Source organism: Neorhizobium sp. SOG26, from assembly GCF_003491345.1.
Classification (GTDB): domain Bacteria; phylum Pseudomonadota; class Alphaproteobacteria; order Rhizobiales; family Rhizobiaceae; genus Neorhizobium; species Neorhizobium turbinariae.
On sequence record NZ_CP025512.1, the window covers coordinates 2,183,759 to 2,299,101 of the forward strand.

Annotated in this window: 100 protein-coding genes, 1 tRNA gene and 1 pseudogene (2 of these 102 running past the window's edge); 55 read left to right on the top strand and 47 right to left on the bottom strand. The window is 62.6% G+C overall.

Annotated features, from left to right (window positions below; all coding sequences use genetic code 11):
* The 7 genes from CYG48_RS10940 to hemH all read left to right on the top strand — a co-directional run.
* Positions 1-1,634: the 3' portion of a M3 family oligoendopeptidase gene (locus CYG48_RS10940; protein ID WP_118850409.1), read on the top strand. Its footprint begins 220 nt before the window's first position; the window shows 1,634 of its 1,854 coding nt (coding positions 221-1,854); the start codon falls outside the window, past its left edge; the stop codon is at positions 1,632-1,634.
* 132 nt (positions 1,635-1,766) lie between these two features.
* The gene (locus tag CYG48_RS10945; RefSeq protein ID WP_118850410.1) at positions 1,767-2,924 is read left to right on the top strand and encodes an aminodeoxychorismate synthase component I; all 1,158 of its coding nucleotides are present in this window, start codon (positions 1,767-1,769) and stop codon (positions 2,922-2,924) included.
* Positions 2,873-3,538: an aminotransferase class IV family protein gene (locus CYG48_RS10950; protein ID WP_118850411.1), complete on the top strand. Its 666-nt coding sequence runs from the start codon at positions 2,873-2,875 to the stop codon at positions 3,536-3,538. Before CYG48_RS10945 ends, CYG48_RS10950 begins: the two co-directional genes overlap by 52 nt.
* A gap of 191 nt (positions 3,539-3,729) precedes the next feature.
* Positions 3,730-5,184: a homospermidine synthase gene (locus CYG48_RS10955; protein ID WP_118850412.1), complete on the top strand. Its 1,455-nt coding sequence runs from the start codon at positions 3,730-3,732 to the stop codon at positions 5,182-5,184.
* 145 nt (positions 5,185-5,329) lie between these two features.
* Positions 5,330-5,692 (top strand): outer membrane lipoprotein Omp10, encoded by a 363-nt coding sequence (gene omp10 / locus CYG48_RS10960; RefSeq protein ID WP_118851611.1) that lies wholly within the window; start codon positions 5,330-5,332, stop codon positions 5,690-5,692.
* A 217-nt stretch (positions 5,693-5,909) separates the two neighbouring features.
* Positions 5,910-7,910 (top strand): 5'-nucleotidase C-terminal domain-containing protein, encoded by a 2,001-nt coding sequence (locus CYG48_RS10965; protein WP_118850413.1) that lies wholly within the window; start codon positions 5,910-5,912, stop codon positions 7,908-7,910.
* Positions 7,911-8,042: 132 nt separating this feature from the next.
* The gene (hemH, locus tag CYG48_RS10970) at positions 8,043-9,077 is read left to right on the top strand and encodes a ferrochelatase (protein ID WP_118850414.1); all 1,035 of its coding nucleotides are present in this window, start codon (positions 8,043-8,045) and stop codon (positions 9,075-9,077) included.
* Here the strand turns inward: hemH and CYG48_RS10975 are convergent, their stop codons facing one another.
* Entirely contained in the window at positions 9,078-10,616 is a 1,539-nt protein-coding gene (locus CYG48_RS10975; RefSeq protein WP_118850415.1) for an FAD-dependent monooxygenase, read from the bottom strand.
* A gap of 164 nt (positions 10,617-10,780) precedes the next feature.
* Here CYG48_RS10975 and CYG48_RS10980 point away from each other — a divergent pair, with 164 nt between their 5' ends.
* Together CYG48_RS10980 and CYG48_RS10985 are read left to right on the top strand one after the other, a co-directional pair.
* Positions 10,781-11,818, top strand: a complete 1,038-nt coding sequence (locus CYG48_RS10980; protein WP_118850416.1) for an SPFH domain-containing protein — start codon at positions 10,781-10,783, stop codon at positions 11,816-11,818.
* 5 nt (positions 11,819-11,823) lie between these two features.
* Positions 11,824-12,282 carry an NfeD family protein gene (locus tag CYG48_RS10985; protein WP_118850417.1) on the top strand — a complete coding sequence of 153 codons (459 nt, stop codon included), beginning with the start codon at positions 11,824-11,826 and terminating at the stop codon, positions 12,280-12,282.
* A gap of 3 nt (positions 12,283-12,285) precedes the next feature.
* On the opposite strand, the gene CYG48_RS10990 is transcribed toward CYG48_RS10985, so the two are convergent.
* Positions 12,286-13,281 (bottom strand): KpsF/GutQ family sugar-phosphate isomerase, encoded by a 996-nt coding sequence (locus CYG48_RS10990; RefSeq protein WP_118850418.1) that lies wholly within the window; start codon positions 13,279-13,281, stop codon positions 12,286-12,288.
* 130 nt (positions 13,282-13,411) lie between these two features.
* Here CYG48_RS10990 and CYG48_RS10995 point away from each other — a divergent pair, with 130 nt between their 5' ends.
* Positions 13,412-14,896, top strand: coding sequence for an outer membrane beta-barrel protein (locus CYG48_RS10995; RefSeq protein WP_199925124.1), 1,485 nt, complete (start codon positions 13,412-13,414; stop codon positions 14,894-14,896).
* A gap of 55 nt (positions 14,897-14,951) precedes the next feature.
* Here CYG48_RS10995 and galU read toward each other — a convergent pair whose 3' ends face one another.
* Positions 14,952-15,839: a UTP--glucose-1-phosphate uridylyltransferase GalU gene (gene galU / locus CYG48_RS11000; RefSeq protein WP_118850420.1), complete on the bottom strand. Its 888-nt coding sequence runs from the start codon at positions 15,837-15,839 to the stop codon at positions 14,952-14,954.
* Positions 15,840-16,111: 272 nt separating this feature from the next.
* Between galU and CYG48_RS11005 the strand changes: the two genes are divergently transcribed.
* Positions 16,112-17,260, top strand: coding sequence for a lytic murein transglycosylase (locus CYG48_RS11005; RefSeq protein ID WP_245450475.1), 1,149 nt, complete (start codon positions 16,112-16,114; stop codon positions 17,258-17,260).
* 60 nt (positions 17,261-17,320) lie between these two features.
* Positions 17,321-18,550, top strand: coding sequence for an SGNH/GDSL hydrolase family protein (locus CYG48_RS11010; RefSeq protein ID WP_445304302.1), 1,230 nt, complete (start codon positions 17,321-17,323; stop codon positions 18,548-18,550).
* Positions 18,551-18,653: 103 nt separating this feature from the next.
* On the opposite strand, the gene CYG48_RS11015 is transcribed toward CYG48_RS11010, so the two are convergent.
* Together CYG48_RS11015 and gltB are read right to left on the bottom strand one after the other, a co-directional pair.
* The gene (locus tag CYG48_RS11015; RefSeq protein WP_118850422.1) at positions 18,654-20,108 is read right to left on the bottom strand and encodes a glutamate synthase subunit beta; all 1,455 of its coding nucleotides are present in this window, start codon (positions 20,106-20,108) and stop codon (positions 18,654-18,656) included.
* 176 nt (positions 20,109-20,284) lie between these two features.
* Positions 20,285-24,928, bottom strand: a pseudogene (gene gltB / locus CYG48_RS11020) (glutamate synthase large subunit); the annotation flags it as partial.
* 543 nt (positions 24,929-25,471) lie between these two features.
* Here gltB and CYG48_RS11025 point away from each other — a divergent pair.
* Positions 25,472-26,524, top strand: coding sequence for a threonine aldolase family protein (locus CYG48_RS11025; RefSeq protein WP_118850424.1), 1,053 nt, complete (start codon positions 25,472-25,474; stop codon positions 26,522-26,524).
* 43 nt (positions 26,525-26,567) lie between these two features.
* On the opposite strand, the gene CYG48_RS11030 is transcribed toward CYG48_RS11025, so the two are convergent.
* Positions 26,568-27,362: an SDR family NAD(P)-dependent oxidoreductase gene (locus CYG48_RS11030; protein ID WP_118850425.1), complete on the bottom strand. Its 795-nt coding sequence runs from the start codon at positions 27,360-27,362 to the stop codon at positions 26,568-26,570.
* 53 nt (positions 27,363-27,415) lie between these two features.
* Positions 27,416-27,841 carry a hypothetical protein gene (locus CYG48_RS11035; RefSeq protein ID WP_150132715.1) on the bottom strand — a complete coding sequence of 142 codons (426 nt, stop codon included), beginning with the start codon at positions 27,839-27,841 and terminating at the stop codon, positions 27,416-27,418.
* A gap of 48 nt (positions 27,842-27,889) precedes the next feature.
* Between CYG48_RS11035 and CYG48_RS11040 the strand changes: the two genes are divergently transcribed.
* Entirely contained in the window at positions 27,890-28,888 is a 999-nt protein-coding gene (locus tag CYG48_RS11040) for a bile acid:sodium symporter family protein (RefSeq protein ID WP_118850427.1), read from the top strand.
* A 76-nt stretch (positions 28,889-28,964) separates the two neighbouring features.
* On the opposite strand, the gene CYG48_RS11045 is transcribed toward CYG48_RS11040, so the two are convergent.
* Positions 28,965-29,444, bottom strand: a complete 480-nt coding sequence (locus CYG48_RS11045) for an Hsp20 family protein (protein ID WP_118850428.1) — start codon at positions 29,442-29,444, stop codon at positions 28,965-28,967.
* Between the two features lie 437 nt (positions 29,445-29,881).
* Here CYG48_RS11045 and CYG48_RS11050 point away from each other — a divergent pair, with 437 nt between their 5' ends.
* A complete protein-coding gene (locus CYG48_RS11050) occupies positions 29,882-30,871 on the top strand; it encodes an alpha/beta fold hydrolase (protein WP_118851613.1) in 990 nt (329 codons plus the stop codon).
* A 3-nt stretch (positions 30,872-30,874) separates the two neighbouring features.
* Here CYG48_RS11050 and hisN read toward each other — a convergent pair whose 3' ends face one another.
* Both hisN and CYG48_RS11060 read right to left on the bottom strand, forming a co-directional pair.
* Positions 30,875-31,651, bottom strand: coding sequence for a histidinol-phosphatase (hisN, locus tag CYG48_RS11055; protein ID WP_118850429.1), 777 nt, complete (start codon positions 31,649-31,651; stop codon positions 30,875-30,877).
* 288 nt (positions 31,652-31,939) lie between these two features.
* A complete protein-coding gene (locus CYG48_RS11060) occupies positions 31,940-32,827 on the bottom strand; it encodes an N-formylglutamate amidohydrolase (protein ID WP_118850430.1) in 888 nt (295 codons plus the stop codon).
* Positions 32,828-33,012: 185 nt separating this feature from the next.
* On the opposite strand from CYG48_RS11060, the gene cpdR1 reads away from it, so the two are divergent.
* The 5 genes from cpdR1 (at position 33,013) to CYG48_RS11085 (ending at position 35,050) form a co-directional block, all read left to right on the top strand.
* On the top strand, positions 33,013-33,375 hold the full coding sequence (gene cpdR1 / locus CYG48_RS11065; RefSeq protein WP_037077221.1) for a response regulator CpdR1: 363 nt from the start codon (positions 33,013-33,015) through the stop codon (positions 33,373-33,375).
* Positions 33,376-33,482: 107 nt separating this feature from the next.
* Positions 33,483-33,557, top strand: a tRNA-Val gene (locus CYG48_RS11070).
* A 176-nt stretch (positions 33,558-33,733) separates the two neighbouring features.
* Entirely contained in the window at positions 33,734-34,441 is a 708-nt protein-coding gene (locus CYG48_RS11075; protein WP_118850431.1) for a class I SAM-dependent methyltransferase, read from the top strand.
* A 28-nt stretch (positions 34,442-34,469) separates the two neighbouring features.
* Positions 34,470-34,751, top strand: a complete 282-nt coding sequence (locus CYG48_RS11080; protein ID WP_118850432.1) for a hypothetical protein — start codon at positions 34,470-34,472, stop codon at positions 34,749-34,751.
* An 89-nt stretch (positions 34,752-34,840) separates the two neighbouring features.
* On the top strand, positions 34,841-35,050 hold the full coding sequence (locus CYG48_RS11085) for a KTSC domain-containing protein (protein WP_118850433.1): 210 nt from the start codon (positions 34,841-34,843) through the stop codon (positions 35,048-35,050).
* Between the two features lie 74 nt (positions 35,051-35,124).
* On the opposite strand, the gene CYG48_RS11090 is transcribed toward CYG48_RS11085, so the two are convergent.
* Complete coding sequence (locus CYG48_RS11090) at positions 35,125-35,298, bottom strand: DUF1328 domain-containing protein (protein ID WP_118850434.1); 174 nt, start codon at positions 35,296-35,298, stop codon at positions 35,125-35,127.
* A 236-nt stretch (positions 35,299-35,534) separates the two neighbouring features.
* Between CYG48_RS11090 and CYG48_RS11095 the strand changes: the two genes are divergently transcribed.
* Both CYG48_RS11095 and CYG48_RS11100 read left to right on the top strand, forming a co-directional pair.
* The gene (locus CYG48_RS11095; RefSeq protein WP_118850435.1) at positions 35,535-37,604 is read left to right on the top strand and encodes an ATP-dependent helicase; all 2,070 of its coding nucleotides are present in this window, start codon (positions 35,535-35,537) and stop codon (positions 37,602-37,604) included.
* Between the two features lie 81 nt (positions 37,605-37,685).
* The gene (locus CYG48_RS11100) at positions 37,686-38,093 is read left to right on the top strand and encodes a DUF1801 domain-containing protein (RefSeq protein ID WP_118850436.1); all 408 of its coding nucleotides are present in this window, start codon (positions 37,686-37,688) and stop codon (positions 38,091-38,093) included.
* A gap of 23 nt (positions 38,094-38,116) precedes the next feature.
* On the opposite strand, the gene CYG48_RS11105 is transcribed toward CYG48_RS11100, so the two are convergent.
* Positions 38,117-39,910 (bottom strand): ABC transporter ATP-binding protein/permease, encoded by a 1,794-nt coding sequence (locus CYG48_RS11105; protein ID WP_118850437.1) that lies wholly within the window; start codon positions 39,908-39,910, stop codon positions 38,117-38,119.
* A gap of 180 nt (positions 39,911-40,090) precedes the next feature.
* Between CYG48_RS11105 and CYG48_RS11110 the strand changes: the two genes are divergently transcribed.
* The 11 genes from CYG48_RS11110 (at position 40,091) to CYG48_RS11160 (ending at position 59,923) form a co-directional block, all read left to right on the top strand.
* On the top strand, positions 40,091-43,429 hold the full coding sequence (locus CYG48_RS11110) for a transglutaminase family protein (protein WP_118850438.1): 3,339 nt from the start codon (positions 40,091-40,093) through the stop codon (positions 43,427-43,429).
* A 9-nt stretch (positions 43,430-43,438) separates the two neighbouring features.
* Positions 43,439-45,856, top strand: coding sequence for a circularly permuted type 2 ATP-grasp protein (locus CYG48_RS11115; protein ID WP_118850439.1), 2,418 nt, complete (start codon positions 43,439-43,441; stop codon positions 45,854-45,856).
* Positions 45,857-45,873: 17 nt separating this feature from the next.
* Entirely contained in the window at positions 45,874-46,752 is an 879-nt protein-coding gene (locus CYG48_RS11120) for a transglutaminase family protein (RefSeq protein WP_118850440.1), read from the top strand.
* Between the two features lie 144 nt (positions 46,753-46,896).
* Entirely contained in the window at positions 46,897-48,171 is a 1,275-nt protein-coding gene (locus tag CYG48_RS11125) for a TadE/TadG family type IV pilus assembly protein (protein ID WP_118850441.1), read from the top strand.
* A gap of 185 nt (positions 48,172-48,356) precedes the next feature.
* Positions 48,357-50,816 carry a glycogen/starch/alpha-glucan phosphorylase gene (locus CYG48_RS11130; RefSeq protein ID WP_118850442.1) on the top strand — a complete coding sequence of 820 codons (2,460 nt, stop codon included), beginning with the start codon at positions 48,357-48,359 and terminating at the stop codon, positions 50,814-50,816.
* Positions 50,816-53,026 (top strand): 1,4-alpha-glucan branching protein GlgB, encoded by a 2,211-nt coding sequence (gene glgB / locus CYG48_RS11135; protein WP_118850443.1) that lies wholly within the window; start codon positions 50,816-50,818, stop codon positions 53,024-53,026. Before CYG48_RS11130 ends, glgB begins: the two co-directional genes overlap by 1 nt.
* A gap of 19 nt (positions 53,027-53,045) precedes the next feature.
* A complete protein-coding gene (gene glgC, locus CYG48_RS11140; RefSeq protein WP_118850444.1) occupies positions 53,046-54,308 on the top strand; it encodes a glucose-1-phosphate adenylyltransferase in 1,263 nt (420 codons plus the stop codon).
* Between the two features lie 6 nt (positions 54,309-54,314).
* Positions 54,315-55,760 carry a glycogen synthase GlgA gene (gene glgA, locus CYG48_RS11145; protein WP_118850445.1) on the top strand — a complete coding sequence of 482 codons (1,446 nt, stop codon included), beginning with the start codon at positions 54,315-54,317 and terminating at the stop codon, positions 55,758-55,760.
* A gap of 3 nt (positions 55,761-55,763) precedes the next feature.
* Complete coding sequence (locus CYG48_RS11150; RefSeq protein ID WP_118850446.1) at positions 55,764-57,392, top strand: alpha-D-glucose phosphate-specific phosphoglucomutase; 1,629 nt, start codon at positions 55,764-55,766, stop codon at positions 57,390-57,392.
* Between the two features lie 33 nt (positions 57,393-57,425).
* The gene (gene glgX, locus CYG48_RS11155; RefSeq protein ID WP_118850447.1) at positions 57,426-59,360 is read left to right on the top strand and encodes a glycogen debranching protein GlgX; all 1,935 of its coding nucleotides are present in this window, start codon (positions 57,426-57,428) and stop codon (positions 59,358-59,360) included.
* Between the two features lie 77 nt (positions 59,361-59,437).
* Positions 59,438-59,923 (top strand): MaoC family dehydratase, encoded by a 486-nt coding sequence (locus CYG48_RS11160; RefSeq protein WP_118850448.1) that lies wholly within the window; start codon positions 59,438-59,440, stop codon positions 59,921-59,923.
* Between the two features lie 63 nt (positions 59,924-59,986).
* On the opposite strand, the gene CYG48_RS11165 is transcribed toward CYG48_RS11160, so the two are convergent.
* From CYG48_RS11165 to CYG48_RS11190, 6 genes are all read right to left on the bottom strand, one after another.
* Entirely contained in the window at positions 59,987-60,535 is a 549-nt protein-coding gene (locus CYG48_RS11165; protein WP_118850449.1) for a sarcosine oxidase subunit gamma, read from the bottom strand.
* Positions 60,528-63,506 (bottom strand): sarcosine oxidase subunit alpha, encoded by a 2,979-nt coding sequence (locus CYG48_RS11170; RefSeq protein WP_118850450.1) that lies wholly within the window; start codon positions 63,504-63,506, stop codon positions 60,528-60,530. The genes CYG48_RS11165 and CYG48_RS11170 overlap by 8 nt, the downstream gene beginning before the upstream one ends.
* Entirely contained in the window at positions 63,503-63,844 is a 342-nt protein-coding gene (locus CYG48_RS11175; protein WP_118850451.1) for a sarcosine oxidase subunit delta, read from the bottom strand. The genes CYG48_RS11170 and CYG48_RS11175 overlap by 4 nt, the downstream gene beginning before the upstream one ends.
* Before the next feature lie 15 nt (positions 63,845-63,859).
* Entirely contained in the window at positions 63,860-65,113 is a 1,254-nt protein-coding gene (locus tag CYG48_RS11180) for a sarcosine oxidase subunit beta family protein (RefSeq protein ID WP_118850452.1), read from the bottom strand.
* Positions 65,114-65,341: 228 nt separating this feature from the next.
* A complete protein-coding gene (locus CYG48_RS11185; RefSeq protein WP_118850453.1) occupies positions 65,342-65,986 on the bottom strand; it encodes a hypothetical protein in 645 nt (214 codons plus the stop codon).
* Positions 65,987-66,160: 174 nt separating this feature from the next.
* The gene (locus CYG48_RS11190; protein ID WP_118850454.1) at positions 66,161-67,135 is read right to left on the bottom strand and encodes a zinc-binding dehydrogenase; all 975 of its coding nucleotides are present in this window, start codon (positions 67,133-67,135) and stop codon (positions 66,161-66,163) included.
* A gap of 244 nt (positions 67,136-67,379) precedes the next feature.
* On the opposite strand from CYG48_RS11190, the gene rpsU reads away from it, so the two are divergent.
* On the top strand, positions 67,380-67,628 hold the full coding sequence (gene rpsU / locus CYG48_RS11195) for a 30S ribosomal protein S21 (RefSeq protein ID WP_118850455.1): 249 nt from the start codon (positions 67,380-67,382) through the stop codon (positions 67,626-67,628).
* A gap of 126 nt (positions 67,629-67,754) precedes the next feature.
* Positions 67,755-68,645: a tetratricopeptide repeat protein gene (locus tag CYG48_RS11200; RefSeq protein ID WP_118850456.1), complete on the top strand. Its 891-nt coding sequence runs from the start codon at positions 67,755-67,757 to the stop codon at positions 68,643-68,645.
* Positions 68,646-68,660: 15 nt separating this feature from the next.
* Here CYG48_RS11200 and CYG48_RS11205 read toward each other — a convergent pair whose 3' ends face one another.
* The 8 genes from CYG48_RS11205 to CYG48_RS11240 all read right to left on the bottom strand — a co-directional run bounded on the left by CYG48_RS11205 (position 68,661) and on the right by CYG48_RS11240 (position 76,097).
* Positions 68,661-68,951, bottom strand: a complete 291-nt coding sequence (locus CYG48_RS11205) for a type II toxin-antitoxin system RelE/ParE family toxin (protein ID WP_199925125.1) — start codon at positions 68,949-68,951, stop codon at positions 68,661-68,663.
* Complete coding sequence (locus CYG48_RS11210; RefSeq protein WP_118850458.1) at positions 68,944-69,204, bottom strand: ribbon-helix-helix domain-containing protein; 261 nt, start codon at positions 69,202-69,204, stop codon at positions 68,944-68,946. Before CYG48_RS11210 ends, CYG48_RS11205 begins: the two co-directional genes overlap by 8 nt.
* 86 nt (positions 69,205-69,290) lie before the next feature.
* The gene (locus tag CYG48_RS11215; RefSeq protein WP_118850459.1) at positions 69,291-70,691 is read right to left on the bottom strand and encodes an NAD(P)(+) transhydrogenase (Re/Si-specific) subunit beta; all 1,401 of its coding nucleotides are present in this window, start codon (positions 70,689-70,691) and stop codon (positions 69,291-69,293) included.
* Positions 70,692-70,709: 18 nt separating this feature from the next.
* The gene (locus CYG48_RS11220; protein ID WP_118850460.1) at positions 70,710-71,108 is read right to left on the bottom strand and encodes a proton-translocating transhydrogenase family protein; all 399 of its coding nucleotides are present in this window, start codon (positions 71,106-71,108) and stop codon (positions 70,710-70,712) included.
* A complete protein-coding gene (locus CYG48_RS11225) occupies positions 71,108-72,334 on the bottom strand; it encodes a Re/Si-specific NAD(P)(+) transhydrogenase subunit alpha (RefSeq protein ID WP_118850461.1) in 1,227 nt (408 codons plus the stop codon). The genes CYG48_RS11220 and CYG48_RS11225 overlap by 1 nt, the downstream gene beginning before the upstream one ends.
* 85 nt (positions 72,335-72,419) lie before the next feature.
* Entirely contained in the window at positions 72,420-72,644 is a 225-nt protein-coding gene (locus CYG48_RS11230; protein ID WP_118850462.1) for an aa3-type cytochrome c oxidase subunit IV, read from the bottom strand.
* A 176-nt stretch (positions 72,645-72,820) separates the two neighbouring features.
* Positions 72,821-73,576: an N-acyl amino acid synthase FeeM domain-containing protein gene (locus CYG48_RS11235; RefSeq protein ID WP_118850463.1), complete on the bottom strand. Its 756-nt coding sequence runs from the start codon at positions 73,574-73,576 to the stop codon at positions 72,821-72,823.
* Between the two features lie 199 nt (positions 73,577-73,775).
* On the bottom strand, positions 73,776-76,097 hold the full coding sequence (locus CYG48_RS11240) for a putative bifunctional diguanylate cyclase/phosphodiesterase (RefSeq protein WP_118850464.1): 2,322 nt from the start codon (positions 76,095-76,097) through the stop codon (positions 73,776-73,778).
* A gap of 400 nt (positions 76,098-76,497) precedes the next feature.
* On the opposite strand from CYG48_RS11240, the gene CYG48_RS11245 reads away from it, so the two are divergent.
* Together CYG48_RS11245 and CYG48_RS11250 are read left to right on the top strand one after the other, a co-directional pair.
* Positions 76,498-77,058 (top strand): TRAP transporter small permease subunit, encoded by a 561-nt coding sequence (locus CYG48_RS11245; protein ID WP_118850465.1) that lies wholly within the window; start codon positions 76,498-76,500, stop codon positions 77,056-77,058.
* A 1-nt stretch (position 77,059) separates the two neighbouring features.
* Positions 77,060-78,847, top strand: coding sequence for a TRAP transporter large permease (locus tag CYG48_RS11250; RefSeq protein ID WP_118850466.1), 1,788 nt, complete (start codon positions 77,060-77,062; stop codon positions 78,845-78,847).
* 152 nt (positions 78,848-78,999) lie between these two features.
* Here the strand turns inward: CYG48_RS11250 and CYG48_RS11255 are convergent, their stop codons facing one another.
* Positions 79,000-80,106 carry a TRAP transporter substrate-binding protein gene (locus CYG48_RS11255; RefSeq protein WP_118850467.1) on the bottom strand — a complete coding sequence of 369 codons (1,107 nt, stop codon included), beginning with the start codon at positions 80,104-80,106 and terminating at the stop codon, positions 79,000-79,002.
* Positions 80,107-80,411: 305 nt separating this feature from the next.
* On the opposite strand from CYG48_RS11255, the gene CYG48_RS11260 reads away from it, so the two are divergent.
* Positions 80,412-81,185 (top strand): gamma-glutamyl-gamma-aminobutyrate hydrolase family protein, encoded by a 774-nt coding sequence (locus CYG48_RS11260; RefSeq protein WP_118850468.1) that lies wholly within the window; start codon positions 80,412-80,414, stop codon positions 81,183-81,185.
* Positions 81,186-81,195: 10 nt separating this feature from the next.
* On the opposite strand, the gene CYG48_RS11265 is transcribed toward CYG48_RS11260, so the two are convergent.
* Both CYG48_RS11265 and CYG48_RS11270 read right to left on the bottom strand, forming a co-directional pair.
* A complete protein-coding gene (locus tag CYG48_RS11265) occupies positions 81,196-82,218 on the bottom strand; it encodes a LacI family DNA-binding transcriptional regulator (protein WP_118850469.1) in 1,023 nt (340 codons plus the stop codon).
* A 95-nt stretch (positions 82,219-82,313) separates the two neighbouring features.
* Positions 82,314-82,814, bottom strand: a complete 501-nt coding sequence (locus CYG48_RS11270; RefSeq protein ID WP_118850470.1) for a MarR family winged helix-turn-helix transcriptional regulator — start codon at positions 82,812-82,814, stop codon at positions 82,314-82,316.
* Positions 82,815-82,898: 84 nt separating this feature from the next.
* Here CYG48_RS11270 and CYG48_RS11275 point away from each other — a divergent pair, with 84 nt between their 5' ends.
* The 5 genes from CYG48_RS11275 to CYG48_RS11295 all read left to right on the top strand — a co-directional run bounded on the left by CYG48_RS11275 (position 82,899) and on the right by CYG48_RS11295 (position 86,634).
* Positions 82,899-83,690, top strand: coding sequence for a creatininase family protein (locus tag CYG48_RS11275; RefSeq protein WP_118850471.1), 792 nt, complete (start codon positions 82,899-82,901; stop codon positions 83,688-83,690).
* A 67-nt stretch (positions 83,691-83,757) separates the two neighbouring features.
* Entirely contained in the window at positions 83,758-84,021 is a 264-nt protein-coding gene (locus CYG48_RS11280; RefSeq protein WP_118850472.1) for a type II toxin-antitoxin system Phd/YefM family antitoxin, read from the top strand.
* A complete protein-coding gene (locus tag CYG48_RS11285; protein ID WP_118850473.1) occupies positions 84,018-84,416 on the top strand; it encodes a type II toxin-antitoxin system VapC family toxin in 399 nt (132 codons plus the stop codon). The genes CYG48_RS11280 and CYG48_RS11285 overlap by 4 nt, the downstream gene beginning before the upstream one ends.
* Before the next feature lie 107 nt (positions 84,417-84,523).
* Positions 84,524-85,648 carry a CobW family GTP-binding protein gene (locus CYG48_RS11290; RefSeq protein WP_118850474.1) on the top strand — a complete coding sequence of 375 codons (1,125 nt, stop codon included), beginning with the start codon at positions 84,524-84,526 and terminating at the stop codon, positions 85,646-85,648.
* Positions 85,648-86,634, top strand: coding sequence for a WD40 repeat domain-containing protein (locus CYG48_RS11295; protein WP_118850475.1), 987 nt, complete (start codon positions 85,648-85,650; stop codon positions 86,632-86,634). The genes CYG48_RS11290 and CYG48_RS11295 overlap by 1 nt, the downstream gene beginning before the upstream one ends.
* Before the next feature lie 396 nt (positions 86,635-87,030).
* On the opposite strand, the gene CYG48_RS11300 is transcribed toward CYG48_RS11295, so the two are convergent.
* Positions 87,031-88,101 carry a serine hydrolase domain-containing protein gene (locus CYG48_RS11300; protein ID WP_445304336.1) on the bottom strand — a complete coding sequence of 357 codons (1,071 nt, stop codon included), beginning with the start codon at positions 88,099-88,101 and terminating at the stop codon, positions 87,031-87,033.
* A gap of 162 nt (positions 88,102-88,263) precedes the next feature.
* Here CYG48_RS11300 and CYG48_RS11305 point away from each other — a divergent pair, with 162 nt between their 5' ends.
* The gene (locus CYG48_RS11305; RefSeq protein ID WP_118851614.1) at positions 88,264-88,530 is read left to right on the top strand and encodes a hypothetical protein; all 267 of its coding nucleotides are present in this window, start codon (positions 88,264-88,266) and stop codon (positions 88,528-88,530) included.
* Positions 88,530-88,769, top strand: a complete 240-nt coding sequence (locus CYG48_RS11310) for a hypothetical protein (protein WP_118850477.1) — start codon at positions 88,530-88,532, stop codon at positions 88,767-88,769. The genes CYG48_RS11305 and CYG48_RS11310 overlap by 1 nt, the downstream gene beginning before the upstream one ends.
* A 15-nt stretch (positions 88,770-88,784) precedes the next feature.
* On the opposite strand, the gene CYG48_RS11315 is transcribed toward CYG48_RS11310, so the two are convergent.
* Positions 88,785-89,678 carry a LysR family transcriptional regulator gene (locus tag CYG48_RS11315; RefSeq protein WP_118850478.1) on the bottom strand — a complete coding sequence of 298 codons (894 nt, stop codon included), beginning with the start codon at positions 89,676-89,678 and terminating at the stop codon, positions 88,785-88,787.
* A 104-nt stretch (positions 89,679-89,782) separates the two neighbouring features.
* Between CYG48_RS11315 and CYG48_RS11320 the strand changes: the two genes are divergently transcribed.
* Positions 89,783-90,523, top strand: coding sequence for an SDR family oxidoreductase (locus tag CYG48_RS11320; RefSeq protein WP_118850479.1), 741 nt, complete (start codon positions 89,783-89,785; stop codon positions 90,521-90,523).
* Positions 90,524-90,636: 113 nt separating this feature from the next.
* Positions 90,637-91,296: a glutathione S-transferase family protein gene (locus CYG48_RS11325; RefSeq protein WP_118850480.1), complete on the top strand. Its 660-nt coding sequence runs from the start codon at positions 90,637-90,639 to the stop codon at positions 91,294-91,296.
* Between the two features lie 10 nt (positions 91,297-91,306).
* Here CYG48_RS11325 and CYG48_RS11330 read toward each other — a convergent pair whose 3' ends face one another.
* Together CYG48_RS11330 and odc2 are read right to left on the bottom strand one after the other, a co-directional pair.
* Positions 91,307-91,876: a GNAT family N-acetyltransferase gene (locus tag CYG48_RS11330; protein WP_118850481.1), complete on the bottom strand. Its 570-nt coding sequence runs from the start codon at positions 91,874-91,876 to the stop codon at positions 91,307-91,309.
* A 96-nt stretch (positions 91,877-91,972) separates the two neighbouring features.
* Positions 91,973-93,106, bottom strand: a complete 1,134-nt coding sequence (gene odc2, locus CYG48_RS11335) for an ornithine/lysine decarboxylase (RefSeq protein ID WP_118850482.1) — start codon at positions 93,104-93,106, stop codon at positions 91,973-91,975.
* Positions 93,107-93,652: 546 nt separating this feature from the next.
* Here odc2 and CYG48_RS11340 point away from each other — a divergent pair.
* The 3 genes from CYG48_RS11340 (at position 93,653) to CYG48_RS11350 (ending at position 96,326) form a co-directional block, all read left to right on the top strand.
* Positions 93,653-94,549, top strand: a complete 897-nt coding sequence (locus tag CYG48_RS11340) for a LysR family transcriptional regulator (protein ID WP_118850483.1) — start codon at positions 93,653-93,655, stop codon at positions 94,547-94,549.
* An 86-nt stretch (positions 94,550-94,635) separates the two neighbouring features.
* Entirely contained in the window at positions 94,636-95,277 is a 642-nt protein-coding gene (locus tag CYG48_RS11345; RefSeq protein WP_118850484.1) for a DUF1007 family protein, read from the top strand.
* Positions 95,271-96,326: a nickel/cobalt transporter gene (locus CYG48_RS11350; protein ID WP_118850485.1), complete on the top strand. Its 1,056-nt coding sequence runs from the start codon at positions 95,271-95,273 to the stop codon at positions 96,324-96,326. Before CYG48_RS11345 ends, CYG48_RS11350 begins: the two co-directional genes overlap by 7 nt.
* A gap of 4 nt (positions 96,327-96,330) precedes the next feature.
* Here CYG48_RS11350 and CYG48_RS11355 read toward each other — a convergent pair whose 3' ends face one another.
* Positions 96,331-97,239 carry a LysR family transcriptional regulator gene (locus tag CYG48_RS11355; RefSeq protein WP_118850486.1) on the bottom strand — a complete coding sequence of 303 codons (909 nt, stop codon included), beginning with the start codon at positions 97,237-97,239 and terminating at the stop codon, positions 96,331-96,333.
* Between the two features lie 99 nt (positions 97,240-97,338).
* Between CYG48_RS11355 and CYG48_RS11360 the strand changes: the two genes are divergently transcribed.
* Complete coding sequence (locus CYG48_RS11360; protein ID WP_118850487.1) at positions 97,339-98,220, top strand: aldo/keto reductase family oxidoreductase; 882 nt, start codon at positions 97,339-97,341, stop codon at positions 98,218-98,220.
* 22 nt (positions 98,221-98,242) lie between these two features.
* On the opposite strand, the gene CYG48_RS11365 is transcribed toward CYG48_RS11360, so the two are convergent.
* The 4 genes from CYG48_RS11365 to CYG48_RS11380 form a co-directional block, all read right to left on the bottom strand.
* The gene (locus tag CYG48_RS11365) at positions 98,243-98,452 is read right to left on the bottom strand and encodes a hypothetical protein (RefSeq protein WP_118850488.1); all 210 of its coding nucleotides are present in this window, start codon (positions 98,450-98,452) and stop codon (positions 98,243-98,245) included.
* Positions 98,449-99,138 (bottom strand): GNAT family N-acetyltransferase, encoded by a 690-nt coding sequence (locus tag CYG48_RS11370; protein ID WP_118850489.1) that lies wholly within the window; start codon positions 99,136-99,138, stop codon positions 98,449-98,451. Before CYG48_RS11370 ends, CYG48_RS11365 begins: the two co-directional genes overlap by 4 nt.
* 75 nt (positions 99,139-99,213) lie before the next feature.
* A complete protein-coding gene (locus CYG48_RS11375) occupies positions 99,214-99,930 on the bottom strand; it encodes a tellurite resistance TerB family protein (RefSeq protein WP_118850490.1) in 717 nt (238 codons plus the stop codon).
* A gap of 110 nt (positions 99,931-100,040) precedes the next feature.
* The gene (locus tag CYG48_RS11380; protein ID WP_118850491.1) at positions 100,041-100,691 is read right to left on the bottom strand and encodes a 2-dehydro-3-deoxy-phosphogluconate aldolase; all 651 of its coding nucleotides are present in this window, start codon (positions 100,689-100,691) and stop codon (positions 100,041-100,043) included.
* Between the two features lie 162 nt (positions 100,692-100,853).
* Here CYG48_RS11380 and CYG48_RS11385 point away from each other — a divergent pair, with 162 nt between their 5' ends.
* The 3 genes from CYG48_RS11385 to trhO are packed head-to-tail and all read left to right on the top strand — an operon-like array spanning position 100,854 to position 103,301.
* Positions 100,854-101,351, top strand: a complete 498-nt coding sequence (locus CYG48_RS11385; protein ID WP_118850492.1) for a CYTH domain-containing protein — start codon at positions 100,854-100,856, stop codon at positions 101,349-101,351.
* Positions 101,326-102,312 carry a CHAD domain-containing protein gene (locus tag CYG48_RS11390; protein WP_118850493.1) on the top strand — a complete coding sequence of 329 codons (987 nt, stop codon included), beginning with the start codon at positions 101,326-101,328 and terminating at the stop codon, positions 102,310-102,312. The genes CYG48_RS11385 and CYG48_RS11390 overlap by 26 nt, the downstream gene beginning before the upstream one ends.
* A 44-nt stretch (positions 102,313-102,356) precedes the next feature.
* A complete protein-coding gene (trhO, locus tag CYG48_RS11395) occupies positions 102,357-103,301 on the top strand; it encodes an oxygen-dependent tRNA uridine(34) hydroxylase TrhO (RefSeq protein WP_118850494.1) in 945 nt (314 codons plus the stop codon).
* Between the two features lie 29 nt (positions 103,302-103,330).
* On the opposite strand, the gene CYG48_RS11400 is transcribed toward trhO, so the two are convergent.
* From CYG48_RS11400 to CYG48_RS11425, 6 genes are all read right to left on the bottom strand, one after another.
* Positions 103,331-105,523: a bifunctional diguanylate cyclase/phosphodiesterase gene (locus CYG48_RS11400; protein WP_118850495.1), complete on the bottom strand. Its 2,193-nt coding sequence runs from the start codon at positions 105,521-105,523 to the stop codon at positions 103,331-103,333.
* 120 nt (positions 105,524-105,643) lie between these two features.
* Complete coding sequence (locus tag CYG48_RS11405) at positions 105,644-106,420, bottom strand: MetQ/NlpA family ABC transporter substrate-binding protein (RefSeq protein ID WP_118850496.1); 777 nt, start codon at positions 106,418-106,420, stop codon at positions 105,644-105,646.
* Between the two features lie 68 nt (positions 106,421-106,488).
* Entirely contained in the window at positions 106,489-107,157 is a 669-nt protein-coding gene (locus tag CYG48_RS11410) for a methionine ABC transporter permease (protein ID WP_118850497.1), read from the bottom strand.
* The gene (locus tag CYG48_RS11415; RefSeq protein WP_118850498.1) at positions 107,147-108,187 is read right to left on the bottom strand and encodes a methionine ABC transporter ATP-binding protein; all 1,041 of its coding nucleotides are present in this window, start codon (positions 108,185-108,187) and stop codon (positions 107,147-107,149) included. Before CYG48_RS11415 ends, CYG48_RS11410 begins: the two co-directional genes overlap by 11 nt.
* Before the next feature lie 310 nt (positions 108,188-108,497).
* Complete coding sequence (locus CYG48_RS11420) at positions 108,498-109,880, bottom strand: GH1 family beta-glucosidase (RefSeq protein WP_118850499.1); 1,383 nt, start codon at positions 109,878-109,880, stop codon at positions 108,498-108,500.
* A gap of 177 nt (positions 109,881-110,057) precedes the next feature.
* Positions 110,058-111,230, bottom strand: coding sequence for a Gfo/Idh/MocA family protein (locus CYG48_RS11425; protein ID WP_118850500.1), 1,173 nt, complete (start codon positions 111,228-111,230; stop codon positions 110,058-110,060).
* Between the two features lie 197 nt (positions 111,231-111,427).
* On the opposite strand from CYG48_RS11425, the gene CYG48_RS11430 reads away from it, so the two are divergent.
* Positions 111,428-112,063 carry a CatB-related O-acetyltransferase gene (locus CYG48_RS11430; protein ID WP_118850501.1) on the top strand — a complete coding sequence of 212 codons (636 nt, stop codon included), beginning with the start codon at positions 111,428-111,430 and terminating at the stop codon, positions 112,061-112,063.
* Positions 112,064-112,068: 5 nt separating this feature from the next.
* Here the strand turns inward: CYG48_RS11430 and CYG48_RS11435 are convergent, their stop codons facing one another.
* The 3 genes from CYG48_RS11435 to CYG48_RS11445 form a co-directional block, all read right to left on the bottom strand.
* A complete protein-coding gene (locus CYG48_RS11435) occupies positions 112,069-113,121 on the bottom strand; it encodes a sugar phosphate isomerase/epimerase family protein (protein ID WP_118850502.1) in 1,053 nt (350 codons plus the stop codon).
* Positions 113,122-113,312: 191 nt separating this feature from the next.
* The gene (locus tag CYG48_RS11440) at positions 113,313-114,275 is read right to left on the bottom strand and encodes a substrate-binding domain-containing protein (protein ID WP_118850503.1); all 963 of its coding nucleotides are present in this window, start codon (positions 114,273-114,275) and stop codon (positions 113,313-113,315) included.
* Between the two features lie 75 nt (positions 114,276-114,350).
* A protein-coding gene (locus CYG48_RS11445) for an ABC transporter permease (RefSeq protein WP_118850504.1) crosses the window boundary here: on the bottom strand, positions 114,351-115,343 show its 3' portion. Its footprint extends 21 nt past the window's final position; the window shows 993 of its 1,014 coding nt (coding positions 22-1,014); the start codon falls outside the window, past its right edge; the stop codon is at positions 114,351-114,353.

A 115,343-nucleotide genomic window follows, 5' to 3' on the forward strand; every position in this document is an offset into this window, starting at 1 on the left:
CGGGCGCCGGCGGCATCGGCGAGGCGCTGAAGGAATACGAGGCACTGGACGATCTTCTGGGCAAGCTCGGCTCCTTTGCCGGCCTCACCTATTTCTCCGATACGTCCAACCCGGCAAACGGCAAGTTCTATGGCGACGTGCAGGCGAGGCTCACCGACATGTCGTCCCACCTGCTGTTCTTCGCGCTGGAGCTCAACCGCGTCGATGATGCCGTCATGGATGCCTGCATGGATCGGGACCCGGCTGCCGGCCATTACCGCCCGTGGATCATTGATCTTCGCAAGGACAAGCCCTTCCAGCTGGACGACAAGCTCGAGCAACTCTTCCTCGACAAGTCGATGACCTCGGCTGCCGCCTTCAACCGTCTGTTCGACGAGACGATGGCGGAACTGCGCTTTGAGGTGGATGGCGAAAAGCTGCCGCTCGAGGTGACGCTCAACATGCTGCAGGAACGTGATCCGGAGGTGCGCGCCAAGGCGGCCGCAGCGCTTTCCAAGACCTTCGGCGAGAACCTGCGCGTCTTCACGCTGATCACCAACACGCTCGCCAAGGACAAGGAAATCTCCGACCGCTGGCGTGGTTTTGAAGACATCGCCGACTCCCGCCACCTTGCAAACCGCGTTGAACGCGAAGTCGTGGACGCGCTGGCGGAAGCCGTGCAGCAGGCCTATCCGCGTCTGTCCCATCGCTATTACGCGATGAAGGCGAAGTGGCTCGGAATGGAGCAGTTGAACTACTGGGACCGCAACGCGCCGCTGCCCGAAACGCCGAACGCGCTGATCCCCTGGCCGGAAGCAAAGAGCATGGTGCTGGATGCCTATCGCGGCTTTGCGCCGGAAATGGCCGATATCGCCGGACGCTTCTTCGACGAAGAATGGATCGACGCGCCGGCGCGCCCGGGCAAGGCGCCGGGCGCCTTTGCGCATCCGACCGTGCCGTCCGCGCACCCTTACGTGCTCGTCAACTACATGGGCAAGCCGCGCGACGTGATGACGCTCGCGCACGAACTCGGTCATGGCGTGCACCAGGTGCTGGCGGGCGAACAGGGCGCACTGATGTGCCAGACGCCGCTGACGCTCGCTGAAACCGCCTCGGTGTTCGGCGAAATGCTGACCTTCCGCGCGCTGCTGGACAAGACCAAGGACAAGCGTGAGCGAAAGGCCATGCTCGCCCAGAAGGTCGAGGACATGATCAACACGGTCGTGCGCCAGATCGCCTTCTACCAGTTCGAGCGCAAGCTCCACACGGCCCGAAAGGATGGCGAACTAACCTCCGAACAGATCGGCGAACTGTGGCTCTCGGTACAGGGCGAAAGCCTTGGCCCGGCGATCAAGATCTCCGAAGGCTACGAAACGTGGTGGACCTATATCCCCCACTTCATCCACTCGCCCTTCTATGTCTATGCCTATGCCTTCGGCGACTGCCTGGTGAACTCGCTTTACGCGGTCTACGAGAACGCCGCTCCCGGCTTCCAGCAGAAATATTTCGAGCTCCTGCGGGCGGGCGGCACAAAGCATCACTCGGAACTCCTCAAGCCGTTCGGCCTCGACGCCACCGACCCGTCCTTCTGGTCGAAGGGCCTGTCGATGATCGAGGGACTGATCGACGAACTGGAAGCGCTCGACCGCAGCTGACAAGGAGAGACACGTTCTCCCCTGAATTTGCTCGGCATACTGCTTCCTAAAGCGATACAGTTGGTCTAGGCACCTTGGCCCTCTCTCATGATGACGGGAGGGCCACGGTGACGGCAGCTGGAAGCGCATCGCATGACAGATCATCTTCCCTTCGCGCTCTTCCGCAACGACCGCAGCGCCACGAGCCTGGTCTTTGACCGGCCGCGCGAAATCGTGCTGGCGCGCACCGCAAGCGAGATTCTCCCGGCGCTTGGAAAACTTGAAGCCGCCCGTCGCGCCGGCTTCTGGCTTGCTGGTTACTTCTCCTATGAAGCCGGGCACATCTTCGAGGAAAAGCTGGCGCCGCTGATCGAAGATGACCGCCCGACCCCGCTGCTGGCCATGGGCATATTCGACAAGCCGGCGGGCAACGAACATCCGCTCGCCACACCGGGACCGGATCGAGGCGATGCAGCGCTGTCGGATTTTCGTGCGACTTGGAGCCTGGAGACCTACCGCGAACGCTTCGAGCGCCTGCACACGCACATCCGCCGAGGCGACTGCTACCAGGCAAACCTCACCATGCCTGTCACGGCGAAGTGGACGGGGGACCCGAAGGACCTGTTTTGGTCGCTCATCGAGCGCCAGCCGGTGAGCTACGGCGCCCTCATCGACCTTGGCGGACCTGTCATTCTGTCGCGCTCCCCGGAGCTCTTCTTCTCCGTCGATGCCGACCGGATGATCGAGACGCATCCGATGAAGGGCACGGCGCCACGCGGCGCAAGCGAGGAAGAAGACCGGGTGATCGTCGCAGCGATGCTGGCGGACAAGAAAACCCTTGCCGAGAACCGGATGATCGTCGACCTTCTGCGCAACGACATTTCGGTCATTGCCGAGGTGGGGTCATTGTCGGTGCCGAAGCTGTTCGAGATCGAGACCTACCCGACGCTGCACCAGATGGTGAGCCACGTGCGTGCGAGGCTCCTGCCCCAAGTTGGCCTGCCTGAGATCCTTGCCGCACTTTTTCCATGTGGCTCCATTACCGGGGCACCGAAGATGTGGGCCATGCGCATCCTGGCCGAGCTCGAACAGACGCCGCGTGACGCCTATTGCGGCGCGATCGGCTGGTGTGATCCGGCAGGACCGATGAAGTTTTCAGTGGCCATTCGCACGCTCAGCCTTTTCAGCGGCGGCACGGCGGTTTTCAATGTCGGTGGCGGTATCGTGTTCGATTCCACCGCCGAGGCGGAGTATGAAGAATGTCTTCTAAAGGCAAGGTTCGCGGCGGGCAGCAGTCCCATCTGTCGCTGATCGAGACCATGCGCTGGGAGCCGGAAACCGGCTTTGCGCGTCTCGACCAACATCTGCGTCGCCTGAAACGGTCGGCGGATGCACTGGGCTTCCTGGCGGCGCCGGCCGATCTGGTGAAGCAACTCGAGGAGGCGACCACCGGCGCCGAGGCTGCGTTGCGCGTGCGCCTGGAAATGAGCTTTCGCGGCAAGCTGACGATCACCACGACGCCCTTCGTGCCGCTTGCCGAAGACACCGTCTGGCGGATCGCGGTCGCCAGGGCGCGCATGGATTCCTCCGATCCAATGTACCGGCACAAGACGACCCGGCGCGACCTCTACGAGACGGCACGTGCCGAGTTTGCGGCCGACGAGGCTGACGAGGTGCTGCTGCTCAACGAGCGCGACGAACTCTGCGAAGGCACGATCACCAACATCTTCGTCGAGGACATGGATGGCAGACTTGCGACGCCCGCCATTTCCTCCGGCCTTCTTGCCGGGATCCTGCGCGGCGACATGATCCGCAACGGGCGCGCGAAATCGGCGCTCCTGAAGCCGGCCGACCTTGCCGGCCGCACGATCTATGTCGGCAATTCGCTGCGTGGCCTGATCCGAGCCGAACTGCTGCCGGCTTGAACGAGCGCGACAATATAGCCCGGAAATCAAGGCTGATAACGGCGCGGCTATATCGCCAGGCTCTTTATTATGTCGAGGTTTTGTGATCTAGAGCCTCGCGAATTGCTTGGTTTTAAGCACCCTCATTCGTTTTTACTGCCTAACAAACGGGGCAGCGGACCGGCAGGGCCGCCGATCCAAAGGAGAAAGATATGTCAGACGCGAACTATCCGGTTTATGGCGAGATAACCGGACCGGTTGTGATGATCGGTTTCGGTTCGATTGGACGCGGCACGCTGCCGTTGATCGAACGCCATTTCAAGTTCGACAAGAGCCGGATGGTGGTCATCGACCCGCGCGAAGACGCGTCCGACATGGAGATCCTGAAGAAGCATGGTGTCCGCCACATCAAGGAATATGTGACGAAGGACAACTACAAGGAACTGCTCAAGCCCCTGCTCGACGACGGCAAGGGCGGACAGGGCTTCTGCGTCAACGTATCCGTCGATACCGGCTCGGTGGACCTGATGCGCTTCTGCCGCGAGCTTGATGTCCTTTACATCGACACCGTGGTCGAGCCCTGGCTCGGCTTCTACTTCGACAAGAACATGAAGAACTCCGAGCGCACAAATTATGCGCTGCGCGAAACCCTGCGCGCCGAAAAGCGCAACAACCCGGGCGGCACGACCGCTATTTCCACCTGCGGCGCAAACCCGGGCATGGTCTCCTGGTTCGTCAAGCAGGCGCTGATCAACCTTGCCAAGGATACCGGCCTTACCTTTGAAGAGCCGGACCAGCACGATCGCGAAGGCTGGGCCAGCCTGATGAAGACGCTCGGCGTCAAGGGCGTACACATCGCTGAACGCGACACCCAGCGCACCAAGAACCCGAAGCCGCTCAACGTCTTCTGGAACACCTGGTCTGTCGAAGGCTTCATTTCCGAAGGCCTGCAGCCGTCCGAACTCGGCTGGGGCACGCACGAAAAGTGGATGCCGGACAACGCCAAGCAGCACGAAAAGGGCTGCCAGGCGGCGATCTACCTGGAGCAGCCGGGCGCAAACACCCGCGTTCGTACCTGGTGCCCGACGCCTGGGCCGCAATACGGCTTCCTCGTCACCCACAACGAGTCCATCTCGATCGCCGACTATTACACGGTTCGCGGCAATGACGGCGAAGTCGCTTACCGCCCGACCTGCCACTACGCCTACCATCCGGCGAACGACGCTGTGCTGTCGCTGCACGAAATGTTCGGCAATGGCGGCAATGCCCAGCCGGTCCAGCACGTTCTCGACGAACATGAACTGGTGGACGGTGTCGACGAACTCGGCGTGCTGCTCTACGGCCACGAAAAGAACGCCTACTGGTTCGGCTCGCGCCTGTCGCTGGAAGAAACCCGTCGTATTGCGCCTTACCAGAACGCAACGGGCCTGCAGGTGACCTCGGCTGTTCTCGCCGGCATGGTCTATGCGCTGGAGAACCCCAAGGCCGGCATCGTTGAAGCCGACGAGATCGACTACAAGCGCTGCCTCGAAGTGCAGATGCCGTATCTCGGACCGGTCGAAGGCCATTATACCGATTGGAACCCGCTCGTCGGCCGTCCGGGCCTCTTCCCGGAAGACATCGACGAGACCGATCCCTGGCAGTTCAAGAACGTTCTCGTTCGCTGATCCAATTTCGATGGCCGCTCGTATCCGCGGGCGGTCATCTGCACTTCTCGACAACTGCCGCCTTTTCGCGGCAAGATCTTGCGTTACATAGCCCGGAGACGGCATGGTTCCGCACCGACGCCGGACCGAATCGCGGAGACAGATGATGAAATTCAAAGCGACCTTTGCGCTCATCGCGGCAGCCAGCTTGACCGCTTGCGTATCTTCCCCGCCCCCGCGCCAGATGGTGTCGGCACCGCAGCCGCAGGGCGTCGAAGGCACGTGGGTGGATCCGAACGGGATCGTTTCGACCTTCCAGGGCGGCACGTTCAACACCCGTTCCAGCGACAGCAACACCCTGCTTGCCTCCGGCACCTACGTGAACCTCTCGCCGACGCTGGTGGAGATCAACATGACCTCGCTGGTGCGCAAGACCCAGTCGCGCGTCAACTGCTCGCTGGTCACCCCGTCGCAGCTCAACTGCACGCAGGATAGCGGCGCCCAGTTCTCGCTCGCACGCCGCAGCTGACCGGCTGCCGGTCTAACCTGGAATTCCGAAACCCCGCGCAAGCGGGGTTTTCTGTTTTTGAGCCCCCGCAGATGGGGGCCTTTCTCGCCTTGTATTATTTCCCTTGAAACGGTCCTGCCTTGGTGGAAACATGCCCCACAACGACTGTCACGGTGGGACTGTAGACGGATCGGGTGACGGCCGCGCATCGCTGCCGGCAAAACAGGAGAGAGACCAGATGATGAAGAGATTGAGGACTGGCCTGCTGACCGTATCGGTCCTTGCCCTTTCCAGCGGCGCAGCGTTTGCCGATTTCGAACTGAACATCCTCCACGTCAACGATTTCCATTCGCGCCTCGAGTCCATCAACAAGACCGACTCCACCTGCTCGGCCGAAGACGAAGGCAAGAACGCCTGCTTTGGCGGCGCTGCCCGCCTGCTGACCGCCATCAACCAGACCCGCGACGAGCTGAAGGCGCAGAACAAGAACGTCATCCTCTTGAACGGCGGCGACAACTTCCAGGGCTCGCTGTTCTACACCACCTACAAGGGTGCGGCCGAAGCCGAGGCGCTGAACGCCATGAAGTTCGACGCCATGACCGTCGGCAACCATGAATTCGACGACAGCGATGACGTGCTGGCGACCTTCCTCGACAAGATCCAGTTCCCGGTTGTCACCGCCAACGTCGTGCCGACGGCGGCCGCCAAGATCGGCGATCGCATCAAGCCCTTCGTCATCCTCGACGTGGGCGGCGAGAAGGTCGGCATCGTCGGCGCCGTGACCAATGAAACGCCGGAGGTCGCAAGCCCCGGTCCGAACATCACCATTGCCGATGATGTCGCCAAGATTACCGAAGCCGTCCAGGCCGTGAAGGCGCAGGGCGTCAACAAGATCATCGCGCTCACGCACGTCGGTTACCCGCGTGACCTCTCGGCGATCGCCAAGATCCCGGATGTCGACGTCGTGGTCGGCGGCCACACCCACACGCTTCTTTCCAACAAGGTCGAGGGCGCCGAAGGCCCCTACCCGACCTGGGTGGACAACAACGGCACGCGAGTGCCGGTCGTCCAAGCTTTCCAGTATTCGCGCTATCTCGGTGACCTCAAGGTCGTCTTCGACGACAACGGCGTCGTCAAGGAAGCCACCGGCGAGCCGATCCTGGTGGATTCGAGCTTCAAGCCTGACGAAGCCATGACCGCGCGCATCAACGAGTTGAAGGCGCCGATCGAGGAGCTGAAGAAGAAGGTCGTCGGCTCCGCTGAAGATCTGATCGACGGTGACCGCAAGAACTGCCGCGCCAAGGAATGCAGCATGGGCAACCTGCTTGCCGATGCGCAGCTCGACCGCGTCAAGGACCAGGGCATCACCATCTCGATCCAGAATGGCGGCGGCCTTCGTGCATCGATCGACGCCGGCGAAGTCACCATGGGCGAAGTGCTGACGGTGCTTCCGTTCCAGAACACCATCGCCACCTTCCAGCTGAAGGGCAGCGATGTGGTGGCAGCGCTTGAAAACGGCGTCAGCCAGATCGACGACGGCGCAGGCCGCTTCGCACAGGTTGCCGGACTGAAGTATTCCTTCGACCGCTCCAAGCCGGTCGGCAGCCGCGTTAGCGACGTGCAGGTGAAGGACGGCGACAACTTCGTTCCGATCGACACCAACAAGACCTATGGCGTGGTGACCAACAACTACGTCCGCGGCGGCGGTGACGGCTTTAAGGTTTTTGCGACCAACGCGCAGAATGCCTATGACTTTGGCCCGAACCTCGAAAATGCCGTTGCCGACTACCTGACGGCCCACAACCCCTACAAGCCTTATACGGACGGACGCATCACCGACCTGACGCCGGCGGACTACACGCCTCCGGCCAAGGAAGCCGCCGCAGCATCCACGCCTGCAGCTCCGGCTGCCCCGGCACCGGCAACCACGGCGCAAGCCCCCTCGGCACCAGCAACACCGGCACCGGCCGCACCGGCAACGCCTGCCCCTGAGGCCCAGGCTCCGGCAGCCCAGGCGCCCGCTGCAGAAGCTCCTGCGGCAGCCGCTCCGAGCCAGTCGACCGAAGCTGCCCCGTCCGGCCCGACCAAGTACACGGTCGTCAAGGGTGACTCCCTCTGGAAGATTGCCGAAGCCACCTATGGCGATGGCGCACGCTGGACGGATATCGCCAAGGCGAACACGCTGCGCCGGCCAAACCACATCGAGATCGGCGACGAACTCGAACTGCCGGCGAAGTAATCGTCGTCAACGCCAGCAGGACAATATGTCTCGCTTCTGCAGCCGGTCCGGGCTTTCCCGGACCGGCTTTTGTTTCTACATATCGCGCAACCTTACGGCGCGAAACGCGGCCGCAATTGCGAAAGCCTCACGATGAACCCGAACCCCAATCTGACCCCTGCAAACCACCCGAAGGTGAGCTTCGGAAAAGTGGGCGTGCTGCTCGTCAATCTCGGCACGCCGGATGGCACCGACTATTGGTCCATGCGCCGTTACCTGGCGGAATTCCTGTCCGACCGCCGCGTCATCGAATGGTCTAGGCTCTACTGGTACCCGATCCTCTACGGCATCGTCCTCAACAAGCGGCCGCAGAAGGTCGGCAAGGCTTACGAGGAGATCTGGAACAAGGATCGCAACGAAAGTTACCTGCGCACCTATACCCGCAGCCAAGGCGAGCTGATGGCCGAACGGCTGAAGGACCTGCCGAACGTCGTCGTCGACTGGGCGATGCGCTACGGCAAGCCATCGATCGCCGAACGCATCGACGCGCTGAAGGAGAAGGGCTGCGAAAGGATCGTGCTCTTCCCGCTTTACCCGCAATATGCCGCCTCGACGACGGCGACCGTCAATGACAAGGCCTTCGAGCATTTGATGAAGCTGCGCTGGCAGCCGGCCGTGCGCACGGTCCCGCCCTATCACGACGACCCGGCTTATATCGAGGCGCTGGCAAACTCCGTTCGGCAGACCTATGCGGGCCTCGACTGGGAGCCGGAAATGCTGGTGGCCTCCTTCCACGGCATCCCGCAGTCCTACTTCAAGGCGGGCGACCCCTATTACTGCCACTGTCAGAAGACCGGCCGCCTCCTGAAGGAAGCGCTCGGTCTCAACGACAAGAACTTCATGGTGACCTTCCAGTCCCGCTTCGGACCGGAAGAATGGCTGCAGCCTTACACCGACAAGACGATGGAAAAGCTCGCGGAACAGGGCATCAAGCGGGTTGCGGTCATGAACCCCGGTTTCGTTTCCGACTGTCTTGAGACACTCGAGGAAATTGCCGGTGAAGCGGGCGAAATCTTCCAGCATCACGGCGGCGAGAAGTTCGTGCATATCCCCTGCCTGAACGACAGCGAGGACGGCATGAACGTGCTCGAAAAGGTCGTTCGTCGCGAACTTCAGGGCTGGGCCTGATCAGACGAGAGGCAGCTTGAACCCTTTCGTCCCGAAATAATCCTGCAGAACTGACGTCGCATCGCCCGATGCGACGCAGCCGAGATAGCCGTCAGGCCGCACCAGGTAGATGGCATCTCTCAAGAAGCCGGCACGTTCGGCTCCGGGAGTCCACGCAAAGGTGCGAAGCGGCAGGCCATTGGCCTTGCACCAGTTGGCGAGCACGCTTGCCGCCTCACCAAAGACCTGCACCTGCCAGCGCATCTCGTTCAGTCCATCGTGGTTCGAGCGTCCCTCGCCGGTATCCACCCAGGGCAGCCGATCGCCGCCATGGACGCGACCCGCCCGTCCTTCGCTCAAGGTGTCGCCACGGTAGTGGATGCCGATCTGCGATACAGTCCGGAAGATGAACTGCCGCAGCAAAGGCAAGCGCACGAGGACCGGCAGCACGAGCGGCACGATCCTTGTGCGCATGAAGGCGGGAACCGCGCCATTGGCGGTGGCGAGCGAGAACATCTGGTCGGTGGTGCGCACGAGCCGCCGCGCAAAAGCCATTCGCTCCTCCTCGTAGCTGGAAACGAGCCTGTCTGCGGCCTGCGCACTCATTTCTCCTTGGAGCACCGAGCGCAGCTTCCAGGCGAGATTGATGGCATCACCGATTCCGGTATTCATCCCTTGCCCGCCAGCCGGGCTATGGATATGCGCAGCATCACCGAGCAGGAAGGCGCTACCCTTGCGGAACCGCTCCGTCACCCGATGATGCACCCGGTAGGTCGAGAACCACGCGACCGATTTGACGTCGATCCGCAGATGCTGGACCGCCGCATCGTTCAGGTCCTCGAAACGCATCTGCCCGACATGCTCCTCGTCTTCCTCCACCGTGCCGACAAGCCGGGCGCGCCGCCCCTCATCGAGCGGAAAGACCGCCAGGAAATCGGAGGTGTCGAGTGCCAGGTTGAGCTCGCCGTTCATTGGCGGCCCATCCGCCTCGATATCCGCGACATAAAAGGTCTGCTGGTAGGTACCGCCGGGGAAACCGACGCCGAGTGCTTTTCGAACAGCCGAACTGGCCCCGTCGCATCCGGCCAGATAACGCGCCTCGGCAACTTCCTCGTTGCCATCCGGCAACCTCAGCCGCACCGTCACGCCTTCTGGCCGTTCCTCGTAACCGTTGAAGGTGGTGTTCCATTCGATCGGGACGCCCGCAGCCTCCAGTCGCGACACGAGAAGCTCTTCGTGCCGGTCCTGCGGGTAGATGTAGAGAAACGGGTAGCGCGTCTGGCCTTCGCCCAGGCCATCGAGCGGCACACGGACCCGGCGCTCGCCGCCCACCCAGACATTGACGCCCCGCACCCGGTGCCCTTCCGCCAGCACCGCATCCGTCAGCCTCATCTGCTCGTAGAGTTCCAGCGTGCGCGCATGCACGGCAAGCGCGCGGGAAGCCGTTCCCGGTCCCGCTGCCTTCGAGACGATCCGCACCGAGACGCCCATGGCATTAAGCCATAGGGCAAGCACCAGCCCTGTCGGTCCTGCCCCGATGATCATCACGTCATGACGCATCCCGGCCTCCTCGATCTCACCGCAAGGCTATCACAGGCGAGGCAAAAGCAAAGGCGTGCGGCCGCGAGCCCCCCTCAACGACGCCGATCGTCCTTGTGGAGCCAAGCCGCATTGAATAGGATCGCCGCAACGAGAAACGGCGGATCGACCGCGGGAGGAAAAACATGGGCTTGGGCGGTTTCGACATAGTGGTAGTCGTATTTGTCCTCTTCGTGATCCTGGTCCTGTTTGCCTCGATCAAGACGGTACCGCAGGGCTATCGCTATACGGTGGAGCGTTTTGGCCGGTACACGCGCACGCTCGAGCCCGGCCTCAACCTGCTGACGCCGTTTATCGAGCGCGTCGGGGTGCGGATGAACGTAATGGAGCAGGTGCTCGACGTGCCGACCCAGGAAGTCATCACCCGCGACAACGCGAGCGTTTCAGCCGATGCAGTCGCCTTCTACCAGGTGCTGAACGCTGCGCAGGCGGCCTACCAGATCTCCAACCTGCAGAACGCCATCCAGAACCTCACCATGACCAATATCCGCTCGGTCATGGGCTCCATGGATCTCGATGAACTGCTGTCCAACCGCGAAGTCATCAACGAACGCCTGTTGCGGGTGGTCGACGAGGCCGTCGGCCCCTGGGGCATCAAGGTAACGCGCGTCGAGATCAAGGATATCCAGCCGCCGGCTGACCTCGTCCAATCCATGGGACGGCAGATGAAGGCGGAGCGCGAGAAGCGCGCCCAGATTCTTGAGGCGGAAGGTGCGCGTGGCGCGCAGATTCTGCGCGCCGAAGGTGCCAAGCAGGCCGCCGTGCTGGAAGCCGAAGGCAAGCGGGAAGCAGCCTTCCGCGAGGCCGAAGCCCGCGAACGTCTGGCAGAAGCGGAAGCCAGAGCCACGCAGGCGGTCTCCGAAGCCATTGCCGCCGGTGATGTGCAGGCGATCAATTATTTCGTGGCGCAGAAATACACCGAGGCGCTGGTGGCGATCGGCAAGGCACCCAATTCCAAGATCGTGCTGATGCCGCTCGAAGCCTCCTCCCTCATCGGCTCGCTTGGCGGAATCGGCGCCATTGCCAAGGACGTGTTCGGCGATAATTCCGGGCCGTCCGGTTCGAACCCGCCACGCCAGCCGTCGCGTCCGCCGACGGGCCCGCGCACCACGGGTACCACCAACCCGGTCGTGCCGCCCTTCGGCCCGTCGTCTGGAAGCTGATCGTCATGCTGCATGACCTCGTCGTCAGCCTTGGCCCGTGGAGCTGGTGGGTGCTCGGCATTCTCCTGCTCGCGGCTGAGCTCATCGTGCCCGGCTTCTTCCTGGTCTGGATTGGCGCAGCCGCGGTCGTGGTAGGAGCGTTGTCGCTTCTGCTTTGGGAAGCCAGCCTCTGGAGCTGGCAGCTCCAGTTGTTGCTGTTTGCGATCCTGTCCGTCGTATTCGTGCTGGCCGGCCGCCGCTTTTATTCCGGCCGGGGCCACTCGAGCGACGAGCCGCTGCTCAACCGGCGCGGCGAAAGCCTTGTCGGCCGCACGGCGACGCTGCACGAACCGATCGCGGAAGGTCGCGGCCGTATCCGCCTCGATGATACCTGGTGGTCTGTCATGGGGCCGAACCTGCCCGCCGGCACGCAGGTGCGCGTCGTCTCGGCGGCCGGTCGTGATCTGGTGGTGGAAGCCGCCTGAGGATCAGGCGACGCCGACGCGCAGCAGGTCGTGGAAGTGCACGATGCCGACCGGATGACGTGCTTCATCCACCACAAGCAGCGCACCAATGCTGTGCTTGTTGAGGATCGCCATGGCGGCGGTCGCAAGCGTATCCTTGGCAACCGTCTTCGGGTTGACCGTCATCACCTGGTCGACCGGCGTCTGGCGCAGGTCAAGATCAAGGTGGCGGGAGATGTCGCCGTCGGTGATGACGCCGCACAGGCACCCGTCGTCATCGATGATGCCAACGCAACCGAAACGCTTGCGCGACAGAACCTCGATCGCCTCGGGCATCAGAACGCCCTTCTTGACGAGCGGAATGCGATCGCCGGTATGCATCAGGTCGCTCACATGCGACAGCATCGCGCCGAGCTTGCCGCCCGGATGGTAGACGCGGAAATCGGTGGCTGAAAAGCCCCGGGCTTCCAGGAGCGCGACGGCAATGGCATCGCCGAGCGCAAGCTGCATCAGCGTGGATGTCGTCGGAGCAAGCCCGTGCGGGCACGCTTCCTGCTCCTTGGGGAGCAGGAGCACGTAGTCGGCCTGCCGGGCAAGTGTTGAAAACTCGCCGGAGGTGATCGCCACGAGAGGAATGGAGAACCGGCGGGTGAAGGTGACCACGCCGCGAAGCTCGGCCGTTTCGCCCCCCCAGGACAAGGCAAGCACCACGTCCGCAGACGTGATCATGCCGAGATCACCGTGGTTGGCTTCATTGGCATCCACGAAAAAGGCAGGCGTGCCGGTGGAGGCAAGGCTCGCAGCGATCTTGCGGCCAATATGACCACTCTTGCCGACGCCGGTGATGATCACCCGCCCCTCGATGTCGCCGATCACTTCGACAACCTTGCGGAAAGTCTCGCCGAGCTTCCCCTGAAGCGCCTGCTCCAAAGCGTCAAGACCCTGTTTTCCGAAGGAAACCGTACGCAGAGCCGAGTCCAGGACATCGTGCTCGACCAGTTGTAACGCTCTCTTGATCATGGGTGAGCCTTAGACCTTTTTACCTTCCAAGTCCATGCGCGACCTCTACTGGACCGGTTATGGCACCCGAAACGAAAATTTAACCACATGGCTTTACGTTTGGGTAAGTATTGATCATCCGGGCGGATCCATGACCGAAACCACAGCCAGAGGCAGGACGCGGAAGCGGCGCAGCAAGACGCTTGTCGTCCTGCTGGCCTGCTCGGCCCTGGCCGCGCCGGCGCTCGCGCAAGACCGCCCCCTTTTTTCGGCGCAGGGAAGCGCCCTTCCTTCAGCAACCAGTGCGACGCCCGGCGCCGCTCCATCGGGACCGGACGGAGCCCTGGAAGAGGCCGCTCAGGATGGCACCGCGCTTCCCGACTACACCGCCTCCATCTCGGCCGACAGTCCGGACGAAGAACCCCTTTACGCGGAAGACTTGAACCGGCCGGCCGAGCCGTTGCTCGATACCTTCGACGAACTCATCAACACCCGTGACCCTCTGCGCACGCGAACGGAAACGCCCGGCATCAGGCTTGGCACCTTCCTGCTGCGCCCATCGGTCAACCAAAGCATCAACACCGAACGCACCAAATCGGGCGGCTCCACCGAGCGCCGCGACTACCTGTCCACCAATATCCGCGGCACCCTGACCTCCGACTGGTCGCGCCATGCGCTCACCGTCACCGGCAGCGGCACGTATGAGCGCAATATCAACGGCGGCCAGGATGGGCTGCGCCCGGAGGCCGGGATTGATGCGGACCTGCGCCTCGACCTCGCGGGCGATACGCAAGCGCATATCACCGGCGGATACAGCTTTACCCGCGAAGAGGATTACGATCCGAACGCGATCGGCAACGCCGACACCCAGTCCGGCGTGCATGAGTTTCGCGCTGGCGCTTCGATCCAGCGCGACTTCGGCAAGGTGCGCGGGCTGGCTGCAGTCGATGTGACTCGCTTGAACTATACCGATGCGGAGCTGTCGGACGGCAGTTCGCTCAGCATGAGGGACCGCAACCGCACCGGCATCGATGGTCGCCTGCGTCTCGGCTACGAGCTTTCCCCGGCGCTGATCCCCTTCGTGGAAGTGGCGACGGGCCGCACGCTTTATGACCTGCGCCGCGACAACAACGGTTATGCCCGCTCCTCGCAAAGTTATGCCGCCCGCACTGGCGTCGAATTCGACTTCGGCGAGAAACTGCGCGGCGAAATCGGCGCCGGTTACGAAATCGTCGATTACGAAGACAGCCGCCTGAACTCGCTCGACGCCTTCACCGTCGATGGCAGCGTCCGCTGGTCGCCGCAACGGGGCACGGATGTCGATCTTGGGTTGCGCACCACCGTGCAGGATGCAACGGCGGCCGGCCAGAGTGGCTGGGTCGAGTACCAGGCAAGCGCCGCTGTCGCCCATGAAATGCGCGACAACCTCGTGGCACGCCTCACCAGCACGACCACGCTTCGCGACCTGCAGAACGGCCGCAGCGATGAGACCGTCTGGGTGGGTGGTGCGGGCCTCGCCTGGGCGGTCAACCGCTACCTCGACGTCACAGGCAATGTCGAATACGAACGCGTCACGGGCGGCGGCGCCAACGACAGCACTTTGCGGGCCGGCATCGGCATGACCGTCAAGCGGTGACGAAAAAGCCCGGGCTTGCGGCCCGGGCTCTTTGATTTCGCCGCAGAAGCGGAGATTACTTCAGCGAAGCGAGCAGCGCCTTCATCGGCTCTTCGATCGAGGGACGGATGTCCTCGCGCTTCAGCGCAAATGCGAGGTTCGCCAGGATGAAGCCATCCTTCGCGCCGCAGTCATAGGTTTCACCCTTGAACGGATAGGCGGCAAATTCCTGCGACTTCGCAAGCGTCAGCATGCCGTCCGTCAGCTGAATCTCGTTGCCCGCGCCGCGTTCCTGCGTTTCGAGGATCTTGAAGATCTCCGGCTGCAGGATGTAGCGCCCGTTGATGTAGAGGTTGGAGGGTGCCGTACCCTTCGGCGGCTTCTCCACCATCTGGGTGATCTTGAAGCCTTCGCCGATGGCGTCCCCGACGCCGACGATACCATATTTATGCGCCAGTTCCGGATCACATTCCTGCACGGCGATCACGTTGCCGCCGCTCTGGGCGTAAAGGTCGACCATGCCCTCCAGGCAGCCCTTTTCACCCGACATGATCATGTCCGGCAGCAGCACTGCAAAGGGTTCGTCGCCGACGATGTCGCGGGCGCACCACACAGCGTGGCCAAGCCCAAGCGGCACCTGCTGGCGGGTGAAGCTTGCGGTACCTGCTACCGGCAGAAGTCCTGCAAGCAGCGTCAGTTCGGCATTCTTGTTACGCTCGCGCAGCATCTGCTCGAGCTCGTACTGGATATCGAAATAGTCTTCGATGACGCCCTTGCCGCGCCCGGTCACGAACACGAAGTGCTCGATACCGGCTTCAGCCGCTTCGTCGACGACATACTGGATGACCGGCTTGTCGACCACCGTGAGCATTTCCTTCGGAACTGCCTTGGTTGCCGGCAGAAAGCGCGTGCCGAGACCCGCGACGGGGAACACTGCCTTACGGATCTTTTGTTGTTGTGCCACTCATGCCTCCTGAAAGCACGTCATTGTGCAAAATCCACCATTTCAGCGTTTATGGGCGACATTATTACCGTTTGAGAAACACTGCCGCCGGTCGGCGGGATATGGTAAAGAATTTGTTGACCCTTGATGTGTTATTACGTCGTTAAGCCGCATGCCACTCTTGCCGCAAGGCATAGACACAAGAAGATTGGACACGACTGCCGATGAAGACCCCTCGCATCAATTTCCTCCGTGGAGCCCTTCTGTCCCTGGCTTTCGGACTGACCGCGGCCATGCCGATAGATGCTCAGGCAGACGCCGGTTTCAAGGCGTGGATCGCAAATTTCTACGAGACGGCCGCCAAGGCCGGCATCTCGCGCAGCACCTATCAGCGCGCCTTTGCAGGCATTTCCGAGCCTGACCGCAACGTGCTGGAGAAGGCTGCCTACCAGCCGGAGTTCAAGTCGCGCATCTGGGATTACCTCGACAGCCGGGTGAACCCTTACACCGTGAAGATCGGTCGCGAGATGGCCGCCAAGCACGGCTCGACGCTGAACGCCCTCGAGCGTCACTTCGGCGTCGACAAGCACATCCTGCTGGCGATCTGGTCGATGGAATCCAATTATGGGGCAGCGCTCGACAATCCGGACCGCCTGCACCACGTGCCGCAGGCTCTCGCCACACTGGCCTGGGGTGACAAGAAGCGCGCCAAGTTTGCCCGCACCCAGCTGATCGCTGCATTGAAGATCCTGCAGTCGGGCGATGTCACGCCGAAGCAGCTGACCGGGTCCTGGGCAGGCGCCATGGGCCATACCCAGTTCATCCCGACGAGCTACCTGCTTTATTCCGTGGATGCGGATGGAAACGGCAAGCGTGACATCTGGCATTCGGTGCCGGATGCGCTCGCGACCGCGGCCAACCTTTTGAAGAAAAACGGCTGGCAGACCGGCAAGACCTGGGGTTACGAAGCCGTTCTTCCCGCCGGCGCTGCCAAGTATGAGGGCCAGACCAAGACGCTTGCCCAATGGGCGGCTCTCGGTTTTGCCCGTCCGAACGGCAAGGGTTTCCCGCGCGGCAGCGATCGCGCCGAGCTGAAGCTGCTGGCAGGCCCCAATGGCCCGGCATTCCTGATGCTGAAGAACTTCTTTGTCGTCAAACGCTACAATGCGGCCGACAGCTACGCGCTGGCCGTGGGGCTTCTGGCGGATGAGATCGCCGGCTACGGCGGCGTCCAGCAGCGCTGGCCCCGTCCGCAGGGCACGCTCGACATCCGCGAGAAGTTCGAGCTGCAGTCGCGCATGAAGGAACTTGGCTATTACAACGGCGAAGTGGACGGCAATTTCGGCTCCGGCTCAAAGGCTGCGATCTCCGAGATCCAGAAGCGCCTTGGCATGCAGCAAAGCGGCGAGCCTTCACAGCGGCTTCTCGAAGCTTTGCGTTGACATCGAGGCTGGATGCCCCACATCGTCGGCGGGTAATGAGACGTGCGGGAAGTCGTGGCCGTGACACAGAGGCAGCATAACAACATCTGGAGCAAGGCAGGCGCGCTCCTGCTTGTGTTCCTGCTGGCCGTGCCTCACCCGGCATCCGCGCAAGAGCGGGTGCCGCGCCGCAACGTCTTGGAAATGCTGTTTGGCGGCCCGCGTTACGAGCGGCCGCCACCGCCCCGCTGGGGCCAGAACGAACGACGCGGCTTTGAGCGGCGTTATTATCGCGACGGCTCGGTCGTTGACGTTCCGACGCGTCCGAAGAACCGTCCGCCCGTACGCCGCACGAGACCTGCTGCTCCGGCACCGGTTCCCGCCGTCGCCGCGCCGGCTGCACCTGAACCCGTTGCCAAGATCGAGAACGCTAAGCAGGTCCTGGTGATCGGCGACTTCATGGCGGGCGGCATCGGCAGTGAGCTGGAACAGACCTTCGCCGCCTCTCCCGGCGTCGCGATCGCCGAACGCAGCAACGTTTCGTCCGGCCTTGTCCGCGAGGACCATTACAACTGGCAGCAGAAGCTCCCGGAGTTCCTGGATGAAGTGAAGCCGGCCGTCGTCATCGTGATGATAGGCGCCAATGACCGGCAGCAGATGCAGATCGGCGACAACACGCGCGAAAAGTTCCGCACCGACGCCTGGTTCAAGGAATACGAAGAGCGCGTCGCGCGCCTTGCCGACGTCGTTGTCCAGCGAAAGCTGCCGCTGCTTTGGGTCGGCCTGCCGGCCTTCCAGTCACCGTCGATGACCGCCGACGCGGTGACGCTCAACGCCATCTATCGCAGCCAGGTCGAGAAGGTCGGCGGCGAGTTCGTCGATATCTGGGACGGGTTCGTCGACGAGGACGGCAAGTTCGTCATCACCGGCTCGGACGTCAACGGGCAGCAGGTACGCCTGCGCGGCTCGGACGGCATCAACTTCACCAAGGCCGGCAAGAAGAAGCTCGCCTTCTATGTGGAGAAGTTCCTGCGCCGGCACCTGGGCGACATGGCCAGCCCCGACTTGGCAAAGCTCGACAGCTCCAACCTGCCCGAACTCCTGACGCTGCCGCCCTCGCCTGAAGGCGTCGTGGTTCCGACACACCCAATCAGCCTGTCCGATCCGGAACTGGACGGCGGCAAGGACCTGCTGGGTGGTGCGCCGCTGCCGTCCGTGAATGTGGAAACGCCACGCGACAAGCTCGTCAAGCGCGGCGAGATCGCCCCGCCGCCACCCGGCCGCATCGACGACTACCGCCTCGTCAAGTAGCGCCAATCGATCCCGTCAGGCGGATCCAGGATCCTTTGCACAAACAGAAACGCCTCCCCCATCCGGCAAGATGGAGGAGGCGTTGTTTTTCCAGCAGAACTGATTAGCGCGGCAGGACCGAGCTTCCCATCAGGGCTTCATCGATTGCGCGTGCCGCCTGGCGACCTTCGCGGATGGCCCAGACCACCAGGGACTGGCCGCGACGGACGTCGCCTGCGGTCCAGAACTTGTCGACCGAGGTCTTGTAGTCGCGGTCGTTGGCAACGACGTTGGTCGAGCCGCGGCGGTCGACATTGAGCTGCAGCTTTCCGTCGAGTTCAGACAGGACGCCGTCCTTCAACGGGCCGGAGAAGCCGATGGCGATGAAGGCGAGATCAGCCTTGATGATGAACTCGGTGCCGGCAATCGGATTGCGGCGTTCATCGACTTCGCAGCAGCGCACGCCGGTCAACTGGCCGTCTTCGCCAACGAACTCCAGCGTCGCGACCTGGAATTCGCGGATAGCGCCTTCTGCCTGCGAGGACGAGGTACGCATCTTGGTGGCCCAGAATGGCCAGACGGCGAGCTTGTCTTCCTTTTCCGGTGGCTGCGGACGGATGTCGAGCTGGGTCACCTTCACCGCACCCTGGCGGAAGGCGGTGCCCACGCAGTCGGATGCGGTATCGCCACCACCAACGACCACCACATGCTTTGCGCCGGCAAGGATCGGATCGGCAGGCCATGCGACGCTGTCGATGTTTTCGCGACCGATGCGACGGTTCTGCTGCACGAGGTAAGGCATGGCGTCGTAAACGCCGTTCAGCTCGACGCCTGGAATGCCAGCCGGGCGCGGGGTTTCCGAGCCGCCGCAGTAAAGAACGGCGTCATGCTCGGCAAGCAGTTGCTCGACAGGCACGTCGACGCCGATATTGACGCCGGTGTGGAAGGTCACGCCTTCGCCCTTCATCTGCTCGACGCGCCGGTCGATGAAGTTCTTCTCCATCTTGAAGTCGGGGATGCCGTAGCGCAGCAGGCCACCGGCCTTCGACTCACGCTCGTAGACATGCACCTCGTGACCTGCGCGGCCAAGCTGCTGGGCAGCCGCCATGCCGGCCGGGCCGGAACCGATAACGGCGACCTTGCGGCCGGTCTTCACGGTTGCGGGCTGCGGGGCGATGAAGCCAAGCTCATAGGCCTTGTCGGCAATCGCCTGCTCGATCGTCTTGATCGTGACGGGCGCGTCCTCGAGGTTCAGCGTGCAGGCTTCCTCGCACGGTGCAGGGCAAACGCGGCCGGTGAATTCCGGGAAGTTATTGGTGGAATGGAGGTTGCGGATCGCCTCCTCCCACTTGTTGTTGTAGACGAGGTCGTTCCAGTCCGGGATCTGGTTGTGCACCGGACAGCCGGTCGGGCCATGGCAGTAGGGAATGCCACAATCCATGCAGCGTGCCGCCTGCTTGGTCACTTCGGCATCCGACATCGGAATGGTGAATTCGCGGAAGTGACGGATACGATCCGACGCAGGCTGGTACTTCGCCACCTGCCGGTCGATTTCCATGAAACCAGTGACCTTACCCATGTTCGTCCCTTTTCATAGAAGGGTTCCCGTAGGACCCCAGTACCAGTAGGCGAACCCCAAGGTCGCCCCCAGCACGAAAAACTCAAATGCAGCGCCAGCGCCTGCCAGGAATGCGACCGCCGGAACAGCGATCGCGATGCCCACCGATATGAGCCGGTGGACGAGAGCCATCCGCGTTACTCTGCCGCGACGCCCATCCGCATGCGTTCCATCTCGACCAGCGCACGACGATATTCGACCGGCATGACCTTGCGGAACTTCGGCCGGAACTCGCCCCAACGATCAAGGATATCCTTGGCGCGGGTGGAGCCGGTGTAGTGCATGTGGTTGGAGATCAGCTGGTACAGGCGCTCCTCGTCGTGGCGCGTCATGTCCTCGGAAACGTCGACGCGTCCCTTGTGCATGATGTCGCCGCCGCGGTGATGCAGCTTTTCCAGCATGTCGTCTTCTTCCGGAACCGGCTCGAGCTCGACCATGGCCATGTTGCAGCGCTTGGCGAAATCGCCCTGCTCGTCGAGCACGTAGGCGACACCGCCCGACATGCCCGCCGCGAAGTTGCGGCCCGTGCCGCCCAGCACCACGACAATGCCGCCGGTCATGTATTCGCAGCCGTGGTCACCCACGCCTTCGACAACCGCAATGGCGCCGGAGTTGCGAACCGCAAAACGCTCGCCCGCCACACCGCGGAAATAGCACTCGCCGGTGATTGCGCCGTAAAGCACTGTGTTGCCGACGATGATCGACTGCTCGGCGACGATCTTCGAATTTTCCGGCGGCCGGACGATGATGCGTCCGCCCGAAAGGCCCTTGCCGACATAGTCGTTGCCATCGCCGACGAGATCGAAGGTGATGCCGCGTGCCAGGAAGGCACCAAAGCTTTGCCCGGCCGTGCCGCGCAGGGTGACATGGATCGTGTCGTCCTTCAGGCCCTTGTGGCCCCAGCGCTTGGCAAGCGCACCGGAGAGCATCGCACCGGCAGAACGGTCGACGTTCTTGATCGGCACCTCGATGACAACCGGCTCCTTGCTTTCGAGCGAAGCTTGCGCCTTCTCGATCAGCTTGCGGTCGAGAATGTCATCGATCGGATGTTTCTGGCGTTCGGTCCAGTAGGTCGCTTCCTTTGGCGCTTCCACCTTGTGGAAGATCCGGGAGAAGTCGAGGCCCTTGGACTTCCAGTGGGCCAGCATCTCGTCCTTCTCGAGCAGTTCCGACATGCCGATGATGTCGTCGAACTTGGTGAAGCCGAGCGACGCCAGAATCTCGCGCACTTCTTCGGCAACAAAGAAGAAGTAGTTGATGACATGCTCCGGCGTGCCCTTGAAGCGCTTGCGCAGAACCGGGTCCTGCGTCGCGACGCCAACCGGGCAGGTGTTGAGGTGGCACTTGCGCATCATGATGCAGCCTGCCGCAATCACCGGTGCGGTCGCAAAACCGAACTCGTCTGCACCAAGCAGCGCGCCGATGATGACGTCGCGGCCGGTCTTCAGACCACCGTCGACCTGCAGCGCGATGCGCGAACGAAGGCCGTTCAGCACCAGCGTCTGCTGGGTTTCGGCAAGGCCGATTTCCCATGGGGAACCGGCATGCTTCAGCGAGGTGAGCGGCGAGGCGCCGGTACCGCCGTCGAAACCTGCAATGGTGATGTGGTCGGCACGTGCCTTGGCGACACCGGCGGCAACCGTGCCGACGCCGACTTCGGACACCAGCTTGACCGAGATATCCGAGGTCGGGTTGACGTTCTTCAGGTCGTAGATCAGCTGCGCCAGGTCTTCGATCGAATAGATGTCGTGGTGCGGCGGCGGCGAAATCAGGCCGACGCCCGGCGTCGAGTGGCGGGTCTTGGCAACCGTCGCATCCACCTTGTGGCCGGGCAACTGGCCGCCCTCGCCGGGCTTGGCACCCTGCGCCACCTTGATCTGCAGCATGTCGGCATTGACCAGGTATTCGGTCGTGACGCCGAAGCGGCCGGACGCGATCTGCTTGATCGCTGAACGCTCGGGGTTCCTCGAACCATCCGGCAGCGGCAGGTAACGGTCGCTTTCCTCGCCGCCCTCACCGGTGTTCGACTTGCCGCCGATCCGGTTCATGGCGATCGCAAGCGTCGTATGCGCCTCGCGCGAAATGGAGCCGAAGGACATGGCGCCCGTGGAGAAGCGCTTGACGATATCCACCGCCGGCTCGACCTCTTCGAGCGGCACCGGCTTGCGGCCGAGCGTTTCCGCCGACTTGATCTTGAACAGGCCGCGAATGGTGTTCATCCGCACCGAGGTCTCATTCACCATCTGGGCGAACTCACGGTAGCGATCTTGGCTGTTGCCGCGCACGGCATGCTGCAGGGTCGCCACGACGTCCGGCGTCCAGGCGTGGCTTTCACCGCGCATGCGGTAGGCATATTCGCCGCCGATATCGAGCGTCGACGCAAGAACCGGGTCCTTGCCGAAGGCCGCCTGGTGGCGCGCAACGGTTTCTTCCGCGATTTCCTTCAGGCCGATGCCTTCGATCGAGGTGGCTGTGCCGAAGAAATACTTGGCGACCAGCTCAGACGACAGGCCGACGGCGTCGAAGATCTGACCGCCGCAATAGGACTGGTAGGTCGAGATGCCCATCTTGGACATGACCTTGAGGATGCCCTTGCCGACCGCCTTGATGTAGCGGGTGACGATTTCCTGCGCGTCCACCTCCTTCGGGAACTCGCCGCGCATATGCATGTCGGTGAGCGTGTCGAAGGCGAGGTAGGGGTTGATGGCCTCGGCGCCGAAGCCGGCGAGACAGCAGAAGTGATGGATTTCGCGCGGTTCGCCCGATTCGACGACCAGGCCGACCGAGGTGCGCAGGCCCTTGCGGATCAGGTGATGGTGCACGGCAGCCGTTGCGAGCAGCGCCGGGATTGCGATGCGGTCTGGACCAATCTGGCGGTCGGAGAGCACGATGATGTTGTAACCGCCCTTGACCGCCGCCTCGGCACGTTCGCACAGGCGATCGAGCATCTCCGGCATGCCTTCGGCGCCGCGCTCGATGTCATAGGTGAAGTCGAGCGTCTTGGTGTCGAAGCGGTCTTCCGTGTGGCCGATCGAGCGGATCTTTTCCAGGTCGCCGTTGGTGAGGATCGGCTGGCGCACTTCCAGGCGCTTGGCATTCGCCATGCCTTCGTGGTCGAGGATGTTCGGGCGCGGACCGATGAACGACACGAGGCTCATGACGAGCTCCTCGCGGATCGGGTCGATCGGCGGGTTCGTGACCTGCGCGAAGTTCTGCTTGAAATATGTGTAGAGCAGCTTGGACTTCTTGGACATGGCCGAGATCGGCGTGTCGGTGCCCATGGAACCCACCGCTTCCTGCCCCGTGGTCGCCATCGGCGACATCAGGATCTTGGTGTCTTCCGAGGTGTAGCCGAAGGCCTGCTGACGATCGAGCAGCGACACGTCGCGACGCAGCGCGCGCGGCTCTACCGGCTTCAGCTCTTCGAGGATCAGCTGGGTGCGATCGAGCCACTTCTCGTAAGGGTGCTTGGTGGCAAGCTCGGTCTTCAGCTCGTCATCGGAGACGATCTGGCCCTTCTCCATGTCGATGAGCAGCATCTTGCCCGGCTGCAGGCGCCACTTCTTGACGATGCTTTCTTCCGGCACCGGCAGCGTGCCGGATTCGGATGCCAGGATCACCCGGTCGTCATCGGTGACGAGGTAACGTGCCGGACGCAGGCCGTTGCGGTCGAGCGTTGCGCCGATCTGCTTGCCGTCGGTGAAGCAGACGGCGGCCGGGCCATCCCACGGCTCCATGAGAGCGGCATGGTATTCGTAGAATGCCTTGCGCTCCTTCGGCATCGACTGGTTGCCGGCCCAGGCTTCCGGGATCAGCATCATCATCGCATGGGCGAGCGAATAACCGCCGCGGGTCAGGAACTCGAGCGCGTTGTCGAAGCAGGCCGTGTCCGACTGGCCTTCGTAGGAGATCGGCCACAGCTTGGATATGTCGTCGCCGAACAGCGGTGACGAAACCGACGCCTGGCGCGCCGCCATCCAGTTGACGTTGGAGCGCAGCGTGTTGATTTCGCCGTTATGGGCGACCATGCGGTAGGGGTGCGCCAGCTTCCAGGACGGGAAGGTGTTGGTCGAGAAACGCTGGTGAACGAGCGCCACGGCCGTCTCGAAGCGCGGGTCCGACAGGTCCTTGTAGTAGGCGCCGACCTGGTAGGCCAGGAACATGCCCTTGTAGACGATCGTCGAGGACGACAGCGAAACCGGGTAGAAGCCGGTTTCCTGGCCGCCGAACTGGTCGTAGATGCGGTTGGAAATCACCTTGCGGACGAGGAAGAGCTTGCGCTCGAAATCGGGGTTGGTCGCGGCATCGCGCCCGGCGCCGATGAAGACCTGCAGGTGATAAGGCTCGGTCGCAGCGATTTCCGGCGCCTTGGAGAGCGACGAGTTGTCCACCGGAACTTCACGGAAGCCGAGGAACTGCTGCCCCTCCTCCGCGATCGTCTCTATGATCACCTTCTTGAAATGCTCGATCTGCTCAGCGTCACGCGGCAGGAAGAAGTGACCGACAGCGTATTCGCCAGCCTTCGGCAGGGTGACGCCCTGCTTTGCCATCTCCTCGCGGAAGAAACGGTCGGGGATCTGCACCAGGATGCCGGCGCCGTCGCCCATCAGCGGATCAGCGCCAACCGCGCCGCGATGGGTGAGGTTTTCCAGGATGAACAGGCCGTCCTTGACGATCTGATGCGACTTTTTGCCCTTCATGTGGGCAATGAAGCCGACGCCGCAGGCATCGTGTTCGTTGCGCGGATCGTAAAGGCCCTGCGCCGCCGGGATGCCGGAGGCCACGAAACGCTCCGCAGACGTCGAAGCCATGCTTTTGCCTGTGGTGGCCTCGGCGCCTGCGCCGGTCACGTCGGAGAGCATCTTCGTCATCGTCATTCCTCCTGTTGGCCGCCTATGGCGGGCAAAGTGGCTTCAAAACATCTCGATAGAATGACATCGTCACGTTGGTCCGCCGCAGGAAGCGCCGCTGTTCGATCGAGCTTTAGGGTCGTCGCAACAGGGGTGGCAATGTGCTTCAACAGCCGCGGTTATGGCTTGCCAGTCCCTGAATTAGGACAGTATATCTGACCTAATTCTTCATTTTCTATGGCACAGATGCCTAGACTCCACAAGGGGCAACGCACATTTTTCCGGGCAATCGACGCAATGTGATTACGGGCGACACACCGGCGGCGTAATTTTGTTGCTCGCCTTGCGCACCGGCGCTTCTATCGTTTCGACAGATTAGGATCGCTTTCCGATGGTGCAGCTTTGGCATTGCGAACATCGGTAAAAATCGTAAGCTCGCTTCCCGCAATCATCCTCCCCCCGCAAGGCCTCAATATGTTCTTCGCTTCCGATAACTGGGCAGGCGCCCATCCTGCCATCAATGACCGTCTGTCACGTGAGTCCACCCGGTTTGCCGCGGCTTACGGCAACAGCGAACTCGACAAGACCGTCGAAGCCCGCTTCAACGAAATCTTCGAACGCGAGGTATCCGTTTTCTTCGTGTCCACGGGTACCGCCGCGAATTCGCTGTCGCTCGCCAGCATGGCCCGCACCGGCGGCGTCGTCTTTGCCCATTCCGAGGCGCATGTGATCGAAGATGAATGCGGCGCGCCGGATTTCTTCTCCGGCATGCGCATGGTGCCAGTGGAAGGCGCAGGCGGCAAGATCGACCCGGAAAAACTAAGCAGCCGCATTGCCGGTTACCCGCAGGACTCGCTGCATCACGGCCGCGCCGCCGCCCTCACCCTCACCCAGGCCACCGAGACCGGCACGGTCTACAGCCTTGACGAGATCGACGCCCTGACCGCCATCGCCCGCAAGAACGGCCTACCGGTGCACATGGACGGCGCCCGCTTTGCCAACGCGCTCGTGGCGCTCGGCTGCTCGCCCGCCGAGATGACATGGAAGCGCGGCGTCGACGTGCTCTCCTTCGGCGGCACCAAGAACGGCTGCTGGTGTGCAGAAGCCATCGTCTTCTTCAACCGGGACCTTGCCCGCGACTTTGCCTTCATCCGCAAGCGTTCCGCACAGCTGTTTTCCAAGACACGCTTCATCTCGGCCCAGTTCGAAGCTTATCTCGAAGGTGATCGCTGGCTTGATCTCGCACGGCACGCCAACACCATGGCCGACCGCCTGCGCGCTGGCATCCGCACCCAGAACAGCTCGCGGCTTGCGTGGGAAACGACGTCGAACGAAGTCTTTGCGGTTTTGAGCAAGGCGGCTGCCACATCGGCCGAAAACAAGGGCGCCAGGTTCTACGGCTGGCCGGTTCCGTTGAACCAGCCGGACCTCGTCGGCAGCGACGAAACACTCGTCCGCCTCGTCACCTCATTTGCGACGACGGAAGAAGACATCGACCAGTTCCTGGCGATCTGCAAGGCAGGCTGAGAGACGCTCGAGCCACCTGCCGACTGACGCACCGGAACCCGGCCTAGCGCGCCGGGTCCTTATCCTGCGGTTTGGCCGCTGCGGCATGCACGGCAGTCAGCACGGCCGAAGGCATGACATTGGCTGCCGCGACAATCAGCTTGTTGAGGATGCCGGGAACCACCTCCCGGTCACCTTCCATCATGGCGTCGAAGCCAGCCTTGGCCACCTCAGCGGGATCCGGCTTGTGCACCTGGCCGACCACGGTATCGACCATGTCCGCCTTCTCATAGATTGGCGTATCGGTTGCGCCTGGGATGAGGCAGGTGACGCTGACGCCCGCACCCGCCAGTTCGCCACGCAGTGCCATGGCGAAGGAATAAAGGAAGGCCTTGCTGGCGCTATAGACCGCGTGGAACGGCCCGGGGATCATGCTGACGATTGACCCGGTGATCATGATGCGCCCGTCACCGCGCTCGCGCATGTCCCGCCCGAGGATATGCAGAAGCGCGACCGTGCCGCGGATATTGGTATCGATGATGGCGAGCGCATCGCCAAGCTCCTGGTCCAGGAAGGCGTGGCCGCGGTCAATCCCGGCATTGGCGATCAGCACATCCACCGGCTGGCCCTTGTCCTGCACGAAACGCACGAAGTCCTGCACGCCGGCGATCTCCGAAAGGTCGACCTGCATGGCATCGACTAGCACCCCGGAGCGGCGCAAGTCACTCGCCACCTTGTCGATGTCCGGCTCATTGGCTGCGATGATGAGGTCGAAGCCCCGCGCGGCGGCAATCCGCGCCAGTTCCAGCCCGATCCCGGAAGACGCCCCTGTGATGACGGCCAGTTTACCTGAAGACATGGAATAGCTCCTCTTGCCATGGCGGGTCTTAAGCCTGCCTTGGGGCACGTCCCTTAGAAGATGTGTTTGTTCACCTGGTTGGTGATCAGCGGAATGGCTGCCGTGGTGGCGGTCGGCAGCCGCAGCATCTGGATGATCTTTCCGATCGCGAAAGTGATGCCGACGGTGGCGGCAATCTTGATCCACGGATGTGGATCTTCGGGCGGCGCGGCGGGAGCGGCATGGTCAAGTGTTTCGAGCCGTGCGGACAACCGGGCAACCTCGGCCCGCAAGTTCTTGACCTCTTGGAGAAGGGCAGTCTCGGCTTGCGCCTGATTCAGATCCGCATTGCTCACGGGAAGCTCCCTGTTGTTTCGCCGCAGCCAGAACGCAAGGGCAAAGAAAAAGATGCGTGGGGACAAATGTTTCCCCGGCATCTGTCGGAAATGTGGCCGCAACCCACCGGATCTGTTGCTGCACTGCGGCGGAATTGTTTGCATTCTGCTTCGCTTTGGCCGAAAGGGGAGCCACTGAATAAGGAATCCGTCATGAGCCGTTTTATGCCGGACCGCTTTACGGTCCTCCTCGTCCTTGCCGTCATCCTCGCATCGATCCTGCCGATCCAGGGCGTTTATGCGGAGTGGTTCGAGCTCGCGACCGACATCGCCATCGGTCTTCTGTTCTTCCTGCATGGTGCCCGCCTGTCGCGTGACACTGTGGTTGCCGGTGCGCTTCACTGGCGCCTGCACCTCACCATCCTGCTCACCACGTTTGCGATCTTCCCGATCCTCGGCCTGATGATCGGCTTCCTGCCCGAAGACATCCTGGCCGCACCGCTCTACACCGGCTTCCTGTTCCTCTGCGTCGTTCCCTCGACCGTCCAGTCGTCGATTGCGTTCACCTCGATGGCAGGCGGCAACGTACCGGCCGCCATCGTCGCGGCTTCCGGCTCCAACATCCTCGGCATGTTCCTGACGCCGCTGCTCGTCGGCGTGCTTCTGTCCACCACCGGCTCCTCGGGCTTCTCCTGGGATGCGCTGGAAAGCATCCTGCTGCAGCTCCTGCTGCCCTTCATCGTCGGCCAGATCCTGCAGCCATGGATCGGTGACTGGATCCGCTCCAAGAAGAAGCTGCTCGCCCCGGTCGATCGCGGCTCGATCCTGATGGTGGTCTACCTCGCCTTCTCCGAAGCCGTCATCGAAGGCCTGTGGCACACCTTCTCGTTCACCGACATCGCGGTCGTCATCATCGTTGATATCCTGCTGCTGATCGTCGTGCTCTGCATCACCATGTTCGGCAGTCGCCTGCTCGGCTTCAACAAGGAAGACGAGATCACCATCCTGTTCTGCGGCTCGAAGAAGTCGCTCGCGAGCGGCGTGCCGATGGCAAACGCCATCTTCGCCAACCAGTCGTCTGCCGTTGGTGCCATCGTCCTGCCGCTGATGATCTTCCACCAGATCCAGCTGATGGCCTGCGCGGTGATTGCCCAGAAATACGCAAACCGCCTGAAGACGACGGACGCGCCCGCCCCGTCGGCGGCCGCCTGAGCACATACAAAAAACGCTCCTTCCCGGAGGAAGGAGCGTTCTTGCATGCGAGCCTTTGACTGGAGGTCTTGAAGGCTTAGTTGATCTGCTGCGGAGCCACCTGGGCTTCGATCGTCTTGGCTGCGACCGGTTCGGAAGCAATCGAGATACGACGCGGCTTCATGGCTTCCGGAATGTTCCGGACGAGGTCGATATGGAGCAGGCCGTTCTTCAACGAAGCCGACTGGACTTCAACATGATCGGCCAGCTGGAAGCGGCGCTCGAAGGCACGCTTGGCAATGCCGCGATACAGGAATTCGCTCTGTTCAGCGTTTTCTTCTTCGCTCTTCTCACCCTTGACCGTCAGTGCATGAGCCTGTGACTCGATCGAAAGTTCGCTTTCATCGAAGCCGGCAACGGCCATGGTGATGCGGTAGGTGTTATCGCCCGTCCGCTCGATATTGTAGGGCGGGTAGCTGGGGGTCTGTTCAGCCGGGCCGCGGGAATCAAGCAGGTTGAAAAGGCGGTCGAAACCAACCGTGGAGCGATAGAGCGGGGTAAAATCGACGTGACGCATGGTGTCCTCTCTTTGAAGCGACGTTGCGATGATCTTGGGCCTTCAGCATCCCGTTCTGGCGATGCCGTAGCCGCTGCGCGGACCCTTTTCGGCGCCCGCAGGGTGAAGATGGGAATTCGATTTCGCGGCTTCAAGACCCCTTTTTCGCGAGAAGCGCGACGCCATGAATGTCAGGTGAACACCCCGTTTCGCAAGGGTTCAGGCGCATGAGGCTAGACCAGCAGATCTGGAAGGCAGACTGCCTCTAACGACTGGAGCCCATTCGTCCCTTCGCTTCAGTCATGCTTGCCGGAACTTGCGCGGGCTCCCGTACCGCCGGTTCCGGCTTCTTTTTCCCGCACATCCCCTTGAACCGTTTCGCTCCAGGCCAACCTCTTGGGCCACAGAAACGCAAAACCCGCTTGACCTTCACAGCCGCTTGCTGTCGCTTGACACACATGAATACCACGCCCGCTGTATCGCCTGACATTCTCCACCTCACCGACGGCAACCCTGCCCCGGAGAACTACACCTGCGGTTATTTCACCGGCCATCGCGGCGCGAGATTACGCTACGGGCTGTTTCGCTCATCCGTCGTGCCGGCGGCGGGCACCGTCGTCATCATACAGGGGCGCAACGAGTTCATCGAGAAGTACTTTGAAACGATCCGCGAGCTCAACGCCAAGGGGCTCTGGGTCGCGACCTTCGACCTGCGCGGCCAGGGTGGCTCAGACCGGCTGACAAAGAACCCCAGGAAGGGGCACGTCCGGCGCTTCTCCGATTACGAGAAGGATCTTGAGCTCTTCCTCGAGCACATCGTGCTGCCGGATGCCCGACTGCCGTTCTTCCTGGTCGGCCACTCAACCGGCGCACTCGTCGCCCTGTCGGCTGCGCCGCGGCTGTCGAACCGCATCCACCGCATGGCGCTTGCCGCGCCCTATACCGCGCTCTCCGGCCAGGGAGTTCCCGAAGGGCTGATCCGCGCGCTCTCCACCGCCGCCTCCTGGACGGGGCTTGGCAGCCTGGCGATGGGCAAGGACCAGAACCACCGGCCCTTCGAGGGCAATCCGATCACGTCGGATCTGGGTCGTTTCCGTCGCAACCTCGAGATCATCAACGCCCACCCGGAGCTGACGGTCGGGGCGCCCACGGCCCGCTGGCTGCACGAGACGTTCAAGGCGATGAAGCGCGTCAACAATCAGGCGCATCTGACCCAGATCACCATCCCGACGCTGATCCTCGCACCGGTGCTTGACCCGATCGTGCCCTATCGGGCGCAGGAGGAGCTGTCGCGAAATTTCCGCGCCGGACAGCTGGTGACAATCAACGGCGCACGCCACGAGCTTTTCCAGGAACGCGACATCTACCGGGCGCAAGCCATGGCCGCCATCGACGCCTTCATGCCCGGCCAGGACGGCGGTTTCGGCCTCTCCGAGACCGCAGCCTGAGTTTCATCGGCCGGCGAGCAGTGCCAGCGCCTGTTCGTGCACCGCCTTGCTGCCGGCAGCGATGATGTTGCCGCCATTTTCCGGCCGACCGCCGTCCCAGGTGGTGATGATGCCGCCCGCCTGCTCGATGATCGGGATCAGCGCGCCAACGTCATAGGGCTTGAGGCTGTTTTCGACGACGAGGTCGATCTGGCCGGAAGCGAGCAGCACATAGGCATAACAATCGCAGCCGTAACGGAACAGTTGGACCCGCTCCTCCACCGCACGATAGCGCTCAAGATCGGTCCCGGTGAAGATATGCGGAGAGGTGGTGAAGAGCGTCGCATTGCCAAGCTCGCCGCAGTCGCGCACCGAGATCACCCGCTCGCCATCTGGTCCGCAATAATGCGTCTGCGTCCCGTCGGCAAAATAACGTTCGCCGATAAACGGCTGGTCCATCAGGCCCATGGCAGCGCGACCATTGGTCTGGAAGCCGATCAGCGTACCCCAGACGGGAAGCCCGGAGATGAAGGAGCGCGTGCCATCGATCGGGTCGATCACCCAGACATGCTCGCGATCAAGCCCCACATTCTCATGCTCTTCGCCAAGAACCCCATGCTCCGGGAAATGCTCGGTAATGAGGGCGCGAATCGCCTTCTCCGCCGCCTGATCGCCTTCCGTTACCGGATCAAAGCCGCCCGCCATCTTGTTGACCACCGAAAGCCCGGTGCGAAAGCGCGGCAGGGTCTCTGCCTTCGCCGCATCAGCCAGCCTGTAGAAGAAGTCACGATCCGGAAGCATGAAGAAAAATCCTTGTGGCGGGATCTCATCTCTAGCGTCTTGGGCGACGTCTGAAAACCCAGTCGGGACAAGCGCTTCACCGGCAAATGGCAGCATCCGGAAGAGCAAATTTAGCGTGCCCGAAAGTTAGGCATGAGAAATTCATGCTTGACGTTTGTGCATCGCAAACCTAGTCTCCCAAGCACAGTCTTTGACTGTGAATACCCTCCTTGGGTGTTTCCTCCCTAGACTTAGCCGCGCGGAAGCGCGGTTTTTTTTGCCTGCAGGGTGGGGAATCGCTCGGCGAGTTTATTCGGCGGCGAGTGCGCCGCTCTGGCCGGAAAAATCGGCAACGAACTCGGCCATCTGGCGCATGAAGACGGCAAGCGCCTCGGCGATCGCGGTGAATTCCGGCCGCTTCTCGAGCGTTACCTCATCCACGTAAAGCGAACGGTTGATCTCGATCTGCAGCGCATGCAGTCCGCGCACCGGGCGCCCGTAATGTTCGGTGATGAAGCCGCCGGCATAGGGCTTGTTGCGCACGGCGGCGAAACCAAGCCCATCAAGGATCTGCATTGCCGCCCGCGACAGCTCGGCCGAAGCACTCGTGCCGTAGCGATCGCCGATGATGAAGTCCGGCCGCGACTCAGGGCCGGAGACGCGGATATTGCCCGGCATCGAATGGCAGTCGATCAGCACCGCAAGCCCGAACCGGGCATGGGTGCGGGCGATCAGTTTCCTCAGGCACGCATGGTAAGGTTTGTAGATTGCATCGATACGGGACAGGCCTTCCGCCACCGGCAAGCGCCTGCGGTAGATCTCCATGTTCTCCGCCACGATGCGCGGAATGGTGCCAAGCCCGCCGGCAACCCGCATCGAGCCGATGTTGACGAAGGGCGGCAAGGGCCCGTCGAACATGCGCGGATCGAGCTCGTAGGGCTCGCGGTTCACATCGAGATACGCCCTGGGAAAGTGGGCCATGAGCAGCGGCGCACCGAGTTCGGTCGCTTCGGCAAACAGCTCGTCGACATAGTGGTCGGCGGAGCGGCGAATGGCGAGCGAATCGAGATTGCTTTCGGCCAGGAAAGCGGGGGGATAAACGCGGCCGCTATGCGGGGAGTTGAAAACGAAGGGGATGGTCTGGGTGGCGGGCTCCCTTACTTCAAAATGTTCAAAATCACCCGCGCTGCAATCCATCCTGCCTTTACCATGTCGCGAACTTGTTCGGAGATCCATGTTGCCAGTTGCCCGGCGGGAAGTCCATACTATCTATACCCTACCAGATCCTCTCCCGGCCGCATTAAACGGATCTTTACCGTGCCTTGGCAGTGTGAGAGTTACGAAAAACATTAAAAAAGTTGCATTGGATGACGGTCCCGGAGATGATTCAGAAAATCCTTCTCGCCGAAGACGATAATGATATGCGCCGATTCCTCGTGAAGGCGCTGGAAAAGGCGGGCTACAAGGTGGCTTCCTTCGACAACGGCGCGAGCGCCTATGACCGGCTGCGCGAAGAGCCGTTTTCGCTGCTCCTGACCGACATCGTCATGCCTGAAATGGACGGCATCGAACTCGCACGCCGCGCCACCGAACTCGATCCGGACCTCAAGGTCATGTTCATCACCGGCTTTGCGGCTGTCGCGCTGAACTCTGATTCCAAGGCTCCGAAGGACGCCAAGGTTCTCTCCAAACCGTTCCACCTGCGCGATCTCGTGGACGAAGTGAACAAGCTCCTGGCGGCCTGAGGGCCGCCTTTGCCCTGATCTGCAAGGCTTTGAAAAAAGGTTCGCATTTCATGGCAAAAACCAGTTGACGGCCCGGCCAGTCTATGGTCTATGCGCCGCCATCGGATGGGCGTGTAGCTCAGCGGGAGAGCACTACGTTGACATCGTAGGGGTCACAAGTTCGATCCTTGTCACGCCCACCATCCAATTCGCTGAACAGCAGAGGCTTCCGGGAAATCGGGAGCCTTTTTGACATTTATACCCTGTCATCTCCCCCAGACCTGCCGCCCTCTTGACGGCGTCCCGGTAAGAAATGTCATTCTGCGCGGCCTGCTCATCGGCAGGCTAGCAATCGAAATGGCAGGAGGCGGGGAAATTGATGAACAAGAACGAAGACGCGCGTGCGCAATGGGTCGGCAAGCAGCTGCGCGCACTCCAAGCGGGAAGCTCGATCCTCGACGTCGGCGCTGGGGAATGCCAGTACAAGCCCTTCTGCGACCATCTCCGTTACGTCGCCCAGGATGTTGCTGTTTACGACGGCAAAGGCGACCAGTCGGGCCTGCAGACCGGCAACTGGGATTTCAGCCAGATCGACATCCGTTGTGACCTCCTGGACATCCCGGAAGACGTATCCTACGACGCCGTCCTCTGCACCGAGGTGCTCGAGCACGTTCCCGATCCCGTGGCGGCCCTGGAAAAGCTTGTGCGGCTGACGGCCGATGGCGGGACGCTGATCATCACCGCACCGTTCTGGTCGATGACGCATTTTGCGCCCTACCACTACGCAACCGGTTTTTCGCGCTTCTTTTACCGGCATCACCTGGAGCGCCTCGGCTGCGAAATCGTGCTGCTGGAGGCCAATGGCGGCTATTTCGATTTCCTGGAGCAGGAACTCGGTCGCACCGCCCACACCTACCGCAAATACACCAAGACAAAGCTGTCGTTCGTCAAACGCGAGATCCTCAAGCTCGCCACCAAGATCGCCCGCGCGGCAGCCGCCGATGACGGCGAGGCTTTAAACCGGCGCTCCTCCGAACTCATGACGCTCGGCTGGCACGTCGTCGCGAGGAAACTTCCTGCACGTTGATGGATTGAGGAGGAAAAGGAGCTCGATCATGAAGACACTGCCTCTCGTCGCAATTCTTCTCGCTGCGTCGCCCGCCACTGCACAACAGTACCGCAACTACGAAATCGCACCGAATGGCAGTGGCGGCTATACCGGCACTTACGGAAACCAAAACTTCGACATTGATACACAGTATGGTGGCGTCTCCGGCCAAATCGGCGGAAGACGTCCCGGCGTGATACAGGAACGGCCATCGCGGAAGGCGCGCAGCATCGGCGCAACCCAGCGCAACTGCGTCGTCGATAGCAACGGTAATGCACTATGCCGTTAAGCAACGCGCGCTGATTGCGCTAATTGACTCGCCTCAGATCCTGCTTATTCTTGCTCGTTGGGAGGAGTATCGGACAGGCGGGTGGCGAAATGCATGTTGTGCTGCAATCGAAGCTCCTGGATGCCGCGGAATACGACATGGCATCGTCGCGATTGAAGATCTTCATGTCCAATGGGCAGATCCGCGAGTTCTGCGATGTGCCCGACTATGTCATCGATGACCTGAGAACTACTTCATCCCCCGGCAGCTATTACATGAAGCTGATACGCAACCGGTATCGCGACGCCAGCTTGGGTTAGGCTTCGACAACATCTACGCGAAAGCCCCAGCCCGTGCAGGCTGAGGCCTCCCTCGTCGTAACCTCGCCGTGTTTTCAGAAAACCGCGCTGCCGACAGCGAATGCGAAGACCACCAGGATCACGAAGACAACGAGGAAGAGGAAGAACAGGATTTTGGCGATGCCGGCCGTGGCCTGCGAAATGCCCGAGAAGCCGAGAAAGCCGGAAATCAGCGAGATGACCAGGAAAATCAGTGCCCATTTCAGCATGGAAAATACCCCCGATGAATGATGGGCAGATAACGTGAACGAACCCGCGAGGTTCCAAACCACGGAGCGACCCGCTCTGTTCCCGACATCTGCACGAACTGCCCCTGCCTAATTCGGGCTTGATGTCCGTACGCTTCACGCAACCCGATGGCCGAACCCGCCACCGAACAACGGGCGTCTTGGCGGCGAATCAGCTATTGCTGCCGAACACATCGGGAACAGGCCTGCGGGAACGAATGTCGATCGCCTATCTGGAAAAGCTCAATGATGCACAGCGCCGGGCCGTGGAGCACGGTTCAGACGTGCCAAATGGCGGTGCGGCCGGTCCGCTGCTGGTGATTGCCGGTGCCGGCTCCGGCAAGACGAACACGCTGGCGCACCGGGTGGCACACCTCATCGTCTCTGGCGCTGATCCGCGCCGCATCCTGCTGATGACCTTTTCCCGTCGCGCGGCGTCCGAAATGGCGCGCCGTGTCGAGCGCATCTGCAAGCAGGTGCTGGGCGCCAATGCCGGCGTGATGACCGATGCGCTTGCCTGGGCCGGCACCTTCCACGGCATCGGGGCACGTATCCTGCGGCTTTACGCCCAGCAGATCGGCCTTGATCCCGACTTCACCATCCACGACCGGGAAGATTCCGCCGATCTGATGAACCTCGTGCGCCACGAGCTCGGTTTCTCGAAGATGGAAAGCCGGTTTCCGACCAAGGGCACCTGCCTTGCCATCTATTCCCGCGCCGTCAATTCCGAGACGCCGCTGGACGAGGTGCTGAAAGGGCAGTTTCCCTGGTGCCTCAACTGGGAAAAGCAGCTGCGGGAACTGTTTGGCGCTTATGTCGAAGCCAAGCAGGCCCAGAACGTCCTCGATTACGACGACCTGCTGCTCTACTGGGCGCAGATGATGGCCGAACCGGCCATTGCTGAGGATGTCGGCACTCGTTTCGACCATGTCCTGGTCGATGAATACCAGGACACGAACCGCCTGCAGTCGTCCATCCTCATGGCGATGAAGCCGGGCGGCCGCGGGCTCACCGTCGTCGGCGATGATGCCCAGTCGATCTATTCCTTTCGCGCCGCGACGATCCGCAACATCCTCGATTTCCCGGCAAGTTTCGATCCGCCGGCGCAGATCGTCACGCTCGATCGCAACTACCGCTCCACCACGACCATCCTGGCGGCCGCCAACGGTGTCATCGATCTGGCCCGCGAGCGCTTCACCAAAAACCTCTGGACCGACAGGGAAGCCGAGGAGCGACCGCGCCTCGTTACCGTGAAGGATGAGGCGGAACAGGCCAACTACATCGTTGAAAAGGTGCTGGAAAACCGCGAGGCGGGCATGACGCTGAAGAACCAGGCGGTCCTGTTTCGCGCCTCCCACCATTCCGGCCCGCTGGAAGTGGAGCTCACGCGCCGCAATATCCCGTTCGTCAAGTTCGGCGGCCTGAAGTTCCTCGATAGCGCGCATGTGAAGGACATGCTGGCGGCGCTGAGATTTGCGCAGAACCCGCGCGATCGCGTTTCAGGTTTCCGGCTGATGCAGCTCATCCCGGGCGTCGGTCCACAGACGGCGGGCAAGATCCTCGATGCCATCTCCGCCGATCCGGAGCCGCTCGCAGCGCTCGAAGAAATCCCGGCGCCGCCGCGCTCCGGCGCCGATTGGCCGGCCTTCGTCGAGATGCTTAGCGCGGTGCGCCGAAAGGAAGGCTGGCCGTCCGAGATCGGCCTTGCCCGCCAGTGGTACGAGCCGCACCTGGAACGCATCCACGAGGATGCCGAAACCCGCAAGGCCGACCTGTTGCAGCTCGAGCAGATCGCAGCCGGTTATGCGTCGCGAGAACGTTTCCTCACCGAGCTGACGCTCGATCCGCCGGACGCGACGAGCGCGGAAGCCGGGGTGCCACTGCTGGACGAGGATTACCTGATCCTCTCCACCATCCATTCCGCCAAGGGCCAGGAATGGCGGTCGGTCTTCCTGCTCAACTGCGTCGATGGCTGCATTCCATCCGACCTCGGCACCGGCTCCACGGCCGAGCTGGAGGAAGAACGCCGCCTGCTTTATGTCGCGATGACGCGGGCGAAGGACCACCTGCATCTCATCACGCCGCAGCGGTTTTTCGTGCACGGTCAGCAGTCACAGGGCGACCGGCATGTTTATGCCTCGCGCTCCCGCTTCATCCCGGCCACCTTGCTGCAGTTTTTTGAAACCACCGCATGGCCGGTCGTGGCGCCCATGTCGGATGCCGAACGCCAGCATCGCCAGCAGGTGCGCATCGATGTAACGGCGAGGATGCGCGGCATGTGGCGCTGACGGGATCGTCCCGCGAGGCGATTTCTGTTATGGAAGCTCAGAGGTTGATGGAAAAGCGGCAACCTTCAAGGGAGCTTGAGCATGGACAAGCCAAAACTCCTGTCCGGTGGCAATCCGCAGATCCCGAAGGGCGACGGAGACGCGCCGGTCCAAGCCTATATCGCCGCCATGCCCGGCTGGAAGCAGCGGGTTGGACGCGCGATAGACGGGCTCGTCGAAAAGACGGTTGCGGATGTTCGCAAGGCGGTGAAGTGGAACACGCCCTTCTATGGCATTGAGGGCAACGGCTGGTTCCTCGCCTTCCACTGCTTCGACCGCTACGTGAAGCTCACCTTCTTCCGGGGCACATCATTGGTGCCGCAGCCGCCGGAAAGCTCGAAGCAGAAGGAGGTCCGTTATTTCCACATCCACGAAGATGATGTGATCGACGAAACGCAGCTTGCGGACTGGATCCGCCAGGCAGCCGCCCTGCCCGGCGAAAAGCTCTGACGGCGCACCTCCCGCAGAACCGTTCACCGCTCCGTTTCTTCCGGTGCATCCTCCTTTACAGGCTCGCCGGGCTGCAGCGGCGCCAGGTGCAGGAGCTTCGGCGACATCGCGTCGCTGAAGGCTTGCGAATGACCGATATAGATGATCGTTGAACCTTCGAGCGTTGCCAGCGCCTCCACCAGCCGCGCCTGTACCTGCGGTTCGAGCCCCTCCAGCACGTCGTCGATCACCAGCCATTGCGGCTTGCGCAGCAGCACATTGGCCACCTGCAGCGCTGCCTCCTCCTCCTTGTCAAGGAGGCGGTCCCAGCGCTCCACCGCGTCGAGCCGGTCTGCGTAACGCTCCAGACCCACGACCTCTAGAGCTGTCCTTTGTGCCTCGTCGCTGATACCGGTGGCGCCGGCGGGATAGGTCATTGCCTCCCGCAGGCTGGCGAAGGGGAGATACCCTTCCTGCGGCATCAGGATCATCGTCTCGCCTTGCGGCAAGGTGATCTCGCCCCGCCCCCACGGCCAGGTCCCGGCAAGCGCCGCGAAGAACAGGTGTCGGTCGGCACCCGGATCGCCACTCATCATCACCCGCTCCCCGGCAGAGATCGTGCATGCCTCGTCGCCCATGCGGATGCCGTGTCCCGCCTCGCCCTTGTCCGGCTCAGCATAGACCGCGACGCCGCGAAGGGTGATCCCCTCCTCCGACGACCCCATCCGGTGGCTGATCACCTCGCCTTCCGCGGCCGGCGTATCCATCGCGAGCAGCGCGTTGCGAAAGAAGGAAACGCGCGCCAGCGTCGCCCGCCAATCCGCGATGACGCTGAAGTTGATGACATACCAGCGCAGCGCCTGGTTGACCTGATTGAAGGCACCCACCGCCATCATCAAGCCACCAAAGGAAAGCTCGCCGGAGAAATACATCGGTGAGGCGATGATGATCGGCGCCACGACTGAGAGCCAGCCGAAGCCGGCGGAGACCCATGTCAGGTTGGCGAGTGCTACTGCCAGCCGCTGCAGCATGTGCAGCACGCCATCGATTGCATAGTGGACGCGGTTGAGTTCGCTCGCTTCGCCGCGTGCCAGCGTGATCGGCAGGAGGTTCTCGTTTGTCCGCACCAGTGTGGCGCGAAGGTCTGCCTCGCGGGCATAGCGGTCGGCATTGAGCCGCGGCAACTGACGGCCGACAAAACTGCTCAAGAGCGAGCCGGCGAGCGCATAAAGGATGGTCGCCCACACCATATAGCCCGGAATGGTGATGACGCGCCCGTCGATGCGGAAGCCGAAGTCCGACGATATCGCCCAGAGCACGCCGATGAAGCTTGCGAGCAGGATGGTGGAATTAACGAGACCGATCGCCAGCGACGTCGTGTTCTCCGCCAGGATGCGCGTATCCTCATGCAGCCTCTGGTCGGGATTGTTGGCGATGGCGCCGGCACCGCCGAGTTTCAGCGCCCGGCCGGGTTTCAGCCACACTTCCGCAAGGTCACGCGCGAGGCCTTCGCGCATGCGCAGCGCCGTGGTTTGGTTCAGCCACTGCTGGATGACGTTGAGCAGCGTCAGCGACACGCCGAGGACGCCGAACACCATCAACTGGTTCAGGAATTCGGGCATGTCGCGCCGCTCCAGCGCGTCATAGAAGGGCCCGTTCCATTCATTCAGCTTGTAGGTCGCATACGTGGTGGCGAAGATGACGGCGAGCAACGCCACCGTCAGCACCAGCACCTTGTTGCGCACCTCGGCGCTCCAGAAGGCGCCGACCATCATCCGCAACTGACTGCCGAACGGAAGCTCGTAAGATTGCGGAGCCGCTTCCTGAGCATGGGTCATCGGTCTTTATTCCCTGCCGCCTTGTCGTATTCTCCGAGCTTTATCATGCCGCTGCAGGCTTTGCAGGAGGCAGTGCCAGCAACAGCCGGCAAACATCTTGGGCCTACCCCAAGTATTGTACCTTGCATTCTTCTCAGGCAGCGCCCAAAATCCGTGCAACAGGCTGCTTTTGGGGAACCGATGTCGATCAAGGCGAGTATCTACCACCTCACCCATTACATGTACGACAAACCCGTCCGCCTCGGACCGCAGATCATCCGCCTCAAGCCCGCCGCCCATTCCCGAACAAAGGTATTGAGCCATTCGCTCAAGGTTTCGCCGCAGAACCATTTCGTCAATCTGCAGCAGGATCCTTACGGCAATTACCTCGCCCGGTTCGTCTTTCCCGAACCGGCAACCGAGTTCAAGATCGAGGTCGACCTTGTTGCCGACATGACGGTCTACAACCCGTTCGACTTCTTCGTGGAGGAAGAGGCGACGAACTGGCCGTTCCTCTATCCGGAAAACCTCGTCGAGGACCTGTCGATCTACCGCAAGCCGGAGCCGGCGACGCCCAACCTCCAGGCCTTCCTTGACACGATCGACAAGACGCCGGGCCAGCCGACGGTGGACATGGTGGTCGGCCTCAACGCCCGCCTGCAGCGCGAGATCGCCTATGTCATCCGCATGGAACCCGGCGTGCAGACGCCGGAGGAAACGCTCACCCTCGCCAAGGGCTCCTGCCGCGATACCAGCTGGCTGCTCGTCCAGGTGCTGCGCCATCTCGGTTTTGCCGCGCGCTTCGTGTCCGGTTACCTCATCCAGCTGACGCCGGACCTGAAGGCGCTCGATGGCCCGTCCGGCACCGAAGTGGATTTCACCGACCTGCATGCCTGGGCGGAAGTTTACCTGCCCGGCGCCGGCTGGATCGGGCTCGATCCCACCTCGGGCCTCCTGACCGGCGAAAGTCATATCCCGCTTGCCGCGACGCCCCATTACCGCAATGCCGCACCGATCTCTGGCGGCTACTTTGGCGAAGCGGAGACGAGCTTTGCCTTCGACATGAAGGTAGAGCGTGTCGCCGAGCACCCGCGCATCACCAAGCCGTTTTCGGATGAAAGCTGGGACGCGCTCAACGCATTGGGCGAACAGGTCGATGCCGTGCTTGCCGCCGAAGATGTTCGTCTCACCATGGGCGGCGAACCGACCTTCGTGTCGATCGACGACTTCCAGTCCGACGAATGGAATACAGCCGCAGTCGGCCCGACCAAGCGGGAAAAGGCCGACATCCTGATCCGCCGGCTGCGCGAACGTTTTGCGCCGGGCGGCTTCCTGCATTACGGTCAGGGCAAGTGGTATCCGGGCGAAAGCCTGCCGCGCTGGACCTTCTCGCTCTATTGGCGCAAGGACGGCCGGCCGATCTGGAACAAGCCGGATCTGATTGCCCAGGAAGGCGGCGACTACCATGTCGGCGAAGGTGACGCCCAAAAGCTGCTCTTCGCGCTCGCCACCGAACTCGGCATCGACACCGAGATGGTGCTTCCGGCCTATGAAGATCCCGCCGAATGGATCCTGCGCGAAGGCAGCCTGCCGGACAATGTCGATCCCTCCAACTCCAAGCTGAAAGATCCGGAAGAGCGCAGCCGCATCGCCCGCGTCTTCGAACGTGGCCTGACGACACCGAGCGGTTACGTGCTGCCCGTACAGGCCTGGAACTCGCAGGCGCGCGGCGCACCACCCAGCCGCCGTTGGGTGAGCGAGAAATGGCGCACGCGGCGCGGCAAGATCTTCCTCGTTCCCGGCGACAGTCCCGTGGGTTATCGCTTGCCGCTCGGCACCCTGCCCCATGTGCCGCCCTCACAGTTTCCATATATCCACGAGGCAGATCCAACGATCCCGCGTGATCCCCTCCCCGACGCCATCGTCCCCGCCGGCCGCGCCATGCCGGAATCCTCCTTCCGGGCCACTGACCCGGCCAATCCCGGCCGCGTCGAGCAGGTGGCGGGCGAAATTGGCGGCGCGGTGCGCACTGCAATCTCCGTGGAACCCCGCGACGGGCGCCTTTGCGTCTTCATGCCGCCGGTGGAGCGCATTGAAGACTATCTGGCACTGATCGCCGCCGCCGAAAACGCGGCCGATAGCCTCGGGATGCCGGTCCATATCGAAGGTTACGCGCCGCCGCATGACGAACGCATCAATGTCATTCGCGTGGCGCCCGATCCCGGCGTCATCGAGGTCAACATCCATCCGGCCTCGAGCTGGAAGGAGACCGTCGACATCACCACGGCGATCTACGAGGAAGCCCGCCAGAGCCGGCTCGGCGCCGACAAGTTCATGATCGACGGCCGCCACACCGGCACCGGCGGCGGCAACCATGTCGTCGTCGGTGGCGCCAACCCGAACGACAGCCCTTTCCTGCGCCGCCCGGACCTGTTGAAGAGCATCGTGCTCCACTGGCAGCGCCATCCGTCGCTGTCCTACCTCTTCTCGGGCCTCTTCATCGGCCCGACATCGCAGGCGCCGCGCATCGACGAGGCCCGCCACGACTCGCTCTACGAGCTGGAGATCGCGCTGGCCCAAGTGCCCGCCCCCGGACAGGGCGAGCCTCCCCTGCCCTGGCTGGTGGACCGGCTGTTCCGCAACCTCCTGACCGACGTCACCGGCAACACCCACCGCTCAGAAATCTGCATCGACAAGCTGTTTTCTCCCGATGGCCCAACCGGGCGTCTTGGCCTCGTCGAGTTCCGCGGCTTCGAGATGCCACCGAATGCGCGCATGTCGCTCGCCCAGCAGTTGCTGGTTCGTGCCCTCATCGCCCGGTTCTGGAAGAACCCGCTGCAGGGCAAGTTCGTCCGCTGGGGCACCGCGCTTGCCGACCGTTTCATGCTGCCGCACTTCATCTGGGCAGACTTTCTCGATGTCCTCCAGGACCTGCGCGACAACGGTTTCGACCTGCGGCCGGAATGGTTCGAGGCGCAGCTGGAATTCCGCTTCCCCTTCTTCGGCGAGGTGGAATACGAGGGCTGCAAGCTGGAACTGCGCCAGGCGCTCGAGCCCTGGCACGTCATGGGCGAACAGGGTGCGATCGGCGGCACCGTCCGCTTCGTGGATTCCTCCGTCGAACGCCTCCAGGTGAAGCTCGAGACGAGCAATCCGGCTCGCTACACCGTCGCCTGCAATGGCCGCGCCGTGCCGCTCAGGCAGACAGGCGCCTCCGGCACCGCGGTCGCCGGCGTCCGCTTCAAGGCATGGCAGCCGGCGTCGGGGCTTCATCCGGTGCTTCCGGTTAATTCGCCGCTTACATTCGATGTTTATGATACATGGTCCGGTCGGTCGATCGGCGGATGCATCTACCATGTTGCGCATCCGGGCGGTCGCAACTATGAGACCTTCCCGGTCAACGGCAACGAGGCCGAGGCACGCCGCCTCGCCCGGTTCGAACCCTGGGGCCACACGGCCGGCAGCTATCCGCTGCGCGCCGAAGTGCCTTCGCCGGAATTCCCGCTGACGCTCGACCTGCGCCGGCCGCACGGAGTGTAAGAAGAACCGATGTCCAAGGCACCGGCAATGGAACGGGTGAGCGAAGGGGCGGTGCTTGCCGATCCGGTCCGCGGTTATGCGGCGCTGCCCGGCGTTGCCGACGAGATGATGGACCCGAACGGCCAGATCCGGCCCGTCTGGCGCAACCTCATCAGCCACCTTGGCCGCATGAGCGAAAGCGAGCTGCACGAGCGCTTCGCCCGCGCCGACCGCTACCTGCGCGATGCCGGCGTCTTCTACCGCACCTATGACGCACCGGGCGGTGGCAATGCCGAGCGCAACTGGCCGATCAGCCATGTGCCGGTCCTCATCGATGGCAAGGAATGGGACACCGTCTGCAAGGGGCTGACCCAGCGCGCCGAAGTGCTGGAAGCGCTGATCGCGGATATCTACGGCGACAACAGGCTGGTGAAGGAAGGCTGCATCCCGCCGGCGCTCATTGCCAACAATTCCGAATTCCTGCGCCCCCTAGTCGGCGTCAAGCCGGTCAGCGGCCACTACCTGCACTTCTGCTCCTTCGAGATCGGCCGTGGCCCGGACGGCAACTGGTGGGTGCTTGCCGACCGCACCCAGGCGCCGTCGGGTGCAGGTTTTGCGCTGGAAAACCGTGTTGCCACCACCCGCGCCTTTTCCGACATCTATGCCGAAAGCCATGTGCATCGGCTGGCCTCCTTCTTCGGTGCCTTCCGCGATGCGCTTCAGCAACACAAGCAATATCCGGAAGACCGGATCGCCGTCCTTTCTCCGGGTCCGGCCAACGAGACCTATTTCGAACACGCCTATATCGCCCGCTACCTCGGTTTCATGCTGCTTGAGGGCGAGGACCTGACGGTCGTCAACAACCGCGTCATGGTCCGCACCGTGGCCGGCCTGAAGCCCATCGGCGTGCTCTGGCGCCGGCTTGATGCATCCTATGCCGATCCGCTGGAACTGAACCAGAATTCCCATATCGGCACCCCCGGCATGGTGCAGGCGCTGCGCTCCGGCGCCGTCACCTTCGTCAACGCGCTCGGCTCCGGCATTCTCGAAACCCGCGCGCTGCTCGCCTTCATGCCGTCGATCTGCCGCCGCCTGACCGGCGAGGACCTCGTCATGCCGTCGATCGCCACCTGGTGGTGCGGCCAGAAGGACGAGCGCGAGCATGTGGCTAGGAACATCGAGCGCATGGTGATCGGCCCCGCCTATTCCCGCCTGCCCTTCTTCGACGACAACGGCCAGTCGGTGCTCGGCGCCTCGTTGCGCAATACAGCCAAGCATGCAGTCGGCGAATGGCTTGCAAATGAAGGCGCCAAGCTCGTCGGCCAGGAAGTCGTGACGCTCTCGACCACGCCGGCCTATGTGGATGGCAAGCTGACGCCGCGGCCGATGTCGCTGCGCGTTTATGCCGCCCGCACCGAAACCGGCTGGCAGATCATGCCCGGCGGCTTTGCGCGGATCGGCACCGGCGATAACGTCGCCGCAATCGCCATGCAGGCCGGTGGCACCGCCGCCGATGTCTGGATCGTCTCCGACAAGCCGGTCAACAAGTCGACGCTCCTCCCGCCGGAGGAAAGCTTCACTCGCAACATGCCGGGCTCGCTGCCGAGCCGCGCGGCCGACAACCTCTTCTGGCTCGGCCGTTATATCGAGCGCGCCGAGGGGGCGCTGCGCATCCTGCGCGCCTGGCACCTGCGTTATGCGGAAGCCGCCGATCCGGACACGCCTCTCCTCGCCGACATCGCGCGTTACCTCAAGGGCATCGACCTCGACATGACGAAGGCGGTGCCGGCAACGCTGCTCCGGAACATCGACAGCGCCATCTATTCCGCCAGCAACCTGCGCGACCGCTTCTCGCCGGATGGCTGGCTGGCGCTCAACGACCTTTCGAAGACCGCCCGGCGCTTCCACGACCGCGTCCAGCCCGGCGATGACGCGGCGCATGCCATGACGGTGCTGCTGCGCAAGCTCGCGGGCTTTGCCGGCCTCGTGCACGAAAACATGTACCGCTTCACCGGCTGGCGTTTCCTGTCGATCGGCCGTTACCTCGAACGCGGCCTCCACATGACCCGGCTGCTCGGCCATATGTCGGGGCCGGACGCGCCCGACGGCTCGCTCGACATGCTGATCGAGATCGGCGACAGCGTCATGACCCACCGGCGGCGCTACAACGTGGCGACCGCCCGGCTGACGGTGGCCGATCTGCTCGCGCTTGATGCGCTCAATCCGCGCTCGATCCTGTTCCAGCTGAACGAGATCCGCGCCGAAGTCGAGCAATTGCCGAATGCTTACGTGAACGGCCAGATGTCGCCCTTCTACCGCGAGGCCATGCGCCTTCACTCCAGCCTTGCCGTCATGACGCCGGACGCCATGACCGAAGAGGTTTACCGCAAGCTCGAACAGGAGATGGAGAAGTTGTCCGATATCCTCGGCCAGACTTACTTCAACTGAGGCCGCAGGACGACGGGATGCTCTACGACCTCAATCTCCACATGGGCTATGTCTATGACGTGCCGGCATCCGGTGCGCGCCATGTCATCCGCCTCCTGCCGCTTTCCCTGCCGGATCGCCAGCGCCTTGTCGCGGGCTCGCTCAGCGTTTCCCCGAACGCCGACGAGAAAACCACCTTCGTGGATTTCTTCGGCCAGCAGGCAACCTCCGTGCTGGTGCGCGCCCCGCACGAGCGGCTCGATATCCGCATGCAGGCCCGTGTCCAGGTGGAAGCGCAGCCGCTGACGGCAGACTTCTCGCCGGAACTCACGCAACTGAAGGAGCAGCTTGCGGCGTTATGGTCGGTCGAACCGGATTCGCCGCACCACTTTGCCGGCGTCAGCCCGCGGCTTCCCGAAGAGCCGCTGATCGCGGCTTACGCGCAGGAGATACTGGCGCCCGGGCAGACGGTGCGTGAGATCGCCAGCGCGCTCTGCGCCCGCATCCACTCGGACTTCACCTATGATGGCGAGGCGACCACGGTCGACACCACCGCCAGGGAAGCCTTTCGCCTGAAGCGCGGCGTCTGCCAGGATTTCGCGCATATCATGATCGTCGCGCTGCGCAGCCTCGGCATCCCCGCCGGCTACGTTTCCGGTTTCCTGCGCACGCTGCCGCCGCCGGGCAAGGAGCGGCTGGAAGGTGCCGACGCCATGCATGCCTGGGTGCGCGCCTGGTGCGGCGAGACCATGGGCTATATCGAACTCGATCCCACCAACAACATGCCGGCCGGCAGCGACCACATCGTCGTCGGTTACGGCAGGGATTACTCCGATGTTGCACCCGTCATTGGCGTGCTCAAGGGCTATGGTAACCAGAAGGTCATCCAGGCCGTGGATGTTGTCCCGGTAAAATAGCCGAGTAGAAATAGCCTCGTTTTGGGTCTGATTCTGCTTATTCGGTAAAATTGCAGGTAAAAGCTTAGGAGTTCCTATACCCGTACCTTCTAAACGTCGCTGATCAGATGTTTGAGGGCTCTGGGTCAGGATCCAAGGTGCACCATGCAAAGCATTCAGTTTAACCGTCTTCTGAAAGATCGTTCCGGCAATTTCGGCATCATTACTGCCGTGATGTTGCCGGTTATGCTTGGACTTGCTGGCATCGCGGTTGATGTCAGCCATGCTCTTGACCAGAAGAGCCGGATCCAGGCACTGGCCGATGCGGCCACGCTCGCGGTTGCGTCCGCCATGGCAGACAAGGGCAACATGAGCGAGCAGGAGGCCGCAGCGCTCGGCCTCAAGACCTTCATCTCGCAGACGCTTGCCTCCGACGGCTCCCTGACGCCGGAACAGCGCGCGGAAGAAGAAAAGAAGCTCCGCGACGCCACGACCTTCCAGACGACCTCCACCTCGTCGAACAACTCGGACAGCTACGACGTCCTCATGAAGTCGACCTACGAGATCCCGATGAACGGCATGAGCGCCGTCGTCGGCTTCAAGACCCTCAAGGTGACCGTCGAAAGCCGCGCCTCCAGTGGCCGTGAAGGCAATGCGCTTTCCATGTATCTCGTGCTCGATGAATCGGGTTCCATGGCCTGGGATACCACGACCATCGACCCGGTGGCGCCGTCCAAGAAGGTCAAGAAGCAGCGCAAGGAAAAGTATCCTTGCCCGGACAACGAGGCCATCATGTGCGAGCGGTTGGTCGAAGAATATGTCGATGCGCCGAACTACATCGTGAAGATGGCGTCGCTGAAGACGGCCGCGGGCGTCATGTTCGACGAGCTCAAGAAGGCCGATCCGAACAGCGGTCTCATCCGCGTCGGCGCCTCGTCCTACGACGACAAGACTAAGTCTGAGCAGAAGATCGAATGGGGCACCTCCGAGGTCTCCAAATACGTCACCAAGCTGCCGGCAAAGCCGGATGGCGGGACGGATGCAAGCGGCGCGCTCACCAATGCCTATGCAGCCCTGAAGGCCGAGAACACCCGCGAAAAGAACGCCCACGACGCCAAGAAGAACAAGAGCTTTGAACGCTTCATCGTCTTCATGACGGATGGCGAGATGACCGGCAACGGCGGCATCTGGAGCAAGAAGATCCACGACCAGGTCATGGGGATCTGCGAGCAGGCCAAGAACGACAAGGACGCCGGCGGCAACCCGATCAAGATCTACACGATCGCCTTCATGGCGCCAGCAAAGGGCAAGGAACTGCTCGAAGCCTGCTCCAGCGGCAAGGAATTCTACTACGAGCCCAACAACATGACGCAGCTCGTGCAGACGTTCGGCGAAATTGCCCGCAAGGCCGCCAAGACCGGCACCCGCCTCACCAACTAACGGTCGCAAACCTTGCAAAATGCCCTGCCGGAAACGGCGGGGCATTTTGCTTTGCCTGCCGCAAGATAGTCAAACATAGATGGATGATTGCAACCGATTCATAACGGTGCATAAACTCTATCCATAGATCATGCCGGATTGACTGAATCGGACGCACCTCCGCTCTCCAGAAAGTTGGCGACTTAATGCAGAAAACCATTTCCTCCGTTGATATTCCCCAGCCGGCTCCGCGTAGCTCACGCCCCGAGATCATGGCGGAGGAGATCATCGAGCGTCTCACCTACCGCATCGGCAAGGACGCGAAGGTCGCAAAACCGCATGACTGGCTGACCGCCGCCATCCTCGTCATCCGCGACCGCATCATCGACCACTGGATGGAGTCCACCCGCAAGGTCTACCGCACCGGCGGCAAGCGCGTTTATTACCTGTCGCTCGAGTTCCTCATCGGCCGCCTCATGCGCGATGCCGTTTCGAACCTTGGGCTGATGGCGGAACTGCGTGATGCACTGATCTCGCTCGGCGTCGATATCGACGTCATTGCGGGCCTTGAGCCGGACGCAGCGCTTGGCAACGGTGGCCTTGGTCGCCTTGCCGCCTGCTTCATGGAATCCATGGCGACCGTCGACATCCCCGCTTATGGCTACGGCATTCGTTATGTCCACGGCCTGTTCCGCCAGCAGATGGCGGATGGCTGGCAGGTGGAACTGCCGGAAACCTGGCTTGCCCACGGCAACCCCTGGGAATTCGAGCGGCGCGAAAGCGCTTACGAAATCGGCTACGGCGGCAGCGTCGAAACGGTCGGTGCCTATGATGAATCGCCGCGTTATGTCTGGAAGCCGGCCGAACGCGTCATCGCGATGGCCTATGATACCCCGGTTGTCGGCTGGCGCGGCAAGCGCGTTAACACGCTGCGCCTCTGGTCTGCCCAGCCGATCGACCCGATCCTGCTCGATGCCTTCAATGCCGGCGACCATATCGGCGCGCTGCGCGAGAGCAACAAGGCGGAAGCGCTCACCCGCGTCCTTTACCCGGCCGACGCCAACGCGGCTGGCCAGGAACTGCGCCTGCGCCAGGAGTTCTTCTTCTCCTCGGCCTCGCTCCAGGACATCCTGCGCCGCCACCTGCAGCAATATCCGGATTTCACCAACCTGCATGAGAAGGTCTCGATCCAGCTCAACGACACGCACCCGGCCGTGTCGATTGCCGAGCTGATGCGCTTGCTCACCGATATCCATGGCATGGATTTCGAGCAGGCTTGGGAAATCACCCGCCAGACCTTCTCCTACACCAACCACACGCTCCTGCCTGAAGCTTTGGAAAGCTGGCCCGTGCCGCTCTTCGAGCGCCTCCTGCCGCGCCACATGCAGATCGTCTATGCGATCAACGCGGTGATCCTGCTGCAGGCACGCAAGCAGGGCTTCTCGGATGGCCAGATCCGCTCGATCTCGCTGATCGACGAAGGCGGCGAGCGACGCGTGCGAATGGGCAACCTCGCGTTCGTCGGTTCGCACTCGGTGAACGGCGTCTCGGCGCTTCATACCGATCTCATGAAGGTCACCGTCTTCTCCGACCTTCACAAGCTTTACCCGACCCGCATCAACAACAAGACCAACGGCATCACGCCGCGCCGCTGGATGATGCAGTGTAACCCTGGCCTCACGGCGCTGGTGCAGGACGCGATCGGGGACAAGTTCCTCGACGACACCGAAGCGCTGCGCGAACTCGACAAGTTCGCCGACGACAAGACCTTCCAGGAAAAGTTCGCGGCGGTGAAGCGGGCGAACAAGGTGCAGCTTGCCAACCTCGTCGGCAGCCGCATGGGCATCCGGCTCGACCCGTCGGCCATGTTCGACATCCAGATCAAGCGCATCCACGAATACAAGCGCCAGTTGCTCAACATCATCGAGACGGTGGCTCTTTACGACCAGATCCGCTCGCATCCGGAACAGGACTGGGTGCCCCGCGTAAAGCTTTTCGCCGGCAAGGCGGCGCCGAGCTACCACAACGCCAAGCTCATCATCAAGCTCGCCAACGACGTGGCGCGCACCATCAACAACGACCCGGCCGTCCGTGGCCTGCTCAAGGTGGTGTTCGTGCCGAACTACAACGTCTCGCTCGCCGAGATCATGGTCCCGGCGGCCGATCTTTCCGAGCAGATCTCGACCGCCGGCATGGAAGCATCCGGCACCGGCAACATGAAGTTCGCGCTGAACGGCGCGCTCACCATCGGCACGCTCGATGGCGCCAATGTCGAGATGCGCGATCATGTCGGCAAGGACAACATCGTCATCTTCGGCCTCACCGCCGAAGAGGTTCAGAAGGTGCGCGACGAAGGCCACCAGCCCCGCGCCATCATCGAAAAGTCCCGCGAACTTGCCCAGGCGCTCAGCGCCATCAGCTCCGGCGTCTTCTCGCCCGACGATCGTTCGCGTTTCACAGGCCTGATGGACGGCATCTATAACCACGACTGGTTCATGGTCGCGGCCGATTTCGACGCCTATGCGGAAGCACAGCGGCACGTTGACCAAATCTGGTCAGACCCTAAGTCTTGGTATTCGAAAACGATTCGCAATACCGCCCGCATGGGATGGTTCTCCTCTGACAGAACTATTCGCCAATACGCGTCGGAAATCTGGAGAGCCTGATGAAGAAATCGCCCCGTGTCGATGACGGACGAGCCCCTGGCGAAATCCCGTTATCAGAGATCGAGGCGATCATCGAAGGTAGGCATGCCAATCCGTTTGCCGTCCTCGGGCTTCACCGGCTCGGGGATGCCTACCGCCTCAGATGTTTCATTCCCGGCGCCGAGGCCGTCACGCCGCTGACGCTGAACGGCACGGATCTTGGCGAATTGAAATGCCGCCACGAGGCCGGTTATTTCGAAGGCCTGGTCGAGGTCGCGCATCTTCAGCCGGTGCGCTACCGCGCCCGCCGCGGCGATGTCGAATGGGCGGTCACCGACCCCTATACCTTCGGCCCCGTGCTCGGCCCGATGGACGACTACCTGCTGCGTGAAGGCTCGCATCTGCGGCTCTTCGACAAGATGGGAGCCCACCCGCTGAAGCACGAGGGCGTCGACGGTTTCCACTTCGCCGTCTGGGCGCCAAATGCCAAGCGCGTGTCGGTGGTTGGCGAATTCAACAACTGGGACGGCCGCCGCCACGTCATGCGGCTGCGGATGGATACCGGCATCTGGGAAATCTTTGCGCCCGACGTGCGCCCCGGCTCGCCCTACAAGTTCGAGATCATCGGCAAGAACGGCGAACTGCTGCCGCTGAAGGCAGACCCTTACGCCCGTCGCGCCGAACTGCGGCCGCAAACGGCCTCCGTGACGGCACCGGAACTCGTCCAGGAATGGGAAGACGATGCGCACCGCGCCTTCTGGGAAAAGGCCGACCATCGTCGCCAGCCGATCAGCATCTACGAGGTGCATGCCGGCTCCTGGCGCAAGCGCGACGACGGCACCTTCCTCTCCTGGGACGAACTTGCCGCCCAGTTGATCCCCTACTGCACCGACATGGGTTTTACCCATATCGAGTTTCTGCCGATCACAGAGCACCCGTTCGATCCGTCCTGGGGTTACCAGACGACCGGCCTCTTCGCCCCGACCGCCCGTTTCGGCGAGCCGGAAGGTTTCGCGCGCTTCGTCAACGGCTGCCACAAGGTCGGGATTGGCGTCATCCTCGATTGGGTGCCGGCGCATTTCCCAACGGACGAGTTCGGCCTGCGCCAGTTCGATGGCACCGCGCTTTACGAGCACGAGGACCCGCGCCAGGGTTTCCACCCCGACTGGAACACGGCGATCTACAATTTCGGCCGCATCGAGGTCCTCTCCTACCTCGTCAACAACGCGCTTTATTGGGCGGAAAAATTCCATCTCGATGGGCTCCGCGTCGATGCCGTCGCCTCCATGCTCTACCTCGACTATTCGCGCAAGGAAGGCGAATGGGTGCCGAACGAATATGGCGGGCGCGAAAACCTGGAAGCCGTGCGTTTCCTGCAGAAGATGAATTCGCTCTCCTATGGCGCCCATCCCGGTGTGATGACGATCGCCGAGGAATCCACCTCATGGCCGAAGGTCTCGCATCCGGTGCACGAAGGCGGCCTTGGCTTCGGCTTCAAGTGGAACATGGGTTTCATGCACGACACGCTGAGCTACCTGAAGCGTGAGCCGATCCACCGCAAGCATCATCACCATGAGATGACCTTCGGGCTCGTTTATGCCTATTCGGAAAACTTCGTGCTGCCGCTGTCCCACGACGAGGTGGTGCATGGCAAAGGGTCGCTGATTGCCAAGATGGCCGGCGACGACTGGCAGAAGTTCGCAAATCTTCGCGCCTACTACGGCTTCATGTGGGGTTATCCCGGCAAGAAGCTTCTCTTCATGGGCCAGGAATTTGCCCAATGGGCGGAATGGAGCGAAAGCCGCTCGCTCGACTGGAACCTGCTGCAATACCACCCGCACGAGGGCATGCGCCGCTTGGTGCGCGACCTCAACTTCTGTTACCGCTCCAAGCCCGCGCTCCACGCGCGTGATTGCGAAGGCGAAGGGTTCCGCTGGCTGATCGCCGACGATGCGGACAATTCGGTTTATGCCTGGCTGCGCATGGCACCGGGCGAAAAGCCGGTGGCGGTGATCACGAATTTCACGCCGGTTTATCGGGAAAACTACCGGGTCCCCTTGCCAAACGAGGGCAGATGGCGGGAAATTCTCAACACCGATGCGGAGATCTACGGCGGCAGCGGCAAGGGCAATGGCGGGCGCGTCCAGGCCGTGAACGCGGGTGGAAGCATATCGGCCGACGTCACGTTGCCGCCGCTTGCGACGATCATGCTCGAACTGGAACAGGCATAAGCTTTTGGGAGGGACAAGAATGCACGAAAAGAGAATCCAGCCCCTGTCGCGTGATGCGATGGCCTATGTCCTGGCCGGCGGGCGCGGCAGCCGCCTGAAGGAACTGACCGACCGGCGCGCCAAGCCCGCAGTCTATTTCGGCGGCAAGGCGCGCATCATCGATTTCGCACTCTCGAACGCTCTCAACTCCGGCATTCGCCGCATCGGTGTTGCCACCCAGTACAAGGCGCATTCGCTGATCCGCCACATGCAGCGCGGCTGGAACTTCTTCCGTCCAGAACGCAATGAAAGCTTCGACATCCTGCCCGCCTCCCAGCGTGTTTCCGAAACGCAGTGGTATGAAGGCACCGCCGACGCGGTCTTCCAGAACATCGACATCATCGAGGCCTATGCGCCCGAATACATGGTCATCCTCGCCGGCGACCACGTCTACAAGATGGACTACGAATACATGCTCCAGCAGCATGTCGATTCCGGCGCCGATGTCACGGTTGGCTGCCTGGAAGTGCCGCGCATGGAAGCCACCGGCTTCGGCGTCATGCATGTCAACGAGAAGGACGAGATCATCGCCTTCGTTGAAAAGCCCGCCGACCCGCCGGGCATCCCCGGCAACCCGGGTTTTGCCCTTGCCTCCATGGGCATCTATGTCTTCCACACCAAGTTCCTGATGGAAGCCCTGAAACGCGACGCCAATACGCCGGGTTCGAGCCGCGACTTCGGCAAGGACATCATTCCCTACATCGTCGAGCACGGAAAGGCCGTGGCGCACCGTTTCGCCGACAGCTGCGTCCGCTCCGATTTCGAACGCGAGCCCTACTGGCGCGACGCTGGCACGATCGACGCTTACTGGCAGGCCAATATCGACCTCACCGAGATCGTGCCGGGCCTCGACATCTACGACAAGTCCTGGCCGATCTGGACCTATGCAGAGATCACCCCGCCGGCCAAGTTCGTGCATGACGACGAAAACCGCCGCGGATCGGCGATATCCTCCGTCGTGTCGGGCGACTGCATCATTTCCGGCTCGTCGCTGCACCGCAGCCTGCTGTTTACCGGCGTGCGCGCCAATTCCTATTCGCGCCTCGACGGGGCGGTCGTGCTGCCCAACGTGCGGATCGGCCGCCGCGCACAGATTCGCAACGTCGTCATCGATGCCGGCGTCACCATCCCGGAAGGCCTTGTCGTCGGCGAGGATCCGGAACTCGATGCCAAACGCTTCCGCCGCAGCGACAGCGGCATATGCCTCATCACCCAGGCAATGATCGATAAACTGGACCTGTAATTCACGATGGAAGTGCTTTCGGTCGCGTCCGAAGTCTATCCGCTGGTGAAAACCGGCGGACTTGCCGATGTTGCCGGTGCGCTGCCGCTGGCGCTGAAGCAGCATGGCGTCTCGGTAAGAACGCTGATGCCGGGCTACCCGGCCGTGATGCGCGCCATCAATAACCCGAAGGTGGTCGGGGGTTTCAACGACCTGCTCGGCGCAAAGGCCGATGTCCTTGCCGTCGAGCACCAGGGCCTCGATCTCCTTGTTCTTGATGCGCCCGCTCTGTTTGACCGGCCGGGCGGCCCCTATCTCGACACGAACGGCAAGGACCACGCCGACAACTGGCTGCGTTTTGCGGCGCTCTCGAAAGCGGGCGCGCTGATCGCACAGGACGGGATCGGCGGCTGGCGCCCGGACATCGTGCATGTGCATGACTGGCAGGCCGCAATGGTGCCCGCCTATATGCGCTTCTCGGATGCCCGCGAGGTCCCGTCCCTCATCACCATCCACAACATCGCCTTCCAGGGTCAGTACGGCGCCGAGATCTTCCCCGACCTCGACCTGCCGCCGCACGCCTTCGGTATCGATGGTGTCGAATATTTCGGCGGCGTCGGTTACCTGAAGGCCGGGCTGCAGGCGAGCTGGGCGATTTCCACCGTCAGCCCCTCCTATGCGGAAGAGATCCTGACGCCGGAATTTGGCATGGGGCTCGAAGGTTTGCTCAGCCACCGCGCCGACGATCTCCATGGCATCGTCAATGGCATTGATGCCACGGTCTGGGATCCGGCAACCGATAGCAATCTGCGCGCCAACTATACCGCCACAAGCCTCAAGAACCGCGCCGCGAACAAGATCGCGCTCGCGGAACGTTTCGGCCTTGACCGCGACCGGGCGCCGCTCTTCTGCGTCGTGTCCCGCCTGACCTGGCAGAAGGGGATGGACCTTCTGGCCGAGGCCGTAGACGACCTGGTGGACGCCGGCGCCAAGCTCGCCATCCTCGGCTCGGGCGATGCCGCGCTTGAACAGGCTTTCCAGGCCGCTGCCGCACGCCACCCCGGCCGCGTTTCGCTCGTCACCGGTTACGACGAGCCGCTCTCCCACCTGATGCAGGCGGGTTCCGATGCGATCGTCATCCCGTCCCGCTTCGAGCCCTGCGGCCTGACCCAGCTTTACGGCCTGCGCTACGGCTGCGTGCCGATCGTGGCGCGTACCGGCGGCCTCAACGACACCGTGATCGACGCAAGCCATGCCGGGCTTGCGGCGGGCGCTGCCACCGGCGTCGCCTTCGGCCCCATCACCGCCATGAACCTGCGCCGCGCGCTGCGTCGGGCGGTCACGCTCTACGGGGAGCCGAAAACCTGGACCGCGCTGCAGAAGCAGGGCATGAAGACCGACGTTTCCTGGACCAAGAGCGCTGCGCTCTACGCCAGTCTCTACAAGACATTGCTTGCCAAAAAAGGATCCTGACCGATGATCAAGACCGTCAAGACAGCCCCCTATCAGGATCAGAAGCCGGGCACCTCGGGCCTGCGCAAGAAGGTGCCGGTGTTCTCGCAGGAGAACTACGCGGAGAACTTCATCCAGTCGATCTTCGACTCGCTCGAAGGCTTTGAGGGCAAGACGCTGGTGATTGGCGGCGACGGCCGCTATTACAATCGCGAGGTCATCCAGAAGGCGATCAAGATGGCCGCCGCCGCCGGCTTCGGCAAGGTCATGGTCGGCCAAGGCGGCATCCTCTCCACGCCCGCCGCCTCCAACATCATCCGCAAGTACAAGGCCTTCGGCGGCATCGTGCTTTCCGCCAGCCACAATCCGGGCGGCCCGACCGAAGATTTCGGCATCAAGTACAATATCGGCAATGGCGGCCCCGCACCGGAAAAGATCACCGATGCGATCTTCGCCCGCACCAAGGTCATCGACGCTTACAGGATCGCTGATGTCCCGGACCTCAACCTGGACCAGCTCGGATTCTTCGACGTCGCCGGCATGACGGTCGAGGTCATCGATCCGGTCGCCGATTATGCCGAACTGATGGAGCAGCTTTTCGACTTCGGCGCCATCCGCACCCTGCTCGCCGGCGGCGTGCGCATTGCAATCGATTCCATGGGCGCCGTGACCGGCCCTTACGCCAAGGAGATTTTCGAAAAGCGCCTCGGCGCGCCGGAAGGCTCGGTGCGCAATTTCACGCCGCTGCCAGATTTCGGCGGCCATCACCCGGACCCGAACCTCGTCCACGCCAAGGACCTTTATGACGACGTCATGAGCGCCGACGGCCCCGTTTTCGGCGCTGCCTCCGATGGCGACGGCGATCGCAACATGATCGTCGGCAAGGGCATGTTCGTCACCCCGTCCGACAGCCTTGCGATCATTGCCGCCAATGCGACCGTCGCTCCCGGGTATTCCAAGGGCATCGCCGGCATCGCCCGCTCCATGCCGACCAGCGCCGCGGCCGACCGCGTCGCCGAAAAGCTCGGCATCGGCATGTACGAGACGCCGACCGGCTGGAAGTTCTTCGGGAACCTGCTCGATGCCGGCAAGGCGACCGTCTGCGGCGAAGAGAGTTTTGGCACCGGTTCCGACCACGTGCGCGAAAAGGACGGCCTTTGGGCAGTGCTTTTCTGGCTGAACATCATGGCTGCCCGCAACGAAAGCGTCGCGGAGATCGTCACCAAACACTGGGCGGAATACGGCCGCAACTATTACTCCCGTCACGACTACGAGGAAGTGGACACCGAGGCCGCCAACGGTCTTGTTGCGGCGCTGCGCGAAAAGCTCGCTTCCCTGCCGGGCCAGAGCTTTGGCGCGCTGAAGGTCGCGGCGGCGGATGACTTTGCCTACCATGACCCGGTCGATGGTTCGGTCTCCAAGAACCAGGGCGTGCGTGTGCTGTTCGAGGGCGGCTCCCGCGTCGTCTTTCGCCTGTCCGGCACCGGCACCTCGGGCGCCACCATCCGCGTTTACGTCGAGCGCTACGAACCCGACCCGGCCAAGCACGGCATCGAAACCCAGACGGCACTCGCCGACCTGATCGCCGTGGCAAACGAGATTTCAGAGCTCAAGACACGCACCGGCCGCGACAAGCCCACGGTCATCACGTGATCGCGTAAGACCTGAAACCCTGGGAGGCCGCGGATGTTCTCACCCCGCCAGCTCGGTGTCACCCTCACCGACAAGATGGCGCAGTTCGCGGTCTACTCGCAGCACGCCGAGCGCATCGATCTTTGCCTCTTCGACAAAGATGGCCGTGAGCAGGCACTGGCCATGCAGCGCGGCGAGGATGCCGTTCATCGTATCGACCTACCCTCGATCCATCCCGGACAGCGCTACGGATATCGCACCCACGGCGTGTACGATCCGGACCGCGGCCTGTGGTTCGACCCGTCGAAGCTCCTCGTCGACCCTTACGCCCGCGAACTCGACGGGCCATTCCGCCACGAGCAGCGCCTGTCGCAATACGGCGTCGAGACCGCCGACCTCGTGCCGAAGGCGATCGTCACGCGCGACCAGCCGGCCAGGGTGGGAAAGCCGCTCCTGCCTCCCGGCGGCTTCATCTACGAGGTCGCCGTCAAGCCCTTCACCATGCTGCACCCGGATGTGCCCGAAGGTGAGCGCGGCACGGTCGCGGCCCTCGCCCATCCATCCGTCATCGCGCACCTGAAGAAGATCGGCGTCGACGCGATCGAGTTGATGCCGATCACCGCCTGGATCGACGAGCGCCACCTGCCGGCGCTGGGCTTGACCAACGGCTGGGGTTACAACCCGATCGCGCTGATGGCGCTTGATCCGCGCATCTGCCCGGGCGGCATGATGGAACTGCGCGAAACCGTCGCCGCCCTGCATGCGGCTGACATCGGCGTCATCCTCGACCTCGTCTTCAACCACTCGGGCGAAAGCGACCGTTATGGCGCAACACTTTCCATGCGCGGGCTCGACAACCTCACCTATTACCGCCATGCCCGCGACAGTCCCGGCCAGTTGATCAACGACACCGGCACCGGCAACACGATCGCCTGCGACCATCCCGTTGTGCGCCAGCTGATCCTCGATACGCTGCGGCATTTCGTGCTGTCGGCTGGCGTCGACGGCTTTCGCTTCGATCTCGCCCCGATCATCGGCCGCACGGCCGACGGTTTCGACCCGAACGCCGAAACGCTGACGGCTATGCTCGGTGACGAGGTGCTGAAGGACCGCGTGCTGATCGCCGAACCATGGGACATCGGCCCGGGCGGCTACCAGCTCGGCAATTTCCCGCAATCCTTCCTCGAATGGAACGACCGTGCCCGTGATGACATCCGCCGCTACTGGCGCGGCGATGGCTGGATGACCGGCGCGCTTGCGACCCGGCTTGCCGGCTCCTCGGACGTCTTCCGCAACGGGCACACGCGCTCGGTCAATTTCCTCGCCGCCCATGACGGCTTCACGCTGATGGACCTCGTGTCGCACCAGCAAAAGCACAACGAAGCGAACGGCGAAGAAAACCGCGACGGCCACGGCGAAAACTTCTCCTGGAACAACGGCGTGGAGGGCGAGACGCAGGATCCGGCGATCCTCGAGCACCGCCGCCGCGATGTTGCCGCCCTCCTTTCGACCCTCTTTGCCACGCGCGGCCATGTGATGCTCACCATGGGCGACGAGGCAGGCCGCTCCCAACGCGGCAACAACAATGCCTATGCGCAGGACAACGAGATCACCTGGCTCGACTGGAGCGCGATCGACGAAGGCCTGGTCGAGCATACCGCCGCGCTTACCGCCATGCGCAGGCGCTTCTCCGTCTTCTCCGAAGCGAGCTTCTTCAGCGGCGAAGGCGATGTCGAATGGCTGAACGCTGCAGGGCAGCCGATGCAGGTGGGTGATTGGGAGAACGCCAGCAACCCGGTGCTCGGCATGGTGCTCGCCACAACCGATCGAACCACCGAGCAGGCCACGCGGCTGGCGGTCCTCATCAACCGAAGCCATGCGCCCCTCACCTTCGCTTTGCCCGGCGAAGGCTGGACGGATGTGGTCACCGGCGAGGCCTGGCAGGGCATGCTTCCACCTCGATCGGTGCGCTTCTGTTTCCCCGCATGATGCAATGCAAAAATCGCTCGCTTGGCGCGCTGATTTCGCTAGAGTTCGCGGCAGTTCCCTGAGCCTCGTGAGGTAGCATGCCTGAAGTTTCGCTTGCCGATATGCCCGGCCTTGTTGGCACTGTTGTCGGAATATCGGACTGGATCACGGTTCCGCAGTCGATGATCAACATGTTCGCGGACACCACGCTCGATCACCAGTTCATCCATGTCGATGAAGAACGCGCCCGGACCGAAAGCCCGTTCGGCGGCACCATCGCGCATGGCTTCCTGACGCTCTCGCTCCTGTCGGCCATGAACTTCGACTGCGTCCCGAAGATCCGCGAGCAGACGATGGGCCTCAACTATGGCTTCGATCGCATCCGCTTCATGTCGCCGGTGCGTCCGGGCGCGCGTATTCGCGGCCATTTCAAGCTCGCCGACACCCGTTTTCGCGGCGCCGGCATGCTGATGACCACCTATGACGTGAGCGTCGAAATCGAGAACGAAAAGAAACCGGCGATGACGGCGACCTGGATCACCATTGTCCAGTTCGATCCGAAGGATCGCCCGGAAACCGTTTGACCGAGACGACCGAAGGCGCGGCTCATCACCGCGCCTTCGTTTTTTCTCGCAGATGACCGGAGCCTAGAGCCAGGCGTCGCGCGCCGCCTCGGCCAGCAGGCCGAAGGCATAGTCGGAGAAGGAACGCCAGACTTCCACCCGGAAGGCATCTTCCGCCGTGCGCAGCAGAACGATCTCCACCTTGCCGAACAGCGTGCGGGCGCAGGCGCCGACGGGGAAGGCCTTCAGCGACAGGTCCTGCGGACATCCGCCGTTAATCGCGTTCGCAGCACCGGGGCCGGAAACCAGGATCGCCGTGTTGCGGTGAGACACGTCGGTGGCCGAATGCAGCGCACTGGTTCCGACCAGCGCATCCAACAGCCCGCCGCCGACCTCGCCAATCACCAGCCACTCATCCGGACCGAGCCAAAGCGCCGTGCGTCCGTTTGCGGAAGCGGATGTCTTTGACCGCACCGGCAGTTCGAGCCCAAGCGCCGAAGAGAGGGCCGGCACATCCTCAGGCCGCGCGCGCAGCGAAATGCGTTCCGCGGCAGGGGCCGCTTCCAGCCGCACGGCAGACGAGCCGCCGAAGAAGCCGGAAAGCGGAAGCATTCGGTTTGCCATCTCAACCATGGATGCGCACCCCTTCCTTGTCGAAGAACACCATGTCCGTCACTTCCACCGCCACCGTCTTGTCCTTCATCGGCACGTAAAGCGTCTGGCCGATGCGGCTGCGGCCGCCCGCCACGAGCGCCAGCGCAATCGCCCGACCGCAGTTTTCCGACCAGTAGGCCGAGGTGACGTGGCCAAGCATCGTCATCGGCTTCGGCTGGTTCGGATCGGCAACGATCTGCGCGCCTTCTTCCAGCACATCGCTCGGCTTGTTGGTGAGCAGGCCGACGAGTTGCTTGCGGTTCTCGCGCACGAGATCCGGCCGCTTCAAACCACGGATGCCGACAAAGTCGGTCTTCTTCTTGGAGACCGCCCAGCCGAGGCCGGCATCATCCGGCGTCACCGTGCCGTCCGTATCCTGGCCAACGATGATGTAGCCCTTCTCGGCGCGCAGCACGTGCATGGTTTCGGTGCCGTAGAGGCAGGCGCCCATGTCCTTCGCGCGTTCCCAGACGGCCTTCCAGACCGCCGGGCCGTAATCCGACGGCACGTTGATTTCGTAGCCCAGCTCGCCGGTGAAGGAGACGCGGAACAGCCGCGACGGCACGCCCATCACCGTGCACTCGGCGACGCTCATGTGCGGGAAGGCTTCGTTGGAAATGTCCACGCCTTCGACAAAAGGCTGGATGATCTCGCGCGCTTTCGGGCCCTGCACGGCAATCACCGCCCACTGCTCGGTTGTCGAGGTCAGCCACACCGTGAGATGCGGGAATTCCGTCTGCAGATAGTCTTCCATGTGGTTGAGCACGCGCGGCGCACCGCCGGTCGTGGTCGTCACGTGGAAACGATCCTCGGCCAGCCGTCCAACAACGCCGTCGTCATATACGAAACCGTCTTCGCGGGTCATGATGCCGTAGCGTGCCTTGCCGGGCTTCAGCGTATCCCAGGCATTGGTATAGACGAGGTTGAGGAACTCGGCCGCATCCGGGCCGACGACCTCGATCTTGCCGAGCGTCGAGCCGTTGAAGACGCCGCCGACTTCGCGCACGGTGCGGCATTCGCGGTTGACGGCGGCAAACATGTCCTCGCCCCGCTTCGGATAATACCAGGCGCGCTTCCAGTTGCCGACATCCTCGAACTCGGCGCCTTCGGCCGCTTCAAGCTGATGCATCGGCGTCTTGCGCGCCGGGTCGAACAGATCACCACGCGAGTGGGCGACCAGCGTCCCATAGGTCACCGGCGTGTACGGCGCGCGGAATGTCGTGAGCCCCACCTGCGGGATCGGCCGGTCGAGCATCTCGGCGGCAATCGCCAGGCCATGCATGTTGGACAGCTTGCCCTGGTCGGACGCCATGCCGTTCGTCGTGAAGCGCTTGATATGCTCGATCGAATGCATGCCTTCGCGCACCGCAAGGCGGATGTCCTTGGCCGTCACGTCATGCTGGAAATCGACGAATGCCTTCACCGTCGTGTCCGGCCCCGCCCCTTCCGCCGCGCCGATCATGCCGCCGGTCCATTCGAAGCGGTTCTCGCCGGTCAGCGCCACCCGTCCGCCGCCTGCGATCATCGCCTCGTCGATCAGTTCGGCGAGGTCATCGGTGCCGTTGCAGGCGCCAACCGAAACGCAATCCTGCGCATAGATATCCGGCAGGAAACGCTGGTTCTGGTCGTCGTAGCGCAGCTTGCCGCGCGACTGCGAGAAGAGATGCACGGAGGGCGTCCAGCCGGCCGAAACGATCAGCGCGTCCACCGCCATCTTGCGGATGTCGAAATTGCCATTCCGCGCCACCGTCATCGAGTTGATGCGCAGCCGCCCACCCGTGTTCGTCACCGAATGGCCGGTCAGCACGTCGATGCCGAGTGCACGCGCCTGCGCCAGCACCGCATCACCGGGACGCTCACGGCAATCCACGATCGCGACGATCGACACACCGGCGCGCTTCAGGTCGAAGGCCGCTTCGTATGCGGAGTCATGCGCCGTATAGACGCCGACACGCCGGCCGACGGCCACGCCATGGTGGTTGAGGAAGGTGCGTGCAGCCGAGGCGAGCATGATGCCCGGGCGGTCGTTGTTGGCGAACACCATGTGGCGCTCGATCGAGCCCGTCGCCAGGATGACGCGTTTTGCCCGCACCTGCCACAGGCGCTCGCGCGGCAGGTCCTTGTGCGGCCGCGCCAGATGATCCGTCACTCGCTCGGCGAGGCCCAGGAAGCCGTGGTTGTAGTAACCGAAGACCGTTGTGCGCGTCAGTACAGTGACGTTCGGCATGGCTTTGAGCTTGGCAGCGGTTGCCTGCGCCCAGTCATAACCGTTCTGGCCGTCGATGATCGTCGCATTGTCGGCATGCAGCGCACCGCCCACTTCCGGCTGCTCGTCGACGAGGATCACCGAAGCACCCGTCGCGGCGGCGGAAAGCGCGGCCGTGAGGCCCGCAACACCGGCCCCGGCAATCAGCACGTCGCAATGCGCAAAGCGGTTGCCGTAATGATCCGGATCCTCTTCCCGCGGCGCCTGGCCGAGGCCCGCCGCGCGGCGGATGAAGGGCTCGTAGAGCTTGTGCCATGCCGCCTTCGGCCACATGAAGGTCTTGTAGTAGAAGCCGGCCGCGAAGAAGGGCGACAGCAGGTCGTTGAACGCGCCGATGTCGAAACGCAGCGATGGCCAGCGGTTCTGCGACGAGATCTTGGCGCCATCGAACGCTTCCTGCACGGTTGCCCGCACGTTCGGCTGCCGGCGTGCCGCATCGCGCGCAACGTCAAGCAGCGCATTCGGTTCTTCCGGGCCGGCGGTCAGGATGCCGCGCGGACGATGGTACTTGAAGGAACGGCCGGTCAGGTGCACGCCATGCGCCAGAAGCGCCGAGGCAACCGTGTCGCCTTCCATGGCGGTATAGGTCTTGCCGTCGAAGGTGAAGCGGGCGGTGCGCGCCGGGGTCAGACGCCCGGCACCCTTGATGCGAAACGCGCCGAGGTTCTTGGATGCAGCGCTCATCGTGCATCTCCTTCGGTGGCTTCATAGGTTTCGACCGTTTGTTCCGTCGCCGCAACGCCCGGAACCGGCTGCTTCGGCAGCCCTGCCTTGTAGGTCATCAGGAACTTGTCGCTCACGGTGTCGCGCGCCGCATTGAAGAAGCGGCCGCAGCCATGGATATGGCGCCAGCGCTCATAGGTGAGGCCTTTTTCGTTGTTGCGCAGGAAGAAGAACTCGGCGAACTCCTCGTCGGTAATCTCCGAAATGTTGGTCGGGCGGGCGATATGCGCCTCGCCGGCCCAGCGGAATTCCAGCTCGGCGCGATCTTCTTCGCAATAGGGGCAGTGGATCAGAAGCATTGTGATGGCTCTCGCTTAGTGCGCCACGGCAGCCGCGGCTGCCTCGTCGATCAGGCGGCCGGTGCGGAAACGGTCGAGCGTCAGGCCCGCCGCCAGACGATGCGGCTCGCCGCGCGCAATCAGGTGCGCGAAGAGATGGGCCGAGCCCGGCGTCGCCTTGAAGCCGCCCGTGCCCCAGCCGCAGTTGACAAACAGGCCCGGCACCGGTGTGACACCCTGGATCGGCGAACGGTCCGGCGTGTTATCGGTAATGCCACCCCACTGGCGCATCATCTTGACGCGGCGGAAGATCGGGAAGAGCTCGCAGATCGCATCGAGCGTGTGGGTGATGATCTGCAGGCCGCCGGTCTGGCTGTAGGAATTGTACTGGTCGGTGCCAGCGCCGATCACCAGTTCACCCTTGTCGGACTGCGAGATATAGGCGTGCACGGTGTTCGACATCACGACGCAGGGGAAGATCGGCTTCAGCGGCTCGGAAACGAGCGCCTGCAGCGGATTGGAATGCAGCGGCACGCGAACGCCTGCCATTTCCATCACCACCGACGAATGGCCGGCGGCAGAGACGCCTATCTTCTTGGCACCGATGAAACCGCGGTTGGTATCGACACCCTGCACCTCGCCGTTCGGCCCGCGACGAATGCCGGTGACCTCGCAGTTCTGGATGATATGCACGCCGCGATCAGACGCCGCACGCGCATAACCCCAGGCCACCGCATCATGGCGGGCCGTGCCGCCGCGCCGCTGCAGCGCCGCCCCATTGATCGGGTAACGCGCGGTCTTGGAGATATCGAGAACCGGGACGAAGGCCTTCGCCTGTTCCGGCGTCAGCCATTCATTGTCGATGCCGTAGAGCCTGTTGGCGTTGATGTGCCGCTTGAAGCTCTGCATGTCGTGGGTGTTGTGCGACAGCATCATCACGCCACGCGGCGAATACATGGTGTTGTAGTTGAGATCCTGGCTCAGGCCTTCCCACAGCTTGAGGGAATGCTCGTAGATGTCCATGCTCTCTTCATAGAGATAGTTGGAGCGGATGATGGTGGTGTTGCGGCCGGTATTGCCACCGCCGATCCAGCCCTTTTCCAGCACCGCCACATTGGTGATGCCGTGCTCCTTGGCCAAGTAATAGGCGGCGCCGAGGCCGTGGCCGCCGCCGCCGATAATGATCACGTCGTAGCTCGAGCGCGGTTCAGGCGAAACCCATTGCGCTTCCCAGCCCTTGTGGGCGCGCAACGCCTCCCGGGCTATGGCGAAAACCGAATATTTGCGCATTTCGCCTTCAACTCCTCGCAGGATGAATGTGGTGGTCGGGCCTTGGGTTAGTGCGATAGCCATCGCAAATCAATATGCGTCGCAATAGCTTTATTGCGACGCAAGACACGATTGTTTCGACAAGGCTGAAAGGCCGGCTTCACAAGCACGGCATCACGAAGACGTTGGACGGCGCCCGATCCGGGTTGTGGCGCTATTTGGTCGCAGTCGTCGTGGTGGTGACCTTGGTCACCTGCGGCCGGGCAACGCCCGCCAGCCCCGCTGCGCCACGCGCCCCAGAAGGTCGCGGCAGAAGCCGACTGTCAGCAACGGGTTGCGACCGGAATCGTCGCGCGAAGGATCACGACCGCTGATGCAGGCGACCGTCATGGCTGAAATCGCCGCATTGGGCCCGGAGACTTCAACCTTTCCCGCGGCGGCGTCCTTGCCGACGAGCGCCACCAGAAGGTTGCCGTACTGGCTAAGGATGATCGCATAGGCATCCTGCCCGATCACACCATTGGAGTAACTCTGGCAGGCGACATAAAGCCCGTCGCGGAGCGCAAGCACGGCCGCGTTGCGCCCCTCGCCTTTTTCGACATCCTCCACCGACGACAGGTTGATTTCCAACTTACGCTCCCCCTGCTCGGTCGGGCGCGTGCTGGTAAACTTGCGCGCCCGGTCGAAGGCGACGATGTAGTCTGGACTCGGCTCGGTGCAGACAATCGGCGGATAGCCCTGTTTATGCCGTTCCGTGACGAGCCTCAGGTTGCCGCTCGTGACGATCCCCGTCGACGAGCCGAACCTGACGGGTGAAACGCGACTGTTGGGTGAGTTGCATCCGGCGAGCCCCATGACCAGGGCCGGAATGATCCATTTCGATGTCTTGAACATGCCTGCGCCCCTCCACCGGCCAAAACCGGTTTCCCTCTTGGAAGATGATCCGACGGGTTTTGGAGCGCGCCCCGTGACGGCAAATCTGCATCAAGTTGCAAATCAATGCAACTAAAATGCGATCACCCAATAATGCGCAACCTAGGATTATCTTGAAGGGAGGCAGGCTTGGGCTCAGGCCTTGATCAGCACCTTGCCCTTGCGATGACCTTCGGCAGCCGCGGCAACGGCCTTGGACACATCCGCAAGATCGAAGATACCGGATACCGGCAGGTCGATCTCGCCCTTGGCCACGCTCTGGACGATCTCGCCCACCAGGCGGCCGATCTTTTCCGGACCGAGCGCCGGCCCGACCTTGGCGAGCCAGAAGCCCTTGACCACCGTCTCCTTGAAGATCAGGTCGCCCGGAGAAAGCTGCATCGGCTGGCCCGACATCAGCCCGAACGACAGGAGCACGCCCTTCTGCCCCAGCAGCGACAGAAGCTCACCGGAAGACGCGCCGCCGACGCCATCGATTGCGGCCTTGATCGGCGCCCCGCCCGTGAAGCGGGCGACCTCATCCTTCCACCCGGCGCTGTCGGTGGAAACGACGTGGTCGATGCCAAGTCCACGCATCTCCTCAACAGCACTTTCCCGCCGCACGACATTGACAACGTGGACGCCGCGCCGCTTGGCAAACATCGCAAGCGTGCGACCAACCGCGCCATTGGCCGCGTTCTGTATGATCCAGTCCCCCGGCTTCGCCTCGAGATAATCGAGAAGGGCCAAGGCACTCAGCGGCATGGAGATCATCTGCGCGGCCGCCTCGTCGCTGATTGCATCCGGCAGCGGCACGGCACTGGCGGCCGAGGCGAGGTAATAATCCGCCCATGCGCCCTGGCCGGATGCCGCGACTCGCTGCCCCGGCTGAAGATGGGTGACGCCCTTTCCCACCGCATCGACCACGCCCGTCGCCTCGGTGCCTGCCACCGCCGGAAGCTGCGGCTTGATGCCGTAGTCGCCGCTCACCGTCAGCAGGTCGTGGTTGTGGATCGCCGACATCCGCATGCGCACGCGCACCTGTCCCGGTCCCGGCTCGGGCAGCGGCCGGTCCTCGATCTTCAGCACGTCCGACGGCTTGCCGAAGGTGGAAAAGCTGGCGCTTCTCATGGGATGTCTCCTTGCTTATGTCCCGTTTCGGTTCGCCCCTGATATAGAGACCCGGCCCGTGACGGAAAGGCGGCCGCTTTCATAAGCTTTTTCGTTCAAAGCGCCGTGGCAACATCTGGACTTCAGCCAAGTCATCTGCTATTTGCACGCACCAATCGCACGGCCTGCGCCGCGCGAACGTTACCATTTCGCCTCAAATCGTACCGATGACGGCGAGCAACCAAACCAAAGGAACGGGATTCACGTGCAGGTACTAGTCCGCGACAACAACGTTGATCAGGCGCTTCGCGCTCTCAAGAAGAAGATGCAGCGCGAAGGCATTTTCCGCGAAATGAAGATGCGCGACTACTACGAAAAGCCGTCCGAAAAGCGCGCCCGCGAAAAGGCTGAAGCTGTTCGCCGCGTTCGCAAGCTGGCCCGCAAGCGCATGCAGCGCGAAGGCCTGATTGCAGCGCCTGCGAAATCTGCGTCGGCTTCGCGTTCGGCTCGTTGATCGGCCGCTTTTTCGACGTTTTCATATGTTCTGAGGGCGGTGGCGACTTTGGGCGCCGCCGCTCTTTTTGATTTGGGACCGAACAAATCTGTCCGGTCCAGTGCTTGATTGGGGGATACGTGCCTGATGGCCGCTAAGACAATCGTTGTGACGGGTGCAACACGAACCTTCGGCCTCTCGAATCGCCTCTCGAAAGCAAGCACCAGGACGGCCCTTCCCGCGGCCCTGATGGCAGCGCTGGCACTCGCCGGCTGCTCAACGACCCCGACGACCACCGACCTCATCACCGTTGATCGCGCACAGGGCAGCCAGGAAAACATCGCCTCGCTCTCGGCCGTTATCCAGTCCAACCCGAGCGATCCGGAAGGCTACAACGTCCGCGGCTCTGCTTATGGCCGCGCCGGCGACTTCCAGCGGGCGCTTGCCGATTTCAACCGCGCCATCCAGATCAATCCGCAGTTCTACCAGGCTTATGCCAACCGCGCGCTTGCCTACCGCAACCTCGGCAAGCCGGTCGAAGCCGCAAACGATTACAATCGCGCCCTGCAGATCAATCCGAGCTATGACGTCGCTTATATCGGCCGCGGCAATATCTACCGCCAGGCCGGCCGCAACAACGAAGCCTTCAATGACTTCAACCGCGCGATCGAGCTGGAAACCACCGATGGGCGCGCCTGGCACAACCGCGGCCTGATCTACCAGTTGCGTGGCCAGCATGCGCAGGCGATCGAGGATTTCTCGCGCGCCATCTCGCTGTCGCCGAGCTCGCCGGAGCCCTACAACGGCCGCGGCATCTCCTATGTGGCGCTGAACGACGACGAAAACGCCTTCGCCGACTTCAACCGCGCGATCGAGCTCAACGACAAGCTCGCCGAATCCTGGGCCAACCAGGCGCTCGTCTACGAACGTCGTGGCGACCGCGCCCGCGCCTACAAGTCCTATTCGCACGCCGTGCGCCTCGACCCGAACTACAAGCCGGCCAAGGACGGCGCCGCCCGCACCCGCGCCTCGAGCTGAGGTGACGCTGTCACCCTACGTCGTGATCCGTACGAGACGGCGTTTGTGGATGACAGTGATGACGAAGATGCCATTGTCGTCGATCTCATAGAAGATAACATGGCTCTGATGTTCGTGCCGGTGGACTTCTGTATCGAAGCCCGCGGCGCGGCGTCCCATACGGGGATTGTCAGCTAAAAGCTCCAGACACCGGTGGAGATCATCCACATATTGAATTGCCTGTCGCTCACCGAACGCATGCAGGCTGAACAGGAAGATGTCCTCAAGATCATCTTCCGCCTTGTTGCTCAGTCGGTACTCAGCCACCGGCCTTCTGACTGGCGTCGAACCTCTTCTTTGCCCTTTCGAAGATGTCGTGCACGCTATGAGGGCTCACGCCGCTCGCCCGCCCTGCGGCAACGATCTCCTTCAGTTCCTCAATCGAAAGCTCGTCACCCTGCCTGCTGCGTTCCCTCAACACGAGGTCGCGCACATAGTCGCCAGCGCTTGCATATTCACCCGCGCGTACGCGGTCTTCGATCAGGTCCTTGACGGTGTCTGAAACGGTTATGTCTGCCATAGCGGCCTCCTGATCCAGTCAGTCTGGCACAAAAGCCTCCAGCAAAAAAGCCCGGCATCAGCCGGGCCTTTCGTCACCTCATCATCTCACTGCTTCATCGCCTTGACGATGTCTTCCGTCATCTTCTTGGCGTCGCCAAGCAGCATCATCGTGCCGTCCTTGTAGAACAGCGTGTTGTCGATGCCGGCATAACCGGAACCGAGCGAGCGTTTGACGAAGAGGCAGGTCTTGGCGCGATCGACATCGAGGATCGGCATGCCGTAGATCGGCGAGGACTTGTCGTCGCGCGCCGCTGGGTTGGTGACGTCGTTGGCGCCGATCACATAGGCGACGTCGGCTTGCGCAAACTCGGCATTGATGTCTTCCAGTTCGAACACTTCGTCATAAGGCACATTGGCTTCGGCAAGCAGCACGTTCATGTGTCCCGGCATGCGGCCGGCCACCGGGTGGATCGCGTATTTCACCTCCACGCCATGCTCCTTCAGCGTGTCGGCAAGTTCGCGCAGTGCATGCTGCGCCTGCGCCACCGCCATGCCATAGCCCGGCACGATGATGACCTTGGAGGCGTTCTGCATCAGGAACGCCGCGTCGTCGGCAGACCCCTGCTTCACCGTGCGCTGGATGCCGTCGTCCGCACCGGCAGACGCGCTCTCGCCGCCAAAGCCGCCGAGAATGACGGAGATGAAGGAGCGGTTCATGCCCTTGCACATGATGTAGGAGAGGATCGCACCGGACGAGCCGACCAGCGCACCGGTGATGATCAGCGCGAGGTTGCCGAGGGTGAAGCCGATGCCCGCCGCCGCCCAGCCGGAATAGGAATTCAGCATCGACACGACGACCGGCATGTCGGCGCCGCCGATCGGGATGATGATCAACACGCCAAGCGCCAGCGCGAGCAACACGATCAGCCAGAAATCGAAGTGGCTCTCGGTCTGCACCAGGCCGAAGATGAAGACGACGATCAAGAGCAGCAGGCCAATATTGATGGCGTGCCGGTATGGCAGCATGATCGGCTTGCCGGACATGCGCCCGTCGAGCTTGAGGAAGGCGATGACGGAGCCGGTAAAGGTGATGGCGCCGATCGCCGCGCCGAGCGCCATCTCGATGAGCGCCTGCCCATGGATCTCGCCGATCGCACCGATGCCGAAGGACAGCGGATCATAAAGGGCTGCCGCCGCCACCATCACGGCCGCGAGGCCGACCAGCGAGTGGAAGCCGGCCACCAGCTGCGGCATCGCCGTCATGGGGATGGTGCGGGCAATGTAAGCCCCCGCTCCACCACCGATCGCCAGCGCCAGCACGATCAGCACGAAGCCGCCGAAGGAAGGCGTCGCGAGCAGCAGCGTCGTGAGGATGGCGATCCCCATGCCGACCATGCCGTAGACGTTGCCCCTGCGGCTCGTCGTCGGATGCGAGAGCCCGCGCAGCGCCATGATGAACAGCACGCCGGAGACGAGGTAAAGGAAGGCTGCGAGATTCTGTGACATCATTCCTCCCAGAACCCGTCAGCGGTCTTTTCGCTTGTACATGGCAAGCATTCGGCTGGTCACCAGGAAGCCGCCGAAGATGTTCACCGAAACAAGCACGAGCGCGATGAAGCCGAAGCCGGTGGCATAACCGCTGGCGGAAATGCCGACGGCGAGCAGCGCACCGACGACGATCACCGAGGAGATGGCGTTGGTAACAGCCATCAGCGGCGTGTGCAGTGCAGGCGTGACAGACCAGACGACGTAATAACCGACGAAGATCGACAGAACGAAGATCGCCAGCCGAAACACGAAGGGATCGATCGCCCCGCCGGTCGCGACACTTGCGGCTTCCGGCGCCTGGGCGGCTGCCGCAACCACGGCATTGACCGCCTGGTCCAGCTGTTCGAGCGCGTTGTTCAAAGCCTCGTTGGCCATCACAGCTCCTCCCTGTCCACGGCGGCATCGCCGGCGATCGGATCAACCGCCGTCGTCTCCGTAACGACCGGCTTTTCAATGGTGTCACCCGAAGCCGCCGCAGCCGCAAAAGTCGGATGAACCACGCTGCCGCCATGGGTCAGCATGGTCGCCTTCACCAGTTCGTCCTCGAGGTTCAGCGCGAAGTCCTTGGTACTCTTGTCGACCATCGTCTCGAGGAAGGCGTAAAGGTTGCGGGCATAAAGCGCCGAGGCGGAAGCCGCGATCCGGCCGGCCACATTGGCGTAACCGATGACGCAGACGCCCTCGATGGTGGTGATCTTGCCCTTTTCCGAACCTTCGATATTGCCGCCGCGCTCGACTGCAAGGTCGACCGCCACGGATCCGGGCCGCATTGAGGCGAGCATGGCGCGCGTCACGAGCCGCGGCGCCGGGCGTCCGGGAATGAGCGCGGTGGTGATGACGATGTCCTGCTTGGCGATATGTTCGGCCACCAGCGCCGCCTGCTTGGCCTGATAGGCTTCCGACATCGGCTTGGCATAACCGGCTGCCGTTTCGGCCGCCTTGAACTCGTCGTCCTCGACGGCAATGAACTTGGCGCCGAGCGAGGCGACCTGCTCCTTGGCGGCCGGGCGAACGTCGGTTGCCGACACGACCGCGCCGAGGCGGCGCGCGGTGGCGATCGCCTGAAGGCCGGCAACGCCGGCCCCCATGACGAAGACCTTGGCGGCCGGAACCGTGCCAGCCGCTGTCATCATCATCGGGAAGGCGCGGCCATATTCGTGCGAGGCGTCGATCACGGCGCGGTAGCCGGCAAGGTTCGCTTGTGATGACAGGACGTCCATGGACTGGGCGCGGGTGATGCGCGGCATCAGTTCCATTGCAAATGTCGTCAGCCCGGCCTTGGCCATGGCGGCAAGCGCCGCTTCACTGCCATAGGGATCCATGACAGCAAAAACGATGGCGCCTGATCTGTAGGATGAAAACTCGGCGGGATCCGGACGGTTGACCCGCAGGATGATGTCCGCCCCGTCGGCATCGGCGGCCGTGCCGATCGTTGCGCCGGCAGCCTGGTAGTCGCGGTCGGGAAGACCGGAAGCATCTCCGGCACCCGCCTCCACGACCACGGAGAACCCGAGGCCGATGAAGCGCTTCACCGTTTCCGGCGAAGCAGAAACACGCGGTTCATCTGCGCCTTCACGGCACACGAATATGACCTTCGCCAAAGACTGTCTCCTCCCAGTCGATTCGCGTCAGGCGAGAATGGTTCGCCAAAGGCAGATGGCGGCCGCGAGGGCCGCCATGTCAGGCTCAGCGCAGCAGGAAGGCGCCGGCGGCATTCAGGATGAGGAAGACCAGCAGGCTGCCGATGATGCCCGCGCCGCCAAAGAAGCCGGCAGCCATGGCAATCAGCAGGATCACCACGACCATGGTGCCCCACTTGGCCCCGGCGAGGAACATGCTGTAGGTCTTTTCATGCTCCTGGTAGTCCATCGGAGCACCCATTTCGACCGGTCCGCTTTGGTGATTGTCCATCGATCCCATCTCCTTGATCAGCCACGACCTGCCGCAGAAGCGCCGATCGCAGAAAAAGCCCTTCGCCGGCAAGAATCTGCGCAAGGCGCAGCGCATTTGGCACTGACTCAGGCCTTACACAATGGCTTGTCAAAGCGCAATGGTGACAAAAAGTCCGCCGCTGCGCCCGACATCCATTAACCGAGATATGCCATCTCGGGCGACTGCGGGCGACCGGCGATGCGCGCGGTCGGAAGGATCGTCAGCGGCGCGGTTTCGAAGTTCGAACGATCGAACAGCATGCGGCGCTCGCAGGCCTCCGACTGGAAGGCCGGGAAGCGCTTCATCATCTTCGAGCGCAGTTCGCGCGTCTTGGACGCGAGCAGCATCAGGTCGAAGTCGTAAGTCGGCACGCGACGCGGCTCCACCAGCGGCTGGGCATAGAAGAAGCGGCGGTAGAAGGCGGCATGCGCCGGGCGGATCGGCTGGAGAACGCGGTCGGCATCGAAGTAGATTGCGGCAACCGGCGTCAAACGCACCGTCAGGTACGGCATGGCCGAGAGCTCACCGGCAAATTCCGGTGCAATGGCAAACCGGGCCGAGTCGATCAGCGTCATGCCCGCATCAAGCATTTCGTTGACCGCTTCGGGGAAGATGAGGATCGACTGGCACACCCGGTGCTCGGGCGTCACGACATGCAGGCGGATCGTGCTCACCAACTGCTCGTCGTAATAGACGCCGAACACATGGGCATTGCGGTCGAAGTCGATCTCGTCGATCAGCTTCGTTGCATTGACCGGCAATACTCCGTGCGTCTTGTAGGCCTTGTAACGCAGGCGCGCGATATCCTCGAAATCTTCCTGAGTTTCGATCCGCCGATATTCAACATGGTCGAGTGTCGAAAGAAGCTTGGCGGAAAAGTTATCGTTAACAAAAGATCTATCAAATGGCATTGGTCATTCCCCGTCTTTAACGAAGAATTAACCCTCACAATCGCGCCGCCGCAAGAAGAAGCGCTAATACTTAATCAGCTTTTAAAAAGCATGGTTAATGAAACATTAACAGCAGCTTACCGGAGGGCAGCTGCTGTTAAGAATTGACAGTTTGATCTAACTTGGGGAAGGCGCCCCAGAGGGCTTTCGAAGCCGGCCGTCAGCCGGCTGCAGCCATCAGCGGACCGGGCATGTCGGTCTTGTTGCGCGACGTCAGGCGCGAGCGCTTGCCGCCACGCAGGGAGCCGTTCAGAAGCTCGTCGATCTCTTCCGGGGCCACCGGCATCGAAAAGACGTAACCCTGCACGAGATCGGCAAAGCCGCGGGCATTGATCAGCGAAAGCTGTTCCTGCGTTTCCACGCCTTCTACAACGATCCGCAGACCGAGATCGCGCGACAGGTTGACGATGCCGCGCAGCAGTTTGCGCTTGCGCTCATCCTCGGCGACGTTGCGGATGAAGGCACGGTCGATCTTGACGATATCAAGCGGCAGCGTGTCGAGGTAGCTGAGGCTGGAGAAGCCGGTGCCGAAGTCGTCGATCGCGACGGTGACGCCGGTCGCCCGGAACTGGTTCAGAATGGCACTGACGGAGACCGGCTCGTCCATGAAGACGCTTTCGGTAACTTCCAGATGCAGGCGCTTCGGGCTCAGACCGTTCCGTTGCAGCACATCGGCAACGAAGGCCAGGATGTCGCTGTTGCGCAAGTCCTGGATCGAAAGGTTGACGGAAACTGCAAGCGGCTCCGGCCAGGCGGCGCAATCGCGGCATGCCTGTTCGATAACGAAACGACTGATGGCGGAGACGATGCCCATGTCCTCGGCCATCGGGATGAAGATGTTCGGACCGACCATGCCGCGCTCGGGGTGGCGCCAGCGCACCAGCGCCTCGCAGCATTCGATGCTCGAACCATCCGGCTTGTACATCGGCTGGTAGACGATATGCAGCCCGCCATGTTCCACCGCATGGCGAAGGTCGGTGCGCAGCTTCTGCTCGGCGATATACTGGGCGTCCATTTCCGGGCGGAAAACGGTCAGCGTGCCGTTGCCGACGCTCTTGGCATGGTTGAGCGCGAGGTCGGCCTTGATCTGGCAGTTCTCCATCGCGAAGTCGCGCGAGGGGAGAATGACGCAACCGCTGTTCAATGACACCGGCAGCCGCAGTTCGTCCACCTGGTAGCCGCCCTGCAGCTCTTCATGAAGCTCGCGCATCTGCTGTTCGAGGTCATGCGCACAATCGTCGCCAAGCATGAGCACGGCAAACTCGTCGCCGACCAGGCGTCCGGCCAGCATGTTCGGCGCTTCGAGCGCCCGCAGCCGTTCGGCGATCATCGACAACAGCCGGTCGCCGACCACGTGGCCACGCACGTCGTTGACATGCTTGAAGCCATCGACGTTGAACACGGCGAAGGCCGCCAGCGCGTCGTCGCGACCCTTGAGGCGCTCCGCGGCGAGTTCTGCAAAGTGGTTGCGGTTCGGCAGGCCGGTCAGCGAGTCGAAGCGCACCATGTGCAGGATCTGCTGTTCGGCTGCCACGCGGGCGCTGACGTCTTCGAACACCAGCACCACGCCGCCATCGGCACGACGGCTTGCGGAAAATTCCAGATGCTGCTCATCGGCCACCTGAAGCAGCGCACGCTGCTGGCTGCCGTCGATCAGCGCGGTGATCCGTGCCAGGTTGGCGCCCGACAAGTTGCGGGGGCTCTTCGGCAGGAGTTCGGCCAGCACGCGGTCCTTCACGTCGGCCGAACGACCGAGGCTCAAAAGGTCCAGCGCCTGACGGTTGATGACTTCGACGCGGCCCTTGGAATCGAGCATGACGACACCATGCGCGACCGTCTTCAGCGCCGTATCGAAGCGGCTGGCGATGATGGTCATCTGCCGCGACGCAACGACGTTCTCGTACAGGAACTCGCGCACGCCGTTCGCCATGGAACGGGTCGTCAGGCCGAACGGGATCAGCAGCAGCGCCATCAGCACGAGATGGATGTTTTCGGTAAACAGGCAGGCGATCAGGATCGGACCGGTGCAGCCGAGCGTCTGGAGGTCGACGGCAATGCGCGAACCATAGTTGCGGCCGACGATCGACATCATCGAGCCGAGCGTCATCGCAATGCAGGTGAAACCGACGAAGGGATTGACCAGAACGATCAGCGCATAACCGCTGGCGGTGCCGAGAAGCAGGGCGGCCAGGAAGGCGCCAACCACATTCTGCAGCTCCCACGAGGCGATCTGCTTGCCGGTGATGGTGGTCTTGTCCGCCTTGTCGAAGCGCTGGAACACGTACATGCGATAGGCGAACACGGCGATGAAGCCCGCCGCAAAGACGAGGTAGAACCGGGCACTGCTATAGTGGAATACAACCAGGCACCACCAGACATGGACAACCACGCCGGTCCAGAGAGTGCCGCGATTTCCAAACAGCGAAGTGACGAAGGACAGATAAACATCTGTCGCCAACGTGTTCGCCTCATTCTCTTTCATAGGGTCCGTTCCCTCGATTACCAGCTCACGATGGGGTAAAACCCTTTAAGAATTGCTTGTTCCCGCCACGTCACGCCGGATGAGACACGCGCTCGCTCGGCATGTGCTGAACAAACCTTGAAGCCAATCTCGGTAATTTAAAGCTTAGTCTTGCCCGAAGCCTGCAATGCTGCGCCAGCAATGGAGCGATTCAATGGCGGGATCTTCATCTTCTGCCCGAACCGGCGCCCTGATTCATCTGGTCTTATGCTTAAGGATCAGTGGACACGTCATTGCGTTGAAGTCGCTAATATCCTAGAGGTCACGCTGGAATTGCACGAGTTGACGTCAGCTCGCTGCAGGGGTGTTTGAAAAGCGATCAGGGGCGTAGGGCAATCGAGCGCCTCGAAGGAAGGGACAAATGGGCGCTCTCATAGCGTTCAGTCGCGTTGTCGACGCCACGACGACTGCGATTGGAAAATCAGTGTCTTGGCTGCTGCTCGCAGCCGTTCTCATCAGTGCCGGCAACGCGGTGCTCCGCAAGGCGCTCGATATGTCGTCGAATGCCTGGCTCGAGGTGCAGTGGTATCTCTTCGGCACCGTATTCATGCTGGCCAGCGCCTATGCCTTGCTGAAGAACGAGCATGTTCGCATCGACATCCTGTCGTCCACCTGGTCGAAAAAGACCCGGGACACGATCGACCTCATCCTCCACATCCTTTTCCTGCTTCCGTTTGCAAGCCTGATGACCTGGCTCGCCTGGCCCTGGTTCTGGCGCTCCTTCTTCTCCGGCGAGGTTTCCTCCAATGCCGGCGGCCTGATCATCTGGCCGGCCAAGCTCGCCGTTCTCCTCGGCTTCGCTCTCCTGCTTCTCCAGGCCATCTCGGAGATCATCAAGCGCTTCGCAGTTCTGACGGGCAAGATGGACGACCCGCGCGAAGACACTGCCGGCGAAATGCCGCCCGCTGCATCCGAGGTCTGAGATGATCGAACTTATTGCGCATAATTTGCCGCTCGTCATGTTCACGAGCGTAATGGGCATGCTGCTGCTCGGTTACCCCGTCGCATTCACCCTTGCGGCAGGCGGCCTGCTCTACTTCGTGATCGGCGTGGAACTCTCCCATATCTCGCCGCAGATCCAGCTGTTCTGGCCGCTCCTGCAGAGCCATCCGGATCGCATCTACGGGATCATGTACAACGACACCCTGCTGTCGATCCCGTTCTTCACCTTCATGGGGATCATCCTCGAGCGGTCCCGCATGGCGGAAGACCTGCTGGACACGATTGGCCAGCTGTTCGGTCCCATCCGCGGCGGTCTTGCCTATGCGGTGATCTTCGTTGGCGCGCTGCTCGGCGCCACGACCGGCGTCGTTGCCGCCTCGGTCATGGCCATGGGCCTCATCTCGCTGCCGATCATGCTGCGTTACGGCTACAACAAGCCGTTCGTTTCCGGCACCATCGCAGCTTCCGGCACGCTGGCGCAGATCGTCCCGCCATCGCTCGTCCTCATCGTCATGGCCGACCAGCTCGGTCGCTCCGTTGGCGACATGTATGTCGGCGCGCTCTACCCTGCTCTGCTGATCATCGGCGCCTACTGCCTTTATGTCTTCGCCATCACCATGGTGAAGCCGGAATGGGCGCCGAGCCTGCCGGTGGAAGCCCGCACGCTCGGTACCGGCGTCACCTCGCTTGCGGTGATGGTCGCAGTCTCGGTCGGGCTCTACTACCTCGGCCTCTACGTCCTCTTCACGGGCGTGCAGAGCCCTGAATGGCGGCTTGTCTCCGCCATGGCCTTTGCGGTTGGCGTCGCCTATCTCGTGGCGATCATCAACGGCAAGCTTGAGAAGAAGCTGATCTCGCGGCTGGCCGAGCAGGTCATCATCGTGCTCATCCCGCCGCTGGCGCTGATCTTCCTGGTTCTCGGAACGATCTTCCTCGGCATCGCAACGCCGACCGAAGGCGGCGCCATGGGCGCCACCGGTGCGCTCATCCTGGCGCTTGCCAAGGGTCGCCTGAACTTCGGCACGGTGAAGAGCGCGCTCGACGCCACGACGCGTCTTTCCGCCTTCGTGATGATCATCCTGATCGGTGCCCGCGTCTTCGGCCTCACCTTCTACGGCATCAACGGCAACGTCTGGATCGAGGAGCTACTGCTCGCTCTGCCGGGCGGCGAGTATGGCTTCCTGATCGTCGTGACGATCATCATCTTCATTCTCGGCTGCTTCCTCGACTTCTTCGAGATTGCCTTCATCATGGTGCCGCTGCTGGCCCCGGTTGCCGAAAAGCTTGGCATCGACCTGATCTGGTTCGGCATCATCCTCGGCATCAACCTGCAGACCTCGTTCCTGACGCCGCCCTTCGGCTTCTCGCTGTTCTTCCTTCGCTCCATCGCGCCTGCGGGCAACTGGGTGGACAAGGTGACGGGCAAGACGATGTCCGGCATCAAGACCACCGAGATCTACAAGGGCGTGTTCCCGTACATCATCATCCAGTTCCTGATCATCATGATCGTGATCGCCTTCCCGGGCTTGGTGATGAATTACAAGAACGATCATCCGGTCAACGCGGATGACGTGGAGATCAACATGCCGGCACTCGGTGGCGGTAATACAAGCTCCGAGCCCTTCGGTCTTCCGCCGCTGAACTTCGGTGGCGCGGCACCGGAAGCCCCGGCACCGGGTGCGCCTGCAGAAGGCCAGCCAGCTCAGCCGGCACAGCCAGCCATGCCGCCGATGCCGAACTTCGGCGAGCCACCCAAGATCAACCCCTGACGGGCTGGCGCTCGCCCGGCATCCGGGCGAGCCATTGGTCGCGAATGCGGGGCATCCCGCCCTCTTCCGCCCAAGGCTTCGGCTGATCAGCGGACAAACAAAAACCCCGGGCCTCGCGACCCGGGGTTTTTCGTATTCGGCTTGGGTATTGCTTAAAGCTTGCCGGCGCGCTGCTGGATCATCATGAAGGTGTCGAAGGTGTATTCCGACAGCTGCATCCACAGATAACCTTCCTTCTTGAAGGCCACCTGGTCTTCGTAGATCTTCTTGAAGTCGGCGTTGGTCTCGGAGATTTCCTTGTAGACCTCGAGCGAGGCCTGGTAGCAGGCTTCCAGGATTTCCTGGCTGAATGGGCGCAGCGTCGTTCCCTGCGAAACGATCTGCTTGATCGCGCCCGGGTTCTTGAGGTCGTACTTCGCCATCATGTTGGTGTTGGCGAAGGCGCAGGCATCCGTCAGCGCCGCCTGATACTGCTTCGGCAGGCTGTTCCACTTGTCGAGGTTGACGAATGCGTGGATCGCAAGGCCGCCTTCCCAGAAGGCCGGGTAGTAGTAATACTTGGCGACCTTGGCGAAACCGAGCTTGTTGTCGTCATATGGACCGATCCACTCGGCCGCGTCGATGGTGCCCTTTTCAAGCGCCGGATAGATGTCGCCGCCGGCAATCTGCTGCGGCACTGCGCCGAGCTTTTCAAGCACGCGGCCGGCAATGCCGGCGATACGCATCTTGACGCCCTTGAAGTCGTCGACCGTGTTGATTTCCTTGCGGAACCAGCCGCCCATCTGGGCACCGGTGTTACCGGCCAGGATGCCGTAGATGTTATGCTTGGCGAAGAACTCGTTCATCAGCGTGTTGCCGTTGCCCTGGTAGAACCAGGCATTGGTCAGGCGCGCGTTGAGGCCGAACGGGATGGCGCTGCCGATACCGAAGGTCGGATCCTTGCCAACAAAGTAATAGGAGCAGGTATGCGCCATCTCGACCGTCGAGTTGGTGACGGCGTCGGCCGCCTGCATGGCTGGGACGATTTCGGCAGCGGCATAAGGCTGGATCGTGAAGTTGCCGTCCGTCGCTTCGGCGACGTGCTTGGCAATATCCTCGGCGCCACCATAGATGGTATCGAGCGACTTCGGGAAGGACGAGGTCAGACGCCAGGTGACTTTCGGATTTGCCTGCGCAATGGCCGGAGCAGCAAGCACCGATGCGGCGGCGGCCCCGGTGCCTGTAACGGCAGCCTTCTTAAAGAATGAACGACGATCCATAAATTAACCTCCCTTGAAGACGAAACCACAGGTCTGCCCTCGAGATCCCGCGGATATGCTTGCGAAGTAACCATGACATCTATTTGCGTGCAAGCGGCACCGCTCACATTCCTTAATGCGTGTGGTCCATTCTTCTTAGACTTTGGTCGGACGACGTCTGCCTGCAAAAACCGCAAATAGTTTCAAGGGGGAACATTGGTTGCCGTGGGATCGGCCACGACTGCCAAGCCCCGCATCATCTTGACTTGGCAAGGTTCGAAGCGCCACATCAATGACCCATCGCTTTTCGACTGCTGGAGACCCACATGCCCATGCCGATCGTCGCTCTTCCTGCCGACATCCGAGAAATCGAAGGAGGCGTGTGGCATGCATCGCCGAACCAGTATGTGAAAGCCGCGCTGAAGGTGGCCGAGGTGATGACCTTCATCATCCCCGCCTTCGAGGAAGGCAATGACATCGATGCCATCCTCGACCGGGTCGATGGCGTGCTGATCTCGGGCTCGGCGACCAATGTCCACCCTTCCCTCTACGGCAGGCAAGCGACGGAAAATGACGGGCCGTTCGACACCGCGCGCGATGCGACTTCGCTACCGCTCATTCGCCGCGCGATCGACCGTGGCATTCCGCTTCTCGCCATCTGCCGTGGCATCCAGGAACTGAACGTGGCGCTGGGCGGCACGCTTGCCAGCGAAATCCAGGACCAGCCCGGCATCTGGGACCACCGCAAGCCGCCGGTCCTTGAGCGCGACGGCATGTATGCCATCCGCCAGCCGGTCTTCGTGCAGGAAGGCTCGTGCATGGCGCAATATCTCGGGCTGACCGGCGAAGTGCAGGTGAACTCGCTGCACCGCCAGGCAATTGCCGAAACTGCGCCGCGACTGAAGGTGGAGGCGACGGCGGCAGACGGGACGATCGAGGCAGTCTCGGTGATCGACGCCAAGAACTTCGCCGTCGGCGTGCAGTGGCATCCGGAATATTGGGCGGAAACCGACGCGCCTTCGCGCGCCCTCTTCCAGGCCTTCGGCGACGCGGTTCGCGCCTATGCCGCCGGCAACACCGTCAAAAGCGTTGCCGCCTGATCCAGACGGATCAGGCTCTCGGGCGGTAGGGACCGGTCGACTGGCGGATGCGCATTTCCGGCTTGATCAGGTGGATGCCGTCCGGCTCATGACTGCCGGCCAACCGGTCCAGCAAGGCGCGCGCCGCAAGCCGCCCTACTTCCGCCTGCCCGTTCGAGACGGTGGTGAGCGATGGCGTCGCGATCGACGCCTGCTCCAGGTCGTCGTAGCCCGTCACCGAGATATCCTGCCCGACAACAAGCCCGGCGCGGCCGATACCGTTCATCAGCCCGATGGCGACGAGGTCGTTCCAGCAGACGGCGGCCGTCGGCTTTTGCGGCAGCGACAGGAAATGCACCGCCGCCTCGAACCCGCCCTGCATGGTGCGTGGCCCGGGAATGCGCAGGTCCGGATCGACCTCGATATTGGCCTTGCGCAGGGCGTTGACGTAACCCTGGTAACGGTCGCGGCCGGTCGAGGTCTGGTCGGTGCCGCCGATCATGGCGATCGTCCGGTGCCCGAGCCCGATCAGGTGGTTGGTGGCAAGCGAAATGCCGTAACTGTCATCGCCACGATAGGTCGGCATGTCGACACCGTCAATCGATCGCGCGATGAGCACGGCCGGCATGCCATTGTCTTCGGTGAGCCGCATGTCCTCAACCGGCGTGCCGATCGCCGGCGACATGATGACGCCGTCCCCGCCAAGCTGCAGCAGCGTTTCGATGAACATCCGCTGCTTTTCGACCGAATCGTAGTGGTTCGAGAGGATAAAGGTGTGGCGGCTGCGATCGAGCTCGGTTTCGATCGCCTTGAGGATTTCGCCATAGAACGGGTTCATGATGTCATGCACCACGACCCCGATGATGCCGGAGCGCGAGGTCCGGAGGCTGGCAGCGCGGCGATTGTAGATATAGCCCAGCGCCCGCGCCTGTTCCTTGATCTTTTCGCGCGTATCGACCGCCACGAGAGGGCTGTCGCGCAATGCCAGGGAAATGGTCGCAGTGGAAAGGCCGAGGCTTTCGGCAATCGTCGACAGTTTGACCTTTTGCGCCATGTCCCCACCCGCAGCGGCAGGCGCCGGAGATCCGGCGCCGAATTAAATTTTAAATAAACAATTTAATTCGGCCCGACAATATGGTGCTTCAGGTTTCAACTGTCATCATTACCAAGCGCGGGCTGGACGTTGTTCTCGATTGCCTTCAACAGCTTGAGGAGCGTGCGCACCTCCTTGTCGGTGAGGCCCCTGGCGGCGAGCGCGCCGCAATCGGCAACCGAGCGACCGATCTGGTCCACCGTCTTCAGCCCCGTCTCGGTCAGGTGCACCTTGGTCAGCCGGCCATCGGTGCCGTCGGCGCGCCGTTCAAGAAACCCTTGCGCTTCCATGCGACCGATCGTGCGCGTCATGGTCGGTGCCTTGACGCCAAGCCGCGCGGCCAACTGACCCGGCGTCAGCCCATCCTCTTCGGCGAGCGTCAGGATCACGCCATCCTGGCCGGCATAAAGCCCTGTTTCGCCAAGGCTGCGGCTGAGCAGGGTGCGCATCGAACGGGCGGCTTGAGTGATGGCCGGCGCAAGATCGGCAACCGAACTCGCCTCCGCGGCCTTCTTCTTGCCGGACTTGCCCTTCTTGTCGCCCTTCTTCTTGCTCATTGCCAACCGCCTGCTTTGCCCTCAAGAAGAAACTGAACTACCTGTGTCGCGACATCCATAACCAAACCGGGAAACCATCGCCAGATGCCAGGCCCAAAGCGACGTTATCACGACAACGATACGAAGATTGCATCCACAGAAAGGCAGGACTGGATCGCCGTCCTGCCGCTTGGCGCGCATGAACAGCACGGACCGCATCTTCCCTTCGAAACAGATACGCTGATTGCCGAAGGGCTGGTGAACCGGCTGATCGCCGCGCTTCCCGACGATCTGCCTGTCACCTTCCTGCCCGTGGAGCCGGTGGGTTATTCGATCGAACACATGGACGTTGCCGGCACCAGGACGCTCGCTTTTGACGAAGCGGTGAACCGCTGGCTCGGCATTGCCGCCGATCTGTACGCCCAAGGCATCCGCAAGCTCGTGCTATTGAATGCCCATGGCGGCAATTCCCCGCTCATGACAATCGTCGCGACGGAAGCGCGGGTACGGTTCAACATGCTCGTCGTGGCGACCAGCTGGACGCGCTTCGCCCAGCCACCGGGCTGGATTACGCCGGAGAAGAAGGCCGTCGACATCCACGGCGGCGACATCGAGACCTCCGTGATGCTGGCGCTGTGGCCGGACCGCGTCGACATGACGAAGACCCAGAATTTCGGCTCGCGACAGTCCGAATTCGCACGAGGCTTCAAACACCTGCGCGCCTATGGGCCGCATGCCTTCGGCTGGAAAATGTCGGACCTCAACGACGAAGGCGTGGCGGGGGATGCCTCCGCCGCCACCGCCGAACGCGGGGAACAGTTGGTTGCCCATGCGGTGCAGGGGATCATTGAACTCCTGGAAGACGTGGCCGGGTTCGACGTGACATGCTTGCGTTGAGCCCGCTTGTAAGCCCTCGTCGCGTGCCGCATATTATGTGTGGATGAAACGCCCGAAGGAGGCGCCCATGCGCATTTCCATTGCGGAAGCGGAAGGCCAGTTGACGGAACTGGTAAAGCTCGCCACCCAAGGCGAGGAGGTCGTCCTGACGCAGGACGGCGGGGCATCGGTACGGCTGGAGCCGATCTCTCGCTCCCCGCTGCCTACGGAAGAACGCTTGAAGCTCTTTGAAAAGATCCGACAAAGTGCCAAGGACGATCCACCGGATTTTGGTACGGACGCGGCAAGGAGCCAGGATTTTCTTTACGACGAGTTTGGCTTGCCTAAATGATCGTCGTCGACACGTCCGCTCTCATCGCAATCATCAAAGATGAAGAGATGGGTTGGGCGTGTTCCAACATCATGGCGCGAGAGCCGCGCATCATCATGTCTGCAGGCACGCTTGTTGAGGCGAGGATCGTCGCTCTCGGTGCACGTCGCCTCTCAACTCTAGACGAGATCATCGCGGGCTCGATAGCGGAAGTCATACCAGTGACGGACGAACGGGCGCGTTTCGTGTCGGACGTTTATTGGCGATGGGGCAAGGGCTTTCACCGTGCCGGCCTCAACTTCGGTGATTGCTTCGCCTATGCGACCGCCAAGGAGTTCGACTGCCCGCTGCTTTACATCGGCAATGACTTTGCACAAACCGACGTCCGCTCCGCCCTTCCTCCCTCCTCCAGCTGACGTGATTATATAACATCGAAACCCTTTGAACTCCTCCGGGCTTAGCCTTATATGAGGCCAACCAGTCCGCAATGCCGGACGAACTCCCAAAGAATTCGAGGTTTCCCATGGCCGAAAACACATCCGAAGCAGCCGCTCCGAAGCCCGTACCCGTGACCGTGCTGACCGGCTATCTCGGCGCCGGCAAGACGACGCTCCTGAACCGCATCCTGTCGGAAAGCCACGGCAAGAAATATGCCGTCATCGTCAACGAATTCGGCGAGATCGGCATCGACAACGACCTGATCGTCGAGTCGGATGAAGAAATCTACGAGATGAATAACGGCTGCGTCTGCTGCACCGTTCGCGGCGACCTGATCCGCGTCGTGGAAGGCCTGATGCGCCGCCCGGGCCGCTTTGACGGCATCATCGTCGAGACCACCGGCCTGGCTGATCCGGTGCCGGTTGCGCAGACCTTCTTCATGGACGACGACGTGCGCGCCAAGACGGAACTGGACGCCGTGGTGGCGCTGGTCGATGCCAAGCACCTGCCGCTGCGCCTGAAGGACAGCCGCGAGGCCGAAGACCAGATCGCTTTTGCCGATGTCGTCGTGATCAACAAGACTGACCTCGTTTCGCCGGAAGAACTGGCGGTGGTCGAGGATGTCGTGCGCGCCATCAACCCGACCGCGCGCGTCTACAAGACGAGCCGTTCGGGCGTCGATCTCGCCCGCGTGCTGGACCAGGGCGCTTTCAACCTGGAGCGTGCGCTGGAAAACGATCCGCACTTCCTGGACCACGACCACGAGGACCATGTCTGCGGCCCCGACTGCGATCATGACCACGGGCACCACCATCATCACCACGACCACGATCATGACCACCATCATCATGACCATCACCACCACCACGAGCATGGCGCCATGTCGCCGATCCATGACGTGACGGTGAAGTCGATTTCGCTGCGTGGCGGCGAGATGAACCCGGAACGCTTCTTCCCCTGGATCCAGAAGATCACCCAGACGGAAGGACCGAACATCCTGCGCCTGAAGGGCATCATCGCCTTCAAGGGCGACGAGGAACGGTACGTGGTACAGGGCGTGCACATGATCGTTGAAGGCGATCACCAGCGTCCGTGGAAGGACGGCGAGAAGCGCGAAAGCCGCCTCGTCTTCATCGGACGCGAGCTTGACTTCGACAAGATCGAGAAGAGCTTCCTCGCCTGTCAGGCTGCCGTAACGACCGCCGCCTGATGCCGACAGTTGCACCGTTTGATATCGAAGGCCATGTCGTCGCGGCTCATTTCCTCGGCGACAAGCCCTTCTTCGCCAATGCGTCGGGCACGATCCACCGGCTGGATAGCGGCGAAAAGGTAACAGAGGCCCACGAGGGGCTGCTCACCTGCATCCGTGATCCGCATAGCCCGTCGCTCATCAGCGGCGGCGAGGACGGCAAGGTGGTGCGGATTGCCGCGGACGGCACGGCGACGGTGCTCGCCGAAGCGCCGCGCAAGTGGATTTCCGTGGTGGCTGGCGGTCCGCAGGGCGCCGTTGCTTATGCGCATGGCAAGTCGAGCTTCGTTCGCCAGAACGACGGCACCATCAAGGAGTTCAAGGAAGAGCGCAGCGTCGAAGGGCTGGCCTTCGCCACCAAGGGGCTGCGCATTGCCGCCGCCCGCTACAATGGCGTGACGCTGCATTGGGTCGCGACCGCAGGCGCACCGGTCGATCTCGAATGGAAGGGCGCCCATACCGGCGTCACCTTCTCGCCCGACGGACGCTTCCTGGTCACCACCATGCAGGAAAACGCCCTGCACGGCTGGAAGCTCGACGGCAAGCCCGGCGAAAATCGTCACATGCGGATGACCGGTTACCCGGCCAAGGTAAAGTCGCTGTCGTGGTCGCCGAAGGGCAAGTGGCTTGCCTCCTCCGGTGCGCCGGCGGCGATCGTCTGGCCCTTCTCGTCGAAGGACGGCCCGATGGGCAAGGCGCCGCTCGAACTCGGCACCCGCGCCAATATCCTGGTCACGCAGGTTGCCTTCCACCCGGCCGAAGAGGTTCTTGCGATCGGTTTTGTCGATGGGATGATCCTTGGCGTTCGCATCGCCGACCAGAAGGAGGCGCTGCTGCGCCGCCCCGGCAAGGGCGCGATCACCGGCATGAGCTGGAGCGCCAATGGCAGGCTTCTGGCCTTCTCATCCGAAGCTGGCGATTGCGGCGTGGTCGACATTTCGGCTTAAGAAAACCGAGCAGCACGGATAACCGCAGCGGAGATAACTCCGCCGCGGCCGGATCCATGTGACATGGGCAGGCAGCTGGTAGGCTAGAGGTAGTATGTCAGGCTTGCCGCCTGCCCGACTGCTTTTGCATTTTCCGAGAGGCTGGTTCCGGAGGGTCCAAATTACGAAACCGGTTCCTTTCGGTGGTCGGCGCCCTGACGGCGCCTTCCTGCATCCACAGCCATCATCGGACGACGGGTATTTCCTCGAGAGGAAAAAGCCGGTTCGCGACCCGACTTCCTGTCCGATGACGAGACCAGAATAAGCGCGGGCCGGACCCCGTGGAAAAACAGCCGCTGTTTTCGAGCTATGCCGTTGAAATTACTCGGGCAGCACCCCGCAATTTTCCACGTCTGATCAAGCCTGGCGCACCGCGTCGATGATCTCGGCAAGCAGGTCGTGCAGGTCGTCGCGATACCCGCTCCGCGCCGATGGTCCGCTGTCGCTGGATGTCATGACGACGGTGAGCGCCAGCGACGGCACGACATAGACCATCTGGCCGCCGTAACCCCAGCCGAACTTCACGTCTTCGCCGCCGATCGAACGCAGGAACCAGCCATAGCCATATCCATCACCGGAGAAGCGGGAGTTGGTGCGCGGCGTCCAGCTTTGTTCGATCCAGCTCTGCGACACGACCTGCTTGCCGTTCGGGGCCTTGCCGCCGTTGCGGTAGAGTTCGCCGAAGGCGAGAAGCGAGCGCGCCGTCATCGCCATCTGGTTGCCGCCGAGATAGATGCCTTGCGGGTCGCGCTCCCAGGAGCCGATGCGAAACTCCTCCAAGGGTGCCAGCCATTCGCGCGCCAGTGTCAGCGTTGTCTTGCGGCTGACCCGGGTGAGGATGGCCGACAGGAGATGCGTGGAGGCCGTGGAATACAGCATCGCACCGCCCGGCTCGCCATCGAAGGGTTCAGAGAACGCAAACCGCACCCAGTTGCGGCTCGAGACCCAGCGGCCGTAGTTCGGGCCCGACATGCGCGCCAGCCCCGCCTGCATGGACAGAAGGTTGCCGATGGTGATCTCGTGGATGCGCGGATCCGGGTTGCGCGGCAGCTCGGATTGGAGGATCGGCGCGATCTTCTGCTCTGTGCCCTCCAGGAGCTTGCGGTCGATGGCAATGCCGACGAGGCAGGAGATGATCGCCTTGGAGGCGGACTTGATGTTGGTCGAGGCATCGAGCGAATGGCCGTTAAAGGCGCGCTGTGCCACGATCCGCCCTTCCCGCGATACCATCACCACCTTGAGCGGCTCGAGTTCGCCCGCACCGGCGAGCACCGCATCGACCGACGTCGGAGGTTGTGGCACCGGCAGTTGCCTTGTGTCTTGGGCAAGGCCGGGACGCGTGGCAAGCAGCGCCGGCAGGGCAAGGAGGGCGTGGCGTCGGGTCAACATGCGCGGCAGATAGGGTGATGTGGGCTGCTCTTGTACCATCATCGGCCGGGTTCACGCCATGGTGACGCACCGTGAGCACTTGCCCTGGCAAAGCAGGTGGCGGAATAACTCTTGCCGGAATCGCCAAACAGGGCGATGAAGGGCATCGGTTGCCAGCCTTCCGGGCAAGCAGCCGGCATCGGTTCAATGATCGGACACTCAATGGCCAAGGCACCCAAGACCGAACATTCCGAACTTGCGGGCGAGTTCACGCAGGATGACATCACCGTTCTCGTCGATATCTATCGCGAGGCGGGGACGAATGGCGACTGGACCCTCGAAGTCATCACTCCGGATGAGGATGTGACCTCCTGGGAGGAACCCTTCGCCACGGATCGCGAGGCCTTCGACGAGTTCCTGGCGACCGTGGAGCGCGACGGCATCCGCTCCTTCTTCGGCGAACCGGACCCGGAGCCGATGGTGCACTGATGAAGAAGGTCGAAGACCTGATTACGTCCGCCCGGACGATGCATGACCGTTATGCCGCCGGACGCATGGAACGCGATATTGTTCGCAAATGGGTGCTGGGGCTCGGCAGTTATCCGGAGCCGCATGGAAAGCGCGTCCAGGAGGCGGCATCATGGTTCAAGCCGCTGCGCGACGATGCCGATCCGGTGGAACTGAAGGCGGCGGACCTGGCAAAGCTGCAGGCAATCTACCAGCCGTAAGGCAGGCGCCCTGCCCTATAGCTCGGCTTCTGCGAACACCTTTGCGATCCAATCGATGAACACCCGCACGCGCGGCGAAAGCTGGCGGTTCTGCGGGTAAAGTGCCGAAAGCGGCGTGGGCGATGGCGGAAAATCTGCCAGCACCTCCACGAGGCGGCCCGCCTCCAAGTCGTCACGGAAGCGGTAGCGCGGCGCCTGCATCAGGCCGTAACCCTGGCGCGCCAGATCCACCATCGTATCGGAGTTGTTGACGGTGAGCCGGCACGGCAAGGTGACGTGCAGCAACTCGCCGTCCACGGTGAATTCGAGCGGCATGATCTGCCCGGTGCGCGACGAGATGAAGCCGACCGCCTGGTGGCCTTCAAGCTCGGCCGGCGAGCGCGGGAGGCCGTGCTTTTCGATATAGGCGGGGCTGGCGCAGGTGATTTCGGTGAGCTGGCCGAGCCGGCGCATGATAAGCCCGGTGTCGTCCAATTCCCCGGCGCGGATGGCGCAATCGACCCCCTCGCGCACGAGATCGACAAGCCGGTCACCCTGGCCGATCTGCAGGTCGATGAGCGGATAACGATCGAGGAACTCGTGCAGCCGCGGCACAAGCAGCGTGCGGGTGAGATGCGGATGGGCGTCGACCCTGAGGAGCCCGCGCGGCTGCGCATCGCGGAAGATGTTCTCCGCCTCGTCCACATCGGCGAGGATCGACAGGCAACGCTCGTAGAAACCGCGACCGTCGAGCGTCGGCGTCACATGCCGCGTCGTCCGCTCCAGGAGGCGCACGCCGATATCGTCTTCAAGCTGCTTGATGGCGGCGGTGACGGTGGAACGCGCCAGCCCCAGGTCGGCCGCGGCGGCAGCAAAGCTTCCGCGCTCGACGATCCGCGTAAAGAGCTGCATTCGGCCGAGACGATCCATCTCCGTTGTTCACCACAGCCGAATTTTGATGTCAAGTTGGCGTCAATTGTTCTGTCTGCGCTTCAGCCATATCTCCTGGTCACCACAACAACAGGAGAAATTCCATGACCAATCCAGTTCAACGTGTTGCCATCGTTACCGGCGCTTCCAAGGGGATCGGCAAGGCCATTGCCCTGAGGCTCGCGCAGGACGGGCTTGCCGTGGTCGTCAACTATGCATCGAGCCGCGCAGCAGCCGACGAGGCCGTGGCGGAGATCGAGGCTGCCGGCGGCAAGGCCATTGCCGTGCAGGCCGATGTCGCTGCGACCGATGCCATGGCACGGCTTTTCGATGCCGCGGAACAAGCCTTCGGCGGCGTCGATGTCCTCGTCAACAATGCCGCAATGATGGCGCTCTCGCCGGTGGCTGAGACCAGCGACGACGCCTTCGAACAGCATCTGGCGGTGAACCTCACCGGCACCTTCCGCGGCATCCGCGAGGGTGGCAAGCGGCTGCGCGAAGGCGGCCGGATCATCAACCTGTCGTCCAGTGTCGTCGGCGTTTATGGCCCGACCTATGGCGCCTATGCGGCCAGCAAGGCCGGCGTCGAAGCCTTGACGCATGTTGCTTCCAAGGAGTTCGGTGCCCGCAAGATCACCGTCAATACCGTGGCGCCCGGCCCGGTGGAAACGGAGCTCTTCATGAACGGCAAGTCGGACGACCTGCTCCAGCGCATCGTCGGCTCGATCCCGCTTGGCCGTCTTGGCCAGCCGACCGACATCGCCCCGGTCGTGTCGTTCCTCGCAAGCCCGGACAGTGGCTGGGTGAATGGCCAGATCCTGCGCGCCAATGGCGGCATGATCTGATCCTTCGGCACAGCCGCCCGACGCGGGTTTCGCTTTTACCGGTTGGTCCGGATGCGCTTTTCATGCGTAATAGGTTGCGGCGCCGGTATGCGCCCCAACCGCGGAGCTGCGTTGTGATCATCGTCCATCATCTCAACAACAGCCGTTCCCAGCGCATCCTCTGGATGCTTGAGGAACTCGACATGACCTACGAGATACGCTTCTACAAGCGGGACCCGAAAACCATGCTTGCCCCGCGGGAGATGCGCCAGGTGCACCCGCTCGGCAAGTCGCCGATCCTGGAGGACACCGATGGCCCCGGCGGCATGGGGGTGACGCTGGTCGAGACCGGTGCGATCTGCGAATACCTTGTCGACAAGGCGGGCGGCAGGCTCGGCCCTCCCCCGAGCGGCGAAGGCCACCTGCTCTACCGCCAGTTCATGCATTATGCGGAAGGCTCGTTGATGCCGCCACTATTTGCCAAGCTGGTGGTGAGCCGCGTGCCCTTCCTCGGCAAGAAGGCAGCCCAGCGCATCCAGCCGATGGTGGACGTGCATCTCGATTTCGTGGAACGGGAATTGAGCCGGCGGCCGTGGTTTGCCGGCGGCGAGATGACCGCCGCCGACATCATGATGAGTTTTCCACTGGAGGCCGCGCGGAGCCGTGCAGGACTTGGTGAAAGCCGGCCGGCGACGATCGGCTGGCTCGAGAGGATCCACGCGCGCCCGGCCTATCAGACGGCCCTGAGCAAGGGCGGCGAATACGCCTACGCCAAGGCGCGCGGCAAGGCCTGAGGAAAAAAGATCAGGACTGGCTGCGGCCGCTGGCGACCACCATGCCGGCCGCACCATCCAGCCAGCCGGCCTTCAATTCGAGGCCGAGGAACCGGTCGCGGGCAAACGGGCCCGGCATCACGAGATGCTGGGCCTTTTCCGCCAGAAAACCGAAGCGCTCATAATAGGCGGCATCGCCGACCAGCAGGATGGCGCCATGGCCGCGGCTGGTCGCTTCGGCAATGGCAGCCCGCATCAGCGCACCGCCGATGCCCTTGCCTTCATGGTCGGGATCGACCGCCAGCGGCCCAAGCAGCAGGGCCGGGATCGGCGTACCTTCCGGCGAAATACCAGCCTGGATGTCCCACAGGCGAACGGTGCCGATCACCTGGGCGTCGGCACCACGCGCAACAAGCGCCAAGCCGTCGGCCGGCAGGCGACCGCGGCGGATCTTTTCAGACGACTTGGTGCGGCGGTCCGCCCCCATCGCGCGGTCGAGCAGGCTCTCGCGCGCAAGGACATCGCCCGCCGTTTCGGCGTCGGTCGTGAAGGTGGCGTTCGGCGCAAGGGTCGCGCGGACAGAATCAAGAACAGTGGCCATCGTGGCCTCCCGAACCCAAAACCGTTTCAGACGGTATCAGCGAAAATGGTGGGTTTGCCGCCCCGACTGGTTACGGGGCCGGCGAGGATGAACGCCCTAGATGACGTAGGCCTTGAGTGGCTCGAAGCCGTTGAAGGCGACCGCCGAATAGGTCGTCGTATAGGCGCCCGTGCCTTCGATCAGAACTTCGTCGCCGATCGTCAGAGAGATCGGCAGCGGATACATGTTCTTCTCGTAGAGCACGTCGGCGCTGTCGCAGGTCGGGCCGGCCAGCACGCAAGGCTCCATCTGGTCCGCATCGCGCACGGTGCGGATCGGATAGCGGATTGCCTCGTCCATGGTTTCGGCGAGACCACCGAACTTGCCGATGTCGAGGAAGACCCAGCGATGGTTGTCGTGGTCCGACTTCTTCGACACGAGGACGACTTCAGCCTTGATGACACCGGCATTGCCGACCATGCCGCGACCCGGCTCGATGATCGTCTTCGGCAGGTTGTTGCCGAAATACTTGGTCAGCGCAGCAAAGATCGCCTGGCCGTAGGCTTCCGCCGTCGGCACGTCGCGCAGGTACTTGGTCGGGAAACCGCCACCCATGTTGACCATCTGCAGGAAGATGCCCTGCTTGGCGAGCTGCGCGAAGACGCGCTTGGCATCGGCAAGGGCGGCATCCCAGGCGTCGAGCTTGGTCATCTGCGATCCGACGTGGAACGATACGCCGTAGGACTCAAGGCCCAGCTGGTGTGCGTAGACGAGCACGTCGACCGCCATCTGCGGCACGCAGCCGAACTTGCGCGACAGCGGCCATTCGGCGCCCTCGCCATCGGTCAGCACGCGGCAGAATACCTTGGCGCCGGGGGCTGCACGGGCAACCTTCTCGACTTCCTCGTGGCTGTCGACGGCATAAAGGCCAACGCCGAGCTCGAAGGCACGCGCAACGTCGCGCTCCTTCTTGATCGTGTTGCCGAAGGAGATGCGGTCGGCCGTGGCGCCGGCATCGAGAGCCATCTGGATTTCGGCCACGGAGGCGCAATCGAAGCTCGAACCCATGGAAGCGAGCAGCTTCAGGATCTCCGGCTCCGGGTTTGCCTTGACGGCATAATAGATCGCGCTGTCCGGCAGGGCATGACGGAAGGCGGTGAAGTTGTCGCGGACGACATCGAGATCAACGACGAGGCACGGGCCTTCAGGACGTCGGGTCTGCAGAAAGTCGAGGATGCGAGCTGTGGTCATCGGTCAGTCCCTTCGAAATCTCAAAGCTCCGGCGGTCAAACCGGAGGACAAAGGACGGATGAGTATGCGCAAGGCCCCGGCCGATGGAGATCCCGGAACCTAAACACGCCCATACGCGCGATATGTAGACCAACGCCCTGCCATGAGCATTGATCCGGCTTTGTCTGCCTTGGATTGGAGGGTGGTCCCTACCGCACTTCCGGCAATGATGGTGTGCCTCTTCAGAATTGCAGGCTGATGGAAAGCCTACAGAGACCAGAAAGGCCCGCACCGTCGTTGCTTCAAGATGTCCTCGCATTTCCCGGTTGGCCGGAATAGCGACTGGAGCGGTTAGTTCCAGGTACCTTACCGATGACCTCACCTTAGGGACTTAGATCCCAATTCGAGGGTCGGCGGACACCCACAGGCACGTGCGACTTTGGGCAGCACGGGAAATAAGAATAAACGAGGTCATAATCAAGAGATTTTTTGCTCTCGCCTAAAATTCGCATTGCACAATTTCCAGCGAGTTCCCAACTAGTAACCGCCGGAGAAGTGGGGTGACGTTTGGATACTTTGACGCGTATGCGCGCTTTCATCGATGTGGTTGAGGCGGAAGGGTTTTCCGCCGCCGCACGTCGCACGGGACGCTCGAAGGCACTGCTTTCGAAATATGTCCGCGAGCTTGAGGACGATCTGGGCGCGCTGCTGCTCAATCGCACCACCCGCCAGTTCTCGATGACCGAGGCAGGCCATACCTATTATCGGACGGCCGCCGATATCCTCAAGGAAATCGACAACTTAGCCGACCTGGTGCGGGAAAATAACGCCGACCTCAAGGGTCGCCTGCGGGTTTCCGTACCACGCACCTTCGTGGATGCCGAGGTTGGCCAGTCGCTGATCGATTTCGCCAAGGATCATCCCGAAGTCTCGCTCGAAATCGTCGCCGAGGACCGATTCGTCGACCTCATCGAGGAAAATTTCGACCTTGCGATTCGAATCACCAAGCTTGAGGATTCGGGACTGATTGCCCGCAAGCTCTCCGACTTCCGGGTCTACGCGGTGGCAACGGCGGACTTCGTTGCCAAGTATGGCCCGCTGGAGCACCCGCAGGACCTGAACCGGGTGCCGTTCATCATCGACACCAATTCCCGCTGGCATAACAACGTGCGGTTCTCCGACACCGACGGCGCGACGATTTCGGTGGCTGTAAGTGGCCCGATTGAAGTGAACAGCCCGCAGGCAACCCTGCGCGCCGCGCGTGCCGGCATCGGCGTTGCCATCATTCCGGATTTCATTGCCGGCAGTTCCATCCAGTCGGGCGAACTGGTGACACTGTTTGATGACTACATCACCAAGGATCGCGGCATCTATGCGGTCTACCCGCATCGCCGTTATCTTCCGGCAAAGGTCCGCAGTTTCGTGGATTTCCTGTCGGCCTGGTTCCGGCGCCAGAACCACTGAGCCCGCATTGACCGGAGCCGAAATTCCGTCTCATTTGCGCGTCAGATCACCCAATCGGAAAACAAGAAGCGGGGCGGCCTTCCTTCATGACCTATCTTCGAGCGGCGGCAGTCGGTCTTTTTTCCTTGGCGCCGTTGCCCGCGCTGGCGCATCCGCATGTCTTCGCCGAAGCGCGCCTGGAAGTGGTGGCCGGTGCTGACGGCAATGTCGCCGAACTCCACAATGTCTGGCGGTTCGACGAGATGTTCTCCTCGAGCGTCATCCTCGACTTCGACAAGAACACCGACCTGAAGCTCGACGAAGCAGAACTTGCCGAACTTGGCGAAACGATGCGGACCTCGCTTGCCGACTACAGCTATTTCACCACCATCACCATGAATGGCGAGACGGTCGACGTCACCAAGCCCGACGTGCTGCATGTGACGCTGCAGGGCAACCAGTTGCTGGTGATCTTCGCGATCAAGCCGGTGAAGCCGGTGCCGGTGAAGGGGAGGCTCACCTTTGGCATCTATGACCCGACCATGTACACCTCGATCGATTTCCCGACCGATGAGGACCTGGCGGTCAAGGGAGAGGGTTTCGGGCACTGCCAGCACAAGGTGGTGCGGCCGGACCCCGACGAGATCATCGAGCAGAACAGCGCCACGCTGACGGACGCGTTCTTCAACGACCCGACCGGCACCGACATGACAAAACTGTTCGCCACGAGACTGGAACTGACATGCTGACACGACGACACGGGCTTGCCCTTGCCGTTCTGACTGCCTTTGCCTTGACCAACATCGCGCTTGCCCAGTCTCCGCTGGGCGTTGGTTCTGCCGAACCCTCGTTTTCGACCGGGGGCCCGTTCGGCCCCTTCCTCGCCTGGATCAACACCCACCAGCAGGCCTTCTACAGATCGCTGACGACCGCGCTCAAGGCCATGCGCGATGATCCATGGGCGCTGTCGGGTCTTGTCGGCCTGTCCTTTGCCTATGGCGTCTTCCACGCAGCGGGTCCCGGCCACGGCAAGGCGGTGATCTCGTCCTACATGATCGCCAACGAAGTGCAGCTGAAGCGCGGCATCGTCATCTCCTTTGTTTCGGCGCTGCTCCAGGGCGCTGTTGCGATCGGCCTCGTTGGCGCCGCCTATTTCCTGCTGCGCGGCTCCGGCATCACCATGACGGCCGCGACGCGGGCGATGGAGATCGCAAGTTTTGCCATGGTGGCCCTGTTCGGAGCCTGGTTGCTCGTCAGGAAACTACGGGCACTGCGATTGCGGGTGGTGGGCGCGCCAACAACGGCCATGCTGTTCAACAGCGCCGGCAGTGCACGGACCTCCACCGGCCTCAAGTTCCAGGCGGTTGCGGTCGATGACCATGCCCACAAGGGCGAGACGGAATACTGCGAGACCTGCGGTGTCAGCCACATGCCCGACCCTTCCACGCTGCGCGCCAGAGAGTTCAGTCTCCGGGAGGCATGGTCGGCGATCATCGCGGTCGGCCTTCGCCCCTGCTCCGGCGCCATCCTTGTGATGAGCTTTTCACTGCTGAACAGCCTCTACCTCGGCGGCGTGCTCTCCGTGTTGGCGATGTCGATCGGCACCGCGATCACCGTGGCCCTGCTCGCCATCCTCGCCGTCGGCGCCAAGGACATGGCGCTGAAGCTCGCCGGACCCGGATCGCGCAAGGCGGGATGGCTGGGGCATGCCATCGAGATCGGCGGCGCGCTGTTCGTGCTGCTGATCGGGCTGTCGCTGCTTGGGGCTTCGCTGCAGGCGCCGGGGCTGGGCGGCTGACCGTTCACGTCCGCGATCGGTTCTCCTTGACGAAATCGATGAAGGCGCGCAGCGGCGCCGGCACGAGCCGCCGGCCGGGATAATACAGGAACGGCCCGGAAAATCGTGGCCACCACTCCTCCAGCACCGGCTGCAGTGCACCGCTGTCGAGATGCGGGCGCAGCCAGTCCTCGAACAGGTAGACGATGCCGCCGCCGGCCACCGCCACATCGACGGAAAGCTGGGTGCCGCCACCGGCCTGCACCACGAATTGCGCCGAGGGATCGACCGAGACCTCCTCCCCGTCGCGCTCGAACTCCCAGACCGCCATGGCGCCGCTCGCAAACCGGGCGCGGATGCAGGTGTGGGACAGGAGATCGCGCGGATGCTCCGGCCGGCCGTTGGCCTCGAGGTATTCGGGCGAGGCTGCCGCCGCAAACCGCTGTTCGCGCGGCCCGATCGGCACCGCGATCATGTCCTGCTCCAGCCGCTCCTCGTAGCGGATGCCGGCGTCGCAGCCGGCGGCGATGACGTCGACGAAGCTTTCGTCCGTGAAGATCTGCAACTGGATGTCGGGATAGGCCTTGAGGAAGCCCGGCACGATCTGCGGCAAGACGAGCCGTGCGGCACTCACCGGCACATTGATCCGCAAGGTACCGGCGGGCCTGTCGCCCGAGCCACGAGCGAAATCCAGCGCCGCCTCCATCTCGCTCAACACCGGGCTCAGCCGGTCAAGCAGGCCGCGCCCCACCTCCGTCGGCTGCACCGAACGGGTGGTGCGGTTGAGGAGCCGCGCGCCGACACTCGCCTCAAGGCGGCGGATCGCGTCGCTGAGGCTCGAGGCGCTGCGGTCGGTCACGCGCGCCGCTTCACGAAAGCCGCCGGCACGCGCCACCGCGACAAAGGCTTCAAGGTCTCCCAGCTCGATCGTCATTGTCCGAATCTCCGTACAACCCGTTCGGATTATAGCTGATTATCCTGAGGATGTTCTGCCTCTATCTTTGTTTCGGAAGCTGAAAAAAGGAGCACAGACATGACCAACATCGAAAAATCCGGAACCTACACCCTTGGTGATCGCAGCGTGAAGCGGCTTGGTTATGGTGCCATGCAACTCGCCGGCAAGGGCGTCTTCGGCCCGCCGAAGGATCGCGCCGAAGCCGTCGCCGTGCTGCGTGAGGCGGTCGAAAGCGGCGTCAACCACATCGACACCAGCGACTTCTACGGGCCGCATATCACCAACCAGATCATCCGCGAGGCGCTGCACCCTTACCGCGACGACCTGGTGATCGTCACCAAGATCGGCGCACGACGCGGCCCTGATGCCTCCTGGAACCCGGCGTTCTCCAGGCAGGATCTCGAAGCTGCGGTTCACGACAACCTGCGCAATCTCGGGCTCGACGTGATCGAGGTGGTCAACCTGCGCGCCATGTTCGACGTCCATGGCCCGGCCGAAGGGTCGCTCGAAGAACCGCTGACGGTGCTGGCCGAACTGCAGCAGAAGGGCCTCATCAAGCATATCGGCCTGTCGAACGTGACCCGCAAGCAGGTGGAGGACGGCCGCAAGATCACCCGCATCGTCGGCGTGCAGAACCAGTACAATCTCGCCCACCGCGAGGATGACGCGCTGATCGACCAGCTGGCGAAGGAAGGAACGGCCTATGTGCCCTTCTTCCCGCTCGGTGGCTTTTCGCCGCTGCAGTCGGAAACGCTGTCTAACGTGGCATCGCGCCTTGGCGCCACACCGCTGCAGGTGGCGCTCGCCTGGCTGCTTGCCCGCTCGCCGAACATCCTGCTGATCCCGGGCACCTCGTCGCGCGGGCATCTTCGGGAAAACCTCGCCGTAGCAGATCTCGAACTGCCGGCCGATGCAATCGCGGAACTCAACCAGATCGGTTCGGCCGCAGCCGCTGCCTGATGCTCAAAGAAAAGGCGCGGCGTTACTCGCCGCGTCTGTTTTTCTGGTAACGCGCCCGCAGCCAGAAGACGGCAAAGAAGCCGAGCAGCAAGAGCGCGCCGACCACGAAGCCGAGGATCGGCGAATACTGGCCGATGCCGATCACGATGGTCGGCAGGAAATAGATGACCAGGATCGCGGCGACGAGAATGACCCCTGCCGCGATGGCCTGTGACTTGGCTTCCGGCGTCATGCCATCTCCTTCTTAATCTCGGCGCGGATCTCTTCAAGACGGCGCTTCTGCCGCCCCTCGCCGTCAAAGTTCTCCGGTGCCAGCCATGCCTCGAAGGCCGCCTTCAGGAGCGGCCATTCGCTATCGATCATCGAGAACCAGGCGGTATCGCGGTTGCGGCCGCGCGAGATCACATGCTGGCGGAAGACGCCTTCGAAGGTGAAGCCGTAGCGGCGTGCTGTGGTCTTGCTCGCTTCGTTTTCGTTGTGACACTTCCACTCGTAGCGGCGATAACCGAGGTCATCGAAGACGTGGCGCGCCATGAGGTAGTGCAGTTCGGTCGCCATCGGCGAGCGCTTCATGGCGGCGCCATGCGCCACCGAGCCCACTTCCACGACGCCGTTCTTCGGGTCCGGGCGCATGTAGCTTGCCATGCCGACGATCTTGCCGCTGGCGTTTTCGCGGGCGATCAGCGTGACGTAACCGGACGGCCGCACCGACTGCAGCCAGCGATCGAGGTCCTCGGGCTGGTGATAGTCCTCGCTCGGGAAATACTTCAGGAGCTCGTTGATCGCCCCTGCACCGCCCAGCGCCTCCCAGAGCCCCGCCAGATGCGTGTCGCGATCATAGGGCTCGAGCGTCACGAAACGGCCGGTCAGGGTGACCGGGCCCGGAGCGGAAACTTTATAATTCGTCAGGTCGCGCATGAAGGCCTCTTTCCCAGGAGGCAAGAGGCTTAGGCCAGCGCCTCCGGAAAGGCAACCGGCCAGTTGTCGCTGTCGCTAGACGTGCACCTTGGCGGCCGAAACGCTGGCGTCAATATGGTCGATCAGCGCGTCCGGCAGCCCCAGGCGGCCCGCCAGCAGGTCGAGGTAACCTCGTTCGGCGCGGGTGTCGGGATCGATCGTCATGCGGGTCGCGGTATAAAGCTCGACCTTCTGTTCTTCCGTGCGGGCAGCGGCGACGAGATCATCAATATCGACGGGGTTGGCGAGCTCGTTCTGGATGAAGGCTTCGGCTTCCGAGCCAAGATCCACCGCATGCACCTTTTCCATGATGTTGGCACGTTCGGAGGCATCGATATGGCCGTCGGCCTTGGCGGCGGCAATCATGGCCCGCACCAGTGTCAGCGCAAAGTCGTTCGACAGGTGCGACGACTGCGGGCTGAACGGCGAATCCGGCGGCGGCAGGCTGATCGGCTCGCTGGTGGCCGGTTGCGGTTGCGGCACCGACTGCGGCGATTGGCCGGACTGGTAGTTCTTGTAGGCGAGGTAGCCAAGGCCGGCAATTGCAGCGAGGCCGCCGGCGGACGCGACATTGCCCGCGAGTTTGCGGCCCGTCTTGGTGCCGAGCATGGCGGCTGCCAGCCCCGCTGCCTTCCACGGATTGTTGCGGGCATACTCGCCGAGCTGCCCTGCCCGATCCTTCAGGTTTCCGCCCGACATTCCGGGTATCTGCGAACCGAGGAACTGGTCCAGCAGTTTCTTGGCATCGAACATGGCTATCTCCTCACCGTTTGAACGTCCGGTGGAGATAGGAAGCCCAAGCGCGGAAAACAATTTCTCCGCGCCGGATGATGCATGGGCTTGAGGCGCAGCCGCTCTTTGGATCAGGCCTTCAGGTCGGCTGCCTCGGCGGCAAGCTTGGTGATGCCCGCCCAGTCGCCTGCGGCAACCAGGTCCTTCGGCGCAACCCACGAGCCGCCAACACAGACGACGTTCGGCAGCGACAGGTAGTCCTTCGCATTCTTGAGCGAGATCCCGCCGGTCGGGCAAAACAGCGTGCCAGCGAGCGGCGAGGACAGCGCCTTCAGGTAGGCGGCGCCTCCGGCCTGCTCGGCCGGGAAGAACTTCATCACGTCGAAGCCTGCTTCACGCAGCGTCATGACTTCGCTGGCGGTTGCCGCACCCGGAAGCAGCGGCACGGCGGCATCCTTGGCGGCGGCGAGCACGCCCGGGGTGACGCCCGGGGAAACGATGAAGGTGGAGCCGGCCTTGACCGCGGCGTCCCAGTCGCGGCCGTTCAGGATCGTGCCGGCGCCGACATGCGCGCCTTCGACTTCGGCCGCCACGGCCTTGACGGCATCGAGGGCCGCCGGCGTGCGCATGGTGATCTCGATCGCCTTCAGGCCGCCCGCGACGAGCGCCTTTGCAAGGCCCACGGCCGACTTTGCGTCCTCGACGATGAGCACCGGCACGACGGGCTGGAGCTTGAGGATGGAAAGCAGCTTCTCGGTCCGTGTTTCGGTCTGGCCAGCCATGGCGCTTCTCCCGCTAAAACGATTGAAATTCTGCTTGCGGGAATATCGCCGCGGGCTCCCCTTGTCGAGAAAAAACCGGATCTGCGACATTTGCGGTGGTTGCGGATCGGAACCTTTGCTTTAGGCTGCGCGTCGAAGCGCGAGCGTAACGCAGGCGGGTGCATGGCCAAGGAAATCGAGCGCAAGTTCAAGGTGGTGGGCGATGGATGGCGATCGCAGACGGTGTCGTCGTCAAGCTTTCGCCAGGCCTATATCGCCTCGGCCGAGGATCGGTCGGTGCGGGTGCGGATCATGGACGGCGAGCGCGCCAAGCTGACGATCAAGGTCGGCCGCCAATTCATGTCGCGCGACGAGTTCGAATACGAGATCCCCTTGGCGGATGCCGAACAACTGGCCGATTGCGCCGTCGGCGTGGTACTGGAGAAAACCCGGTACGAGGTGGAGCACCACGGCTACACCTGGGAGATCGACGTTTATGGCGGCGCCTACCAGGGGCTGGTCATTGCCGAGGTGGAGATGGAGGATGAGGCCGCCCAGCCTGACCTGCCGGACTGGATCGGCGAGGAAGTGACCGGCGACCGGCGCTTTTCCAACCTGGTGATGGCGACAGAGGACATGAGTTCGGAGTTGGTCCATGGCGTATCGTCTGCGAGCCTCTAAGCCGTTCACCGCGGAATTCCGCGCCGTTGCCGAAAGCCAGCTTTCCCGTGCCATCCGGCTTCTGGAAGACCAGCCCGAAACACCGCATGAGGCCGTGCATGCTGCACGCAAGCGGTTCAAGCGGCTGCGGGCGCTTTATCGCCTTGTCGCACCGGATGCGAAAGCCTTCCGGCATCGGGAAAACGCCCGCATCCGCGATGTCGCAAAGACGCTGTCGGCCGTGCGGGATGCCACCGCACTCATCGAGACGGTCGATTACCTGGCAACCCATGCAGGTTCCGATGACGAGCTCGCCGCGCTGAAGCTCGCGTCCGAAGCGCTGACCGAGCGGCGCAACCGCATTGCCGAGGAAGAACAGGACTTACCTGCAAAGATAACCGCCGCAAGTGCGGCCTGCCGGGAGGCGATTGCAGCACTGGAAGAGCTCGATCTCGATGACCGCCCGGGGCCAACCGCGAAGCGGCTGGCCAAGGCCTGGAAGAAGCAGCGCGAGAAGGCAGACACCGCCCTTGCCGCCTGCGACAGCCAGTCGGATGCCGAGCACTATCACGAACTGCGAAAAGCCGGCCAAGCCTACTGGATGCATCTGTCGCTGCTGCGTGACGCCTGGCCGTCGGCGATGCTCGCCAAGCAACAGAAGACCAAGGAACTGGTCGACATCCTTGGTCACGAACATGACCTGTCAGTGCTGACCGGGCTCGTCAACGAAAGCCCGGACCTCTTTGGCGACAGCGATACCTTGGCGCGGGTGCTGGGCGCGATCATCGCCCGCCAGCAGGCCCTGCGCCAGGAAGCGCTGGAACGGGCGCACGAGGTGTTCTCCGAGACGGCCGAGCGGGAAAGCGATCTCATTGCCACGCTGTGGCACGAGGCAATCATCAACGCGCGCAAGCAACGCAAGGCGAAGAAAAAGTACAAGACGAGCCAGCCTGCGGCAAAAGAAAGCGCCCCCGCCGCTTAAGCAATCCGTTGCGCCACGGCGCATCTGGCTGTATTTCAGCCGGCATGACCGAAAACCAGACACTTGCCAGACCGGAAGCTGCCGGCCCTTTCCTCGTGGCCGCGCTTTATCATTTTGCCCGTTTCGAACGCTGCGAAAGCTTCCGTGAGCCGCTGCAGGCGCTTTGCGACGAGAACGGCATCAAGGGCACGCTGCTGCTCGCCCGCGAGGGCATCAACGGTACGGTAGCAGGAACCGACGAGGCAATCGCCAGGCTGCTCGCTTACCTGCGCGCCCAGCCGGAGTTCGCGCATCTGGAGCACAAGGAAAGTCGCGCTTCGAAGATGCCCTTCCTGCGCATGAAGGTGCGCCTCAAGAAGGAAATCGTCACCATGGGCGTCGACAACATCGACCCCAACCGCATCGTCGGCACCTATGTCGACCCGAAGGACTGGAATTCGCTGATTTCCGATCCCGAGACGATCGTCATCGACACGCGCAACGATTACGAGACGGCGATCGGCATCTTCAAGGGCGCGGTCGATCCGCAGACCAAGACCTTCCGCGAGTTTCCGGACTGGGTCCGCAACAATCCCGGCCTGCACAACAAGCCGAAGATCGCTATGTATTGCACCGGCGGCATTCGCTGCGAAAAGGCCACGGCCTTCATGAAGGAACAGGGCTTCGACGAGGTCTACCACCTCAAGGGCGGCATCCTGAAATATCTGGAGGAAGTGCCGGCCGAAGAAAGCCTGTGGGAAGGCGCGTGTTTCGTGTTCGACGAGCGCGTGTCCGTCGAGCATGGCCTGAAGGAAGGCAACCACAAGCTCTGCCACGCCTGCCGCAATCCGATTACGGTCGAAGAGGTGACCTCACCGCTCTACGAGGAAGGCGTGTCCTGCTCGAAGTGCTACCACACCCGCACCGAAGAAGACCGGCTGCGCTACCGCCAGCGCCAGCACCAGATCGCGCTCGCCAAGAAGCGCGGCGAAAAACATATCGGCAGCTGATTGGCTGAAACTGAGCCGGGCGGACCTGGTCAGGCTGCGCCCGCTTCTCCCTCGGAGCGCTTGCGGTACAGCGCGTCGACCTCCTGCGCCGTCATAGGCTTGCCGAACAGATAACCCTGCAGTTCATCGCAACCGCTGAGCTTCAGCGCGACCGCCTGATCCTTGGTTTCGACACCTTCGGCAGTGACCGGGATATCGAGCGAGCGAGCAAGCGAAACGGTAGCGTGCAGCATGTCGACTGCACGGCTTCCCTCGGCGAGCGCATGCACCAGCGACTTGTCGATCTTCATTCGGTCGAAACCGAACTGGCGAAGGTAGCCGACGCTCGAGAAGCCGGCGCCGAAATCGTCGAGCGCGATCTTCACGCCGAGCTGCCGCAGCTTGGCGAGCGCGCCACGGGCACGCTCCGGGTTCTGGATGAAATAACCTTCCGTCATCTCCAGCGTGACGCGCGAAGGCTTGGTCCCGGTCTTGCGGAACACGGAACCGACATGGACGGCGAAGGCCGGATCGCGGAACTGGCCGGGCGAGATGTTGACCGCAAGCTTCAGCTCCGGCCAGGCGGCGATCGTCTCGCAGGCCCGGTGCAGCACGAAGAGGCCGAGCTGGTCGATCAAGCCGGTAGATTCCGCGATCGGAATGAAGACGTCCGGGGAGACGTAGCCGTAACCTGGACGATCCCAGCGGCAAAGCGCTTCCAGCCCGACCAGCCGCCACGTACCGGCCTCGACGACCGGCTGGTAGAGCACCGTGAGCTCGCGCCGTTCGATGGCGATCCGCAGGTCGATCTCGAGCTTGTTGCGCTCCTCGCGCTCGGCATCCATCTCCTTGCGATAATATTCGGCGCGGCCACGGCCGGTTTCCTTTGCGCGGTACATCGCCATGTCGGCGCGGCGCACGAGTTCCTCGCCCGAGACCTTGCCACGGATCGAGACCGCAATGCCGATCGAGGTGCCGATCGTCGCAACCCGCTCGCCGATGATGAAAGGTTCATCGAAGAAGCCAAGGATGCGGTCGCTGAGTTCATCCGCCAGGCGCCCGACCTCGATGCCCTGGATGGCAATGGCGAATTCATCGCCGCCGACACGCGCCAGCACGTCCCGTTCACCGACGAGTGCCCTCAGGCCCGCTGCCACGCCACGGATCAGCTGGTCGCCGGTGCCATGGCCATAGGCGTCGTTGACTTCCTTGAAGCCGTCGAGATCGAGATAAAGCAGCGCGACATTGGTGCCGCGGCTTTGCGCCTCGGTGACCAGTTCATCGAGCGACAGGAAAAAACCGGTGCGGTTGAGGAGACCGCTGAGGCGATCGCGCATCGCCAGATGCCGCGCCGCCGCCTCGTCTGCCTTGAGCTTCTTCAGCGTATTGCTGCCGCCCACCACCAGCAGCAGGAAAAACAGCCCGACCATCGCGAGCGCATAATAAACGAGCGGCTTCACCTCCACGTAACCGAGGTTGCCGGGCAGCCGTGAATCCCAGGTCAGCCGCGCCAGCATCTGACCGTGCCGGTTGCGGATCTCGACGGCCTTCGAGGTGACGTCGTCTTCACCGGCGAGGCGCAGCCCATCGACGATGTAGGTGCGGCCAAGATCCTCGATCGTCGCCGCATCGAGATGGCGGGCGAAGACGAGGAAGCGGCGCGCGTCCGGCGCCACCGTCAGGCGGCCCGACTTTTCGCGCACGAGACCGATCGCGACGGCCGCCATGCCGCGCGAAGTTTGGATGAAGCCGGAAGCTTCCGGAAGCTGGTCCTTGCCGGCCGAGCTTGCCTTGTCGAACAGCGTCGACAGCGATTCATCGAAATACTGGTTTGGCGACCAGGCAGCCGGCTGGCCGTTCTCATACGTCATGATGACGTTCTGCTGGCTGTCCATGACGACCGCGACATCAAACAGGTTACTGTTGGCGGTCATGATCCCGAGATTGCTGACCATCCAGTCGGCATCGTTGTCGTAGACATAACGCGCTGCGTCGTCCCATGCGGCGTAGTCGTTGAGCGTCGCGTGCAACTGGCGTTCGAAGGTCTTGACCGCGCCGGTCGTGGTTTCCCACGAGCGCCCGTCATCGAGCCGATTGGCGTAGTCGGCAATGCGGTTCAGCGCTGTCAGGATGAAGGTCGTCACGAGGAGAACCACCACCGCGAAGGCCAGCAACATGCATGTTACAGCCAGGCGGCGGCCGATTGCACTGGACCGGCGAATTCGTGGCGGAAGAAGCCGCATGGAGTACCTCGTGGAGCAATAAAATCCTACTCCGGGATTCCTTCAGAAGCCGTTAAAGCAGAAATGGCCGGCTCTCCCGCAAGAGAACCGGCCACTTTCAAGAGTTTAGACGATAGCGTCTTAGAAGGACGGGATCAGCGCGCCCTTGAACTCTTCGTTGATGAAGGTGCGGATGCTATCGTCATGGTAGGCTTCAACCAGCGTCTTGACCCACGGAGCGTCCTTGTCTTCTTCGCGAACGGCGATGACGTTTGCGTAAGGCGACTTTTCACCTTCGATGGCGATTGCATCGGTCTTCGGGTGCAGGCCGGCTTCCATGGCGTAGTTGGTGTTGATGACGGCAGCGTCGACGTCGTCGAGCGAACGCGGCAGCTGGGCAGCGTCGATTTCGGCGAACTCGATCTTCTTCGGGTTCTCGACGATATCAGCCGAGGTGACCTTGAGGCCCGGGTTTTCCTTGAACTTGATCAGGCCCTTGCTGGCCAGAACGAGAAGCGCGCGGCCGCCGTTGGTCGGGTCGTTCGGGATGGCGACGGTGGCGCCTTCCTTCAGTTCGTCGAGGCTCTTCACCTTCTTGGAGTAAACGCCCATCGGGGTGGTGATGGTCGTGCCGACGCTGACAATCTTGAAGCCGCGGTCAGCGATCTGGTTGTCGAGGTAGGGCTGGTGCTGGAAGGAGTTGGCGTTGAGGTCGCCATCAGCAAGCGCCTGGTTCGGCACGACGTAGTCGGAGAACTCGAGGATCTCGATGTTGAGGCCCTTCTTGGCCGCAACGTCCTTCACCTTTTCCATGATCTGGGCGTGTTCGCCGGGCGTGACGCCGACCTTGATGTCTTCAGCGAGCGCCGAACCGGCAGCAAATGCGGCGAGTGCCGCAGCAACGATAAGCTTTTTCATGGGATGCTTCCTTGTCGTTTGGTTGTCAGGCCAGTCTTGGGAGGCTGGTGTTGCGGGATTTCGAAAACTCAGGTCTTGCGGTTGCGCTTGTCGAAACGGCGGGCCAGGGCATCGCCGGCGCTTTGCACGATCTGCACGAGCACGATCAGCACGACGACAACGGCAAGCATGACTTCCGGCATGAAGCGCTGGTAGCCGTAACGGATGCCGAGGTCGCCCAAGCCACCGCCGCCGACCGCGCCGACCATGGCCGAGTAGCCGATGAGGCTGACGAGGGTCATCGTGATGGCAAGCGTGATGCTGGGGCGTGCTTCCGCAAGCAGAACCTTGAAGACGATCTGCATCGGGGTGGCGCCCATGGCGCGGGCAGCCTCGATCAGCCCCTTGTCGACTTCGCGGATTGCCGCTTCGACCAGACGCGCAAAGAAGGGGATGGTTGCGATGGTCAGCGGCACGATGGCGGCATAGGTGCCGATCGAGGTGCCGGTGACAAAACGGGTGAACGGGATGATCGCCACCACGAGGATGATGAACGGCGTCGAGCGCGTTGCGTTGACGATAGCGCCGAGGATGCGGTTGGCAATCGGGGCCGGAAAGAGTTCGCCCTTGCCGCTGGTGGCAAGGAAGATGCCGATCGGCAGGCCGATCAGCGATCCGATCAGGCCGGCGATCACCACCATCTGCAGCGTCTGGCCGAGCGACTTGGTGAGCAGGCCGATGAGCATATCAAGCGACATAACCGAGCACCTCCGTGGAAAGGCCGCTTTCGGCATAAAAACGGTTGGCGCGCTCCACCACCGCAGGCTCGGCGGGGTAAGCGACCACGAGCGAGCCATAGGGTTCGCCGGCAATCTCTTCGATGCTGCCGGCCAGGATGTTCACATCCGCGCCAAGCTCAGCCACCAGGCGGCCGGTAAGCGGCTGGAACGCCGTATCGCCGAAGAAGATAAGCCGCACGAGGATCCGGTCGCCGGCGCCGGGCTGCGGTTTCATGCTGCCACGGATCCATTCCGGCAGCTGCGTGCCGAGCGACGCCGAGAGCAACGAGCGCGTCGTTTCATGCCTGGCGCCAGTGAAGACGTCAAAGGTCCGGCCCTGTTCGACGATCTTGCCGCGATCGATCACCGCGACATGCGAGGCAATGGTCTTCACCACTTCCATCTCATGGGTGATCAGCAGAACGGTGAGCCCGAGCTCCGCGTTGATCTGCTTGAGGAGCGCCAGGATCGACTGGGTGGTTTCCGGGTCAAGCGCCGAGGTCGCCTCATCGGAAAGCAGCAGCTTGGGCGAGGTGGCGAGTGCGCGGGCAATGCCAATGCGCTGCTTCTGGCCACCCGACAGTTCCGAGGGATAGCGGTCGGCCTTGTCGCCGAGTCCGACGAGATCGAGCAGCGGCCCAACCTTGGCGCGGATCTCGTTTCTGTCGACGCCGGCGATCTCGAGCGGCAGCGCGACATTGTCAAAGGCCGTGCGCGAGGAAAGGAGGTTGAAGTGCTGGAAGATCATGCCGACCTGGCGGCGCAGGTCCCGCAGGCCCGTTTCCGACAGGCTGCCGACCTCCACGCCGTCGACGACGACGCGGCCCGACGTTGCCTTCTCCAGCCCGTTGACGAGGCGGATGAGGGTCGACTTGCCGGCGCCGGAGCGGCCGATGATGCCGGTGATGGCACCGCGCGCCACGGAGAGATCAACGCCATCGAGTGCGGTGAACTGGTTCTCGTCGCGGCTGCTGCCGAAGCGCTTGCTTACGGATTGGAAGTCGACCATGGGCGCCTGTCCGGGCGCTCGGTCAGCCACTTGTTCGCCCACAGGGGCAGGCGCGACTGGTGTCGCAGCTAAAGGGATCGTCATGTAAGGCTCACGTTTTCAGTCTGGTCATCACGGCACAGGCGCCGGGCATGTCATGCAGCCAGGCAGCACATTCGATGACAGTTGACTTTCCGGAGCATCTAATTCGGCTTTCACTAAAGAACAAGAAGTTTAACGGCCGCATAGATGCCCCGCCCCAATCGGTTTTGACAGGGACAGTATTTCAATTATCGGGCAGAACGAGAAAAACGTTCCAAGTTCTTCGCGGTCAGCCCGGCTTGTGGTTCCCCCGCGGGAATTCAGCGGCCAGCTGGCGGTACCACTTGCCGCTTTTCTTCACCGTCCGCTCCTGCGTCTCATAGTCAACATGAACGAGGCCGAAGCGCATGCGGTAACCTTCCGCCCATTCAAAATTGTCCATCAGGCTCCAGGCGAAGTAGCCCTTCATCGGGTAGTTGTCGACGATGAGGTCGGCAACGACGGACAGGTGCTCGACATAATAGTCGAGGCGCGGCTGGTCATCCACCTCCCCGTCGACCACCTCCATGTTGTAGCAGGCGCCGTTTTCGGTGATGTAGCAGTCCGGCAGATCGTAGCGGCGGTAAAGGTCTTCAACGAGAAGCTTCAGGCCCGGCGAATAGACTTCCCAGCCGATATCCGTCTTCACGTCGCTGACCGGCTTGGCATCCACCGTCCAGGGGAAGTCGCCGGAACGGGCGTAATCGTCGGCGACGCGCATCGGCGTGTAATAGTTGAGGCCCCACCAATCGAGCTTCTGGCTGATGATCTTCAGGTCATCCTCTTCCACGGCGGGCATGCGCGCCCCCAAGGCCTCGTGGAACTGGTCGGGATACTTGCCCTTGAAGACCGGATCGAAGAAGGCGCCGTTGTGGAACTGGTGGGCGCGTTCGGCCGCTGCCTGGTCTTCCGGTTTATCGGAAGCCGCGATGACCGAGTGCGCATTCAGGACCAGGCCGACCGGCACGTCCGGCGCGATGTCACGGATCTGCGCCACGCCGAGGCCATGCGCCAGGTTGACGTGGTGCATGGCGGCAAGGGCCGCCCGCATGTTGCGTTCGCCCGGGGCATGGATGCCGTAGAGGTGGCTCAGCCACACGATGCACCAGGGTTCGTTGAAGGTCGCGACCGCATCGAGCCGGTCACCAAGTCGCTCCATCACCACCTTGGTGTAACGTTCGAAGGCATGCGCGGTGGACCGTGCCGTCCAGCCACCATCACCCATCAGCGAAAGCGGCAGGTCCCAGTGGTAGAGCGTCGCATAGGTCTTGATGCCGCGCGCCTTGCAGCCGTCGATCAGACGGTCGTAGAAATCCAGGCCCTTTTCGTTGATGCGGCCGGTGCCTTCCGGAACGATCCGAGGCCAGGCGATCGAAAACCGATAGGCTTCGACACCCATGTCCTTGATGAGGTCGAGATCCTCTTCCCAGCGATTGTAGTGGTCGCAGGCGACATCGCCGTTATGGCCCTGGAAGACACGGCCCGGCATGTTGGAAAATGCATCCCAGATGGAGGGCTTGCGGCCATCCGCCTTCGTCGCCCCCTCGATCTGGAAGGAGGCCGTCGCCACGCCCCACAAAAAGTCGCCGGGGAAGCGGGTTGCAAACTGGTTGGGATCGGGTGTCTTGGTCATGACCTGGCCAGCCTTTCAGGATTTCGCCCAATGGGGGCCTCTTGCGACGGCGATGTAGCCGAGGCGCCAGTGGTTGTACAGCGCAAGAGGCGCAATGCTGGCTTGCCCACGGGGCGCGGGTCGCGCAGGATCTCGAGCGACCCGGCGCGTGCAAAACCCGTGGGCCAAAGCCGGGGCCTAGAGCTTGACCCAGGCGCCGTTCTTCTTCGAAGACGCAACGCAGGCCTCGACGAAGGCCACGCCCTTCACGCCATCGTCCACCGTCGGATAGATGACGTCCTTGTCGAGCTTGGCGCCCTTCTTGGCGGCGTTGATGGCGCGCGCGGCTTCCGTGTAGATCGTCGCGAAGGCCTCGAGATAACCTTCCGGGTGACCTGACGGGATGCGCGACACGCGTCCTGCGGCGGCACCGGCGCCGGCACCATTGCGGGTGATGAGCCGCTTCGGCTCGCCGAACGGCGTGAACCACAGGTAGTTCGGGTTTTCCTGGCACCATTCGATGCCGCCCTTTTCGCCATAGACCCGAAGCTTCAGGCCGTTTTCGTTGCCCGGCGCCACTTGGCTGCACCACAGCATGCCCTTGGCTCCACCATCGAAGCGCAGCATGACATGTGCGTTATCGTCCAGCCGGCGGCCGGGAACGAAGCTGTCGAGATCGGCCGCGAGGCTCGTCAGCGTCAGGCCAGTCACGAAGCAGGCAAGGTTGTAGGCATGCGTGCCGATATCGCCCGTGGAGCCACCCGCACCCGACTGAGCCGGATCGGTGCGCCAAACGGCCTGCTTGGCGCCCGTTTGCTCGGCGGCTTCCGTCAGCCAGTCCTGCGGATATTCCACCTGCACGACGCGGATCTTGCCGAGATCGCCGTTGGCGACCATTTCGCGCGCCTGCCGCACCATCGGGTAACCGGTGTAGTTATGGGTGAGGATGAAGAGCGCCTTGCTCTCGTCGGCTACCTTCTTCAGCTTCTTGGCGTCCGCGAGGTTCGAGGTCAGCGGCTTGTCGCAGATGACGTGGATGCCGCGGCGCAGGAACTCCTTGGCCGCTTCGTAATGCACGTGGTTCGGCGTCACGATGGACACGGCCTCGATGCCGTCCTTCAGCCGCGCTTCGCGGATGGCCATCTCCTTGTAGGAGCCATAGGTACGCGACGGATGAAGCCCGAGGTCGCGGCCCGAGGCGATTGCCTTTTCCGGTGTGGAGGACAATGCGCCGGCAACGAGATCAAACTGATCGTCGAGCCGTGCGGCCATTCGGTGCACCGCGCCGATAAAGGCGCCCTGCCCGCCGCCAACCATTCCAAGCCGGATGCGCGGCTCGCGTGCCTGTTCGTCCTTGCCTTCGATAGCCATCGTGTTCTCCCTTTCGCTGCGCAACCGAAGTTGCTCTTAACTTTGCCTCATCGGCGTATTAGTCTTTGGCCTCACCCACAGAAGGATGCCCTGGCAGTGAACATCTAGGACCCGCCTCCACCGAGGAGGCTTCAACACCAAGCCCTTGCCGTCGCGCCTCAAGCGCCGCGGACCCTCCTCCGTTGAAAGGTCCCATCATGCCATTGCTCCATGCGGACGCCATCCATCCCATCACGCTTGCCAACGGGACCACCGTCAAAGGCACCGTCCACCTCAACCGGGTGATCAAGCATCCGCGCATCACCGTTGGCGACTACAGTTATTATTCGAGCTTCGACGAGCCGGCGGACGTCGCCGGTACGATCGCGCCCTATCTTTACCCCTTCAGCCGCGAGACGCTGGTGATCGGCCCCTTCGTACAACTGGCGCATGGGGTGAAGTTCATCACGAGCTCGGCCAACCACCCGATGCAGGGCTTCAGCTGCTACCCCTTCCGGATCTTCAAGCCACATACCATGGCCGATTATGCCGACCTTCCGGCCAGGGACACGGTGGTCGGCCCGGATGTCTGGATCGGCTACGGCAGCCTGGTGATGCCCGGCGCCACGATCGGCGCCGGCTCGATCATCGCGGCCGGTTCGGTCGTCACCGGTGATGTCGCGCCCTACAGCATCGTTGGCGGCAACCCGGCCAAACTGATCCGCCGGCGGTTTACCGAGGATGTGATCGATGAGCTTCTCGCCATCGCCTGGTGGGACTGGCCGATCGACCGGATCGAGGCCGCGCTGCCGGCAATCGAGGGCGGCGACCTTGCCGCCCTGAAAGCCGGCTGAGCCTGTCACAGACCCAGCATCCGGCGGTTTGCGGCCTCGTCCGTGCCGCCTGATGCGAAGTCGTCGAACGCCTTCTCGGTCACGCGGATGATATGCGCGCGGACGAATTCGGCGCCTTCGCGGGCTCCGTCCTCGGCGTTCTTCAGTGCGCATTCCCATTCCACGACAGCCCAACCGTCGAAGTCATTGGCGGCCATCTTGGAGAAGATCGCACCGAAATCGACCTGGCCATCGCCCGGCGAGCGGAAGCGGCCGGCGCGGTTCACCCAGCCCTGGTAACCGCCATAAACGCCCTGCCGACCAGTCGGGTTGAATTCCGCGTCCTTGACGTGGAACATCTTGATCCGGTCCTTGTAGATGTCGATGTTGTCCAGGTAATCCAGGCACTGCAGCACGTAGTGCGACGGATCGTAGAGCATGTTGGCGCGGCTGTGGTTCTTCACCCGCTCGAGGAACATCTCGAAGGTCACGCCGTCGTGCAGGTCCTCGCCCGGATGGATTTCATAGCAGACGTCGACGCCGCACTCTTCCGCATGGTCGAGGATCGGCGTCCAGCGGCGGGCGAGCTCGTCAAACGCAGTTTCGACAAGACCTGCCGGGCGCTGCGGCCAGGGATAGATGAAGGGCCAGGCAAGCGCGCCGGAGAAGGTCGCATGCGCCTTGATGCCGAGGTTCTTCGAGGCCGACAGCGCCATCTTCACCTGGTTGACGGCCCATTCCTGGCGGGCCTTCGGGTTGCCACGCACTTCCGGAACGGCAAAGCCGTCGAAGGCTTCGTCATAGGCCGGGTGGACGGCGACCAGCTGGCCTTGCAGGTGGGTGGAAAGTTCAGTGACCTCGATGCCGTTCTGGCGCGCCACGCCGGCAAACTCGTCGCAATAATCCTTGGACTCGGCCGCCTTCTTCAGGTCGATCAGCTGGCCGGCCCAGGTCGGCACCTGGACGCCTTCGTAACCCTTGTCGGCTGCCCATTTGGTGATGGCGTCCCAGGAGTTGAACGGCGCGGCATCTCCCGCGAATTGGCCGAGGAAGATGGCAGGGCCCTTGATCGTCTTCATGAAAACCTCCGTGATATTGTCGCTCGGACGGGGGCCTGCCCCTCATCCGCCTGCCGGTACCTTTTCCCCAGAGGGAGAGGCACGATGTGGCACCCTGCGGTTTTCGACCATATGCGCCGCGCAGGGCACGTCCCCTCCCCCGCATGACGCGGGGAAAGGGTTTCAAGTGATAAGCGATCCGGTTCTGGAGATCAGAACGGAGAGTCGGGGAAGTAGAAGTCCTTGGCGTTGTCCTTGGTCACCAGGGTTGCGTCCAGGATGTAGTTTCCGCTGACTGGAACCTGATCATAGAAGTTGCCCGCGGTGAGCTGCATGGCAGTCGCCACCATTGCCGGCGGATACAGAACGTCGACCGGGATCATCTTGTCGCCGTCCATGACGCGCTTGACCATGTCCTTGGAGCCGGCGCCGCCCACGACATACTGAATGTCGGTGCGCTTGGCCTGTTCGATGGCTTCCAGCACGCCGACGGCCATGTCGTCGTCCTGGCACCAGACAACGTCGATCTTCGGGTGCTTGGTCAGGAAGTCCTGCATCACCTTGAAGGCGTCGTCGCGGCTCCAGTTGCCGAACTGGCGATCGAGAACCTTGACGTTGGAGCCTTCAATGCCCTTGTCGAAGCCGTCCTGGCGCTGCTGGTCGATCGGGATCGGCAGGCCGCGGATGACGACGACCTGTGCGTCCGGCGTGGTTTCGGCAATGTACTTGCCGGCGACTTCGCCGAGCGCCGGGTTGTTGCCGGCGACGTAGAGGTCGCGGATCGAGTTGTCGTTGACCGAAGGCGCGCGGTCGACGAGGGCGACGAACGTGCCCGCGTCCTTCACGTCCTTGATGGAGTTGACGAGCTGGTCCGGATCGGTCGGCAGGATGACGAGAGCGTCAAGGCCCTGTACGGAAAGGTCCTGCACGGCGTTGGCCTGGCTTGCGGCGTCCGGCGAGGTCTTGACGATGACGTTGAGGCCCGGATGCTCCTGCATCAGAAGCTTGGCGACGCGCTCGGCGTGGTAAACGACGCCGGCGGTCCAGCCATGGTCGGCGGCCGGAATGGATACGCCGATGGTGACCTTCTTGTCCTGTGCCATGGCGAAGCTCGGCCCGATGGCAACCGTTGCGGCGAGCGCCGCAGCAGCCAGACCGAATGTTCTTCTACGCATTTTCTCTCTCCCATTAAAACGAGGTCTTCTAAGATGAGGACCGGACGCGACCCCTAGGCCCGGTCGATTTCACGGCTATTTGCGCATCAGCGACCTTTGGACGAGCATGGCGATGATGATGATCGCACCCTGCATGGCGCCAATCAGGTATTCGCTGATGAAGTTAGACAGGAGCAGGATATTGCCCACAACCTCAAGGATGATCGCGCCGCACACCGTCCCCCAGATGCGCCCGACGCCGCCCCGCAAGGCCGTGCCGCCGACAACGACCGCCGTGATCGCCTGCAATTCCCAGAAGCTTCCGGTGGTCGCCGAGGTGGAGCCGAGACGCGGGACGTAAAGCAGCACCGCCACGCCAACGCAAAGCCCCTGGATCACATAGGTGATCGTGCGCACCCGGTTGATGGAAATGCCGGAGTAGCGTGCTACATCCTCGTTCGAACCAACTGCCGTCACATGCCGCCCGTAGCGGGTGCGGTAAAGCACGAAGGCGCAGATCGCAGCCGTGGCGAGGATGACGATGATCGGCACCGGCACGCCGAACAACGAGCCGGAATAAAAGGGCCGATAGAGCGTGATGAGCTCGCGGTCGCGCACGGTAATCGCGCCGCCCTGGCTCAGCCAGTAGGTCAGGCCGCGATAGATCCCCATCGTGCCGAGCGTGGCGATGAACGGCTCGATCCGGCCGACAGTCGTGATGATGCCATTGAACAGACCGCAGGCTGCGCCGAGCAGCAGGGCCAAACCCATCGCCGCCAGCAGCATCAGCATCGGGTCGGCGATCTGTCCCGAATTCATGAACATGATCATCAGGCTCGCCACGAAGGCGAGCATGGAGCCGACCGAAAGGTCGAGCCCGCCGGCGGTCATCACATAGGTCGCGCCAAGCGCGATGATGGCGATGAAGGCACTGCGGGTGACGACGTTGCTGAGGTTGGCAACGGTCACGAAATTCGGGTTGGCGAAATAGCCCAGCACCAGCAGCAGGGCGAGCGCAATGAAGGGCGCAATCGCCGCCATGTCCCAGTCACGCGAGGTTTTCGGCGCCTTGGTCGGATTGCTCGGCGT

Bases quoted from the DNA above. Each gene is read 5' to 3' on its own strand.
- CYG48_RS11165 (WP_118850449.1), bottom strand. From the start codon at position 60,535: ATGGTTGAGATGGCAAACCGAATGCTTCCGCTTTCCGGCTTCTTCGGC.
- CYG48_RS11215 (WP_118850459.1), bottom strand. From the start codon at position 70,691: ATGTCACAGAATCTCGCAGCCTTCCTTTACCTCGTCTCCGGCGTGCTG.
- CYG48_RS10955 (WP_118850412.1), top strand. From the start codon at position 3,730: ATGTCAGACGCGAACTATCCGGTTTATGGCGAGATAACCGGACCGGTT.
- omp10 (WP_118851611.1), top strand. From the start codon at position 5,330: ATGAAATTCAAAGCGACCTTTGCGCTCATCGCGGCAGCCAGCTTGACC.
- CYG48_RS11350 (WP_118850485.1), top strand. From the start codon at position 95,271: ATGCTGACACGACGACACGGGCTTGCCCTTGCCGTTCTGACTGCCTTT.
- CYG48_RS11255 (WP_118850467.1), bottom strand. From the start codon at position 80,106: ATGGATCGTCGTTCATTCTTTAAGAAGGCTGCCGTTACAGGCACCGGG.
- CYG48_RS11315 (WP_118850478.1), bottom strand. From the start codon at position 89,678: ATGGATCGTCTCGGCCGAATGCAGCTCTTTACGCGGATCGTCGAGCGC.
- CYG48_RS11360 (WP_118850487.1), top strand. From the start codon at position 97,339: ATGACCAACATCGAAAAATCCGGAACCTACACCCTTGGTGATCGCAGC.
- CYG48_RS11250 (WP_118850466.1), top strand. From the start codon at position 77,060: ATGATCGAACTTATTGCGCATAATTTGCCGCTCGTCATGTTCACGAGC.
- CYG48_RS11390 (WP_118850493.1), top strand. From the start codon at position 101,326: ATGGCGTATCGTCTGCGAGCCTCTAAGCCGTTCACCGCGGAATTCCGC.
- CYG48_RS11275 (WP_118850471.1), top strand. From the start codon at position 82,899: ATGCCAGGCCCAAAGCGACGTTATCACGACAACGATACGAAGATTGCA.
- CYG48_RS11190 (WP_118850454.1), bottom strand. From the start codon at position 67,135: ATGAGAAGCGCCAGCTTTTCCACCTTCGGCAAGCCGTCGGACGTGCTG.
- CYG48_RS11380 (WP_118850491.1), bottom strand. From the start codon at position 100,691: ATGGCTGGCCAGACCGAAACACGGACCGAGAAGCTGCTTTCCATCCTC.
- CYG48_RS11125 (WP_118850441.1), top strand. From the start codon at position 46,897: ATGCAAAGCATTCAGTTTAACCGTCTTCTGAAAGATCGTTCCGGCAAT.
- CYG48_RS11235 (WP_118850463.1), bottom strand. From the start codon at position 73,576: ATGCCATTTGATAGATCTTTTGTTAACGATAACTTTTCCGCCAAGCTT.
- cpdR1 (WP_037077221.1), top strand. From the start codon at position 33,013: ATGATTCAGAAAATCCTTCTCGCCGAAGACGATAATGATATGCGCCGA.
- CYG48_RS11115 (WP_118850439.1), top strand. From the start codon at position 43,439: ATGTCCAAGGCACCGGCAATGGAACGGGTGAGCGAAGGGGCGGTGCTT.
- CYG48_RS11220 (WP_118850460.1), bottom strand. From the start codon at position 71,108: ATGGCCAACGAGGCTTTGAACAACGCGCTCGAACAGCTGGACCAGGCG.
- CYG48_RS10945 (WP_118850410.1), top strand. From the start codon at position 1,767: ATGACAGATCATCTTCCCTTCGCGCTCTTCCGCAACGACCGCAGCGCC.
- CYG48_RS11005 (WP_245450475.1), top strand. From the start codon at position 16,112: ATGCCGATAGATGCTCAGGCAGACGCCGGTTTCAAGGCGTGGATCGCA.
- CYG48_RS11300 (WP_445304336.1), bottom strand. From the start codon at position 88,101: ATGGTACAAGAGCAGCCCACATCACCCTATCTGCCGCGCATGTTGACC.
- CYG48_RS11025 (WP_118850424.1), top strand. From the start codon at position 25,472: ATGTTCTTCGCTTCCGATAACTGGGCAGGCGCCCATCCTGCCATCAAT.
- CYG48_RS11245 (WP_118850465.1), top strand. From the start codon at position 76,498: ATGGGCGCTCTCATAGCGTTCAGTCGCGTTGTCGACGCCACGACGACT.
- glgC (WP_118850444.1), top strand. From the start codon at position 53,046: ATGCACGAAAAGAGAATCCAGCCCCTGTCGCGTGATGCGATGGCCTAT.
- CYG48_RS11295 (WP_118850475.1), top strand. From the start codon at position 85,648: ATGCCGACAGTTGCACCGTTTGATATCGAAGGCCATGTCGTCGCGGCT.
- CYG48_RS11410 (WP_118850497.1), bottom strand. From the start codon at position 107,157: ATGTCGCTTGATATGCTCATCGGCCTGCTCACCAAGTCGCTCGGCCAG.
- CYG48_RS11400 (WP_118850495.1), bottom strand. From the start codon at position 105,523: ATGCGGCTTCTTCCGCCACGAATTCGCCGGTCCAGTGCAATCGGCCGC.
- CYG48_RS10980 (WP_118850416.1), top strand. From the start codon at position 10,781: ATGGGCTTGGGCGGTTTCGACATAGTGGTAGTCGTATTTGTCCTCTTC.
- hisN (WP_118850429.1), bottom strand. From the start codon at position 31,651: ATGCTTCCGGATCGTGACTTCTTCTACAGGCTGGCTGATGCGGCGAAG.
- CYG48_RS11370 (WP_118850489.1), bottom strand. From the start codon at position 99,138: ATGCGCGACCTGACGAATTATAAAGTTTCCGCTCCGGGCCCGGTCACC.
- CYG48_RS11425 (WP_118850500.1), bottom strand. From the start codon at position 111,230: ATGGCTATCGAAGGCAAGGACGAACAGGCACGCGAGCCGCGCATCCGG.
- CYG48_RS11105 (WP_118850437.1), bottom strand. From the start codon at position 39,910: ATGACCCATGCTCAGGAAGCGGCTCCGCAATCTTACGAGCTTCCGTTC.
- CYG48_RS11100 (WP_118850436.1), top strand. From the start codon at position 37,686: ATGGACAAGCCAAAACTCCTGTCCGGTGGCAATCCGCAGATCCCGAAG.
- CYG48_RS11180 (WP_118850452.1), bottom strand. From the start codon at position 65,113: ATGCGCAAATATTCGGTTTTCGCCATAGCCCGGGAGGCGTTGCGCGCC.
- CYG48_RS11200 (WP_118850456.1), top strand. From the start codon at position 67,755: ATGGCCGCTAAGACAATCGTTGTGACGGGTGCAACACGAACCTTCGGC.
- CYG48_RS11080 (WP_118850432.1), top strand. From the start codon at position 34,470: ATGAAGACACTGCCTCTCGTCGCAATTCTTCTCGCTGCGTCGCCCGCC.
- CYG48_RS10985 (WP_118850417.1), top strand. From the start codon at position 11,824: ATGCTGCATGACCTCGTCGTCAGCCTTGGCCCGTGGAGCTGGTGGGTG.
- CYG48_RS11210 (WP_118850458.1), bottom strand. From the start codon at position 69,204: ATGGCAGACATAACCGTTTCAGACACCGTCAAGGACCTGATCGAAGAC.
- CYG48_RS11045 (WP_118850428.1), bottom strand. From the start codon at position 29,444: ATGCGTCACGTCGATTTTACCCCGCTCTATCGCTCCACGGTTGGTTTC.
- CYG48_RS10975 (WP_118850415.1), bottom strand. From the start codon at position 10,616: ATGCGTCATGACGTGATGATCATCGGGGCAGGACCGACAGGGCTGGTG.
- trhO (WP_118850494.1), top strand. From the start codon at position 102,357: ATGACCGAAAACCAGACACTTGCCAGACCGGAAGCTGCCGGCCCTTTC.
- glgB (WP_118850443.1), top strand. From the start codon at position 50,816: ATGAAGAAATCGCCCCGTGTCGATGACGGACGAGCCCCTGGCGAAATC.
- CYG48_RS10995 (WP_199925124.1), top strand. From the start codon at position 13,412: ATGACCGAAACCACAGCCAGAGGCAGGACGCGGAAGCGGCGCAGCAAG.
- CYG48_RS11230 (WP_118850462.1), bottom strand. From the start codon at position 72,644: ATGGACAATCACCAAAGCGGACCGGTCGAAATGGGTGCTCCGATGGAC.
- CYG48_RS11120 (WP_118850440.1), top strand. From the start codon at position 45,874: ATGCTCTACGACCTCAATCTCCACATGGGCTATGTCTATGACGTGCCG.
- CYG48_RS11060 (WP_118850430.1), bottom strand. From the start codon at position 32,827: ATGGATTGCAGCGCGGGTGATTTTGAACATTTTGAAGTAAGGGAGCCC.
- CYG48_RS11440 (WP_118850503.1), bottom strand. From the start codon at position 114,275: ATGCGTAGAAGAACATTCGGTCTGGCTGCTGCGGCGCTCGCCGCAACG.
- CYG48_RS11420 (WP_118850499.1), bottom strand. From the start codon at position 109,880: ATGACCAAGACACCCGATCCCAACCAGTTTGCAACCCGCTTCCCCGGC.
- hemH (WP_118850414.1), top strand. From the start codon at position 8,043: ATGAACCCGAACCCCAATCTGACCCCTGCAAACCACCCGAAGGTGAGC.
- CYG48_RS11355 (WP_118850486.1), bottom strand. From the start codon at position 97,239: ATGACGATCGAGCTGGGAGACCTTGAAGCCTTTGTCGCGGTGGCGCGT.
- CYG48_RS11285 (WP_118850473.1), top strand. From the start codon at position 84,018: ATGATCGTCGTCGACACGTCCGCTCTCATCGCAATCATCAAAGATGAA.
- CYG48_RS11280 (WP_118850472.1), top strand. From the start codon at position 83,758: ATGCGCATTTCCATTGCGGAAGCGGAAGGCCAGTTGACGGAACTGGTA.
- CYG48_RS10950 (WP_118850411.1), top strand. From the start codon at position 2,873: ATGTCTTCTAAAGGCAAGGTTCGCGGCGGGCAGCAGTCCCATCTGTCG.
- CYG48_RS11160 (WP_118850448.1), top strand. From the start codon at position 59,438: ATGCCTGAAGTTTCGCTTGCCGATATGCCCGGCCTTGTTGGCACTGTT.
- CYG48_RS11095 (WP_118850435.1), top strand. From the start codon at position 35,535: ATGTCGATCGCCTATCTGGAAAAGCTCAATGATGCACAGCGCCGGGCC.
- CYG48_RS11430 (WP_118850501.1), top strand. From the start codon at position 111,428: ATGCCATTGCTCCATGCGGACGCCATCCATCCCATCACGCTTGCCAAC.
- CYG48_RS10965 (WP_118850413.1), top strand. From the start codon at position 5,910: ATGATGAAGAGATTGAGGACTGGCCTGCTGACCGTATCGGTCCTTGCC.
- CYG48_RS11345 (WP_118850484.1), top strand. From the start codon at position 94,636: ATGACCTATCTTCGAGCGGCGGCAGTCGGTCTTTTTTCCTTGGCGCCG.
- CYG48_RS11320 (WP_118850479.1), top strand. From the start codon at position 89,783: ATGACCAATCCAGTTCAACGTGTTGCCATCGTTACCGGCGCTTCCAAG.
- glgA (WP_118850445.1), top strand. From the start codon at position 54,315: ATGGAAGTGCTTTCGGTCGCGTCCGAAGTCTATCCGCTGGTGAAAACC.
- CYG48_RS11030 (WP_118850425.1), bottom strand. From the start codon at position 27,362: ATGTCTTCAGGTAAACTGGCCGTCATCACAGGGGCGTCTTCCGGGATC.
- CYG48_RS10990 (WP_118850418.1), bottom strand. From the start codon at position 13,281: ATGATCAAGAGAGCGTTACAACTGGTCGAGCACGATGTCCTGGACTCG.
- CYG48_RS11415 (WP_118850498.1), bottom strand. From the start codon at position 108,187: ATGGTCGACTTCCAATCCGTAAGCAAGCGCTTCGGCAGCAGCCGCGAC.
- CYG48_RS11435 (WP_118850502.1), bottom strand. From the start codon at position 113,121: ATGAAGACGATCAAGGGCCCTGCCATCTTCCTCGGCCAATTCGCGGGA.
- CYG48_RS11260 (WP_118850468.1), top strand. From the start codon at position 80,412: ATGCCCATGCCGATCGTCGCTCTTCCTGCCGACATCCGAGAAATCGAA.
- odc2 (WP_118850482.1), bottom strand. From the start codon at position 93,106: ATGACCACAGCTCGCATCCTCGACTTTCTGCAGACCCGACGTCCTGAA.
- CYG48_RS11040 (WP_118850427.1), top strand. From the start codon at position 27,890: ATGAGCCGTTTTATGCCGGACCGCTTTACGGTCCTCCTCGTCCTTGCC.
- CYG48_RS11290 (WP_118850474.1), top strand. From the start codon at position 84,524: ATGGCCGAAAACACATCCGAAGCAGCCGCTCCGAAGCCCGTACCCGTG.
- CYG48_RS11330 (WP_118850481.1), bottom strand. From the start codon at position 91,876: ATGGCCACTGTTCTTGATTCTGTCCGCGCGACCCTTGCGCCGAACGCC.
- CYG48_RS11075 (WP_118850431.1), top strand. From the start codon at position 33,734: ATGAACAAGAACGAAGACGCGCGTGCGCAATGGGTCGGCAAGCAGCTG.
- CYG48_RS11090 (WP_118850434.1), bottom strand. From the start codon at position 35,298: ATGCTGAAATGGGCACTGATTTTCCTGGTCATCTCGCTGATTTCCGGC.
- CYG48_RS11185 (WP_118850453.1), bottom strand. From the start codon at position 65,986: ATGTTCAAGACATCGAAATGGATCATTCCGGCCCTGGTCATGGGGCTC.
- CYG48_RS11270 (WP_118850470.1), bottom strand. From the start codon at position 82,814: ATGAGCAAGAAGAAGGGCGACAAGAAGGGCAAGTCCGGCAAGAAGAAG.
- CYG48_RS11050 (WP_118851613.1), top strand. From the start codon at position 29,882: ATGAATACCACGCCCGCTGTATCGCCTGACATTCTCCACCTCACCGAC.
- glgX (WP_118850447.1), top strand. From the start codon at position 57,426: ATGTTCTCACCCCGCCAGCTCGGTGTCACCCTCACCGACAAGATGGCG.
- CYG48_RS11085 (WP_118850433.1), top strand. From the start codon at position 34,841: ATGCATGTTGTGCTGCAATCGAAGCTCCTGGATGCCGCGGAATACGAC.
- CYG48_RS11305 (WP_118851614.1), top strand. From the start codon at position 88,264: ATGGCCAAGGCACCCAAGACCGAACATTCCGAACTTGCGGGCGAGTTC.
- CYG48_RS11170 (WP_118850450.1), bottom strand. From the start codon at position 63,506: ATGAGCGCTGCATCCAAGAACCTCGGCGCGTTTCGCATCAAGGGTGCC.
- CYG48_RS11150 (WP_118850446.1), top strand. From the start codon at position 55,764: ATGATCAAGACCGTCAAGACAGCCCCCTATCAGGATCAGAAGCCGGGC.
- CYG48_RS11375 (WP_118850490.1), bottom strand. From the start codon at position 99,930: ATGTTCGATGCCAAGAAACTGCTGGACCAGTTCCTCGGTTCGCAGATA.
- CYG48_RS11110 (WP_118850438.1), top strand. From the start codon at position 40,091: ATGTCGATCAAGGCGAGTATCTACCACCTCACCCATTACATGTACGAC.
- CYG48_RS11265 (WP_118850469.1), bottom strand. From the start codon at position 82,218: ATGGCGCAAAAGGTCAAACTGTCGACGATTGCCGAAAGCCTCGGCCTT.
- CYG48_RS11310 (WP_118850477.1), top strand. From the start codon at position 88,530: ATGAAGAAGGTCGAAGACCTGATTACGTCCGCCCGGACGATGCATGAC.
- CYG48_RS11405 (WP_118850496.1), bottom strand. From the start codon at position 106,420: ATGAAAAAGCTTATCGTTGCTGCGGCACTCGCCGCATTTGCTGCCGGT.
- CYG48_RS11240 (WP_118850464.1), bottom strand. From the start codon at position 76,097: ATGAAAGAGAATGAGGCGAACACGTTGGCGACAGATGTTTATCTGTCC.
- CYG48_RS11365 (WP_118850488.1), bottom strand. From the start codon at position 98,452: ATGACGCCGGAAGCCAAGTCACAGGCCATCGCGGCAGGGGTCATTCTC.
- CYG48_RS11175 (WP_118850451.1), bottom strand. From the start codon at position 63,844: ATGCTTCTGATCCACTGCCCCTATTGCGAAGAAGATCGCGCCGAGCTG.
- CYG48_RS11015 (WP_118850422.1), bottom strand. From the start codon at position 20,108: ATGGGTAAGGTCACTGGTTTCATGGAAATCGACCGGCAGGTGGCGAAG.
- CYG48_RS11385 (WP_118850492.1), top strand. From the start codon at position 100,854: ATGGCCAAGGAAATCGAGCGCAAGTTCAAGGTGGTGGGCGATGGATGG.
- CYG48_RS11130 (WP_118850442.1), top strand. From the start codon at position 48,357: ATGCAGAAAACCATTTCCTCCGTTGATATTCCCCAGCCGGCTCCGCGT.
- CYG48_RS11035 (WP_150132715.1), bottom strand. From the start codon at position 27,841: ATGCAAACAATTCCGCCGCAGTGCAGCAACAGATCCGGTGGGTTGCGG.